This is a genomic window from Peribacillus sp. NPDC097284 (genome assembly GCF_044761765.1).
Taxonomy (GTDB): domain Bacteria; phylum Bacillota; class Bacilli; order Bacillales; family DSM-1321; genus Peribacillus.
This window is the reverse complement of record NZ_JBIWCZ010000006.1, coordinates 115,344-214,545: the sequence shown is the minus strand read 5'-3', so window position 1 is coordinate 214,545 and position 99,202 is coordinate 115,344. Positions and strand designations below refer to the sequence as shown.

At 42.0% G+C, this 99,202-nt stretch carries 101 protein-coding genes, 1 pseudogene and 3 riboswitches (1 of these 105 running past the window's edge); of the genes and pseudogenes, 70 read left to right on the top strand and 32 right to left on the bottom strand.

The window, feature by feature from the left end; all coding sequences use genetic code 11:
- Window positions 1-204: 204 nt before the first annotated feature.
- Window positions 205-1,002 (bottom strand): DUF2935 domain-containing protein, encoded by a 798-nt coding sequence (locus ACIQXU_RS13725; RefSeq protein WP_402990071.1) that lies wholly within the window; start codon window positions 1,000-1,002, stop codon window positions 205-207.
- Window positions 1,003-1,272: 270 nt separating this feature from the next.
- Here ACIQXU_RS13725 and ACIQXU_RS13720 point away from each other — a divergent pair, with 270 nt between their 5' ends.
- Together ACIQXU_RS13720 and ACIQXU_RS13715 are read left to right on the top strand one after the other, a co-directional pair.
- Window positions 1,273-2,928, top strand: a complete 1,656-nt coding sequence (locus ACIQXU_RS13720) for an FAD-binding dehydrogenase (RefSeq protein WP_402990068.1) — start codon at window positions 1,273-1,275, stop codon at window positions 2,926-2,928.
- Window positions 2,929-3,301: 373 nt separating this feature from the next.
- Window positions 3,302-4,291, top strand: a complete 990-nt coding sequence (locus ACIQXU_RS13715; RefSeq protein ID WP_402990065.1) for a nuclease-related domain-containing protein — start codon at window positions 3,302-3,304, stop codon at window positions 4,289-4,291.
- Between the two features lie 15 nt (window positions 4,292-4,306).
- Here the strand turns inward: ACIQXU_RS13715 and ACIQXU_RS13710 are convergent, their stop codons facing one another.
- The 3 genes from ACIQXU_RS13710 to fdhF all read right to left on the bottom strand — a co-directional run bounded on the left by ACIQXU_RS13710 (window position 4,307) and on the right by fdhF (window position 8,904).
- Entirely contained in the window at window positions 4,307-5,356 is a 1,050-nt protein-coding gene (locus ACIQXU_RS13710) for an Mrp/NBP35 family ATP-binding protein (RefSeq protein WP_402870809.1), read from the bottom strand.
- Between the two features lie 123 nt (window positions 5,357-5,479).
- The gene (locus ACIQXU_RS13705) at window positions 5,480-5,953 is read right to left on the bottom strand and encodes a helical membrane plugin domain-containing protein (protein WP_402870812.1); all 474 of its coding nucleotides are present in this window, start codon (window positions 5,951-5,953) and stop codon (window positions 5,480-5,482) included.
- Between the two features lie 17 nt (window positions 5,954-5,970).
- Window positions 5,971-8,904 (bottom strand): formate dehydrogenase subunit alpha, encoded by a 2,934-nt coding sequence (gene fdhF, locus ACIQXU_RS13700; RefSeq protein WP_402870815.1) that lies wholly within the window; start codon window positions 8,902-8,904, stop codon window positions 5,971-5,973.
- Between the two features lie 335 nt (window positions 8,905-9,239).
- Between fdhF and ACIQXU_RS13695 the strand changes: the two genes are divergently transcribed.
- The 10 genes from ACIQXU_RS13695 to ACIQXU_RS13650 all read left to right on the top strand — a co-directional run bounded on the left by ACIQXU_RS13695 (window position 9,240) and on the right by ACIQXU_RS13650 (window position 19,492).
- Complete coding sequence (locus tag ACIQXU_RS13695; RefSeq protein WP_402870818.1) at window positions 9,240-9,602, top strand: Na-translocating system protein MpsC family protein; 363 nt, start codon at window positions 9,240-9,242, stop codon at window positions 9,600-9,602.
- Between the two features lie 61 nt (window positions 9,603-9,663).
- Window positions 9,664-10,461, top strand: a complete 798-nt coding sequence (fdhD, locus tag ACIQXU_RS13690; RefSeq protein ID WP_402870822.1) for a formate dehydrogenase accessory sulfurtransferase FdhD — start codon at window positions 9,664-9,666, stop codon at window positions 10,459-10,461.
- Between the two features lie 312 nt (window positions 10,462-10,773).
- A complete protein-coding gene (locus tag ACIQXU_RS13685; protein ID WP_402990061.1) occupies window positions 10,774-12,843 on the top strand; it encodes a Na+/H+ antiporter in 2,070 nt (689 codons plus the stop codon).
- A gap of 305 nt (window positions 12,844-13,148) precedes the next feature.
- Window positions 13,149-14,201, top strand: a complete 1,053-nt coding sequence (gene desA / locus ACIQXU_RS13680; RefSeq protein ID WP_402870829.1) for a Delta(5) desaturase DesA — start codon at window positions 13,149-13,151, stop codon at window positions 14,199-14,201.
- Window positions 14,202-14,294: 93 nt separating this feature from the next.
- Window positions 14,295-15,413 carry a sensor histidine kinase gene (locus tag ACIQXU_RS13675; protein ID WP_402990058.1) on the top strand — a complete coding sequence of 373 codons (1,119 nt, stop codon included), beginning with the start codon at window positions 14,295-14,297 and terminating at the stop codon, window positions 15,411-15,413.
- A gap of 11 nt (window positions 15,414-15,424) precedes the next feature.
- Window positions 15,425-16,033, top strand: a complete 609-nt coding sequence (locus ACIQXU_RS13670; RefSeq protein WP_402870835.1) for a response regulator — start codon at window positions 15,425-15,427, stop codon at window positions 16,031-16,033.
- Window positions 16,034-16,151: 118 nt separating this feature from the next.
- A complete protein-coding gene (gene msrA, locus ACIQXU_RS13665; protein WP_402870838.1) occupies window positions 16,152-16,673 on the top strand; it encodes a peptide-methionine (S)-S-oxide reductase MsrA in 522 nt (173 codons plus the stop codon).
- 155 nt (window positions 16,674-16,828) lie between these two features.
- Window positions 16,829-17,524, top strand: a complete 696-nt coding sequence (locus tag ACIQXU_RS13660; protein WP_402954447.1) for a response regulator transcription factor — start codon at window positions 16,829-16,831, stop codon at window positions 17,522-17,524.
- Entirely contained in the window at window positions 17,521-18,876 is a 1,356-nt protein-coding gene (locus tag ACIQXU_RS13655) for a sensor histidine kinase (protein WP_402990055.1), read from the top strand. The genes ACIQXU_RS13660 and ACIQXU_RS13655 overlap by 4 nt, the downstream gene beginning before the upstream one ends.
- A 64-nt stretch (window positions 18,877-18,940) precedes the next feature.
- A complete protein-coding gene (locus ACIQXU_RS13650) occupies window positions 18,941-19,492 on the top strand; it encodes a PepSY domain-containing protein (RefSeq protein ID WP_402954441.1) in 552 nt (183 codons plus the stop codon).
- A gap of 91 nt (window positions 19,493-19,583) precedes the next feature.
- Here the strand turns inward: ACIQXU_RS13650 and ACIQXU_RS13645 are convergent.
- The 4 genes and pseudogenes from ACIQXU_RS13645 to ACIQXU_RS13630 all read right to left on the bottom strand — a co-directional run bounded on the left by ACIQXU_RS13645 (window position 19,584) and on the right by ACIQXU_RS13630 (window position 25,089).
- Window positions 19,584-20,630 (bottom strand): annotated as a pseudogene (locus ACIQXU_RS13645) (tetratricopeptide repeat-containing glycosyltransferase family 2 protein).
- Between the two features lie 396 nt (window positions 20,631-21,026).
- A complete protein-coding gene (gene shc / locus ACIQXU_RS13640; protein WP_402990052.1) occupies window positions 21,027-22,922 on the bottom strand; it encodes a squalene--hopene cyclase in 1,896 nt (631 codons plus the stop codon).
- A gap of 122 nt (window positions 22,923-23,044) precedes the next feature.
- Window positions 23,045-24,700 (bottom strand): M14 family metallopeptidase, encoded by a 1,656-nt coding sequence (locus ACIQXU_RS13635; RefSeq protein WP_402990049.1) that lies wholly within the window; start codon window positions 24,698-24,700, stop codon window positions 23,045-23,047.
- Window positions 24,701-24,819: 119 nt separating this feature from the next.
- On the bottom strand, window positions 24,820-25,089 hold the full coding sequence (locus tag ACIQXU_RS13630) for a DUF1450 domain-containing protein (RefSeq protein ID WP_402990086.1): 270 nt from the start codon (window positions 25,087-25,089) through the stop codon (window positions 24,820-24,822).
- Between the two features lie 361 nt (window positions 25,090-25,450).
- Here ACIQXU_RS13630 and ACIQXU_RS13625 point away from each other — a divergent pair, with 361 nt between their 5' ends.
- The 5 genes from ACIQXU_RS13625 to ltaS all read left to right on the top strand — a co-directional run bounded on the left by ACIQXU_RS13625 (window position 25,451) and on the right by ltaS (window position 32,124).
- Window positions 25,451-26,401 (top strand): ABC transporter permease, encoded by a 951-nt coding sequence (locus tag ACIQXU_RS13625; RefSeq protein ID WP_402870859.1) that lies wholly within the window; start codon window positions 25,451-25,453, stop codon window positions 26,399-26,401.
- The gene (locus ACIQXU_RS13620; protein ID WP_402954427.1) at window positions 26,394-27,341 is read left to right on the top strand and encodes an iron chelate uptake ABC transporter family permease subunit; all 948 of its coding nucleotides are present in this window, start codon (window positions 26,394-26,396) and stop codon (window positions 27,339-27,341) included. The genes ACIQXU_RS13625 and ACIQXU_RS13620 overlap by 8 nt, the downstream gene beginning before the upstream one ends.
- Window positions 27,335-28,093, top strand: a complete 759-nt coding sequence (locus ACIQXU_RS13615; RefSeq protein ID WP_402870864.1) for an iron ABC transporter ATP-binding protein — start codon at window positions 27,335-27,337, stop codon at window positions 28,091-28,093. The genes ACIQXU_RS13620 and ACIQXU_RS13615 overlap by 7 nt, the downstream gene beginning before the upstream one ends.
- A 205-nt stretch (window positions 28,094-28,298) precedes the next feature.
- Window positions 28,299-29,252: a siderophore ABC transporter substrate-binding protein gene (locus ACIQXU_RS13610; protein ID WP_402990083.1), complete on the top strand. Its 954-nt coding sequence runs from the start codon at window positions 28,299-28,301 to the stop codon at window positions 29,250-29,252.
- A 901-nt stretch (window positions 29,253-30,153) separates the two neighbouring features.
- Window positions 30,154-32,124: a lipoteichoic acid synthase gene (ltaS, locus tag ACIQXU_RS13605; RefSeq protein ID WP_402954424.1), complete on the top strand. Its 1,971-nt coding sequence runs from the start codon at window positions 30,154-30,156 to the stop codon at window positions 32,122-32,124.
- Window positions 32,125-32,180: 56 nt separating this feature from the next.
- Here the strand turns inward: ltaS and ACIQXU_RS13600 are convergent, their stop codons facing one another.
- The 4 genes from ACIQXU_RS13600 to ACIQXU_RS13585 all read right to left on the bottom strand — a co-directional run bounded on the left by ACIQXU_RS13600 (window position 32,181) and on the right by ACIQXU_RS13585 (window position 35,455).
- On the bottom strand, window positions 32,181-32,801 hold the full coding sequence (locus ACIQXU_RS13600; RefSeq protein WP_402990046.1) for an RraA family protein: 621 nt from the start codon (window positions 32,799-32,801) through the stop codon (window positions 32,181-32,183).
- Window positions 32,802-32,962: 161 nt separating this feature from the next.
- Entirely contained in the window at window positions 32,963-33,643 is a 681-nt protein-coding gene (locus tag ACIQXU_RS13595) for an ABC transporter ATP-binding protein (RefSeq protein WP_402870872.1), read from the bottom strand.
- Window positions 33,643-34,764, bottom strand: a complete 1,122-nt coding sequence (locus tag ACIQXU_RS13590) for an ABC transporter permease (RefSeq protein ID WP_402870875.1) — start codon at window positions 34,762-34,764, stop codon at window positions 33,643-33,645. Before ACIQXU_RS13590 ends, ACIQXU_RS13595 begins: the two co-directional genes overlap by 1 nt.
- Before the next feature lie 154 nt (window positions 34,765-34,918).
- Window positions 34,919-35,455, bottom strand: coding sequence for a PadR family transcriptional regulator (locus ACIQXU_RS13585; protein ID WP_402870878.1), 537 nt, complete (start codon window positions 35,453-35,455; stop codon window positions 34,919-34,921).
- Window positions 35,456-35,732: 277 nt separating this feature from the next.
- Between ACIQXU_RS13585 and ACIQXU_RS13580 the strand changes: the two genes are divergently transcribed.
- The 4 genes from ACIQXU_RS13580 to ACIQXU_RS13565 all read left to right on the top strand — a co-directional run bounded on the left by ACIQXU_RS13580 (window position 35,733) and on the right by ACIQXU_RS13565 (window position 39,050).
- Complete coding sequence (locus ACIQXU_RS13580) at window positions 35,733-36,062, top strand: DUF948 domain-containing protein (protein ID WP_402870881.1); 330 nt, start codon at window positions 35,733-35,735, stop codon at window positions 36,060-36,062.
- A gap of 45 nt (window positions 36,063-36,107) precedes the next feature.
- A riboswitch (guanidine-I (ykkC/yxkD leader) is annotated at window positions 36,108-36,208 on the top strand.
- A gap of 46 nt (window positions 36,209-36,254) precedes the next feature.
- Window positions 36,255-36,575, top strand: coding sequence for a quaternary ammonium compound efflux SMR transporter SugE (gene sugE / locus ACIQXU_RS13575; protein ID WP_402870883.1), 321 nt, complete (start codon window positions 36,255-36,257; stop codon window positions 36,573-36,575).
- 53 nt (window positions 36,576-36,628) lie between these two features.
- The gene (locus tag ACIQXU_RS13570) at window positions 36,629-37,180 is read left to right on the top strand and encodes a YhcN/YlaJ family sporulation lipoprotein (protein ID WP_402990043.1); all 552 of its coding nucleotides are present in this window, start codon (window positions 36,629-36,631) and stop codon (window positions 37,178-37,180) included.
- Window positions 37,181-37,367: 187 nt separating this feature from the next.
- Complete coding sequence (locus tag ACIQXU_RS13565) at window positions 37,368-39,050, top strand: glycoside hydrolase family 13 protein (protein ID WP_402870888.1); 1,683 nt, start codon at window positions 37,368-37,370, stop codon at window positions 39,048-39,050.
- 47 nt (window positions 39,051-39,097) lie between these two features.
- Here the strand turns inward: ACIQXU_RS13565 and ACIQXU_RS13560 are convergent, their stop codons facing one another.
- The 4 genes from ACIQXU_RS13560 to ACIQXU_RS13545 all read right to left on the bottom strand — a co-directional run bounded on the left by ACIQXU_RS13560 (window position 39,098) and on the right by ACIQXU_RS13545 (window position 42,766).
- Entirely contained in the window at window positions 39,098-40,549 is a 1,452-nt protein-coding gene (locus ACIQXU_RS13560; RefSeq protein ID WP_402870890.1) for an amino acid permease, read from the bottom strand.
- 97 nt (window positions 40,550-40,646) lie between these two features.
- Window positions 40,647-40,829, bottom strand: a riboswitch (Lysine riboswitch).
- A gap of 230 nt (window positions 40,830-41,059) precedes the next feature.
- Window positions 41,060-42,022, bottom strand: coding sequence for a LacI family DNA-binding transcriptional regulator (locus ACIQXU_RS13555; RefSeq protein ID WP_402954415.1), 963 nt, complete (start codon window positions 42,020-42,022; stop codon window positions 41,060-41,062).
- A 241-nt stretch (window positions 42,023-42,263) separates the two neighbouring features.
- Complete coding sequence (locus ACIQXU_RS13550; protein WP_402870897.1) at window positions 42,264-42,563, bottom strand: hypothetical protein; 300 nt, start codon at window positions 42,561-42,563, stop codon at window positions 42,264-42,266.
- Window positions 42,563-42,766 (bottom strand): helix-turn-helix transcriptional regulator, encoded by a 204-nt coding sequence (locus tag ACIQXU_RS13545; protein WP_402954408.1) that lies wholly within the window; start codon window positions 42,764-42,766, stop codon window positions 42,563-42,565. The genes ACIQXU_RS13550 and ACIQXU_RS13545 overlap by 1 nt, the downstream gene beginning before the upstream one ends.
- A 267-nt stretch (window positions 42,767-43,033) precedes the next feature.
- Between ACIQXU_RS13545 and ACIQXU_RS13540 the strand changes: the two genes are divergently transcribed.
- The 5 genes from ACIQXU_RS13540 to rodA all read left to right on the top strand — a co-directional run bounded on the left by ACIQXU_RS13540 (window position 43,034) and on the right by rodA (window position 47,848).
- Window positions 43,034-43,951, top strand: a complete 918-nt coding sequence (locus tag ACIQXU_RS13540) for a metal ABC transporter solute-binding protein, Zn/Mn family (protein WP_402870902.1) — start codon at window positions 43,034-43,036, stop codon at window positions 43,949-43,951.
- Window positions 43,952-43,962: 11 nt separating this feature from the next.
- Window positions 43,963-44,715 carry a metal ABC transporter ATP-binding protein gene (locus ACIQXU_RS13535; RefSeq protein WP_402870903.1) on the top strand — a complete coding sequence of 251 codons (753 nt, stop codon included), beginning with the start codon at window positions 43,963-43,965 and terminating at the stop codon, window positions 44,713-44,715.
- Between the two features lie 10 nt (window positions 44,716-44,725).
- A complete protein-coding gene (locus ACIQXU_RS13530; protein WP_402954403.1) occupies window positions 44,726-45,649 on the top strand; it encodes a metal ABC transporter permease in 924 nt (307 codons plus the stop codon).
- Window positions 45,646-46,527 carry a metal ABC transporter permease gene (locus ACIQXU_RS13525; protein ID WP_402990040.1) on the top strand — a complete coding sequence of 294 codons (882 nt, stop codon included), beginning with the start codon at window positions 45,646-45,648 and terminating at the stop codon, window positions 46,525-46,527. Before ACIQXU_RS13530 ends, ACIQXU_RS13525 begins: the two co-directional genes overlap by 4 nt.
- Window positions 46,528-46,678: 151 nt before the next feature.
- Window positions 46,679-47,848, top strand: coding sequence for a rod shape-determining protein RodA (gene rodA, locus ACIQXU_RS13520; protein ID WP_402990037.1), 1,170 nt, complete (start codon window positions 46,679-46,681; stop codon window positions 47,846-47,848).
- A gap of 38 nt (window positions 47,849-47,886) precedes the next feature.
- On the opposite strand, the gene ACIQXU_RS13515 is transcribed toward rodA, so the two are convergent.
- Both ACIQXU_RS13515 and ACIQXU_RS13510 read right to left on the bottom strand, forming a co-directional pair.
- The gene (locus ACIQXU_RS13515; RefSeq protein ID WP_402990034.1) at window positions 47,887-48,222 is read right to left on the bottom strand and encodes a spore coat protein; all 336 of its coding nucleotides are present in this window, start codon (window positions 48,220-48,222) and stop codon (window positions 47,887-47,889) included.
- A gap of 13 nt (window positions 48,223-48,235) precedes the next feature.
- On the bottom strand, window positions 48,236-48,514 hold the full coding sequence (locus tag ACIQXU_RS13510) for a hypothetical protein (RefSeq protein WP_402990031.1): 279 nt from the start codon (window positions 48,512-48,514) through the stop codon (window positions 48,236-48,238).
- 153 nt (window positions 48,515-48,667) lie between these two features.
- Here ACIQXU_RS13510 and ACIQXU_RS13505 point away from each other — a divergent pair, with 153 nt between their 5' ends.
- Window positions 48,668-49,582, top strand: coding sequence for a proline dehydrogenase family protein (locus ACIQXU_RS13505; protein ID WP_402990028.1), 915 nt, complete (start codon window positions 48,668-48,670; stop codon window positions 49,580-49,582).
- A 49-nt stretch (window positions 49,583-49,631) separates the two neighbouring features.
- On the opposite strand, the gene ACIQXU_RS13500 is transcribed toward ACIQXU_RS13505, so the two are convergent.
- Entirely contained in the window at window positions 49,632-49,763 is a 132-nt protein-coding gene (locus tag ACIQXU_RS13500) for a YuzL family protein (RefSeq protein WP_402870919.1), read from the bottom strand.
- A 210-nt stretch (window positions 49,764-49,973) separates the two neighbouring features.
- Here ACIQXU_RS13500 and ACIQXU_RS13495 point away from each other — a divergent pair, with 210 nt between their 5' ends.
- The 23 genes from ACIQXU_RS13495 to ACIQXU_RS13390 all read left to right on the top strand — a co-directional run bounded on the left by ACIQXU_RS13495 (window position 49,974) and on the right by ACIQXU_RS13390 (window position 73,193).
- Window positions 49,974-52,358 (top strand): 3-hydroxyacyl-CoA dehydrogenase/enoyl-CoA hydratase family protein, encoded by a 2,385-nt coding sequence (locus tag ACIQXU_RS13495; protein WP_402990025.1) that lies wholly within the window; start codon window positions 49,974-49,976, stop codon window positions 52,356-52,358.
- Between the two features lie 77 nt (window positions 52,359-52,435).
- Window positions 52,436-53,614 carry an acetyl-CoA C-acetyltransferase gene (locus ACIQXU_RS13490; protein WP_402870923.1) on the top strand — a complete coding sequence of 393 codons (1,179 nt, stop codon included), beginning with the start codon at window positions 52,436-52,438 and terminating at the stop codon, window positions 53,612-53,614.
- Window positions 53,615-53,703: 89 nt separating this feature from the next.
- Window positions 53,704-55,491: an acyl-CoA dehydrogenase family protein gene (locus ACIQXU_RS13485; protein WP_402870926.1), complete on the top strand. Its 1,788-nt coding sequence runs from the start codon at window positions 53,704-53,706 to the stop codon at window positions 55,489-55,491.
- A gap of 142 nt (window positions 55,492-55,633) precedes the next feature.
- The gene (locus ACIQXU_RS13480; RefSeq protein WP_402870929.1) at window positions 55,634-55,990 is read left to right on the top strand and encodes an arsenate reductase family protein; all 357 of its coding nucleotides are present in this window, start codon (window positions 55,634-55,636) and stop codon (window positions 55,988-55,990) included.
- A gap of 97 nt (window positions 55,991-56,087) precedes the next feature.
- Complete coding sequence (gcvH, locus tag ACIQXU_RS13475) at window positions 56,088-56,468, top strand: glycine cleavage system protein GcvH (RefSeq protein ID WP_402954391.1); 381 nt, start codon at window positions 56,088-56,090, stop codon at window positions 56,466-56,468.
- Between the two features lie 67 nt (window positions 56,469-56,535).
- Window positions 56,536-56,901: a toprim domain-containing protein gene (locus ACIQXU_RS13470; RefSeq protein WP_402990022.1), complete on the top strand. Its 366-nt coding sequence runs from the start codon at window positions 56,536-56,538 to the stop codon at window positions 56,899-56,901.
- 3 nt (window positions 56,902-56,904) lie between these two features.
- Window positions 56,905-57,213 (top strand): thioredoxin family protein, encoded by a 309-nt coding sequence (locus ACIQXU_RS13465; RefSeq protein WP_402870937.1) that lies wholly within the window; start codon window positions 56,905-56,907, stop codon window positions 57,211-57,213.
- A 339-nt stretch (window positions 57,214-57,552) separates the two neighbouring features.
- A complete protein-coding gene (locus tag ACIQXU_RS13460; RefSeq protein ID WP_402990019.1) occupies window positions 57,553-58,863 on the top strand; it encodes an O-acetylhomoserine aminocarboxypropyltransferase/cysteine synthase family protein in 1,311 nt (436 codons plus the stop codon).
- Window positions 58,864-58,975: 112 nt separating this feature from the next.
- Window positions 58,976-59,087: riboswitch (SAM riboswitch) on the top strand.
- Between the two features lie 144 nt (window positions 59,088-59,231).
- Window positions 59,232-60,266 carry a methionine ABC transporter ATP-binding protein gene (locus ACIQXU_RS13455; RefSeq protein WP_402870943.1) on the top strand — a complete coding sequence of 345 codons (1,035 nt, stop codon included), beginning with the start codon at window positions 59,232-59,234 and terminating at the stop codon, window positions 60,264-60,266.
- A complete protein-coding gene (locus ACIQXU_RS13450; RefSeq protein ID WP_402870946.1) occupies window positions 60,259-60,927 on the top strand; it encodes a methionine ABC transporter permease in 669 nt (222 codons plus the stop codon). The genes ACIQXU_RS13455 and ACIQXU_RS13450 overlap by 8 nt, the downstream gene beginning before the upstream one ends.
- A 15-nt stretch (window positions 60,928-60,942) precedes the next feature.
- Window positions 60,943-61,776 (top strand): MetQ/NlpA family ABC transporter substrate-binding protein, encoded by an 834-nt coding sequence (locus ACIQXU_RS13445; protein ID WP_402990016.1) that lies wholly within the window; start codon window positions 60,943-60,945, stop codon window positions 61,774-61,776.
- 154 nt (window positions 61,777-61,930) lie between these two features.
- A complete protein-coding gene (locus ACIQXU_RS20955) occupies window positions 61,931-62,083 on the top strand; it encodes a YuzK family famiily protein (protein ID WP_483878323.1) in 153 nt (50 codons plus the stop codon).
- Window positions 62,084-62,514: 431 nt separating this feature from the next.
- Window positions 62,515-63,300 (top strand): Fe-S cluster assembly ATPase SufC, encoded by a 786-nt coding sequence (sufC, locus tag ACIQXU_RS13440; protein ID WP_402870953.1) that lies wholly within the window; start codon window positions 62,515-62,517, stop codon window positions 63,298-63,300.
- A 15-nt stretch (window positions 63,301-63,315) separates the two neighbouring features.
- Window positions 63,316-64,617 (top strand): Fe-S cluster assembly protein SufD, encoded by a 1,302-nt coding sequence (gene sufD, locus ACIQXU_RS13435; protein WP_402870955.1) that lies wholly within the window; start codon window positions 63,316-63,318, stop codon window positions 64,615-64,617.
- Window positions 64,617-65,846, top strand: a complete 1,230-nt coding sequence (locus ACIQXU_RS13430; protein ID WP_402954373.1) for a cysteine desulfurase — start codon at window positions 64,617-64,619, stop codon at window positions 65,844-65,846. Before sufD ends, ACIQXU_RS13430 begins: the two co-directional genes overlap by 1 nt.
- Window positions 65,836-66,264, top strand: coding sequence for a Fe-S cluster assembly sulfur transfer protein SufU (gene sufU, locus ACIQXU_RS13425; RefSeq protein ID WP_402870960.1), 429 nt, complete (start codon window positions 65,836-65,838; stop codon window positions 66,262-66,264). Before ACIQXU_RS13430 ends, sufU begins: the two co-directional genes overlap by 11 nt.
- A 56-nt stretch (window positions 66,265-66,320) precedes the next feature.
- Window positions 66,321-67,718 carry a Fe-S cluster assembly protein SufB gene (sufB, locus tag ACIQXU_RS13420; protein ID WP_402870963.1) on the top strand — a complete coding sequence of 466 codons (1,398 nt, stop codon included), beginning with the start codon at window positions 66,321-66,323 and terminating at the stop codon, window positions 67,716-67,718.
- Between the two features lie 232 nt (window positions 67,719-67,950).
- Entirely contained in the window at window positions 67,951-68,130 is a 180-nt protein-coding gene (locus ACIQXU_RS13415; protein ID WP_402954370.1) for a hypothetical protein, read from the top strand.
- 288 nt (window positions 68,131-68,418) lie between these two features.
- Window positions 68,419-69,267 carry a DUF72 domain-containing protein gene (locus ACIQXU_RS13410; RefSeq protein ID WP_402954367.1) on the top strand — a complete coding sequence of 283 codons (849 nt, stop codon included), beginning with the start codon at window positions 68,419-68,421 and terminating at the stop codon, window positions 69,265-69,267.
- An 84-nt stretch (window positions 69,268-69,351) separates the two neighbouring features.
- Window positions 69,352-70,179, top strand: coding sequence for a sulfite exporter TauE/SafE family protein (locus ACIQXU_RS13405; protein WP_402954364.1), 828 nt, complete (start codon window positions 69,352-69,354; stop codon window positions 70,177-70,179).
- 15 nt (window positions 70,180-70,194) lie between these two features.
- Window positions 70,195-71,580, top strand: coding sequence for a bifunctional metallophosphatase/5'-nucleotidase (locus ACIQXU_RS13400; RefSeq protein ID WP_402954361.1), 1,386 nt, complete (start codon window positions 70,195-70,197; stop codon window positions 71,578-71,580).
- A 60-nt stretch (window positions 71,581-71,640) separates the two neighbouring features.
- Window positions 71,641-71,943, top strand: coding sequence for a YunC family protein (locus ACIQXU_RS13395; RefSeq protein ID WP_402870974.1), 303 nt, complete (start codon window positions 71,641-71,643; stop codon window positions 71,941-71,943).
- Window positions 71,944-72,086: 143 nt separating this feature from the next.
- The gene (locus tag ACIQXU_RS13390; protein ID WP_402990012.1) at window positions 72,087-73,193 is read left to right on the top strand and encodes an HD-GYP domain-containing protein; all 1,107 of its coding nucleotides are present in this window, start codon (window positions 72,087-72,089) and stop codon (window positions 73,191-73,193) included.
- A gap of 14 nt (window positions 73,194-73,207) precedes the next feature.
- On the opposite strand, the gene yunB is transcribed toward ACIQXU_RS13390, so the two are convergent.
- Window positions 73,208-73,966, bottom strand: coding sequence for a sporulation protein YunB (yunB, locus tag ACIQXU_RS13385; protein WP_402954355.1), 759 nt, complete (start codon window positions 73,964-73,966; stop codon window positions 73,208-73,210).
- Between the two features lie 90 nt (window positions 73,967-74,056).
- Window positions 74,057-75,031 (bottom strand): M23 family metallopeptidase, encoded by a 975-nt coding sequence (locus ACIQXU_RS13380; RefSeq protein ID WP_402990080.1) that lies wholly within the window; start codon window positions 75,029-75,031, stop codon window positions 74,057-74,059.
- Between the two features lie 225 nt (window positions 75,032-75,256).
- Here ACIQXU_RS13380 and lipA point away from each other — a divergent pair, with 225 nt between their 5' ends.
- Window positions 75,257-76,171, top strand: a complete 915-nt coding sequence (gene lipA, locus ACIQXU_RS13375; RefSeq protein ID WP_402870983.1) for a lipoyl synthase — start codon at window positions 75,257-75,259, stop codon at window positions 76,169-76,171.
- A gap of 48 nt (window positions 76,172-76,219) precedes the next feature.
- On the opposite strand, the gene ACIQXU_RS13370 is transcribed toward lipA, so the two are convergent.
- Window positions 76,220-76,873, bottom strand: coding sequence for a YhcN/YlaJ family sporulation lipoprotein (locus ACIQXU_RS13370; protein WP_402871337.1), 654 nt, complete (start codon window positions 76,871-76,873; stop codon window positions 76,220-76,222).
- A 123-nt stretch (window positions 76,874-76,996) separates the two neighbouring features.
- Between ACIQXU_RS13370 and ACIQXU_RS13365 the strand changes: the two genes are divergently transcribed.
- Window positions 76,997-77,272 carry a YutD family protein gene (locus ACIQXU_RS13365; protein ID WP_230159383.1) on the top strand — a complete coding sequence of 92 codons (276 nt, stop codon included), beginning with the start codon at window positions 76,997-76,999 and terminating at the stop codon, window positions 77,270-77,272.
- A 41-nt stretch (window positions 77,273-77,313) separates the two neighbouring features.
- Here ACIQXU_RS13365 and ACIQXU_RS13360 read toward each other — a convergent pair whose 3' ends face one another.
- Entirely contained in the window at window positions 77,314-77,607 is a 294-nt protein-coding gene (locus ACIQXU_RS13360; protein ID WP_402870984.1) for a cytosolic protein, read from the bottom strand.
- A 66-nt stretch (window positions 77,608-77,673) separates the two neighbouring features.
- On the bottom strand, window positions 77,674-77,940 hold the full coding sequence (locus ACIQXU_RS13355; RefSeq protein WP_402871339.1) for a DUF3055 domain-containing protein: 267 nt from the start codon (window positions 77,938-77,940) through the stop codon (window positions 77,674-77,676).
- A 229-nt stretch (window positions 77,941-78,169) separates the two neighbouring features.
- Here ACIQXU_RS13355 and ACIQXU_RS13350 point away from each other — a divergent pair, with 229 nt between their 5' ends.
- From ACIQXU_RS13350 to ACIQXU_RS13340, 3 genes are read left to right on the top strand one after another with little or no spacing between them, the layout of a single operon-like run.
- Window positions 78,170-79,468, top strand: coding sequence for an EAL domain-containing protein (locus ACIQXU_RS13350; protein WP_402990008.1), 1,299 nt, complete (start codon window positions 78,170-78,172; stop codon window positions 79,466-79,468).
- A 22-nt stretch (window positions 79,469-79,490) separates the two neighbouring features.
- On the top strand, window positions 79,491-79,928 hold the full coding sequence (locus ACIQXU_RS13345; protein ID WP_402870987.1) for a DUF86 domain-containing protein: 438 nt from the start codon (window positions 79,491-79,493) through the stop codon (window positions 79,926-79,928).
- Window positions 79,929-79,952: 24 nt separating this feature from the next.
- Complete coding sequence (locus ACIQXU_RS13340) at window positions 79,953-80,720, top strand: TIGR01457 family HAD-type hydrolase (protein ID WP_402954349.1); 768 nt, start codon at window positions 79,953-79,955, stop codon at window positions 80,718-80,720.
- 81 nt (window positions 80,721-80,801) lie between these two features.
- On the opposite strand, the gene ACIQXU_RS13335 is transcribed toward ACIQXU_RS13340, so the two are convergent.
- The gene (locus tag ACIQXU_RS13335) at window positions 80,802-81,299 is read right to left on the bottom strand and encodes a phosphatidylglycerophosphatase A family protein (RefSeq protein WP_402870991.1); all 498 of its coding nucleotides are present in this window, start codon (window positions 81,297-81,299) and stop codon (window positions 80,802-80,804) included.
- Between the two features lie 150 nt (window positions 81,300-81,449).
- Here ACIQXU_RS13335 and yutH point away from each other — a divergent pair, with 150 nt between their 5' ends.
- From yutH to thrB, 5 genes are all read left to right on the top strand, one after another.
- Entirely contained in the window at window positions 81,450-82,451 is a 1,002-nt protein-coding gene (gene yutH, locus ACIQXU_RS13330; RefSeq protein WP_402990005.1) for a spore coat putative kinase YutH, read from the top strand.
- A gap of 119 nt (window positions 82,452-82,570) precedes the next feature.
- Window positions 82,571-83,488: a L,D-transpeptidase family protein gene (locus ACIQXU_RS13325; protein WP_402870997.1), complete on the top strand. Its 918-nt coding sequence runs from the start codon at window positions 82,571-82,573 to the stop codon at window positions 83,486-83,488.
- Between the two features lie 177 nt (window positions 83,489-83,665).
- Entirely contained in the window at window positions 83,666-84,964 is a 1,299-nt protein-coding gene (locus ACIQXU_RS13320) for a homoserine dehydrogenase (RefSeq protein ID WP_402871000.1), read from the top strand.
- The gene (gene thrC, locus ACIQXU_RS13315) at window positions 84,961-86,022 is read left to right on the top strand and encodes a threonine synthase (protein WP_402871001.1); all 1,062 of its coding nucleotides are present in this window, start codon (window positions 84,961-84,963) and stop codon (window positions 86,020-86,022) included. The genes ACIQXU_RS13320 and thrC overlap by 4 nt, the downstream gene beginning before the upstream one ends.
- Window positions 86,019-86,963, top strand: coding sequence for a homoserine kinase (gene thrB / locus ACIQXU_RS13310; RefSeq protein WP_402871003.1), 945 nt, complete (start codon window positions 86,019-86,021; stop codon window positions 86,961-86,963). The genes thrC and thrB overlap by 4 nt, the downstream gene beginning before the upstream one ends.
- A 169-nt stretch (window positions 86,964-87,132) precedes the next feature.
- On the opposite strand, the gene ACIQXU_RS13305 is transcribed toward thrB, so the two are convergent.
- Window positions 87,133-87,369 carry a NifU family protein gene (locus ACIQXU_RS13305; RefSeq protein WP_402871006.1) on the bottom strand — a complete coding sequence of 79 codons (237 nt, stop codon included), beginning with the start codon at window positions 87,367-87,369 and terminating at the stop codon, window positions 87,133-87,135.
- A gap of 154 nt (window positions 87,370-87,523) precedes the next feature.
- On the opposite strand from ACIQXU_RS13305, the gene ACIQXU_RS13300 reads away from it, so the two are divergent.
- Entirely contained in the window at window positions 87,524-87,850 is a 327-nt protein-coding gene (locus tag ACIQXU_RS13300) for a YuzD family protein (RefSeq protein ID WP_402871009.1), read from the top strand.
- A gap of 73 nt (window positions 87,851-87,923) precedes the next feature.
- Here the strand turns inward: ACIQXU_RS13300 and ACIQXU_RS13295 are convergent, their stop codons facing one another.
- Window positions 87,924-88,991: an NAD(P)/FAD-dependent oxidoreductase gene (locus ACIQXU_RS13295; protein ID WP_402871012.1), complete on the bottom strand. Its 1,068-nt coding sequence runs from the start codon at window positions 88,989-88,991 to the stop codon at window positions 87,924-87,926.
- Between the two features lie 303 nt (window positions 88,992-89,294).
- On the opposite strand from ACIQXU_RS13295, the gene ACIQXU_RS13290 reads away from it, so the two are divergent.
- Window positions 89,295-89,531: a YuzB family protein gene (locus ACIQXU_RS13290; RefSeq protein WP_402871015.1), complete on the top strand. Its 237-nt coding sequence runs from the start codon at window positions 89,295-89,297 to the stop codon at window positions 89,529-89,531.
- Window positions 89,532-89,603: 72 nt separating this feature from the next.
- Here the strand turns inward: ACIQXU_RS13290 and ACIQXU_RS13285 are convergent, their stop codons facing one another.
- Entirely contained in the window at window positions 89,604-90,329 is a 726-nt protein-coding gene (locus ACIQXU_RS13285) for a DUF2225 domain-containing protein (RefSeq protein WP_402954334.1), read from the bottom strand.
- Window positions 90,330-90,532: 203 nt separating this feature from the next.
- Between ACIQXU_RS13285 and ACIQXU_RS13280 the strand changes: the two genes are divergently transcribed.
- Window positions 90,533-90,895 (top strand): HesB/IscA family protein, encoded by a 363-nt coding sequence (locus tag ACIQXU_RS13280; protein ID WP_402871018.1) that lies wholly within the window; start codon window positions 90,533-90,535, stop codon window positions 90,893-90,895.
- A 368-nt stretch (window positions 90,896-91,263) separates the two neighbouring features.
- On the top strand, window positions 91,264-91,413 hold the full coding sequence (locus ACIQXU_RS13275; protein ID WP_402871020.1) for a hypothetical protein: 150 nt from the start codon (window positions 91,264-91,266) through the stop codon (window positions 91,411-91,413).
- A gap of 93 nt (window positions 91,414-91,506) precedes the next feature.
- Here ACIQXU_RS13275 and ACIQXU_RS13270 read toward each other — a convergent pair whose 3' ends face one another.
- Window positions 91,507-92,148, bottom strand: a complete 642-nt coding sequence (locus ACIQXU_RS13270; RefSeq protein WP_402990002.1) for an SDR family oxidoreductase — start codon at window positions 92,146-92,148, stop codon at window positions 91,507-91,509.
- Between the two features lie 172 nt (window positions 92,149-92,320).
- A complete protein-coding gene (locus tag ACIQXU_RS13265; RefSeq protein ID WP_402871026.1) occupies window positions 92,321-93,313 on the bottom strand; it encodes an NAD(P)/FAD-dependent oxidoreductase in 993 nt (330 codons plus the stop codon).
- A 380-nt stretch (window positions 93,314-93,693) separates the two neighbouring features.
- On the opposite strand from ACIQXU_RS13265, the gene ACIQXU_RS13260 reads away from it, so the two are divergent.
- From ACIQXU_RS13260 to ACIQXU_RS13245, 4 genes are all read left to right on the top strand, one after another.
- On the top strand, window positions 93,694-94,911 hold the full coding sequence (locus ACIQXU_RS13260; protein ID WP_402871029.1) for an NAD(P)/FAD-dependent oxidoreductase: 1,218 nt from the start codon (window positions 93,694-93,696) through the stop codon (window positions 94,909-94,911).
- 118 nt (window positions 94,912-95,029) lie between these two features.
- Window positions 95,030-95,509 carry an NUDIX domain-containing protein gene (locus ACIQXU_RS13255; RefSeq protein ID WP_402871032.1) on the top strand — a complete coding sequence of 160 codons (480 nt, stop codon included), beginning with the start codon at window positions 95,030-95,032 and terminating at the stop codon, window positions 95,507-95,509.
- Between the two features lie 103 nt (window positions 95,510-95,612).
- Window positions 95,613-95,930 (top strand): YuiB family protein, encoded by a 318-nt coding sequence (locus ACIQXU_RS13250; protein WP_402871034.1) that lies wholly within the window; start codon window positions 95,613-95,615, stop codon window positions 95,928-95,930.
- Between the two features lie 137 nt (window positions 95,931-96,067).
- On the top strand, window positions 96,068-96,763 hold the full coding sequence (locus tag ACIQXU_RS13245) for a 3D domain-containing protein (protein ID WP_402989999.1): 696 nt from the start codon (window positions 96,068-96,070) through the stop codon (window positions 96,761-96,763).
- A 55-nt stretch (window positions 96,764-96,818) separates the two neighbouring features.
- Here ACIQXU_RS13245 and ACIQXU_RS13240 read toward each other — a convergent pair whose 3' ends face one another.
- Together ACIQXU_RS13240 and ACIQXU_RS13235 are read right to left on the bottom strand one after the other, a co-directional pair.
- Window positions 96,819-97,613 carry a cobalamin-binding protein gene (locus ACIQXU_RS13240; protein WP_402989996.1) on the bottom strand — a complete coding sequence of 265 codons (795 nt, stop codon included), beginning with the start codon at window positions 97,611-97,613 and terminating at the stop codon, window positions 96,819-96,821.
- An 11-nt stretch (window positions 97,614-97,624) separates the two neighbouring features.
- Window positions 97,625-98,107 carry a divergent PAP2 family protein gene (locus ACIQXU_RS13235; RefSeq protein ID WP_402871041.1) on the bottom strand — a complete coding sequence of 161 codons (483 nt, stop codon included), beginning with the start codon at window positions 98,105-98,107 and terminating at the stop codon, window positions 97,625-97,627.
- A 280-nt stretch (window positions 98,108-98,387) separates the two neighbouring features.
- Between ACIQXU_RS13235 and ACIQXU_RS13230 the strand changes: the two genes are divergently transcribed.
- Both ACIQXU_RS13230 and ACIQXU_RS13225 read left to right on the top strand, forming a co-directional pair.
- Window positions 98,388-98,924 (top strand): GNAT family N-acetyltransferase, encoded by a 537-nt coding sequence (locus ACIQXU_RS13230; protein ID WP_402989993.1) that lies wholly within the window; start codon window positions 98,388-98,390, stop codon window positions 98,922-98,924.
- A gap of 123 nt (window positions 98,925-99,047) precedes the next feature.
- On the top strand, window positions 99,048-99,202 hold the 5' portion of the coding sequence (locus ACIQXU_RS13225) for a leucyl aminopeptidase (RefSeq protein ID WP_402954320.1). Its footprint extends 1,351 nt past the window's final position; the window shows 155 of its 1,506 coding nt (coding positions 1-155); the start codon lies at window positions 99,048-99,050; its stop codon lies beyond the right edge, outside the window.

Sequence of the window (99,202 nt, the reverse complement as noted above, 5' to 3'; positions counted from 1 at the left end):
TTTACTAAAAAGGGCGATTTTTTTGTGCATAAATTTCATAAAAAAAGGGTTGCCCTAAAAGTCATTTTCCTGACTTTTGGGACAGCCCCTTTTTTTGTCGAATGAAGCATGCAAACCATGGATATTCAACTGAAAGCAAAAAAGCCATTAAAAAAAGTGCTGGGATATAATCTTCCTCAGCACTTATCATTAAAATGTAATGTTTCACTCTTTAATCCGAGGTTTAGTAGGATCACAGTTTGGTGTATCAAGATTTGCCGATTCACTTAACTTCATTAGATAGTAACATTCTTCACGTAACATATGGTCCGCAATTAACGGGGCAAATGTTCCTAATGCTTGATTACTTAGCTCCAGCTCTTCGATTTCTTGTAAAAATCCCTGAAATAATTTAATTTCTAACTGGGCGTCTGAATTGAATCTTACCAAAGCGGGAAACTCAGTTACATTCGTTCTTAAATAGCCTGCCATTTCAACGGCTTTTAAGTAAAATTCCTCAAAATGCTTCGTGAATGAATCACTTTTCTCTCTTAATCTCTTTTCAACACTGTCTAAATTGGATGAAATCGTATCTGAATGACCAGCAGCATCTAATAACCATACAAGATGATGATGTAGTTCATGGTAAATAGGGGGAACTTGCCCTTCTTTTAAGTATTTTAAAATCCGTAGATATTCTTCTAATTCATTTATCATATGATTAATAAAAGTGGGGGCAAGGTGAATCTTGATTTTCCCGATAAGATGTTTCCTTAATAAATCTAATTTAAATTCGCGAAGTTTGATGGCCTCTACTTCAGCTTTTGCCGTTAATTGCATGAGATCATTTGATTTGGCATCATCCAGAAGTGTATCAAATCTTCGAATGAATTTTGAAGCTTTCTCAATTTCCTCCTTTTGAACAGGTGCTAAAGCTTCATAAATAAATCTAGAATGATCACCTAAGATTTGAAGCCAAAAAGAATGTTCAAATCTGGCTGTCTTTTCAAAACCATCATTCATACGGATGCCCCCCTTATTAAAAAAATACCCATTCAATTTTGATATATATTCATTTATGAGGGGAAGATTCTTAAATCATGTATTTCCAGTATAGGAATGTGAAGGAATCTAATTGCCGTAAAGTCACAATGGGAAGCTTAGTTGTCATAGACAGTTAGGTGCTTTTTTGTGTGTAAGAAGGAAATCGAGACTTAAGCAGGGAATATAGGGACTTAAGTAATAATATTGTAAACGGATACATAGTCTTTGATTTAAATCGGGGGAATATAAATGGAAATGGACGTGATCGTTGTCGGAGCTGGTCTTGCAGGGTTAGTGGCCACGGCGGAGCTAGCTGATGCAGGAAAGCGGGTTCTACTTTTGGATCAAGAGCCTGAAGCGTCTATGGGTGGGCAGGCATGGTGGTCTTTTGGTGGTTTATTCCTTGTGGATTCACCTGAGCAGCGTAGGCTTGGAATCAGGGACTCTAAGGAACTTGCTTGGCAGGACTGGTTGGGGACCGCTGGTTTTGATAGGGAAGAGGACGAAGATTATTGGGGCAAGAAATGGGCGGAGGCGTATGTCGAGTTCGCTGCCTGGGAAAAAAGGGAATGGTTATCCTCCCAAGGTATACGTTTTTTTCCGGTAGTCGGCTGGGCTGAGCGTGGTGGCTATCTGGCTGAAGGCCATGGCAATTCGGTTCCGCGGTTTCATATCGTATGGGGGACAGGACCTGGCATCGTTAAACCGTTTGAAGAGAGAGTTCGCAGGGCAATGGAAAAGGGGCTTGTCGACTATCGACCCCGCCATCGGGTCAATGAATTGATGACGGAAAATGACGCGGTAATCGGGGTGGGAGGATCGATACTCGTTCCAAGCTCGGCAAGCCGAGGTGAGGCGAGTTCCCGGGAAGTGGTCGGGGATTTTACATTTCATTCGAAGGCTGTCCTTGTCACAAGCGGTGGAATTGGTGCCAATCATGATTTGATTAGAAGAAACTGGCCTGCCCGACTTGGGAAAGCACCGAAGACGATGATTTCCGGTGTACCGGAGCATGTGGATGGAAGGATGCTGGCCATCACGGAAAAAGCGGGTGGGAGGATCGTCAACCGCGACCGGATGTGGCACTATACGGAAGGAATCAAAAACTGGGACCCGGTTTGGGACAAGCACGGGATTCGTATTCTTCCAGGTCCGTCGTCGCTTTGGCTGGATGCAAAAGGGCGACGATTTCCAGCCCCGAATTTTCCTGGGTTCGATACGTTGGGGACGCTTGAGGCGATCCAGAAGACCGGATATGATTATTCCTGGTTCATCTTGACGCAGAAAATCATTGAAAAAGAGTTTGCATTGTCAGGTTCTGAACAAAATCCTGATTTGACGGGGAGGAGCATTCGAAAGGTTCTATCTCGTGTACTGCCCGGTGCTCCAGCTCCGGTACAAGCTTTTATGGATAAGGGAGAGGACTTTGTCATTGCAGGTACAGTATCGGAACTGGTCGATGGCATGAACAAGATTACTGGGGAGAATTTACTGAGTGCTGAAGAGATTGAAAAGCAAATTTTAGCGAGGGACCGGGAGATGGACAACACATTCACGAAAGACCTGCAAATCACGGCCATGCGGGGGGCGCGAAATTATATCGGTGACCGATTTGTGAGAGTGGCTTCTCCCCATAAAATCCTGGACCCCAAAAAGGGCCCGCTGATTGCTGTACGGTTACATATAGTCAGTAGAAAGACGCTGGGAGGATTGCAGACGGATTTATCTGGTCGAGTCCTTAACGCAATAGGAAAGCCAGTGACTGGGCTTTATGCAGCAGGCGAAGTATCCGGATTCGGAGGTGGCGGAGTCCACGGTTATCGCTCCATGGAAGGGACATTTCTGGGTGGGTGCCTATTCTCGGGGCGACAGGCTGGACGTGCGATTGCAGATAACATAGATTGATGGACTTGCCTGGGCGTAGGTCCTTTTTTTGTCGAAAAATCGATATAATATGCAATTGCGAAGATAAAGTCCTTAATTTGGTTGATATAACACTTTCACAATTAGAATCCAAAGTTTGAAGATAAAACGTCAAAGGACGGACTGTAATATCAGCAAGTCCTTAATGAAATTTATCTGATATTGTCGAAAAATCGATATATCAGATAAATGGGAAGATAAAAGAGCATTTTCCGAAGATAAAATCCTGTTTGTGAAGATAAATATTCGAAAAGCGAAGATAAAACTCATTCGGAGGATATAAATCGAGAGTTTAAAGGAATATCACGTTCTGCCATAGAATTTATGGAGAGAATAACAAGATTGGAGTGATCAAATGATTATAAGGGAACGTAAAATCCCGCTTTCTATCCTGAAATTACAGGCTTTGTTGCGCAGGCTTCCACCAGCCCATCCGAAAATCCCCTTTATTATGAGTGAACTTAGTAAAAAGGAAGCTGGCTATAGGGGAGAGTGCGCTATCGATTTTCCTTTGAGTTTTCTTGAAACGAAGGAGTATTTCATATTCCATGATATCAGGTTACAGGATCAAACTCGTTTTTTCCAAATTGATACGTTATTACTATCCAGAAAATTCATCCTCGTCATCGAAGTGAAGAATATAGCAGGTTCCCTCTATTTCGATTCCACTTTTAATCAGCTCATACGGACGAAAGACGGAAAAGAGATGGGGTTTCCAGATCCCCTGATTCAAATTGAGCGTCATGAATCACAATTGAAGAGTTGGCTTATGAAACATGGGCTGACAGAACCCCCAATTTACTCTCTGGTCGTAATTAGTAATCCTCAAACAATTATCCGCACGAATCCTGAAAACCGCAATCTTCATTACAAAGTCATCCATCGTGATACCCTACCTTTTAAAATCCACCAAATCGAAAAATCCATCAACCAACCAAGTCTCAGTGATAAAGAATTGAAAAAAATCATCAAGATCATCAATAAGCATCATATTGAAGCGGATGCTTCCGTTCTCGAACGGTTCAATCTTTCCATGGAGGACCTTATAAGAGGAGTCATCTGCGAGAAGTGTTTGATGTCTCCATTATTGAAGCAGCGTAGGGAATGGAAATGCTCCAGGTGTGAGCACGAGAGTAAAGACGGACATATCCGAGCGTTAAAAGATTATTACTTCCTACTCGGTCCCACGATAACGAATCGACAATTAAGGGAGTTTTTACGTATTTCATCTTCTGCTAGCGCGACGAGAATTTTGCGTTCCATGAATCTTGTCAGTGAGGGGATGAATAAGGGGAAAGTGTATAGGTTGCCTTTCGAATATGAAAAAGAGGCTGACTCCAATTGAGCCAGCCTCTACCTATTAGGATTGATTAACTAAGTCTTCCGCTAATGATGCGAAAGTTTCACCAATGTAGGATTCTTCATCAAAAACGTTGGCGTCGTTGTTTTCTTTACGGTTCGAGAATGGGATGGTCGCGATCACTTCTGTTCCAAGACGTTTCGCAAGCATTTCTCCGCCGCCTTTTCCGAACAGGTAGTTCTTCGATCCATCTTGTTCTTCAAAGTAAGCCATGTTTTCGATTATACCGACGATTTCATGTTTCGTATGCTTGGCCATTGCACCTGCTCTTGACGCAACAAAAGAGGCGACATTATGTGGTGTAGTTACGATGATTTCTTTACCTTGTGGAATCATGGCAGCGACATCAATCGCTACGTCACCTGTACCAGGAGGTAAGTCAAGCAACATGTAATCTAATTCTCCCCAGTGCGTGTTCACAAGGAAGTTTTTGATCCACTTGTTCAGCATTGGTCCGCGCCACATTACAGGGTTATCATCGGCTGCAAAGAAGCCCATCGACATGACTTTCACACCATGGCTCTCAACCGGGATGACAGTTTGGTCGATCATCGTCGGCTTTTGGGTGATGCCCATCATTGCAGGAACGCTGAATCCGTAAATGTCAGCATCCAGAATACCGACGCGCTTGCCTAGACGTGCTAGTGCAACCGCAAGATTGATTGTCACGGTAGATTTACCGACGCCGCCTTTACCACTTGTGATGGCAATGAACTTCACGCCTGAATCAGGAGCAAGCATCTTTGGCATACCGGTTTCGGTCGTCGCATTGCCTTTTAATACTTTCGTCAATGTTTCCCGTTCTTCTTTGGTCATTGAACCAAATTTCAAGGATACACTTAAAGCACCGATTTTTCTTAAAGAGCTCTCGATATCATCTTGAATCTTAGCTTTTAGTGGACATCCTTGAATGGTAAGGACTACTTCTAGTGAAACATGTCCCTCCATGATTTTAATGTTTCGAACCATATTCAGTTCAACGATACTTCTATTCAATTCCGGATCTTGAACGTGTTTTAAGGCATCTATGACGTTTTCTTTTGTTAGCATTTCATCCGTCCTTTATAGTTATTATTTTAAAAAAGACTCAAAAGAGGCTGATGCCTCTTCTAAGCCTTCATTCTATTTATTGTTTACATTCGACTTGGGGATAGTCTGTTTAAATTATTGTTACTATTTTAGTTCTTTACCCATTCCTTTTAAGAAATGGACGCCGAAACCAATTGCTCGATTAATGTCGGGGTCGTTCAATACTTTTACTAAACTCATCACACCGATTTTTTTATCGGTCTCAATGAATTTGCTACCTTCATCGATGCCGGCAAGTGCGCTGCTAAGAAGCTTTGTCACTTGGTCGGTATCAGCCTTCATCAAGGCTCCAGTTGCACCCATAAGCGTATTGATTAAGTTGGTTACGGGTTCTCTGGTTACTTGTCCAAGAGCGACTTTTGCTATTTGTTCTTTTCCTCTAAGCATAGAAGTGGCGGCATCAAGCACGCCAGAGTCGTTCAGCTCACCGAGGATGTTAAACAGACTGTTTAACACCTCTTCATTATCGGTGACTAGCATTTTTAGTTCTTCGATTTTCTGTAACTTGATATCTTCCTCTGTTATAGGATTATGGATTTCCGTGATAGGAGCTGCCATGATCTTTACCCTCCTTATTATTTATCAGTTAAGTGTACATAACCCGGACGTGCCCACTTACGTTGAACCTCAACACCATTTTGAGGATGACGTTTTTTATTACGTGGGTTAGATCCCGGCAATGGAATTTCTCCGCTTTCTTTAAGCACTTCCATACGTACCTTTGTTTGTTTATAAGCAGGTGTACTTGTACGTTGATCATATATAGGACCAGTCAGGAAGTTGATGGCTGAATCCTTGTCGACTGAATTCATCGGAAGGAATAGTTCATTTTTCTTCACTCGGTCTGTAATAAGCACTCTTAATTTGACGGCACCATATGGTGATACCAATCGAACTAATCCGCCATCACTCACTTGACGTTCCTTGGCTAACTCCGGAGAAACTTCAACGAAAATGTCAGGAACTTTAGATTGAATTCCGTTTGATTTGTTCGTCATATTTCCTTCATGGAAATGTTCAAGCATACGTCCATTATTGATATGAAGATCGAATTCTTCAGGGAATTTATGTGGTTCTACCCAGTCAGCTATGGCAAAGCGAGCTTTTTTATCAGGGAAGTTGAAGCCATCCGTATAAAGAAGCGGTGTGCTTGATCCATCATGACTTCCCCATAGGAAGCTGTTCCAGCCTTCAAGTACTTCGTAATTGGCTTGGCTGAAAATAGGTGACAGGCTTGCCATTTCATCATAGATGTCACTAGGATGAGTGTAATTCCAATTTGCACCTAAGCGGTTAGCGATTTCTTGGGTGATTTCCCAGTCCGCTCTAGAATCTCCCAAAGTAGGAAGTGCTTTATATAGACGTTGGACACGGCGCTCTGTATTCGTGAATGTTCCATCCTTTTCAAGAGAAGGAGCTCCCGGTAATACTACGTCTGCATATTGGGCTGTTCTAGAAAGGAAGATATCTTGAACAACAAAGAAGTCTAAGCTTGATAATACTTTATCCACATGGTTTGCATCAGAATCAACAAGTGCCATATCTTCACCGACAAGGTACATCGCTTTCATGTCGCCTTTTTCAATGGCTTCCAGCATTTCAATATTGTGCATACCTGGTTTGTTGTCAATTTTGACACCATATGCTTCTTCGAATTTAGCACGGGCAACATCATCCGTAACACGTTGGTATCCTGGTAGGAAGTTCGGTAGAGTTCCCATATCACAAGCACCTTGAACGTTATTATGGCCACGAAGCGGATAAGCTCCAGCCCCTGGACGACGGTAGTTACCTGTAGCCAATAGAAGGTTAGAGATAGCAGCCGACGTATCGGAAGCACCAGTGTTTTGTGTAACACCCATTCCCCAAAGAATACAAGTACCATCTGCATCGCGAATCGCTTCTGCAATTTGGATCAATGTTTCTTTTGAAATTCCTGTGTTTAACTCTGCATAATCAAGGGTATATTTTTCTAGTATCTCTTTATAATCGTCAAAGAAGTGAACATTTTCATCGATGAATTCTTGATCATGCCAGCCTTGGTCGATCATATATTTAGTAACGGCCATCAACCAAACTTGGTCAGTACCTTGTTTTGGACTGATATGGATGTCAGAACGCTCAGCCATTTCGTTTTTACGTACATCGGCAACGATCAGTTTTTGTCCGTGTAGCTTATGTGCACGTTTTACGCGTGTGGCTAGAACAGGATGTCCTTCGGCTGGATTTGCACCGACGATGATGACAAGTCCTGCTGCAGCGATATCTTTAATCGTACCAGCATCTCCACCCATACCGACTGTGCGGAATAATCCGTCTGTCGCAGGAGATTGACAATAACGAGAACAGTTGTCGACGTTATTTGTTTCGAACATTTGACGTGCTAATTTCTGAATCACATAGTTTTCTTCATTCGTGATTTTAGATGAAGAAATGAATCCTACGGAATTGCCACCGTATTGTTGTTTGATTGAACCAAGTCTTGATGCAACCAAGTCAAGGGCTTCATCCCAGCTTGATTCAACGAATCTACCATTTTTACGGATCAATGGTTTAGTGATACGTTTTTCAGAGTTTACGAAATCCCAACCAAATTTCCCTTTAACGCAAGTGGAAATCGCATTAACTGGTCCTTCATGCGTAGGTTGAACTTTAAGGATTTTGCGCCCTTTTGTCCAAACTTCGAATGAACAGCCGACACCACAGAACGTACAAACCGTTTTCGTTTTCTTCGTACGTGTATCACGCATAGCTGCTTCTATATCAGAAACAGGGAAAATTACGCTGAAATCAGGCTCGACATCTTTAACTAGGTCGATCATTGGTTCCATAATATCTTCTTTCATGGCTGTCATGAAGCCAGCCTCTCCAAGCATGGATTTCTCCATTAACGCATTACATGGACAGATAGTTACACATTGTCCGCAACCCACACATGATGAATTATTGATTTCAGTTCCTTCATCCCAAATAACACGTGGACGTTCTGCTTCCCAATCGATGGATAGCGTTTCATTAACCTGTAGATTTTGACAAACCTCTACGCATTGTCCGCAAGCGATACATTGGTTCGCATCATAGCGGTAGAATGGATGGGACATGTCCACAGCCAAATCCGGTGTAGTTTTAGGCGTAAAGTCTTGGTGCGGGATTTCCATTAATTCTACAGTGTTGTGCAGTTTACAGTTGCCGTTATTATTGTCACAAACTGTGCAATATAATAGGTGATTCTCAAGAAGACGATCCATCGCTTCATTTTGTGCTGCTTTTGCACTTGTTGAATCCAATGAGATATCCATGCTGCTATCGACTTTTGTCGAGCATGATCTAACAAGTTTCCCATTCACTTCCACGATACACGTATCGCATGTTTGAATCGGGTCCACTTCAGGAACATAACAAACCTGTGGATGGGCTATCTTATTTTCATTGATAACTTCCAAGATTGTCGATCCAGTTTTTGCTTTATAATCCAAGCCATTGATTTTAATAGTAATTGAATCGCTCATAATTTTTCCCCCTCTTATTACCAAAAAACACGAAAAAAACCACCATGATTACACCTCTGTCTCTGAACAGTGATGTAAGTCATGGTGGAAAAGTTTAAAAGCAAATCTTGCCAATATACCAATCCAAACCATTATATAAATGATGGATAAAAGATAGAAACATAACAAATCTTATTATGTGACCAACTTTCACAAAGGTATTATACCTTTAATTATAAAAAGAAACAATCAGTATGAGAAAAGTAGTTATTTTCAATAAACTTTTTTTTTTAATCTTATTGCTTTATGATAAGGAAATACTAGATGAAATATCATATGTTAGGAGCGAAATCAAGATGTCAAAAGTAATCCATGAATTCAATGATATGATTCGAAAGCTCCGAAAAGAACTATTCGGAAAAGGGCCAGAGCGTATTCATACGGTTTTTGTAGATAATATGGCTGTTTCCACGCTATATGGGAATTTGACTCCGACGGAAATATTCATTTCGAGTACGGAAGAGGGCAAAGACATGGTTCATTCAGCTAGGACAAAAATGATTCAGGATCTTTATTCAGTTGCTCCTCCAGAGGGAATGGAAGAGTTGGTCGGTGCGAACCTGGTTCATTTGTTTTCTGATATTAAAGTGAAGGAAAATATAGCCATTTCTGTGTTTGTATTTGACCAGGACATAGCAGGAAAACTAAAATCGAACTGATATCATTCTACTGTTTTATATAAAAGGCAGAAAGTTCGCGTAGATAATAAGGAGTGAAGGCATGAAGGAGATAGAGAAAAAACGGGAGATCATCCGCATTAGCAAAGGGGAAGTCCAGCAAACGGAAGACACGGTTGTGACGGAATTTCCCGTCACGGTGAAGATCAATGGGCAAGAATTCGTGACGATGGTGTGTACACCCGAGTACATCGAAGATATGGTCATCGGTTATTTAGCCTCGGAAGGGATTATCCGGAAATATGAGGAAATCAAGGAAATTTGGTTTCAGGAAAAAGAAGGATATGTTCACGTCAAAACGGATAAGCTAAATCCTTATTACCAAGAGTTTCAAAATAAACGCTATATTACTTCATGCTGTGGAGGAAGTAGACAAGGTTTCGTCTTCGTAAACGATGCCCTGACCGCCAAGAAGATGGAGAATATGACGGTAAGGCTAACGCCGGAAGATTGCTTCCGCTTAATGAAAGACCTGCAACAGTCCGCGGTGACGTTCCAGCAAACCGGCGGTGTCCATAATGCGGCATTGTGTGATGTGAATGGGCTTGTATTAAGCCGAATGGATATCGGGCGTCATAATGCATTGGATAAGATCTATGGGTATTGCTTGAAGAATGGGATATCTTTAGAAGGAAAAGCGATTGTATTCAGTGGACGCATCTCATCGGAGATACTGTTGAAGGTGGCGAAGATCGGATGCGAGTTGATCCTTTCTAAATCCGCACCAACTGAATTGGCGTTGGAGCTAGCGGAAGGGTTGGGAATCACTACCGTCGGATTTATCCGTAATGATTCCATGAATATTTATACCTGCCCTGATCGGATTCAACTAAATGAATAGAAGTTATTAGACCCGAGTGGATGGCTGATCCCTCGGGTTTTATTTTGACGTCTTTTAGCTGCAAATGAAAAATCAGTTGATAATAAAATGAAACTTGAAAGTTGTCATACCTGTTTGTAATGAATAACTAAGGGGTATATCAATTATCGTTAATACAACAAAATATGCATGATTAATGCGAGAGTTTCATTTAAAAAATACACATTATAAGTAGGGACTATTATTAAAGTGGTGATAATCGCTTTAAAATATCTCTGCTTTTTCACCTTTTTAGAGGAAATCGTACAAAATATTAGAAGATAGGAGGATTCTATGTCATTTTTAATCACTTTGCTCGGCTTATTAGTTTCCACAATAGTCGCTACAATCTTAAATGCTAAATGGCCTCGTATTCCGCTCCCGATATATCAGATAGCCATGGGGGCAGTCATTTCATTTTTACCGCTCCACTTATCATTAGACTTTCATTCTGAATTATTTATGATTTGTATTATTGCTCCCCTCCTATTTACAGAAGGAAAAAACACATCTCGGAAAGAAATGCTTGAGTTGCGTAAGCCGATTCTGTTATTGGCATTTGGGTTAGTATTCGTAACTGTTTTTGCCGGTGGCTTTTTTATCCACTGGTTAATTCCAGATATGCCTTTGGCTGTGGCTTTTGCCTTAGCAGCGACCATTACCCCAACGGATGCAGTAGCGGTACAATCCATTACAAAAGGCTTGAAATTGCCCGGAAACATGATGCCCATCCTTGAAGGAGAATCGCTTTTCAATGATGCAGCCGGAATCGTTGCTTTTAAAGTGGCTTTGGCAGCTGCATTGACGGGCGTCTTTTCTATAAAAGATGCTTCGCTTAATTTTTTATTTGTGTCTTTAGGTGGGATTATTATAGGTCTCCTTCTGGGCTATTTAATCGTTAAATTGCGATTGTTCCTACGGGTTCATGGACTAGAGGAAATTCCTATGTCCATTGTTATTGAGCTGATTACACCATTTGTGATTTATATGGTTGCTGAAGAGTTCCATGTTTCTGGAATCTTAGCAGTGGTTACCGCAGGAGTCATACATGGCATTGAGCGGGATCGCCTTCAGAGTTCCACAACCAAGTTGCAAATTATATCTACGAATACATGGTCTGTATTAGGTTATCTTTTGAATGGTCTTGTATTTACTTTATTAGGATTCATGATACCGAGTGTTTATCAGGAAATTGAGTCCAACTTAAATAGGGGAACTCTTTTTGGAATTAGCGTCTTGATTGTACTTTTATTATTGGTGATCCGTTTTATTTGGGTATACATTCTTCATGATACTTTCACGAAAAACAGAGTGAATCCACTGGAGCAATTTATTATGTCCAGGGTTCATCCTGAAGATAACGATGTCGTGGATGTTAAGAATGTGTCAAAATCGCGATATGCCCTTTTGGCATCAGTTTGTGGCATACATGGTACCATAACTTTAGCTACCGCTTTATCCATACCAACTTTAATGCCGGATGACACGACGTTCCCGATGCGTAATACAGTCTTATTTATCGCGGCCTGTGTAATTTTGCTAAGCGTCTTTTTGGCTACATTTCTTTTACCGATATTAATAAAGAAACCGACTGAATCTGAGGATGAACGTCTTACTACTGAAGAAGCTTATAAAATTGTGTTAAATAAGACAATCCAACTGCTGAGTAAAGAGGCAACCATGGATAATCAGAAAGCGATTCATCAAGTAATGGAAGATTTAAATGAACAATTGATAGATTTGGAACGTGGAATAACGAAAAGGCCGGATAATAAGACCATACAGGATTTGATGAAGCTAGGGACCAGCAAGGAAATGGAAGTCGTTTCTGGGTTAGTTCAAAAAGGGGCTATCTCCGAAACAACTTTTGAGCTTTATAAGGTGTATGTTTCAAGAACGTTAAACTATATGCAAAAATCACCTCTGAAAAGAGCGTGGATTAATTGGAAGACCCTCTTTATCAAAAACAAGATCAATGTCAAATGGGATAAAAAGTGGGAAAACAAATTAGAGAACTCTATTAATAAAAATGCGGACCTGATCCGGGAGTTCCGTAAAGCACAAAAAGAGGCACAAAAAGAAGCGATGATGGTAATCAAACAACAAACTACTCCAGAAAACCGTCATGAAGTCATGCTGGTCATTCAAAGATATAATCATTATTTGTATCCATTCGGAACACTAAGTGAAAAAGAAGTTAATCGTTTCGAAGAGATGGTCAGTCGTTTTCAATTGAATGCGATGCAGATCGAACGTGATATCATTCAGCAAATGGTTGAAGAGGATCAAATATCCACTAGAACAGCAACGGAGCTTAGACAAAACCTGGTTTATGATGAAATGCTCATGATCCAAAGTCAGTAAAATGATGATTCCCACTATGCGTTTCGGCCGTTCGAGGTGAGGTAGGTTCTTGGCATTCCCTCCATTTCATGCGTAAAACAAGAAAAAAAGGAAATAATAGGGTGGTTAAATGCGACTGTAAGACGGGTATATGACAGATGTCATATGAGGTCATTGACGTTTATGACTACAGTAGGTTGAAGAATGTAACTATAATTGAAATATAGAAAAGAAAACATTCATCACTACTATATAGAAGTTGATTCATGCCATTGAATAGACGTTATTGAAACACTCCATATTTTTTACATTTTAAGGAGGAAACTATGAGTAAACACGATCAAAAGCAGTTAAGAAAAGAAGTTGCGCCTTTTGAAAAGTCGAATACGAAATCAAGCGTGAAGCAGATCATCAATACATTTCCACCATTTTTTCTACTCTGGTTCTTGGCTTACCAGAGTTTGAGCATTTCCTATTGGCTGACACTGGCATTCGCCATTCTTTCTTCAGGGTTCGTCATCAGGATTTTCATCATTTTCCATGATTGCTGTCATTCCTCTTTTTTCAAAAGCAAGAAAGCGAATAATATCCTAGGTACGATTAGTGGGATTGTCACTTTATTTCCTTATGAACAATGGAAGCACAGTCACTCGATTCACCATGCAACAAGTAGTAATCTGAACAAACGTGGCACAGGCGACATTTGGGTCATGACGGTTGATGAGTATGTTGCGGCTTCATTCTGGGGACGTCTTGCTTACCGTTTATACCGGAATCCGATTGTCATGTTTGGATTAGGACCTTTTTATCTATTCCTCGTTACCAATCGTTTGAATGTTAAGGGAGCAAGAAAAAAAGAACGGATGAATACGTATCTTACAAACGCGGCTATCGTGTTGATATACGGCCTATTATGTTTGGCAATCGGTTGGCAGGCATTCCTTATGATTCAATTACCGATCCTTTTTGTATCGGGTTCATTGGGCATCTGGTTGTTCTATGTTCAACATCAGTTCGAAGATTCTTATTTTGAAGAAGAATCTGATTGGGATTATGTGAAGGCAGCTATAGATGGAAGCTCTTATTATAAGCTTCCAAAGGTTTTACAATGGGTAACGGGTAACATCGGTTTCCACCATGTGCATCATTTAAGCCCTAGAGTGCCGAACTATAATCTGGAGAAAGTCCATGATTCGACGCTGCCCTTACAACAGGCTACGACGATCACGCTCGGCTCAAGTTTGAAATCTCTCCGTTTCCGCTTATATGATGGAGAAAATAAAACGTTTGTAAGCTTTAAAGAAATTAAGGAACGTTTGAATGCAACGAAAACTAAAGTTGAAATGACTTCTAAACGACCAAGTTTACAAGAAAAATAAATATCCCGACAAAAAACCATTCAGTTTCGATTGAATGGTTTTTTGACAAAACTTCGTAGTATATACTAGAAGGAAAAGGAACAGAGGGACGCTATGCAAAGTTGGTATCATATTTTTCCGAAGAATACTGGATTAAGTCCGTATGTCTGGATCATTTTCTGTATTCTTCCTTTTTACTTCATCTTTAGATCATCCTCGATGTCCGAAATCGTTTTCGGTATTATTATGATCATTTTATTTTTCATCTCCTACGGATTTTCGTTCGCCTCCAAGGGATGGGCCGTATATGTTTGGACAGGGATACAAATTGCCATTTCCATATCGATGACCATCTTTTTCGGTTTTATTTACTTTTCTCTTTTTCTAGCGTTCTTCGTAGGCAATGTTCAAAATAAGGTAGGCTTTTTTGTCTTATATTCGGTTCAACTATTGGCTACCATCGTGTCCGTCAATATTGGGTTCATCATGAAAGACCCCATATTCTTTTCACAGTTTCCCTTTATGCTCATTTGTATAGTGGGCGTGATTCTACTCCCGTTCAATACGTATAATCGAAATAAGCGGGATAAGCTAGAAGAACAGCTCGAAGATGCCCACAAGCAAATTTCGGAACTTGGGAAGATGGAGGAACGTCAGCGTATCGCGCGTGATTTGCATGATACATTGGGGCAGAAGCTTTCACTGATCGGATTGAAAAGTGACCTTGCTGGAAAGTTGATTGATTTGAATCCTGAGTCGGCTAAGAAAGAAATCAAGGATATACGTCAAACTGCGAGGACAGCGTTAAAAGAAGTGAGGGAAATGGTGTCGGAAATGCGTGGGGCGAAGCTTAGCGACGAAGTCATTCGGGTCAAGCAGATTTTGAAAGCTGCCCAAATAGATTTTGAGTTGGATGGTTCTACGGATTTACGAGCAACACCCTTATTTGTCGAAACGGTTTTGAGCATGTGCATAAAAGAAGCCGTGACCAATATCGTTAAGCATAGTCAGGCTACGCTATGTAAAATTTCCATTGAAGAATTGAAGACAGGCGTAAGGATTAAAGTCGAAGATAATGGGGTGGGTCTTACTCAAACTTCGGATTTCTATAAAGGAAATGGACTTCAAGGTATGAAAGAAAGGCTGGAGTTTGTGAATGGAAGCCTGGACATAGAATCAAACAACGGGACCATCGTTTATATAAAGGTTCCGAATGCAATTAAAAATGAATAGGTGGGATTAATTTGATTCGAATCGTGATTGCTGAAGACCAGCGGATGTTACTCGGAGCGCTTGGGTCCATCCTCGACTTGGAGGAGGATATGGAGGTTGTCGGAAAGGCCAGCGATGGAGAAGAAGCCATGAATCTCATAAACCGCTTGCAACCGGATATCTGTGTCACGGATATAGAGATGCCAGTGAAAACCGGACTGGATGTTGCGGAAGAGATTAAGAATAAAGGAATCCAATGTAAGGTCATCATTTTGACGACATTTGCCCGTCCCGGTTATTTTGAAAGAGCCAGAAAAGCTGAAGTGGGCGGCTATTTACTTAAAGATAGTCCAAGTGAAGAACTGGCCAATTCCATCCGTGTCATCATGGATGGAAGGCGCATCTACGCCCCAGAGCTTGTGGATATGGCCTTTGAAGAAGAGAACCCATTGACTGAACGAGAAACGCAAGTGCTTGGGCTGATAGCGGACGGAAAAAATACAAAGGAAATTGCCAACCAGCTTTTTCTTACCAATGGGACGGTCCGGAACTATATTTCGGTCATTCTCGATAAACTCGATGTCAGTAATCGTGTGGAAGCGATTGTTCGGTTCAAGGAAAAAGGCTGGTCTAAAGATTAAATAGGATGGGCCATATGGCTTATCCTATTTCTTATGAAATCAGCAACCACTACATAAAACAAATGGTTATGGTATATTGGTTTTTATTACATTAGATGAGTAAAGGGGGACGATTGGTATGGAAAAGGCAATATTTGCTGGTGGTTGTTTTTGGTGCATGGTTACACCATTCGATGAACTGCCAGGCATAGAAGGCATCATCTCCGGTTATTCAGGTGGACAGGTTGAAAACCCTACCTATGAGGAGTTGAAAACGGGGACGACGGGGCATTATGAAGTTGTTGAAATTACGTTCGACCCTCAAGTTTTTGCTTATGAGAGATTGCTTGAATTATATTGGCAGCAAATTGACCCAACCGATGATGGAGGACAATTCCATGACAGAGGAAGCCAATATCGGACGGCCATTTTCTATCATAATGAGACACAGCACCAATTAGCTCTTGAATCCAAAGAGCGACTAAGTGCAAGCGGAAAATTCAAGAAACCGATCGTTACGGAAATCCTTCCGGCCCAAACTTTTTATCCTGCTGAGGAATATCATCAGGATTATCACAAGAAAAACGAAAAACATTATAAAGAGGACCGTGAGAAATCTGGCCGTGACGAATTTATCAGTCAGAATTGGACGGGTAAATAATTCATCACGATTCCCAAACCTCTTGTTTCAATGTGAAAGCAGCCCTCTTCTAGAAAGATGGCTGTTTTCTTTTTAATCTTTTCAATGGGAATCGTCCATTTCTCATGATATTTTCATATTTCTTCAGTACACTAAGATTTAGGTGGTGTTGAATGATGGATAAACGAATTTTGATCATAGAAGATGAAGAGAAAATCGCAAGGGTGCTGACGTTGGAGCTCAACCATGAAGGGTATCAAACCGAATCAGCTTTTACCGGAAAAACAGGACTCGAGAGGGCGGAAGCGCAAGACTGGGATTTGATTTTACTGGATGTGATGCTCCCTGAGTTAAATGGGATCGAAGTATTAAGGCGATTCAGGAAAAAGAATGTTCATACGCCGGTCATCCTTCTGACGGCAAGGGATGCGGTACCGGATAAGGTGAATGGGCTTGATCATGGAGCGAATGATTATGTAACCAAGCCTTTTGAGATAGAGGAATTGCTGGCCAGGATCCGTGCGTGCTTTAGGAGCCAAACTGGCGGCGGCATTAAAGATGTAAAAGAGGATAGTCTAACGATTCACGATTTACAATTGGAACTGGGCACAAGAGATATCCTGCGTGCCGGTAAGCGGATTGAGCTGACTTCCCGAGAATTCGATTTGCTGGTCTATCTTTTACAAAATAAGAATCAGGTTCTGTCACGAGATCAGATCATCTCCCATGTATGGGGATATGATTTTTCTGGAGATACGAATGTGGTGGATGTGTATATCCGGTATTTGCGTAAAAAAATCGACTATCCTTATGATGTGCCTCTCATTCATACTTATCGCGGTGTGGGGTATAGCTTGAAGGAGCCCCTATGAAAATCCGGACAAAAATACAGTGGTACTCGAGTTTATTTTTGACCATCATGCTGGTCTTGTTAAGTGTCTTCGTCCTCGTTGCTTTTCTTTGGATTTCTATAGAGCGGGAACAGGATATGCTCGAAAATCAGGCAAAGCTACTAGAAGAAAACGTACAAGGGATAGATCTATTTTCCGGAGATTCAAAGGCGATTGAGCCCTATACGCCTGACGATGGGATGGTGCGGGTTTTCAATTCGAATGGTTCCTTGGTCAATCGCTTTGTTGATGAAGATGGACTTGAGGAGCTTGCGGTGAAATCATTTGATGATAAGGGATATAACTTTGCAAAGGTGGATGGGGAATACGTATTGACCTACCGATCTCCCTATCCGGAAGAAGGAGTTCCGACCGGGACGGTAGAGGTCACCCAAATACAGGATACCCTCTTTGAACAGTTATCCATACTGGCGCTTGTGCTCGTCGGTTCTTCCTTATTTGTCATTCTCTTATCGATCATCGCCGGGAAGTGGCTGGCAAACCTCATCCTTAAACCGATTTCCATCATGAGCCGGACCATGTCGGATATTGAGGAAAGCGGAGAATTCAAAGAGATCCCATTGCCGGAGAAATCAAAGGATGAACTTCAGGTAATGGGGGTTGCATTTAACAGGATGATCGGAAGACTTGAACGGAACTTTAATCAGCAACAGCAATTTCTTTCGGATGCCTCGCATGAACTGAAAACGCCGATAACCGTGATAGAAAGCTACGCTTCCTTATTAAAACGTTGGGGCATGAAGGATGAGGCGATTCTAGAAGAGGGAGTTGAGGCGATTCATCATGAAGCGCTCAGGATGAAGCAGCTGACGGGACATCTACTGAAGGCGGCTTCTCAAACGGAAACGTCTTCCGATATGAAGGAAGAGATCGAACTGATTTCATTTTGTGAGCAAATTGCCCAAACGTTCAGACGGACTACGGAACGGGAAGTGACTGTCAGTTCAGAGCTTTCTTCCATCCATACGGAGACGGTTTCAAGTAAGCTCGAACAGATTCTTATAATCTTATTGGACAATGCGATGAAATATAGTGATTCAGCGATTCACATTTCCATTCATGTGAAGGACGGAAGACTGTTGATAGAGGTACAGGATCAGGGTGTAGGCATTTCTGAAGAGCATCTGCCGCACGTGTTCGAGCGTTTTTACCGGGTAGATTCCTCACGGGCAAGGAAAACGGGGGGGAATGGGCTCGGTCTATCGATTGCTCGCTCCCTAGTTGAGTCTCTTGGCGGAAGATTGGAGATTCAAAGTGAAAAGGGAACGGGTACAACCGTCACGATTAGTCTTTCTCATCAAATTCTAATCTAGCATTCATGGTGGCCTCATAGAGAATGGTTATCCTTAAGGTACAACTTAAAGGAGGAATTCATTCATGAAAAAGACATGGGGCAAAATAAAAGAAAACATCAACAAAAGGAAAAAAGCGATCATAACGATATCAGGGGCAGCGGTTTTACTATTCGGTGGTGTTGCCGGAACGGCAGTATATGCGGTCAACCAGGGAACGTTATCTGAAAAGGATGCTATCAACATGATATCTGGAGAACTTGGTGGCGAGGTTGTCCAAGTCGAAAAAGAGTGGGACGAATATCCGATCACGTATGACATGACCGTTAAAACGGAAGAAGGTTATCAGGACGTGGAAGTCGATGCGAAAGAGGGAACGGTCCTTTCTCAAGAGATGGATGATGATCAGGATGAGGACGCATTGATCCAGGAAGCTTTGAAAACGGCAAAAATCAGCATGGAAGAAGCTGAAAAGATCGCCCTGAAGCAGGTGGAGGGTCAAATAACGGATCTAGAAGCGGATATGGAAAATGGCATCCTTGTTTATGAATTGGAAATCAAGCAAGACCAGAAGGAATACGATCTAGAAGTTGACGCGAATACAGGCAAAGTGTTAAAAGTGGATTTGGACGATTAAAAAGACCGGGCTGCCTTTCAAAAAGAAGAAGCACCTATTAGCTTAATGACTGATATAGGTTCACCCCCGTTTAAGATAAACGGGGGTGTTTTCATGTCTCGTTCATGTCTTGGAAGTATTTCCGATTATAGAGCACGGCAGGGTTATTAGGCACGAATTCAGATGCTAACTCATTATGCTTGTTAGCTTCACCGTACTTTCCAAGACGGTCATAGCACAAGCAGAGCTGGATATGAGGCAGCCATGTATAGCAACTTCGGTCAATGAAGGGGCTTTTATTTTCTGGAATGGCAACTTGTGTCGCTAAATTGTACCAGAATATGGCGCGTTCATAATCATTTTGCTGCAGATAAATAGAGCCGAGCCGGCAGCAGTTTTCTCCTCTTGGGGTATCGTATTCAAACGATTTTAAGCAACTTTGGATGGCTGGAAGCCAATCTTTGGTCTGGAGAAGGCAATCGGAAATCTTTCCACATGCTTGAATATTATCCTCGCTCCAGCCCTTGCCCTCATCGAGGAACTTTTGATACCATTCAATGGCTCTTTCGTAGTGGCCGTGGTCCTTGCACTCATTTGCAAAATAATATTTGTCACGTGGTGTGAAAGGATGGCCTGCTTCGAGTGCTTTTTCATAGATCTTCAAATTCCGGTCGCTATGGACCTTTTCCTTTTTATGAACAATCGCAATATCCGATTGAAAAATATTCCCCTTCACATCGAGGTATTCATGAACGAATCCAATCCAACGGAAGTTCTTTTATCGTTTTACGAGCCGGTTCCGACGCGAGCTGAAGCTAGGATTGCCATGCTCATCAAATGAGAGATGATAGAACATCATGACGGAGTCAACATAACTAGGAAGCGTTTCTTTGAGCGTTAATAACTTTTGCTTATTTTCCATTGTTAAAATGTCATCTGCGTCGAGCCATAGAATATTCGTCGCTTTCGAAAAAGCAAAATTCCTCGCTGCGGCAAAATCATCAATCCATTCAAAATCATACACATGATCTGTGAAAGTGGCAGCGATTTGTTTCGTCTGGTCTGCAGACCCTGTATCGATGATGATTATTTCATCTGCCACTTCACCTACGGAAGTAAGACAGGCAGCAAGCGCGTCTTCTTCATTCTTTACTATCATGCAAAGACTAATCGAGATAGCCATTTTTTCACCTCCGCTACCAGCATATTAATGACTACTCGTATGGGTGTTGCGCGGTAAGGTAAAAGGGCATGGGTTTCCCCATTTTTAACCTTTGAAAGGTATCCAATGAAAGAGTCATCCCCAATCTATCCACAAAACGTACAGGTTGAGCTCATATTAGAAGGGGATGTGCACAATTTTCGGCCTATGAATTCTTGAAAAGTGATACAGATATTGAAATTTGTGGATAAGTGTACTGTTTTGAAAAAATTCCGACATCATTTGGTGTGGATAACCAAGGATTGTGGATAACTAACCGGTATCCAGGATTGTTTTCCACAATTCATCCACATCCTAACACCATCCCTTAATTGAATGGTGGATAACCGGTCTTTAATCATTCATGAACTTATTTTTGTAGTGACTTAATGTTAATAAGGGATAAATATAACGATAACTGTGATAATGAATATACAAAAAGTTGGCCATTGCTTGGCCTGCTGGATACTCATTGGCCCAGCACTCTTTTGACCCTTCACGAATGAGATAGGTTATTCCCTTCTTGATTTCAGGTGTTGGCTCTTCTGAAGTGGATATCAGGGCGTCCACTGCCCAGGCCGTATGGGTCAGAGTACTGGTACCGAGTGGAACATATTTTTCTTTTATATCGCTATAGCAAGACTCCCCCCAACCACCATCTTTATTTTGGATTTTCTTCAACCAGCCCACAGATTGCTTTATGGCTGGGTGGTCTGAAGAATGTCCGGCTGCTTTTAATCCTGTCAAAGCAGACCAAGTCCCATAAAGATAGCAAATTCCCCAGCGTCCATACCATGATCCATCCGGTTCTTGATTATCCAAGAGCCAATTGACGGCTTTTTTGCTGACTTTTTCAGGTTTCTTCATATTTGTATAGTTACCTAAGAATTCGAGTGCCCTCCCTGTTAGATCGGGGGTGGAGGGGTCCGTTAACAGGTATTTCGATCCTTCGAAAGGAACAAGGTGGAGCCATTGATGATCATTATTCCGTTCGAATGAAGGGAATCCCCCATCATCATTTTGCATGGAAATCATGAACGCGACTCCGCGTTGCCAGCTGTCCTGATTCGTTGGATTGTGCTTTAATTCATATGCCAATGCGCGCAAGGAGGCACTCGTATCATCGACATCGGGGTTCATGGTATTCAAATCGGAAAATCCCCAACCGCCAGGAACAGCTTTTGGGTTATGGATCCGCCAATCGCCAAAGATATGATGCTGACGGCTAAGCAAATATTGATTAGCAGTCTTCACCGTTTGGTCTTTTGAAGGCACGCCAGCTTCCTGTAAAGCATAGCTAATCAATGAGGTATTCCATACATGAGGCGTAGTGAACTGGATATGGGTATGGCCATCGATTGAACAGGCCATGCCCTTCAAGCCTTCAACAGCTTTCAGGATGACGGGGTCATCTTTTGAATAGCCGACTGATAGCAAGGCAAAAATCATGAAGAAGGTGGAGCCAAAATAATTATAGAGCGTTCCATCGGGCTCAAGGCGGTCAATCATAAAGCGCTTTGTTGTTTCAAGGGCTAGCGAATGAAGGTAATCGGGAAATCCAATCAAGGACTTAACGGCATTCTGTACGGTAGAGAAGAAGGACCGGTACTCATCAGTTCGATATTCTTCCCATACGTGTTCCTTTGATCGTTCCTCCCGGGTGTGATATAAATCTTTTAGATTAGGAGTGATGGGAGATTTGATCTGGAATTTTTTATGACCTAGAAGAAGTAGCGGAATCATGTTGACCCGTCCGAATACGGAGAGGTCATACATATTAACGGGAGAGACGGGCGGCAATAATATAACTTCTAGAGGCAACGGGAAGATGAGTGGCCATTTGTATTGGCCGGTGACGGTCAGCATCATTTTCGTTAACATTTTGGCTTTTTTGATTCCGCCATGGGCAAGGATGAATTGCTTCGCCTTTTTGATATGGGGATCTTGTTTTTTCCGGAGGCCACTATAGAGAAGCCCATAGTAAGCCTCGATGGTAACGGATAGGTTTCCGTCTTTTTCATCATGGAAGAGTTTCCACGAACCATTTTCCGTCTGTCTGCTTTCAATCCTGTTCACCAATGCCTCTATAAGCGGTTCGTCCTCTATTTGCAGTATTTTCAGTAAGATAATCATATAGGCATCCGCCGTAATCCCGGTGTCAAACGGATAATTCCACGATCCATCCGAAGACTGATCTTGCTTTAACCGGTTAACAAGGCGGTTGATTTCCGTATATACATGCTCGCTCAAAGACTTTCCCCCTTTCTAGTCATCCTTTTAAATATATTCACCCACCCCTGTTCCATTCCAAAAGAAACGAAAACACGCCTGAGCACTAATGCTCAGGCGTGTTTTCGTTTCGGGTTCTCAGTCTATTTTACCGGTAAGGGTGGTTGTTTCATGTAACGGTAAATCGGAAGTTCATCGCCTTTGGCCGCAGGGATGAAATTGAAGGTCACGTAACTGTCGATGCCTTCGGGCTCAAGGGTTAGGGCAATGAAGTTGGCATCAGGCTGGGACATATTGAATACATAGCTACCTTTTGGGAAGCTTTGTTTCTTCGTATGGACGGAGGTCGTCACTTCTTTCGTTGCATGTCCATTTTCCAGTTCGTCGGAAACTTTCAAATCTGTTACTTTGTAGCTTTCAACCGGTATAGTGATGGACTTTTTAAGTGTATTCACTTGAACACCCAATCGCTCCAGTTTTTTTGCTACCTCTTTGTACTCGGAAGGGAGGATATAAGCCGTTGGACGATTTCTGACCAGTGTAGGGTAAGCGTCGGTCGAATCAAACCAATCGATGGACGTATCCACCTTTTTGGCTTTTTCCAGATCGATGACCGTTAGTTTTTGGTTCTTGATTCGTTTATTTTCACTTTTTATGACAACCTTATCATTGTCATTTGCTTTTGCGCCTTTTTTGACGACTTCACTTTCTGATTGGCGAACCACTTTTTTCACTTTGGTTGCCTGATCAGCCGTTGCTTTTATGAAGGCAGCCTGTGCTGTAGCTTGTGCATGCACACGTCGCGTGAAATCCGTCCGACCAATATTGATTCCGCGAGTTTCTATTAAATAAGACATCGTATTCTTCAAGCCTAAAGCGTTACGTCCAATCCGTGCCTCCGTGCTTCCTTCGGTGGCCGTCAGCACCCCATCTTCAGAGGTAGCGAGAGTATAGTAGTCCTTATAGGATAGCTTTTCTTTTTCCAATGTCTTAAAAACCTTCGGCAAAAGCAATTCATCGGATGCTTTTCGCAGCTGCTGCGGGATATTTAGATTCTTTGCTGAAGAGATGAGCAAATCATATGAAGCGATTGAGCCATTCTTGCCGACTTTTTTAAGCGGGGCAGGGTTGACCGTGTACTCATGTACGTCAAGAATGACCTCTGGTTCGTAAGCATTTATTGCCCGGTGGATTGTCTGGACTTCAGGATGCTCCACTTTTAAATAGTCCCGATTGGCATCCAAGTTAGTGGCTGTCGTGCGTTTAAAGTAATAGGATCCATCCGGATTCACGCGTGGGACGATGGCGATATTCACTTTATCGAGGACATTGCCAAGCTTCCCTTCTGCTAACCATTGGGCAATGACTAAGGTGGATTCCCCGGCAGCGGGTTCATTGCCATGAATTTGTCCCTGAATCCAGATCAATGGTTTCTTTGAATTTTTTTGCAGTTTTTTTGAGTCCTTACTGAAAAGAAGCATGGGAATATCGCGACCTTCTGTGGATTGACCAATGGTCTTCATTTGAATATGCTTATTTTTATGGGTGAGACCTTCGATGAATGTGTTCATTTCTTCTTGACTGGTAAAAGCAAGTCGATCTTGTTGAAAGGCAGGCGTCTTGAATGAAGTGTCAGGTACAGGAAAGAGGTAGGAGAGATTATCAGGTTGAATATAACTTGGCCCACTCCCATAGTAAGGAGTGAATTCTTCTGCTTGAGCGACGTTGCTATGGCTCGGCAATCCAGTGGCAAGGCTAAGAGAGATGACAGAAACTAAGGTAGGTACGATTTTTTTCACAGATAGTCCTCCTGGAAAAGTCATTTACCATAAATTAACATAATGTGCACAAGAAAAGTAGTCAAAGCTAACAATATGGTAAAAATGATTAATAGAACCTAAGTGTTTATGCCCATATATTATTTTAATGTGTTTTGTAACTGGCTTAAAAGGTCGTCTGTGTCGGCCCCAATAACCAATTCTCCATTAACCATGGCGTAAGGAGATTTCTTGCAAAGCGCACATTCACTTAAACATTCATATTCTTTATACTGAATCCGGGGATTCTTTAAGAATTTTCCATAGACCTCCGAAGTTTGTTCATTGAGGAAACGATCAAGATTATTTTGGCAAAATTCTATTTTGACATGTTCTTTTTTTGTGAAAAGTTTAGTTAGAAAGGTTTTCATCATATCGCTACTTTCATTGAAGAGTAAATAGATGTTATTTCCATTTTATCATGTAGGAAGGGGGGTGCATAGGTAGAGCTGGACGAACGGTCCTAAAGAATGAAAGGAATTCTCGGTAAAGAGTCATCCAGACAATTCCATTATACCCAAGTAATTAGATTTATTAAGTTGACACATAGCGGAGACATGGTAGAATGAAAAGGTAATAATGATAATGAATCTCATTATCATATTTAAGTGACAAACATCATTCTATCGTTCATTTGAAATAAACGAATTTTCATTCAAGCATTAATACATAGTGTCAAATCAATCATATATCACTGTATATTTACTGAGATAGGAAGAGTAGGAAACGTAGATGAAGATTAGATATTTAGTTCTTATGTTAATCGTTTTATCCTTTACTTCTCTATTTATAGGTGTTAAGGATATTACGCCCTTGGATTTATTGGACTTAAGTGATGATAAAGTCCAAATTATGTTGCAAAGCCGTTTTCCTAGAATGGTAACCATTATTATAGCTGGTGTCGTCATGAGCATCAGTGGTCTTATCATGCAGCAATTGAGCAGGAACAAATTTGTATCACCTACAACTGCCGGTACGATGGATTCAGCAAGACTAGGTCTTCTTCTTGCTCTGATCATCTTCCCATCGGCAGCCCTTATCGAGAAAATGGCATTTGCCTTCATCTTCGCCTTGGCTGGTACTTTTCTATTCATGAAAATACTGGACAAAGTAAAATATAAGGATACTATTTTCATACCATTAGTGGGATTGATGTTTGGTAATATCGTTGGATCCATTTCAACTTTCTTTGCTTATAAGTATGATTTAATCCAAAGCCTCAACACTTGGATGAATGGGGATTTCTCGATGATCATGTCGGGTAGGTATGAATTGATATATGCTAGTATCCCGTTAGTCATCGTCGCATATATCTTTGCCAATAAATTCACGGTGGCAGGGATGGGGGAAGAGTTTGCCATCAATCTGGGCCTCAATTACAAATTTGTGGTCAACCTTGGATTGGTTATCGTGGCGCTTGCCTCCACGCTCGTTTTATTAACGGTAGGAACAATTCCTTTCATCGGGTTGATCGTACCTAATATTGTTTCCCTTTACCTTGGTGATAACTTGAAGAAGAGTCTTTCTCATACAGCATTGCTAGGGGCTGTGTTCCTATTAATCTGCGATATTTTGGGCCGGATCATCATTTATCCATTCGAGATTCCGATTGGCCTTGTGGTGGGAGTAATAGGAAGCGCCATATTTATCTATTTGATAATGAGGAGAAAGGCATATGAATAATAAGAATAAGATCATAATATTGGCGGTTCTTGCCGCCGTTTTAACAGCCTTTTACATCTTTTGGGACCTTGGCCCGAATTGGGATTATTCCCTTCCGAGGCGGGTCTGGAAAATTATCGCCATCATCGTAGTGGGGTGTGCGATTGCCTTCGCTACAGTGATATTCCAGACGGTCACTAATAATAAAATACTGACACCAAGCATCTTGGGATTAGATTCCATGTATATGCTCATCCAAACAGCGGTCATTTTCTTGCTTGGCTCGACGCATATTTTGATCACGAATAAAAACCTTAACTTCCTGGTAACGTTGGCCATCATGCTCATCTTTGCCAGTTTGCTTTTCAAATTCATGTTCAAGCAGAACCGGAACATTTACTTCCTACTGCTCATCGGAATCATCTTTGGAACATTATTCGGTAGTATGTCATCCTTCATGCAGGTGTTGATTGACCCGAATGAGTTCCAAATCATACAGAACAAAATGTTCGCGAGCTTCAATAATGTCAATACAGATCTTTTAATCTTGGCTATTGTACTCATGATCGCGGCTATCGCTTATTTCTTTAGATTCATGAAATATTTAGATGTCATGTCCCTTGGGCGGGATCAGGCCGTCAATTTGGGTGTGGATTATGATTACGTCACCAAACGAGTATTGATCGTTGTCACGATTCTCATCTCGATTTCAACGGCCCTGATCGGTCCCATTACATTCCTTGGTTTGCTGGTTGCCAATGTCGCGTATCAATTCATCAATTCCTATCAGCATAAAATCATCCTTCCGGGTGCGATGCTGATCAGTGTCATCGCCTTGGTCGGGGGCCAGTTCATTGTTGAGAGAATCTTTACCTTCTCGACTACATTAAGTGTCATCATCAACTTTATCGGCGGTGTATATTTCATCTATCTTCTATTAAAGGAGAATAAATCATGGTAGAAGTTAAAAAATTATTCAAACGATACAATAATAAAACGGTCGTCGAGGATGTCTCCTTGAAAATCCAAAAAGGAAAGATCACTTCTTTCATTGGACCCAATGGTGCAGGAAAAAGTACGGTCCTCTCCATGATAAGCCGGCTCATTGCCAAAGATTCAGGGGACGTCCTGATTGATGGAAAAGATATGAACAATTTCAAAAGTAACGAGCTTGCGAAGAAGATTGCCATTCTAAAGCAGGCCAACCACATTAACATTCGTTTAACCATTCGTGAACTCGTCGCTTTTGGCCGTTTTCCTTATTCACAAGGGAAACTGACGAAAGAGGATTGGGTATATGTCGATGAAGCGATTGAATATATGGAACTTGCCGATATGCAGGACAAGTTTCTAGACCAGCTTAGTGGTGGACAGCAACAACGGGCATTCATTGCCATGGTCATTGCTCAAAACACAGAATATGTGCTTCTTGACGAACCATTGAACAACTTGGACATGAAGCATTCCGTTCAAATCATGAAGGTTTTAAGAAGACTGACCGATGAATTGGGAAAAACGGTCATCATCGTCATCCATGATATTAATTTTGCTTCTTGTTACTCCGATTACATCGTTGCATTGAAGGATGGAAAGGTTGTCCATAATGGACCGACCGAACAGGTCATCAACTCCAATGTCTTAAAGGAAATATATGATATGGACATTGAAATCCAAAACATCAATGATAATAAGATTTGTGTGTACTTTACTTGAGTTAATCCGTTCATATTGATTTAAAATCACCTAGGATTCAAAGCTTGAACCTACTTTAATCTCACTACTTTTCAAACTGTTTCAGTTGGCAGGCGCCCATGATATGGCCGGCTGAAAGGGGTTATAGGAAGATATGGTTACAGAAGGCTAATGGTTTCAAAGGTGATTTCAAATATAAAATAACTTTCGAGGTGACTATCTAATGATGAAAAAATTATCTTTATTGCTTTTATTGGCAATGTTGGCAGTCGTAGCTGCAGCTTGTGGATCGAATGATGAAAAAGAAGAATCAAGTACAAAAAAAAATACAAGTGAAACAGCTAAAAGTGAAGAATTCACCGTTAAACACCAATTAGGCGAAACAAAAGTTAAAACGAACCCTGAAAAAGTTGTTGTATTCGATATGGGTGCCCTTGATACTCTGGATAAATTAGACGTAGAGGTAGCGGGTGTTCCTCAAGATAGCCTTCCTAAATACCTTTCTGACTACAAGGAAAGCACTGAAAATGTAGGTGGCTTGAAAGAACCTGACTTCGAAAAGATCAACGAAATGGCTCCTGACCTTATTCTGATCTCAGGTCGTCAATCAGAAGCATATGAAGAATTAAGTGAAATCGCCCCAACTGTATTCGTTGGTGTGGATACTACAAAATATATGGAATCATTTGAAGAAAACGTTACACTTTTAGGTAAGATCTTTGGTAAAGAAGACCAAGCAGCTAAAGAACTTGCAAGCGTTGAAGAAAATATTGATGCTTTGAAGGAAAAAGTTCCTGCTGATAAAAAAGGTTTAATCGTTCTTGCTAATGGTGGAAAAGTAAGTGCATATGGTCTTAACTCAAGATTCGGTATCATTCATGATGTATTCGGCGTTCCTGCTGTAGACGATAAATTAGAAGTATCAACACACGGTCAAAGCATTTCTTTCGAATATATTGCTGAAAAAAACCCGGACTACCTTTTCGTTATTGATAGAGATGCTGTAGTGGGTGATGGTGCTGCTGCGAAAGAAACTGTTGAAAATGACATTGTGAAGAACACAAACGCTTATAAAGATGGCCACATCGTTTATCTTGACCCTAACTACTGGTACTTATCAGGTGGCGGATTAGAATCCGTTAATGAAATGGTTAATGAAATCTCTGAAGGCCTTAAGTAATTCATGAATCCCGAAATGCCTGTTCCCACTTTATGTGAGAACAGGCATTTTTTTATTGGCTAACACAATCGCAGAGGTGGAAACATACCTTTAAGAAATTAACGAAACAGAGTGCGTAAAATTATTTTTCTTCCTATTATAATGCTCCTCACGGAGTGCTCATGAAAACGAGTAAGATGGTGTGTATCTTACAATAAATCGAAATGAAAAAAATCTCATGCAGGTTACAAAATTATTTTTTTATGGAGAATGCATCATTTTTGAGGACAATCCGTATATATTAAGGAATGTCTTAAGGGAAATTGGAGAACCAGGAAAGAAGGAGAATGGTGTCGATAGTAGACGATATCTTGTGGAAAACATTAGCCCGCTCATAATCGTATGAGCCATCTCAAACCGTTACGAAGTGGGGGGAGGAGAAAGGGTTTTGGATCTTCATCGGGCGAAAACTACAGTTGGTTTCTAGATGTCGAATGATCGGATAAGAAAAAAAGGAATTATAGTAAAGGGATGACAAAATAAAACGATGAATTTTCCAATAATTCTCGAAATACCATTTACATATTTTGTAAAGTTGTGGTCTTTTCGTAAGGAGTCGTTTATAATGGTAAAGGCTTAGGAGATTTGAAATTGGGATGGGAATATCATTCGTCGTTGCCAGGAAACATGGGTTATATTTATTGGAATGTAACAGGAGCTTCCTATATATTTAAAGGTATAGGTATTGAAACTTTTTTGGATGGGGAATAATGACAGACGAGAAAAAACACGTGACATTTGAAAGTTTTGTGCATTCTTGACTATAGAAGCAAAAGAGTGCTATCATAAGGTTTGCGAATTTCCGTCTTCTGTAAGAAAGTAAAAGTTTACTATATACCACTAGTTTAATAGAGGTGAAAGCATGAAAAATTTCTTGAAAAAAGGCCAGCATTTATTTGTAAATAACATACTAGGCTTTTTTGTTGTAGCTATAGTCTTGTTTTGGATAAAGACCTACATTGGTTATCGAATGGAATTCAATTTAGGCCTAGAGAATGGATTACAACAATTCTTACTTTTCATTAACCCAGTTAGCTCAGCTATCTTGATTTTCGGCTTGGCATTATTGGTGAGAGGTAAAAAGTCGTTCAAATGGGTTATCAGGTTAAACCTATTGATGTCCTTATGGTTATTCTTTAATATTGTGTATTACCGTTCCTTTACGGATTTCATTACACTGCCAACCTTGACGCAAGTGCAAAATGCCGGAGATTTGGGACCGAGTGTTTTAGCATTATTTAAATCTTATGACGTATTTTATTTCTTAGATACGGTTCTTTTAATGGTTCTATATAAATTCAAAGACGTTAAATTGGAAAACGTTAAAGTTAAACGTCGTACAATAGCATTGGTCTACCTTACTGGACTTGTGATTTTCGCTATCAATTTGGGACTGGCTGAAAAAGACCGCCCACAATTATTATCAAGAACATTTGATCGGAACTACATTGTTAAGTATCTTGGTATGTTCAACTATACTGTATACGATGCCGTTCAAAACACTAAAACGTACGCTCAGCGTGCAACGGCCAACAGCACGGATATTGCAGAAGTCGTCAACTATACAAAAGCGACAAGTGCAGAGCCGAATCCGGAATACTTCGGTAAAGCAAAAGGCAAGAACGTTATCTACTTGCATTTGGAATCAATGCAGAATTTCTTGATCGACTATAAGTTGAATGGAGAAGAGGTTACTCCTTTCCTAAATTCACTTGCACATAATGAGTCGGACTTTATGTATTTTGATAACTTCTTCCATCAGGTTGGTCAAGGAAAGACAGCGGATGCTGAATTCATGCTTGAGAATTCATTGTTCGGTTTACCACAGGGAGCAGCATTCACTACTCAATCGCAAAATACGTATCAAGCAGCACCGGCTATCCTAGGACAAAATGGATACACTTCCGCCGTGTTCCATGGTAACTATAAATCCTTCTGGAACCGGGATAAGATGTATAAGTCACTTGGATTCGATAATTTCTTTGATGCCGCACATTACAATATGGACAACAAAGATGAAGTGTTGAGTTATGGATTAATGGATAAGCCTTTCTTTAAAGAATCGATTCCTATGTTAGAAACGCTTCAACAGCCTTTCTATACAAAGTTCATAACTGTATCCCATCATTTCCCTTATGCCATGGACCAAGAGAAAACAACAATCGAAAAACATACAACAGGGGATGCATCGGTTGATAGTTATTTCCAGACAGCTCGCTATGCTGACGAAGCCCTTAAAGAATTCTTCGATTATCTGAAGGAATCAGGTTTGTATGATAACTCTGTCATCATCATGTATGGTGATCATTACGGTATCTCGGAAAATCATACAGATGCGATGTCAAAAGTGCTTGATAAAGAAGTGGGCACGTTTGAAAATGCTCAGCTACAACGTGTACCATTATTGATTCATGTTCCAGGTGTTGAAGGTGGGGAAATGCACCAATACGGAGGTCAAATCGATCTTCTTCCAACCATGCTTCATTTACTCGGAATAGAATCCAATGATTATGTACAATTCGGTTCAGATCTATTGTCAAAAGATCATAATGAAATTGTACCTTTCCGTAATGGAGACTTCGTATCGCCAGAAGTTACTTCTATCAAAGGAAAATACTATGACTCGAAAACTGGGGAATTGGTCGAGGAAAATGAAGACATCCTCAACTCTAAATCTAGAGTGGAGACCATGCTCAATTTATCCGACAAAGTCGTGAATGGTGACTTGCTTCGTTTCTATTCACCGAAGGGCTTTGAACCAATCGACCCAGCAGATTACGATTATACGTACAAAGAAGATGAATCGAACCAGGTTGATTCGGATAAGAAATAATGAAAGAAAGCAGGGTGGGAAGCAAATGCTTCCGACCCTGCTTTTTTTTAGGTATCTTAAGACTTTGAAGTCATCATGGTAATGTACTTTTTGATTTCTTCGGGATTTCCTGCGTATTTTTCGGCACGCTGCTCATCTTTAAGTAGTTTATCTTTTGCCTTTTTTAGAATTTCCTCACCTTTAGACTGAGGGACGACGATTACTCCATCCATGTCCCCAATAACCAAGTCCCCTGGGTTTACGGTGACTCCACCACAGGAAATGGGCAAATTGGTCTCTCCCACTCCATATTTTCCACTTGAGGCAACGGTGGTGCCTTTGCTGAATACAGGAAAATCAAGTTCCTTAATAGCACCGAGATCACGTATCACTCCATCAACCACGAGTGCCCCAATTTGCATCGTCTTCATCATGCCAATGACGAAGTCACCAGCAATGGCCCGGTATGTATCTCCTTTACTGTCGACCACCAATATATCCCCTGGACGTGCCTCGCCGATTGCTTTTAACATGGCTGAGTTATCACCAACGGGTAATTGAACCGTATAAGCCCGTCCGGCAAACCTATACCCTTCCTTTAAGGGCTTAATGCCTGAATCTACGTTGTTCATGCCCTCCATTGCATCTGAAATGGCCGTGGTAGGAATCTCTTTGAATTGTTGAATTAAATGATCCATATTCTTCATCCTCCTCATTTTAAAAAGACACCTTCATTATACATGTTATTTTAATTTTCTGATAACTAAATCCAGCTAGGTCCCAGAGGATTTCGCTAGTCGACCTGCTCACATTATTCCATATATAAAGCCCATCCTTATACAAGGATGGGCTTTATATATCAGTTGGAGACGAGTGATAATTGACCGTCTTCCATCTTATACACTTTATCGCAATATTGTAGCATGCGTTCATCATGGGTTACCATGATGGCTGCTTTCTTCCGTGACTTAACTTCTTTGGCGATAAGTTGGACGACTTCATGTCCTCGTTTGGAATCAAGGCTTGCAGTTGGTTCATCTGCAAGTATGATATTGGGTTGGTTCATGAAGGCTCTGGCGATGGCTGTCCGCTGGCGTTCTCCACCTGATAACTCGTTTGGAAACTTACTCATTTTACTTCCTAGACCTAAGTCAGTGAGTAGACTTTTAGCAAATGCTTTATCTTGCTTTGTGATCTTGCCTGCCATTTTTTTCACGACAAGTAATTGGTCAAGTACCGTTAAATACGGTATGAGGTTCGATGTTTGTAAGATAAAACCGATATCGTTCAAACGGACATTGGCCAGTTCTTTCGCATTGAGGCCACCTAGATCCTTACCATTCAGGCTGACTGCACCTGCAGAAGCTTGAAGGAGGGCTCCTGCTATGGAAAGGAAGGTACTTTTACCAGAACCGGATGGGCCAATGACGGCCACAAATTCCCCTTGTTCGACGGATAAAGAAACATCTTGAAGGGCCGCTATCTTATGGCCACCCTCTTCGTAAAATTTCGATACATGTTCAAGTTGTAATCCAGTCATTATTCTGCCCTCCCAATAGCTTGCAATGGATCGATTTTCGTGATTTTACGAACTGAAATCCATGAACTTACAACGGATATGATAAGTAAAATTATGCTGTAGATAATCACTAACTTCGTATCCAGTTCAAATGGCATGCCTGCTGGTAAGATAAGTGCCGTACCATATGTTAAGAGGATACCTACGATTATACTGATAAGTGATAATAGGAACACTTGGGAAACAATCGCTTTACCAAGGAACCCATTGCTTGCTCCAATCGCTTTCATGATGCCAAATTGGTTGGATTTTTGTAGCGTTAGTACATAGAAGAATACACCTAGGACGAAAGCTGAAATCGCAAGAAGGAAGACAAGCATCATAACGATTGTCCCATTTTCTTCCACGTAACCTGGCATACCTTGAACCGCTTGGGATTTAGTAACGATATCATAACCCTTGAATTCTTTATTTATGGAATCAACGTCAATATCTTTGCCTTGAAGCATAATGGCGTTAACAGGTTCATTGACTCCATTATCGGAACCAGGAGCCGCATAGTGAATGCTCCGCCACTTATCAAGTGTTGTAAAGACGGATGTCACATGGTTGTATGTTTGATTTTCTGTAAATCCAACAATCGTAACTTTCTCTGTCGTTCCTTCCAATTCCAAGGTATCGCCAAGCTTAAAGCCTTCTTCCTTGAATGAATCATTTACGACAACATCTTTGGGACGATCTTTAGATAGAGCATGTCCTTCGATGATTTCAGGCTCCAGGAAGCTACCGGGTTCTATCGCAAGCAAGGCGATATCCGTTTTTTCCTCCGTTGCGTCAGTATCCCCTTTTAAAACAGTTGCCATTGAATGTCCCATGGGAGATACAGCTTTGACTTCCGGGAATTCCTTTAGTTCATCTGCAAGATCTCCACTAAACATGGACCGTGTCATCGAGTTTCGGGATCCTTCTTCAAAGACTACATAATCGGCATCCATATTCTTGAAGGATGCGGCACTTAATGTAGAAAGTCCATTGCCAAGTCCTGAAAGGATGAAGACTAGCCAAGATATGAGCACTAGGATGATACCTATCATCATGAATCGGAATTTTCCGTGCTTGAGTTCCTTTAGTGCAAGATACATCGTAACACCTCTTTAGTTTTATAGTGATTAGTCAGTTATGACTATTACTCCTAAAGTATAGTACCGTCTGTATTAATAGTCAAATAGAAATTCCATGCAAACAAAAAACCCCACCGAGTAGGAAGTGCACGCTACTTGGCAAGGGTTTAGACTATCATGTACTTTTCAGTTCTTTCAGCTGATCCTTAAGTGTGAGTACGGTGTTTTTGATGAATTCCGTTTCTGCTTCAAGCATGGCAATCTTATGAGCTACGGCAAAATCGACGCCATGTCCTGAACCGTGTACGGGAGTCTTTTTTAACACGGTAATCAGTTTCGCATTCTCTGTGAGCTTGTTTTCAAGAGCTGGAATGACATTTTCCAAGGGGAGGTGATCAATGAACATCAGGCCGATATCCCCGCTGAACTTTACACTTTCCGCAGAGGAGAGGTTTTGAATGAGCAGCTCGTAGAAATATTGTTTTCCCTTTTCATTAATGGAATACACTTTACGAGGTGGTCTGTTGCCTTCTTGCTCAGTGTGTACCTCAATGTAGCCTTGTTTACTTAATTTATCTAATGTTGCATAAGCGGTTGGCTTCTTCATATCTGTAATGGTACTTAAGTTTCTTTCTATGAATTCATTAATTTGGTAGCCATGTTGACTCTGGGCCATAAGTAATCCAAGTAAAATAAGTGATCGCGTATCCATAATGGGGCCCCTTTCCGATGGTATCTACTCTTATAGTAGCATGTTTTACATCAAATCTATAGCAAGAGTTGGCTTGATAAACGGATGAAGCGAAGCCCATAGTCTTTTCTGAAAAGAGACCAATGGACGAAGCGGGTCTACCGGGGATTGCATCATTCGGTGTTTCTGCTTCGCTTTGTTAAACCCAGGCTTATGAGAAATTACATGTGTACTGTTTTCTAGCGGGTATAATGGGTATAGTAGTGGAAAGAAGAGAAGAAGAAGGAGGAAACGATACGTGATCATTGTATATATTAGTCTGGCCCTCTTTATTGGTTCGATTATTTATTTAGCATTTTTTGCTTTTAAGACATTTAAGGATTCTAAACCAACCATTGATAATGTAAATGAAACTGTTGCGCGCATGCAGGCGAAAACAGATCAGATTAAGTCGGAGACGGATCATCTTGCGGAGACACAGCAGGAAATCACAGAAGATGTTCAATATAAAAAAGAAGCGGTTCAGTATACGGTGGATGCCGCGAAACAAACACCACAACCATTTAAGAATATCTGGCATACTATTAAAGGCGAAAAAAGGACAATGACGAGCAGAAGAAATGGGTAAGAAACGTTTGACCCCCATTAAATCGAAATGATATAGTACAGGTAATTGAAATGTTTCTAGGGTTCCGCGGTCCAAGGCCGGACTGGACCGAGAGAGACGCGCAGAGAAAAACTCTGCGTACACGGAGGGATAAAAGCCCGGGAGGTTATGTTCGTGACCTCCCGGGCTTATTCTGTATTGGAGGAAAATAAGATGGCTTGGATTCAACTCGTTATTGCTGGGTTATTTGAAGTGGTTTGGGCTACAAGTTTGAAATATACGGAAGGCTTCACGAAATTATTTCCTTCTGTCATCACGATTGTAGGCATGATTATTAGTTTTTATTTTCTGTCCTCAGCAATAAAGACGCTACCGATGGGAACGGCGTATGCGATATGGACGGGAATTGGAGCAGTCGGCGCCGTATTGGTGGGCATCATTGCGTTTAACGAACCGAGGGATGCCATACGCCTGGTCTTCGTTGGTTGTATTGTCGTAGGGATTCTTGGGTTGAAAATCACTTCTTCTGAATAATTCCTTCCCTCCTTGCAAATAGTAAGGGAAACCATATGTGAGGAGGGAAAAAAATGAAAAAATACAAAGCGTTAGTGACAACCGCAATGGTGGCTTTATTCATTACAGGATGTTCCGCGAATGAAAATGAAGGAGCAAACGAAAACCTCGGGCTGAATCGGACCAATCAGGATAGAGATTTGAGTCAAACTGGTTATAATCCTACGACGGTGAACGATAGAACGGATACTAAAACTAATAATAATAATAATAACAACAACAACGCTGGTCAAGGTAACAATCAGATGAGGGTAACTGAGAATATTGCTGACCGAATCGAGGAATTGAAGCAAGTAAAAAGAGCAAGAGTTATCGTGATCGATAATGATGCATATGTGGGTGCCGTACTCAGAAAAGGGGAAGACTCCCTTACCACGGAAGTGAAAAACAAAATTGAAGGTGCTGTAAGAAACAGTGATACTTCCATCAATGATGTTCATGTATCGACCAACCCCGATTTTGTAAAGAGGATGGATCAATACGTGAAAGATGTTAAAAGTGGAAAACCGGTTGAAGGGTTTACCGATGAGTTTCAGAATCTTGTACACAGGGTTTTCCCTAGTTAAACTAGCATATATCCATTCATGATTAAGGCTTGTCCGATTGATTTTCAGCTGAAGAGCTTGAAGATAAAGCGGGTGAGCCTTTTTTTAGGTGTAGAAAATATGTTATTGGTAATATTCTGAAGTTTCACTCTTTATAATAGAAAGATTATTGTATAATTATGTAAAGGTTATGGAGGGAGTGGTAGGTATGGAAAAGACGTGGTGGAAAGAGTCGGTTGTTTATCAAGTGTACCCTCGTAGTTTTATGGATAGCAATGGAGATGGAATAGGTGACTTGAAAGGAATCTTACTCAAGCTTGATTACTTACAGGAGCTTGGTGTGGATGTAATTTGGCTTTCTCCCGTATACAAATCACCGAATGATGATAACGGGTATGATATTAGTGATTATCAGTCAATCATGACGGAATTCGGGACGATGGATGATTTTAATCGGCTTTTAAGTGCGGTCCATGAACGGGGAATGAAAATCATGATGGATCTCGTAGTGAATCATACGTCAGATGAACACCCATGGTTCCTGGCTTCTCGTTCCTCCGTGGATGACCCGAAGCGAGATTACTATATTTGGAGACCTGGTAAGGATGGAAAGGAACCGAATAATTGGGAGTCTGTCTTCAAAGGTTCAGCATGGAAATATGATGAGGGAACGGATGAATATTATCTACACTTATTTAGCCAAAAGCAGCCCGATTTGAATTGGGAGAACCCTCAACTTCGTGAGGAAATCTATAGCATGATGAAGTGGTGGCTGGATAAAGGGGTTGATGGATTCCGGATGGATGTCATTAACTTTCTATCGAAGGACCAGCGATACATGGATGGAAACATTTTGGATGGAAAACAGCACGGCGATGGAAGTCCCTATTTCCTGAATGGACCCAGAATTCATGAGTTCTTGCAGGAAGTCAATCAACGCGTCCTTTCTGATTATGATGTGATGACAGTTGGAGAAATGCCCGGTGTTTCACCAGATGACGCGGTACTCTACACAGGGGAGGATCGTGGGGAATTACATATGGTCTTCCAATTTGAACATATGGATATAGGGGGAGGACCGGAAGGAAAATGGAATAATGAAAAATGGGATCTGAGCGATTTAAAAGGGATTCTCTCAAAATGGCAATATGGGTTGGAAGAGGTAGGTTGGAACAGTTTGTACTGGAATAACCATGACCAGCCAAGAGTTGTATCAAGATTCGGAGATGATGGGGAGTATCGGGTGGAAAGTGCGAAGATGCTTGCTGCTTGTCTTCATATGTTAAAGGGGACACCCTATATCTACCAGGGGGAAGAGCTGGGAATGACCAATATCGCTTTTGAAAGCATAGAAGAGTATCGTGACATAGAAACGATGAATTCCTATGAAGAATTAGTGAATACGTATGGATGGTCAAAAGAAAAGATGATGGCTGCCATTCATGCACGTAGTCGAGATAATGCGCGAACACCCATGCAGTGGAATGATGGACGGAATGCGGGATTCACGACAGGAACTCCATGGATCGGCGTGAATGCCAACTACCCGGAAATCAATGCAGAGAAGGCCTATAATGATCATCAATCCATTTTTCATTTTTATAAAAAGCTCATTCAATTACGTAAACAACATGACATTATCGTATATGGTCGTTTTGATTTACTTTGTCCGGATGATGAACAGATTTTTGCCTATACGAGGACGCTAGGTGAGGAAAAGGTGCTTGTGCTATGCAACTTTAAGGGACAAGAAGCGACTTTGACGATACCGACGGCGTTACATTCATTAAAGGCTACCCTGTTGATCGGCAATTATGAGCAGGAGGAAAGCGACACGGTCTCCAGTGAACCGTTGCGTCCATATGAATGCCGTGTCTACCTTTTGAAATAAGAAAAGACCTGAACTTCTCTGTTGAAGAGAGATTCAGGTCCTTTTTTTTATTTCACTTTTAGATCACATTCCTCAAGGGGAATGATTTTGGATTTATGTTTAATTTTATATCCGAGCCAGAGAACGAAGAACAAAAGAAGACCAATGTAGGAAACAAACATGGAGTTCCAATCAATTCCGTCTGTGCTGAAAGCTTGATAGCCTTGTCCAAGGATGATGAAGAGGCAAAGGACAAGCGCAAAAACCGGACCGAACGGAAAGGTTCTTGAACGGTATGGGAGGTCATTTAAATCCAGACCTTGAGCGATATAAGCTTTTCGGAATCGATAGTGGGCAAGGGCAATCCCGACCCATGTGACGAAACCAGCCATGCCGGAAGCGTTCAGTAACCAAATATACACGACTCCATCCCCGAAGAAGGAAGCCAAGAAAGCAAGACATCCGACTAAAGAAGTCACGATAAGAGCATTTACAGGTACGCCTCTTTTATCAAGCTTGCCAAGGAACTTCGGTGCTTTTCCGTCACGTGCTAAATCCCATAGCATACGGGTTGAGGCATACATGCCAGAGTTACCAGCTGAAAGTACGGATGTTAAAATGACTGCGTTCATGACAGCAGCGGCAAAGGCAAGGCCTGCGCGTTCAAAAACAAGCGTAAATGGACTGACGGCAACATCTTCACTTAGTAAACGTGCATCCGTGAAAGGAATGATCATTCCTATGACAAAGATTGCTAGGATATAGAATAAGATAATGCGCCAAAAAACGGATTTGATCGCCCTAGGGATGTTTTTCTCAGGATCTTCACTTTCTCCAGCGGTTACTCCAAGCAATTCCGTTCCTTGGAAGGAGAAGCCAGCTGCCATGAAGACTCCTAGAATGGTAAAGAAGCCTCCATTAAATGGCCCATCACCCATGGTGAAATTAGAAAAACCAATCGGATCATTTCCGCCCATGATGCCAAAAATGATTAAAAAACCAGTAATTAAGAAGATAATGACGGTCACGATTTTAATCATTGCAAACCAATATTCGGCTTCGCCAAAGCCCTTAACGGACATATAGTTAATTAAGAACATGATGAGTAATGCAACGGCACTCCAAATGAATGATGGAGTATCCGGGAACCAAAATTTCATGATCAGGACAACGGCCGCCAATTCAGCTGCTATCGTGATGGCCCAGTTATACCAATAATTCCACCCAATCGCAAAACCGAAAGAGGGATCGACGAATTTGGATGCATAAACGCGGAACGAACCGGCAACTGGCATATAAGCAGCCATCTCGGCAAGGCTTGTCATTAAATAAAAAACCATGGCGCCAATTACCGCATAAGCAACTAATGCACCACCGGGGCCAGCCGTATGAATGGCACCACCACTCGCTAAAAATAGTCCGGTGCCGATTGTTCCACCTAGAGATATCATCATAAGGTGCCTAGCTTTCAGACTCCTTTTCAGTTCAGTAGGATTTGAATTTTGTTGTTGATTTTTCAATTGATGTTACACTCCTTTTTATGGGAAGGGGACGGAATATAAAAAAAACAGCAGTCGAAAAAGATCGACGGCTGTATATAGATACCCGTTTAATCCTTCCGAAGATAGCTCCCCACGTTTTATGAAAACGTGACAGTGATGTTCCTGTTCGAAAACATCGCCAGCCTAGAAATACAAGGAATATTTCTACACTTCGGCAACTTATCCTTTCAAACGGAGTCGTCAACTTTCCTGAATCTCGTCCGTGTTACTTTTATAAGCCGCAGCCTCTAACTCATCGGTAAATGAGGAAGTATTCAATTCGTACTGTTAATAACGCGAATTTTAAATGGTGACATACAGTTTGTGAGTCACTGAATGAAATTTGCTATATTAAAATTATAAAATATTCCTCTAGAGAGCGCAATGTTTATTTTTCAAGTATCTTTTTCCCTAATTAGACATGAATCAAACCATTTAGTGTTCAAATAGATAATATAGGTGAATAATAAAAACAAATAATTCTGATTATTATACACTTTTTCGCGTTATAAGGCTGAAACCTAGCTTTACATGTTTGATCGTGGCAGGATCCTCAAAAAGGTCAACAGCCATTCTCCCAATCGAATCCAAGGGTAGGGATATAGTCGAGATGTCCAGCATTTCGCTAATACTATCGTTATTGAAACCAAGGATGGCGACGTCTTCAGGTATCTTAACTCCCGCTTTTTGAGCGGAAATGATGAAGCCAGCTGCCGTATCATCGTTCGTTATAATGATGGCCTCTGGCTTATCCTGCATGGCGACCCATTCTTGAAAGGCCCTTTCTCCGTCTTTGATATAGTAACTGCCTTCAAACAGCCATTCCTCTTTACTTATAAAATGATGTTTTTTCATGCTATCTTCAAACGCCTTTATCCGAAGTGAACTATTCCTGCTCTTTTTTCGCCCAAGGCTGTAGCCTATTTTCTTATATCCCTTGTTTACCAAGTAGTCGAGGGCTGAGGAAAAGGCGGCATAATGGTCGATGCTGATCGAAGAAAATTCTGACTGCGATGTATCTTCACATAAGATAATCGGACCGTAGACATGATACTCCAAGAGCACTTTCATTTCTGAGATTCTAGAACAGACGATGATGCCATCGAGTTGCTTCATTTGTAACATTTTCAGTGCTTGGATTTCTTTCTCTCTTTCATATTGTGTTTGGAAGATGACAATATGGTAACCAAGGACATTTGCTTGTTTATTAATTCCCTGGATGATTGCTCCGTAATAGGGGTGATTGGTGTATGGAATGATGACGCCAATCAGATGAGTCTTGCCTTTCGTAAGATGGATGGCGTTGATATTTCTCGTATAGTTCAATTGCTCGATGGCCTTTAGTACACTCTTTCTCTTTTCCTCACTTACATAAGGATGGTTATTCATCACGCGAGATACGGTCGTAATCGATACACCTGCATATTCAGCGATTTTTTTTATGTTCGTCATTAGATCACCATTTTTCGTTTTTTACAGTCTACCCTATGAAACCCATTTCAGAGCAAGAGAACGAAAGCATAAAGGGGAAATGCCTTCATGCTGGGACTTGTTCTGGTATGGGTTTCATCCTTTAAGATTAATAAAAGTCTTGAAGGAGGGATGAAGATGTTAACGACTTTGCTTTGTTTGATCGTGCTTTGCGGGATTGAGTTGGGGTTAGCTTATCTAGCAGTAAAATCACAAAAATGATTTAAAGCTTTGCTTCATAATAAAAAACGGAAATCGCCCATGACCCGAGATGAAGAAGTAAGAGAATACCTAGAACAGGGGCAACAGAGAGTTTTACGCCAAAAAATAATAAGAAGAAAAAGATATAGATCCCAAAAAGGGTGAAAAACCAGCTGGTTGCCCGTGCTTTAGTTCGGATGAGGTCAAATCGTTCATCCAATCCCCGTCGCTTGGCAGCGGCACGGCGACCTCCCCTTAATCCAGCCAGCCCTCCGATGATGCCAAGGGTACTTCCTAAAAAAGCCCACCAGTTAAAATCCATTACATTTCCTCCTCCTCAAATAGAAATATATCCTCAATGGTCAAATCGAACACTTTTGCCAGTTTGTAAGCAAGCTTGATGGATGGATCGAATCTTCCGGATTCTATAGAAATAATCGTCTGCCGGGATACGCCCGTTAGTTCGGATAGCTTTTCTTGTGTAAGTTGATGAGACTTGCGCATATCCCGTAATTTGTTTTTCAACCCCTCAGGCTCCTTTCTTTAATGTAAAGCTCACTGTACGTAAAGTATACTTTACAAAAGTTGTTTTGTATATATTTTCCTGCATTAAATTTCTTCAGTCCAACATTTAAAAATTTGCACTTTTTACGAATAATTGTGTATAGTATAAAATAAGTTGTATAGAGGAAACATTCTAGCGCGTAGGACAAAATATAACGGATTTTTTTTGGCCTAAATCTTGCCCTTGGTAAACTTTTTTATATAGGGCTATAAAATGGAGGGGAATACATGAAGTTTTTGAAATGGGTTGGAAGCTTGCTTATGGCAGTGGTCATGATATCAGGATGTAGCAATGAACCATCGAATCACGTTCAAGGAAAGCTGAATGTAGTAGCTACGACGGGGATGATTGGGGACTTGGTCGAGAATATCGGCGGTGAACATGTGAAGGTCACAAGTTTAATGGGGCCGGGAGTCGACCCCCACCTATATAAGGCAACGCAGGGGGACGTGAAAACACTTGATTCAGCTGACATGATTTTTTATAACGGTGTGCACCTTGAAGGGAAAATGACGGATATCTTTGAAATGATGAGTAAGGAGAAACCGACGATTGCGGTGACGAAAGACTTTACGGGGGATCAGCTTCATAAGGTCAGTGAAACGGAACATGACCCGCATGTCTGGTTTGATGTAAAGCTTTGGATGGTGGCAGCGGAAGCCGTGAAGGAAGAGCTGATTGCAAATGACCCGGACCATGAAGCTAGTTATCTAGAAAATTATGAAGCCTATGTTATCCAGTTGAAGGAACTTGATGAATATGTCCATGAGGAGATAAATAAGATTCCGGAGAATCAGCGGGTCCTCGTCACGGCACATGATGCTTTTGGGTATTACGGCAAATCATATGGATTGGAAGTGAGAGGGCTTCAGGGGATGAATACTCTATCGGAATATGGTTCGAAGGATGTAACGGATATGCGTGAATATCTTGTGGAAAATGAAATCAAAGCCATTTTCGTGGAATCAAGCGTACCGAAAAAGGCTATCGAAGCGGTCATTCAGGGAGCTGAAAAGCAAGGCCATAGCGTGGAAATAGGCGGCGAGCTGTTCTCGGATGCAATGGGGGAAAAAGGCACGGAAGAAGGAACCTATATCGGAATGGTCCGGCATAATACCGATACGATCGTGAAGGCATTAAAATAGGAGGAAATGGGATGAATTATGCGTTGAAAGTCGAGAATCTGACGATAGCTTATCATAAAAAGCCGGTGGTCGAAGATGTTACATTCGAGGTTCCGGAAGGGAATCTGATTGGTATCATCGGTCCGAATGGGGCGGGGAAATCCACCTTGATCAAGGGGATTCTTGAATTGGTTCCAAGACTAGCCGGGAAAGTCACGATCCATGGTGCTTCTTATAAATCCATGAGGAAGAGTATCGGTTATGTACCACAGCGAGAATCGGTGGACTGGGATTTCCCGACAAATGCACTCGATGTCGTGATGATGGGCAGGTACGGGCACCTGGGCTGGTTGAAGCGTCCCGGGAAGGCTGAACGAATGAAGGCGATGGAATGTCTGGAAAAAGTAGGAATGGTTGAGTATGCTGACCGTCAGATTAGTCAGCTTTCCGGCGGGCAGCAGCAACGGATTTTCCTGGCACGGGCGTTGGCGCAGGAAGCGGACATCTATTTCATGGATGAACCATTTGTGGGCGTTGATGCCGCAACGGAAAAGGCAATCATCCAGCTATTGATGGAGCTGAAAGAAAAAGGGAAGACAGTTCTTGTAGTGCATCATGATTTGTCGACTGTGAAGGAATATTTCGATTGGACGATGTTGCTGAATAAAAAGGTGATGAAGATTGGTCCGACAGAAGAGGTCTTCATTCCTGAGTTTTTGCAGGAGACATATGGAGGACGGTTAGCGATATTATCCGATGCTGAGTCAGGCTTGCTATTGAAATGAGGTGTACACGATGAACGTTCTGGATATACTTGCGGACCCCAACACAAGATGGATATTGCTAGGCACCATGTTCCTTGGCTTAAGCAGTGGAGTCATCGGAAGTTTTGCTTACTTGAGAAAACAATCCCTATTGGGTGACACGCTCGCACATGCGGCCTTGCCTGGGATTTGCGTCGCTTTCATAGTAACAGGGGTGAAGTCGACCTCCTTCTTTCTGATCGGAGCGGCCGTCGCAGGTTTAGTGGCGGTTTTTCTGATTAGCATACTGACGAGGTACAGTAAAATCAAACAGGATGCGGCACTAGGCATCGTATTGACTTCATTCTTTGGATTGGGAATCGTATTGCTAACCCAAATCCAGCAGAGTGAATATGGAAACCAAAGCGGACTGGACACTTTTCTGTTCGGGCAAACGGCATCGATGGTGATGTCGGATGTGTATATGATGATGACCGTTTCCTTTATACTCATTTTCACTTGTACGTTATTTTTCAAGGAATTTAAGCTATTGTCCTTCGATCCTGGATTTGCCAAGGGGATGGGATTGCCGGTCGTATTCCTCGACTATTTCATCATGATGCTGATAGTGGCGGCTGTCGTCATCGGCATTCAGGCGGTAGGGGTAGTGTTGATGGCATCCTTGCTGATTACCCCAGCCGTTTCTGCCAGGTACTGGACGGAGCGCCTGCATATCATGGTCATACTCTCTGGAATTTTCGGTTTGCTGAGCGGGGTGTCCGGGACATTAATCAGCACGTCGGTCAATAACCTGCCAACAGGCCCTTTGATTGTTTTATCGGCCACGGTCTGGTTTTTCTTTTCCATGCTTTTTGCTCCTAAACGTGGAGTCATCTCCAAGACGTGGAGAAGGGTTTCGGCAAAAAAGATCTATGTACATGAACAGGAAAAAAGGAAAGGAAGCCATTCAGCATGAACGATTTTTGGATTATCTTAGTCGGGGCACTTGTAGCGAGTTCCTGCAGTGTACTGGGGTGTTTTTTAATAGTAAGGAAGATGACCTTGATTGGCGATGCAATCAGTCACTCGGTTTTACCCGGCATCGTATTGGCGTTTTTAATAACGGGGTCGCGTGATTCGATTCCCATGCTGATTGGTGCAGCAGCACTCGGTTTACTTACCGTATTCTTAATCCAGCTATTCCAAACATCCGGGGTTCAATCCGACGCAGCGATAGGCATCGTGTTCACTTCCCTATTCGCAGTAGGGATTGTATTGGTCAGTTTATATACACAGCAAATCGATTTTGATCTGGATCATGTCCTGTATGGCGAGATTGCATATACCCCATGGAATATGATGTCAATCGGTGGGGTTATGGCAGGGCCAAAGGCCGTTTGGATTGTAGGAAGTTGTTTCATGATCAATCTTCTCTTACTTTTTCTTTTCTTCAAGCAATTTAAGCTGGTTTCCTTCGATCCCGCACTTGCTGCAGCGATGGGCATACCGGTTATATTTTTTCACTATTTACTGATGGGTCTCGTTTCGCTGACAACTGTGGCGTCATTTGATAGTGTCGGTTCGATTTTGGTGGTGGGGATGCTCATTATTCCTGCGGCAACGGCCTATTTGCTTTCGGACCGATTAAGTCGGATGATTGTCGTCAGCATCGGGGTCGGGATCTTGAGCTCGGTCATTGGGTATTATTCAGCAACTTTTCTTGATGCTTCCATCTCAGGGTGCATGGTTGGTTCAGCCGCTTTCTTATTCGGCTTCGCTTTCCTTTTTTCACCGATCAACGGGGTGGCCACTAGGTTTATAAAACGAAGAAGGGCAAGGGAAACCCATTTATAGTACATTCCACTTAGAGGCTGCATGATTTTCACTTCATGTGGCCTTTTTGCCATCAAACTATCCTTAGATATAGTTGTGATTTTCTTTGTTTAAAGTATAATGAGTAAGTGTAATTTAAAGAAGCAGGAACCTTTTTAAGGGAGAGTTCATTATGGAAGAACAAAATAAATTTTCATCGCGAATAGATTTTTCTTTGGTCACGATATTATTGTTGTTATGTATTGGTAGTTGTTTGGCCATATACAGTGCGCAGACTACTGGACAATACGAAGAAAACTTCTTAATAAAACAAATATTTTGGTATGCGGTTGGAGTCGGGATTGTTCTCGGAATCATCACGCTGGATTCAGACCAGTTGAAGAAGATATCTTGGTATGCATATGGATTCGGATTATTGCTATTGTTATTATTGCTTGTCATGCCAGATTCCATTGCGCCCGTTCGTAATGGTGCGAAAAGTTGGTTCATCATTAAGCCACTGGGATCGATACAGCCCTCGGAATTCATGAAGGTTTTTCTCATTTTGGCCTTGGCGAATGTCATTTCAAATCATCATCTCAAGAATACGTTGAAAACCATCCAAACCGATCTCTGGCTCCTTGTTAAGATAGGGCTTGTGACGGGAGCTCCGTTGCTGTTGATCATGCAACAGCCGGATTTAGGTACATCGCTTGTTTTAATGTCAATCATGATCGGAATGATCTTCATTTCAGGGATATCATGGAAAATCTTGCTTCCAATCGTGACAGCGGGTATCGTTGCCGTTTCCACCATCATGTACTTCGTCCTCTGGCATCCGGAATTGCTTGAGAAAATAGGTGTGAAAACGTATCAGTTCGGCCGTATTTATTCATGGCTGGATCCTTATAACTATGCGAGTTCGGAAGGGTATCATTTGACAAAATCCTTGCTGGCCATAGGTTCAGGGCAGACCACAGGTAAGGGTATTGGGTCAAGGGAAGTATATTTACCGGAAAGTCATTCGGATTTCATCTTTAGTATCATCGGGGAAGAATTCGGCTTCATCGGTTCCAGTATCATTATCTCATTGTTCTTCTTATTGGTTTACCATATTACAAAAACCGGCATGGAAACGCGGAATAATTTCTATACATATATTTGTGTGGGCATCATCAGCATGTTAACGTTTCACGTGTTTCAAAATATCGGAATGACGGTCGGCGTATTACCGATCACCGGAATTCCGCTTCCATTCATCAGTTACGGGGGAAGCTCGCTCATGGGGAATATGATGGCCATGGGCTTGATATTCAGCATAAGGTATCATTATAAAAAGTACATGTTTTCGACGGATATATAAAAAACGCCGGCCATTCACCATGGCCGGCGTTTTTATAGTTATTGAAGCTTTGAACCGGATGGGAATTGATCTTTATATCCAGAGAACTGTTGGTAGGACTGGCCTAAACTATCGGTTTGTGCCTTTTCCAAGCCATACCATCCTTTTTCGAACATCAGGTTATAAAGTTCCCGTTGCATTTCCTGGGTTTCTTTTGAGACCGAGAAAACATCTTGAAATAAAGCTTGGTTACTCATCTCATGGAGGGCAACTGAATAAGAGTTACAGAAATACTTCTCTGTTGCCAGCATGTCATTTGTAAAATCGCGGTCATTCATTTCTGGTGTTTTGGCAATGGTTGATTCGGGATTTTGGACCTTGTTTTGATTAGGCATCAAGAAACCTCCTTTACTGGAATTGTTGTTGGCTTTGCTGTTGGTTTGGATTTAAGTGGGACAAGATGGTGTCATAATGACGTTGATGCATCTGTCCACAGCGGGTTAAAGCGTTTATGATTTGAGGATCTTTACATTGTTTAGCGTAAAAGTGTGCTTTTTTAATCGCAATCAAGTTCCAGGAAAGCATATCGGTAAGGTACATACTATCTTTTACAGATACCATTTCGGGTGGCTGTTTCATGAAACCGGTCGTTTGTTGCTGATTGTTCATCGAGTTTTGTTGTTCCATCATCTTACCTCCTTCATTGTGGTCTGAACGAGATTAATTTCCCCTGTTTTTAATTTTATATTCGAGAAGAGCAAGTGACTGAATATACATGAAGGATATAAGAGCCTAACCCTAAGATCTATTTTTCCAAACAGGGATGTGGAGGGAACGCAGATGGAACTAATGAGGGATTTCTTTCTCTACCTATCGAAGAATAAACCATTGACTAAGGCTGCACGGAGATATGGATTGCGTTTTGGGGCAGCCCGCTTTGTTGCCGGAGAAACTTTGGATGAAGCGACCAAGGTCATTGCAGAACTAAATCGAAAAGGGTTATCTGTGACGATAGATTATCTAGGTGAATTCATAGATCATGAGCAGGAAGCAGAAGAGATGGCAAACCAGTGCATCGATGCGATTCGAGCCATTTCCGAGCATAGTCTCGATTCCCAGTTATCCTTGAAACTGACTTCGATGGGTTTGGATATTTCGGAGCATGTTGTCATGAAGAATATGAGAAGGATTTTAGAAGAAGCGAAAGCTGCCCAGGTATTCGTTACGCTAGATATGGAAGATTTTCCGCGCTGTCAGCCAACATTAGAAGTGTTCAAAAAACTAAAAGCTGAATATAATGATCTTGGTACGGTTATACAAGCATATCTTTATCGGACGGAGAAAGACCTCGATGAGTTGAATTCTTTTCATCCGAATCTCCGACTGGTTAAGGGAGCGTATAAAGAGCCAACGAACATCGCCTTTCCGGAAAAAGAGAAGGTGGATGCGAACTTCAAGAAAATCATTAAGAAGCATCTGCTAAATGGGAACTATACGGCTGTCGCCACCCATGATGATAAAATCATTGATTATACGAAAAAGTTCGTCAAGAGTCATGGCATCAGCACGGATCGGTTTGAATTTCAAATGTTATTCGGCATCCGTAATGAAAAGCAATTGGAATTAGCTGAAGAGGGTTATAAGGTTAGGGTGTATGTTCCATATGGAACGGATTGGTACGGATATTTCATGCGCCGCCTAGCGGAGAGGCCAGCCAATGTTGCCTTCGTTTTAAAGGGGATATGGAAGAGGTAGCAGAAGTAAGAGCCGGCCCGGATATGGGACGGCTACTCTACTTTGGACTCTATTTTTTAAATTGATTGTTCTGGCTGTTCACCTTATTCTTTCCATTGTTACGTTCACCGCCAGGACCCGCGTTTCCTTTCACGCTTGCGGCACTTACGGCTCCTTTGGAAGGATTATCTTTATGCTTCATGAGTATACGTCACCTCCTGTTCGTTATTTTCTTCTAAAGAGTGAAAACTAACCAGGGGTTTTACGATAAAAATATTTAATTTTTCCTGTTTAATCATTGCAGAATTTCCAAATTTATTCTATATTAGTAATAAGAATAAATATTCAAAATTTTTTTGGGACAAAAATGAATGAGCATTCATTCAATACATTGTGTAAGGGGGATATGAACTTGGTTCGACAAATACGAAAGGCTGCTGTTCTAGGGTCAGGAGTTATGGGATCAGGGATTGCTGCACACCTTGCTAACATCGGCATTCCGACTTTATTATTGGATATTGTACCTCGTGAACTCACGGAGGACGAGAAGAAAAAAGGTCTTACATTAGAAAATAAACAAGTACGTAACCGCATTAGTCAGACTGCGATTACTAAACTTCTAAAACAAAAACCAGCTCCGTTATCAGCAAAAGGCAATCTGGCCTTGATTGAAGCGGGGAACCTGGAAGATGATATAAGCCGTTTAAATGAAGTAGATTGGGTAATTGAAGTGGTCGTGGAGAGACTTGATGTGAAGCAGAGTGTGTTTGCTCAGGTTGATAAATACCGTAAATCGGGCAGCATCATTTCTTCCAATACATCAGGTATATCAATTGAGGCGATGGCCGAGGGACGTTCTGAAGATTTCCAAAAGCATTTCTTGGGAACTCACTTTTTCAACCCTCCACGCTATTTGAAACTTTTGGAAGTCATTCCTACGAAAGCCACTGCTCCTGAAGTGCTTGAATATATGAAGCAATTTGGTGAAGACGTTCTTGGTAAAGGAGTGGTCGAAGCCAAAGATACACCGAATTTCATCGCCAACCGCATCGGTACGTATGGGCTGCTAGTTACCCTTCGTGAAATGCAAAAAGGCGGGTACAGCGTGGGTGAAGTGGATTCTGTAACAGGTCCATTGATTGGCAGGGCGACGAGCGCAACATTCCGTACGCTTGATGTAGTTGGTCTTGATACTTTTGCACATGTTGCGAAGAACGTATATGACCAGGTTGAAGGAGAGGAAAAGGAAGTTTTCCGCATTCCTGACTTCATGAATAAAATGCTTGAAAACGGTTGGCTTGGAAGTAAATCCGGACAAGGATTTTTCCTGAAAAAAGGCAAGGAAATCCTTGAGCTGAACCCTGAAACACTTGAATACGAACCACGGAAAAAACTGAAAACGCCTTCTATAGAAATGGCGAAACAGGCAAAAGGTCTTTCTAATAAAATGAAAGCGCTTGTTTATAGTGATGACCGTGCTGGCCTCCTGCTTTGGAATGTGTTGAATCCAGCCCTTGTGTATTCTGCACAACTGCTAGGGGACATTGCTGACGATATTGTGGCAATTGACCAGGCAATGAAATGGGGCTTCGGTTGGTCTACAGGACCTTTCGAAACGTGGGACGCAATTGGTGTCGAAAAATCAGTAGCACGCCTAGAACAAGAAGGTGTCACTGTTCCTCAATGGGTGAAGGAAATGCTGGAGAAAGGCATCACTTCATTCTATAAAGAAGAAAATGGTGTAGTTTCCTACTATCACAATGGTGAATATAAGGAACTTCTTGAGAATCCAAAGGTGATCAACCTGAAAGCGATCAAGAAGCAAAAAGGCGTAATCAAGAAAAACAGTGGTGCAAGTTTGATTGATATTGGCGACGGAGTCGTACTTCTGGAGTTCACGTCACCGAACAATGCAATTGGTCTTGATATCATGCAGATGATCAATGCAGCTGTTGACGAGGCTGAAGCAAATTATAAAGGTTTGGTCATTGGAAACCAAGGCAAAAACTTCTGTGTAGGCGCCAATATCGCCATGATGTTGATGGAAGCCCAGGATGACAATATTTTCGAATTGGATATGGTGATCAGCCAATTCCAAAAAGCGATGTTGAAAATTAAATATAGTGCGGTCCCTGTCGTCGTGGCGCCATTCAATATGACGCTTGGCGGAGGTGCAGAAGTTTCCCTTCCTGCGGCGCGCATTCAAGCGACTACAGAAACGTATATGGGTCTAGTGGAAGCTGGCGTTGGCTTGATACCTGGTGGCGGCGGAACCAAAGAACTTTATGTGAAAACATTGAAGAGCATGCCAAAAGGCGTCGACTTTGATTTGCAGAAGGTTGCGAATCGCGTATTTGAAACCGTTGCCATGGCTAAGGTTTCTACTTCTGCCGAAGAGGCGCGGGAAAATAATTTCCTTGGTGCTTCCGATCGAATCAGTGTGAATTCCGACCATCAGTTATATGATGCGAAGCAGTCAGTCATTTCGATGTATGACCAAGGTTACACAGCACCAACCCGCACGAAAATCCCTGTGGTTGGTGAGACCGGTTATGCCGCACTTCTTTTAGGGGCAGAAGCGATGCGTCTTTCAGGCTTCCTCTCCGAGCATGACCTAGTCATCGCTAAAGAGCTTGCGTATGTCCTGGCTGGTGGGAAACTTCCATTCGGTACAGAAGTAGATGAACAATATATCCTGGACCTAGAAAAACAAGCATTCTTAAAATTGATTTCAACACCGAAATCACAACAAAGGATGCAACACATGCTTGTTAAGGGAAAACCACTTCGTAACTAATTGATCGTCCAAAGATAGAGTCAAATAACTAAAGTTCAATAGGTTGATAGCTTAAAAATGAAGTAAGGGGGATCCTCATGAAAGAAGCAGTAATAGTAGCTGGAGCAAGGACTCCGGTAGGAAGAGCAAAAAAAGGTTCTCTTGCTAACGTTCGTCCAGATGATTTAGGGGCTCTTGTGGTAAAGGAAACGTTGAAGCGTGCTGGAAATTATGAAGGCAATATCGATGATTTGATCATCGGCTGTGCGATGCCAGAGGCAGAGCAAGGCCTGAATATGGCAAGGAATATCGGAGCATTGGCTGGCTTGCCATACACGGTGCCGGCCATTACCATCAATCGTTACTGTTCGAGTGGTTTGCAAAGCATTGCATATGGAGCGGAACGAATCATGCTCGGCCAAAGCGATACGGTCATAGCAGGTGGCGCAGAATCTATGAGTCTAGTGCCTATGATGGGCCATGTTACCCGTCCGAACGCACATCTTGCTGAAACGGCGCCTGAGTATTACATGGGTATGGGGCACACAGCCGAAGCTGTAGCGAATAAATATGGGATTTCCCGTGATGACCAAGATGCATTTGCTGTACGCAGCCATCAAAGAGCGGCGAAGGCCATTGCAGAAGGGAAATTCTCTGATGAAATCGTTCCGGTAGACGTAACTCTCCGTTCTGTAGGTCCGGATTTGAAACTGCAGGAAAAGAAATTTCAATTCACTCAAGATGAAGGCGTCCGTGAGGGGACGACAGTCGAAGTCCTTAAAAAGCTAAGACCGGCATTTTCTGTAACTGGATCCGTTACCGCAGGAAATTCATCGCAAACAAGTGATGGAGCTGCTGCCGTCATGGTGATGGAGGGAGAGAAAGCTTCCTCTTTAGGCATGAAGCCAATTGGTAAGTTCCGTTCCTTTGCGGTAGCGGGAGTTCCGCCTGAAATCATGGGGATCGGCCCAATCGCTGCGATTCCTAAAGCATTAAAACTTGCAGGGCTTGAGCTATCTGATATCGGTTTGTTCGAATTGAATGAGGCGTTCGCTTCTCAATCCATTCAAATCATCCGGGAGCTTGGCTTGAACGAAGAGATTGTCAACGTCAATGGAGGGGCCATCGCCCTTGGTCATCCACTTGGCTGTTCGGGTGCCAAATTGACCCTAAGCCTGCTTCATGAGATGAAACGCAGAAACCAACAATTCGGAGTCGTCACCATGTGTATCGGCGGCGGTATGGGTGCTGCCGGAGTATTCGAATTATTAGCATAGAACCTTTTATCCGGATGCAGGTGTAATCACTGTATCCGGCCTTCAATGAAACTTACGATAATGAAACTTACCATATAGGAGGAATTTTTATGTCCAATCCAACAACAGAAAACTTGATTAAAGGTGGAGCATTTTTAGTCGAAGATATTACGTATGATCAAGTGTTTACACCAGAGGATTATTCTGATGAGCACAAAATGATTGCCAAAACTTCTGAAGATTTCGTAGTGAACGAGGTCCTTCCGCAAGTTGAACACTTAGAAAACCATGAATTTGACCGTTCTGTAAAATTGCTGAAGCATGCTGGGGAAATTGGCTTACTAGGCGCTGACGTACCAGAAGAATATAGCGGTCTTGGCCTTGATAAAATCAGCTCTGCATTAATTACGGAGAAAATGGCACTTGCTGGCGGATTCGGAATTACGCACGGTGCGCACGTAGGAATCGGTTCTTTACCAATCGTATTATTCGGTAATGAAGAGCAAAAACAAAAATACCTTCCACTACTTGCAACAGGTGAAAAAATTGCGGCATATGCTTTAACTGAACCGAGCTCGGGATCTGATGCGTTGGGTGCGAAAGCAACGGCAAAATTGAATGCAGAAGGCACTCATTATATTTTAAATGGAGAAAAACAATGGATCACGAATGCAGGATTTGCAGATGTATTCTGTGTTTACGCAAAAATCGATGGCGAACAGTTTTCCGCTTTCATCGTAGAACGTGAATATCCTGGTGTATCTACAGGTGCCGAAGAAAAGAAAATGGGCATTAAGAGTTCTTCTACACGTACATTGATCCTTGAAGATGTAGCCGTTCCGGTTGAGAACCTTCTAGGTGTCGCGGGTAAAGGCCATGTCATTGCCTTCAATATCTTGAACATCGGACGTTATAAATTGGGTGTCGGTGCAGTAGGCGGTTCAAAACGTGCTCTTGAACTTACAGCTGCTTATACAAATCAGCGTCAGCAGTTCAAAACGAAAATTTCTGATTTCAACCTAACAAAAGAAAAATTAGCGACGATGGCTTCTAAAATCTATGCCGCGGAAAGCTCTGTTTATCGTACGGTCGGCCTTTATGACCAAAGACAAAGCAAACTGACTGATGAGCAAGTAAAAGACGGTAAATCCATGGCCGCAGCCGTTGCTGAATACGCAATCGAGTGTTCATTGAATAAATTCTTCGCTTCGGAAGTGTTGGATTATGTAACTGATGAAGGGGTTCAGCTTCATGGTGGGTATGGCTTCATGCAAGAATATGAAATTGAGAAAGCGTACCGTGATTCTCGTATTAACCGCATCTTTGAAGGGACAAATGAGATCAACCGCTTGCTCGTTCCAGGCACATTCCTGAAAAAGGCACTTAAAGGTGAACTTCCTCTTCTTCAAAAAGCACAAGGCTTACAAGAAGAGTTAATGATGATGATGCCGGAAGAGCCAGGCGATGAGCCGTTGGCACAAGAAAAAATGCTGGTTAGAAATGCTAAGAAAATTGGCATCCTGGCTGCAGGCCTTGCTGCACAAAAATTCGGTAAAAAACTTGATCAAGAACAAGAAATCCTTTCAAATATTGCTGATATCGTATCTCTTGCCTATGCTGCTGAATCAGTGGTGCTACGTACGGAAAAAGCAATCGCGACTACAGGTCTAGAAAAGAACCAACAAAAAGTGCTTTACACTGAAATCTTCGTTCAAGAAGCTTTCAATGAAATCGAGCAACATGCAAAAGAAACGTTGATTGCTGTTGAAACTGGCGATACGTTGCGCATCATGCTTTCTTCCCTTCGCAAGTTGACTAGACATAATCCAATCAATGTTATTGCGAAAAAACGTGAAGCTTCCGTCAAAGTAATCGAAAATGAAAAATATGCACTTTAATTCTTAAAGTCTTAATCAAGGGGATGCCCATATCGGGTATTCCCTTGATTTATTTTGTAGGTTTTTCATGGGGATGCGAAGAGAGAGTCTATCGTTGTATTGCCCCAAAAAAACGGGTATTCTAAGGGAAGGTGGTGAAACGATGGGCTTAACTTTATACTGGTACCCAAAATGCGGTACATGCCGTAATGCAAAGAAGTGGCTGGATCGTCATGAGTTGCAATATGAAGCGATTCATCTCGTGGAAAATCCCCCTTCTCGGGCAGAAATTGAACAAATATATAAAAGTAGTGGACTAGAGTTGAAGAAGTTTTTCAATACGAGCGGGCAAAAATATCGCGAGCTCGGTTTAAAAGACAAACTGAAAGAAGCTTCAGAGAAAGAGATGCTCGATATATTGGCTACGGATGGCATGCTTTTGAAAAGACCAATTGTGACGGACGGTTCAAAAGTGACAGTAGGTTTCAAAGAAGAACAATTCGATCAAACCTGGAGCTAAGACTTTACAAAACATTTGGATAATTCCTTATCATAACAAAGAATCTACCTTATAATGTAATAGATAAAATATAAGCTGTAATATGGAGGGAATTAATATGTCAACGCCAAAAGAACTTCGTTATACAAAAGAACATGAATGGGTCAAAACGGAAGAGGGTACAGTACGCATAGGGATTACTGCATTCGCCCAGTCTGAACTTGGGGACATCGTTTTTGTTGAACTTCCAGAGGTCGGATCTGAACTGAAAGCGAACGAGCCCTTTGGTAGTGTAGAATCCGTTAAAACGGTTTCTGAACTTTATGCTCCTATTAGCGGCAAGGTCATTGAAATCAATGAAGAGTTAAATGACAATCCTGAATTCGTTAATGAATCTCCGTTTGAAAAAGCATGGATGATCGTCCTTGAACCATCAGACAGCAGTGAAGTTGAAAAACTGATGAGTGCAAACGAATATGATAGCCTGATAAACGGGTAAGTAAGGTGAGGGGGAGGCTTTAATTAAGCCTGCTCTTTTTCAATTTGAGTGGAGACGGGGTGATGAGATGGAATGGGATGTACCCGATAAAGTGATCATGGTTGAAGGCCTTTCAGACAAGCGCAAAGTGGCATCCGTTCTGGACGAAGAAGTCGAAATCAGATGTACCAATGGCACCATTTCTTTAACGAAGTTGGATGAAATGGTGGATGAATTGATAGGCCGGGACGTTTATATCCTTTTTGACGCAGATGAGTCAGGGGAAAAGCTAAGGAAACAATTTCGTCGGGAACTGCCGGAAGCAAGGCATTTGTACATAGATAGGATGTACAAGGAAGTCGAGGATACCCCAGAACATCACATCGCTTCCGTGCTACTGACTGCAAATATGAAAGTGAAAACTAAATTTACAAGTAAAAGGATGGAAGAGTAACTGATGGAGGAATGGAAAGAAGAAGACTTTAAGCAAGCTGTTGATCAAGGGAACACTTTTAGCTTATATCTTTACACACCTTTGTGTGGAACCTGCCAGGTGGCTTCAAGAATGCTTTCCATAACACTAGAGCTGTTCCCGGAAATGAAGGCTGGAAAAATGAACATGAATTATGTCCAGACATTGGCTGAACGATATGAAATTGAGAGCGTACCCTGTCTTTTGCTTTTTGAAAAAGGAAAGATGACAAAAAAAATATATGCCTTTCAGTCTGTTCCTTATTTGTATGGATTGCTGAAAGAGATAAGCTAAAAGCCAATCCTACATGGATTGGTTTTTTTGTTGAAGTCATGGGGGGGAAATAGCATTCGTATTAATGATTGAATATTCTAATAACTAATTGACTACCTGCTACTAAAGTGCTATATTTTGTATGAAGTACATACGTTATAGACGCATCATACACGAGGATGGAATGTCTGCCATTTACAAAACGCGCTTATCCAGGCGACATCGTTCAATAGGGAAATTTCTATGGACGGTGGCGGGAAGTTCCGACTTCTTCATATTATAAGGTTCCTTGCATATAACAAGAGAAGAGGCAATATCGCTTTAATCCCTACTAAAACAATGGAAGAAGGGGAGAATATAATGACAGAAAAAAATTACCGCTTTGAGACGTTGAGTGTGCATGGCGGTTTAAAAGTCGACGAAACGGGTGCCCGCGCCGTGCCCATTTATCAAAGTAATGCTTATTTGTTCAAAGATACAGATCATGCAGCGAATCTGTTTGGATTAAAAGAGAATGGCTATATCTATACGAGGCTTCACAATCCCACTGTCAGTGTCTTTGAAGAAAGAATGGCCCTGTTAGAAGGGGGAATCGGTGGATTGGCAGTTGCAAGCGGCATGGCCGCTATATCCCTTTCCATCCTTAATATCGCTGGTATGGGGGATGAAATCGTTTCTGCTTCAACACTGTACGGCGGGACCTATAATTTATTTGAAAATACACTCCCTAAATACGGAATCAAAGTGAAATTCGTCTCACCTGATGATCCGGAAAATTTCAAACGGGCAATCACTCCACGAACGAAGGCTATATTTGCCGAAACAATCGGCAACCCAAGCTTAAGGGTTCTTGATATCGAAGCAGTGGCGGAAATAGCCCACGAAGCAGGGATACCTCTTATCATCGATAACACTTTCGCAACGCCGTATCTGTGCCGACCAATAGACTTTGGGGCGGATATTGTCATCCATTCAGCTACAAAGTGGCTATTGGGTAATGGTACGACATTAGGGGGAGTCATCATCGACGGTGGTAAATTCGATTGGAATTCGCCTAATTATCCAGGCTTTACGGAACCTGACCCTAGTTACGATGGACTTGTCTATTACGAAGCGGTAGGGCCTGCTGCCTTTATTACGAAAGCGCGTGTGCAATTGCTTCGGGATTTGGGACCGACGTTAAGTGCTCAAAGTGCATTCCAGTTCACGCTTGGCTTGGAAACGCTCCATGTCAGGATGAAGGAACACCTGTTGAATACGAGGACAGTCATTCAATACTTGGAGAACCATCCGGCAGTCTCATGGGTTTCTTATCCGGGTAACGATGATCATCCCGATAAAGCCCTTGCAGATAAATACTTGCCTAAGGGAGCCGGATCTGTGGTGACGTTTGGAATTAAGGGGGGACGTGAAGCAGGTTCCACACTCATCAATTCGGTTGAGTTATGGTCGCATGTCGCCAATGTCGGGGATGCTAAAAGCCTAATCATCCACCCAGCAAGTACAACTCACCAGCAATTGAATGATGCAGGACTGGTCAAGGCCGGTGTCAGTGCCGACCAGGTTCGCCTTTCAATCGGTATTGAAAATGTAGACGATTTACTTGAAGATCTAGAGCAAGCGATTGAAAAAGCGACGAATATCGTGTCAGTGAATTCTCAAAGAGTTTAATGGAGAAACAGGTACACCCTAGGATTTTACATTGCACTCCTTTTTTATCTGTGTTAAAATTTCAGACATAGTAAAGTGAATGTTAAGACAAAAAAGAATAGTCCATATATAGCTCTTATCAAGAGAGGTGGAGGGATGTGCCCGTTGAAACCCGGCAACCGACAAGGATTTTCCTTGGAAAGGTGCCAATTCACACAAAGCGTAGAGGCTTTGGGAGATGAGAGGAAGGCCTGCTTTTCCCTGCCTTTCTGCTCATGCAGAAGGGCTTTTTCTATTTTCTTTGAATCATAGAGGATAGATTCATCAGGAGGCCATAAAAATAAATCGACTAAATTCATAGGCTTAATTGGATAAAGAGGTGAGCATACATGATTACATTGTCAAACGTCAGTAAACTTTTTCGAACAGGAAAAGGAAATAGCGAAACGATTCATGCCGTGAATAGTGTGAATTTAGAAATAAATAAAGGTGAGATTTTCGGAGTCATCGGATACAGTGGGGCTGGCAAGAGTACGCTTATACGTATGCTGAATGGGTTGGAACGGCCTACTGAGGGCTCCGTGAACGTTGCGGGAAATGAAGTTTCAACAATTAAAGGGTCTAAGCTTCGTAAAGCCCGTCAAGAGATTAGCATGATTTTTCAGCATTTTAATCTCTTATGGTCAAGGACCGTTCAAGAAAATATATCCTTTCCTTTGGAAATTGCGGGCATCTCCAAGCAAGAACGCATCAAGCGCGTCAATGAACTCATTAAGTTAGTTGGATTGGAAGGAAGAGAAAAAGCGTATCCATCGCAGCTAAGTGGTGGACAGAAGCAAAGGGTGGGAATAGCGAGGGCTCTTGCAAATAACCCGAAAGTGCTTTTGTGTGATGAGGCCACGTCCGCTCTAGATCCCCAGACAACCGATTCCATCCTGGAATTGCTTGTGGATATAAATCAACGCCTTGGTTTAACCATTGTCTTGATTACACATGAGATGCATGTCATTCGGAAGATTTGCAATCGAGTGGCTGTGATGGAAAGTGGACGGGTAGTCGAACAGGGAGCTGTCCTGGAAGTATTCAGAAACCCTAAAGAACAGATGACTAAGCGTTTTGTTCAGCAGGTGACGGAACCAGAAGAGACAAAAGAAACGATGGAGCATTTGTTTGAACGGTATCCAGCAGGAAAAGTGATTCAACTGACATTCGTGGGGGATCATGCAGAAAGCCCGTTGATCACAAAATTGGTACGTAATTTTGAGTTGGATGTGAACATTGTCCAGGGGAAGATATCACAAACGAGAAGCGGCTCATATGGAACATTGTTCATCCACCTTGATGGCAGTGAAGATGAAATGCTCCGCGCAATCGAATTCATAAAAGCACAGCAGGTAGGCGTGGAGGTGATTACTCATGCTTGAAGAATTATTGCCGAATGTAGATTGGGAAGACATCATAGAAGCGACGAAAGAAACGCTGTATATGACAAGTATTTCAGTTGTAGCGACCTTTTTTATAGGGATACTATTGGGGTTGCTTCTGTTTTTAACAGGCAAGGGGAATATGTGGGAGAATCGGGGCGTTAACGGTGTGTTAAGTGCTTTCGTTAATATTTTCCGTTCGATTCCATTCCTTATCTTGATTGTATTATTAATTCCGTTCACCAAATTACTTGTCGGTAGCATGATTGGTGAGAATGCGGCATTACCAGCACTCATTATCGGTGCAGCACCGTTTTATGCGCGGATGGTCGAAATCGGCCTTCGTGAGATTGATAAAGGCGTGATTGAAGCGGCTAAATCAATGGGAGCCAAAACCAGCACCATCATTTATAAGGTCCTCCTTCCAGAATCGATGCCGGCCCTTATATCAGGCATCACGGTAACATCGATTGCATTGGTTGGATACACGGCAATGGCAGGTGTCATCGGGGCTGGTGGATTGGGTAACTTAGCCTATCTGGACGGTTATCAACGGAATCACAACGACGTTACCCTGGTAGCGACGATTGTCATATTAATTATTGTCTTCATCATACAGATTATCGGTGATGTGATTACTTCTAAATTGGATAAAAGATAAGGGGAGATGAAAAGGATGAAAAAGTTTTTAGGGTTTGCATTCGTTCTAGTTTTATCAATTGCATTGGCGGCTTGCGGAACGGATAAAGAGAAAGATACAGGTAGTGGCGATAATACGAAGAAGTTAGTGGTGGGTGCATCGAATGTACCACATGCAGAGATTCTTGAAAAAGCGATTCCTCTTCTTAAAGAAAAAGGCATTGAATTGGAAGTGGAAACATTCCAAGACTATATCTTGCCAAACAAGGCTTTGAACAATAAAGAACTGGACGCGAACTACTTCCAGCACATTCCTTATTTAGAATCTCAAATTAAGGAAAATGGATATGATTTTGTTAATGCAGGCGGCATCCATATTGAACCAATTGCTTTGTATTCACAAAAATATAAAAGCATTGATAAGCTTCCAGAAGGAGCAACAATCATTTTAAGCAGCTCTGTTGCAGACCATGGACGTGCCTTATCACTTTTAGAAAAGAATGGCCTGATTACTCTTAAAGAAGGCATTGATAAAACGACAGCTACAGTAAAAGATATTGTCGAGAATAAGAAGAACATTAAATTCGATGCAGATTATGAAGCGGCATTACTTCCGAAGATCTATGAAAGCGGCGAAGGAGATGCGGTCCTAATCAACTCTAACTATGCAATCGACGCTGGCTTGAATCCACTTAAAGATTCCATTGCAATAGAAGATTCTGAATCACCATATGTGAACGTGATCGCTGTTAATAAAGGTGACGAAGACAAAGAAGAAATCAAGACGCTTGTGGAAGTATTACATTCCAAAGAAATTCAAGATTTCATTCTTGAGGAATATGAGGGTGCAGTCGTACCTGCAAAGGAATAAAGCAACGAAAGACGACCTGGATTTCCAGGTCGTTTTTAAGTTGGGGTTTAAAGTTGAAAGCAAAGGGTATAGAATAGACGAAGAAACAAAATGATTCACAAATTTGAAAGGATGGTTCACTATCAATACTTTAGATTTAAACGTAACGAGCGAAATGGAAAAAGCTATGCAGTTATCACATGGGGTTGGGTACAGTGAATACAGCAGAAATTTAGACCTTCGTATCGAGGTTGAAAAAGTAAGAGATAGGGAACATGAGCAATGCAATAAAATGGTTCTGGAATTACAACGTAAAATCCACGGATAAGCATATATTAGAGTCTTTCAAAAATCGGTCTGTAGAGGTAAAATGAAAAGTGATCTGTTGTACGTACCGGATCCTGCTCATTACTCCTGCAGATCGATTTTTTTCATGATAAGGGCCAACCGTCTTCCCCTTGAACTTTTCGGGAATATCTTATTATGAATGGAATCCCGAATAATTAGCTTACATTAACGAAAACTAAAATAAGGGCATATTTGCAGTGAAAAGCCTTTATACGGTCGTTTTATAACAATAGGGCAGGTTTCCACTCCCTAGCGAGTAAAAACCTCCATCTATATTAGTTGATTCTAAATTGGATTTGTTATAAAATTGTAATGAGAATAAAGTGAGAATGATTTTTTGAAAACTATAGTCAAGAAAGTGATTTTCACTTTCTGTAATAAAATAGGAATTAAGTTCACGGAGGTATTATTATGTCAGGTTCAACATTAACGGTAAAAGATCTTCATGTATCAATAGAAGGCAAAGAAATTTTAAAAGGGGTTAACCTGGAAGTAAAAGGCGGAGAAATCCATGCAATCATGGGGCCGAACGGAACAGGTAAATCCACTTTATCTTCAGCAATCATGGGTCACCCTAAATATGAAGTAACAAGCGGAAGCATCAGTTTTGATGGTGAAGACGTATTGGAAATGGAAGTTGACGAACGTGCTCGTGTTGGTCTTTTCCTTGCTATGCAATATCCAAGTGAAATCAGTGGTGTTACAAATGCAGACTTCTTGCGTTCGGCTGTCAATGCACGCCGTGAAGAAGGCGACGAAGTTTCACTTATGAAATTCATCCGTCAAATGGATAAAAACATGGAATTCCTTGAAATGGATGAAGATATGGCTCAACGTTATTTGAATGAAGGATTCTCTGGCGGAGAGAAAAAACGTAATGAAATCCTTCAATTAATGATGATTCAACCAAAAATCGCCATTTTGGATGAAATTGACTCAGGTCTTGATATCGATGCACTTAAAGTCGTTTCTAAAGGAATCAATGAAATGCGTGGAGAAGACTTCGGTTGCTTGATCATCACTCACTACCAACGTCTACTAAACTACATCACACCTGATTTCGTACACGTTATGATGCAAGGTCGCGTCGTTAAATCAGGCGGTCCTGAATTAGCTGCACGACTAGAAGCAGAAGGTTATGACTGGATTAAACAAGAATTGGGCATTGAAGACGAAACTGTTGGCGAAGAAGCGTAAGTAGGAGGATTTGCAATGACTACAGAAATGAAATTATCGCTTGAAAAAGAGGACATAAGCTCTTATTCAACAAAAAATAATGAGCCATCTTGGCTATCAGACCTTCGAATCAAAGCTTTTTCAGATTTAGAAGAGCTTCCGATGCCTAGACCGGATAAAACGAAGATAGATAAATGGAATTTCACTTCATTCAAAACCCATACGGTTGAAAGTGAAGCATTTGCTTCTTTAGAAGAACTTCCAAAAGAGATTAAATCGATCATTGAAGAAAATGAAAATCTATACATTCAACGCAATAATACGCCGGCACATATTAATTTGTCAGCAGCTATAAAAGAACAAGGCGTTATCTTCACGGATATTTTCACAGCGGCTCGAGATCATGCTGAGTTAGTACAGAAGTATTTCATGAAAGATGGCGTGAAAGTGAATGAACACCGTTTAACGGCTCTGCATGCTGCATTGCTTAACGGGGGAGCATTCCTATATGTTCCGAAAAATGTAGAAATCAAGGAACCAATCCAAGCAGTATTCTTGGTGGATAATCCTGAAACTACACTGTTCAATCACGTATTGATCGTAGCGGAAGATAATAGTTCTGTAACATACGTGGAGAACTACTTCTCGGCCGTTGAGTCTAATGAAGGCATCGCTAATATCGTAACGGAAGTGTTTGCGAATGCAAATGCGAAAGTGGAATATGGCGCTGTTGACACTCTATCCAAAGGATTCACAACATATGTGAACCGTCGTGGGGTAGTTGCACGCGATGCTCGTCTTGAGTGGGCACTTGGATTGATGAACGATGGTAATACGATTTCAGATAATACAACCAATCTAATAGGTGATGGCTCTTACGGAGATACAAAATCCGTAGTGGTTGGACGCGGGGAACAAAAACAAAACTTCACGACAGCCGTTGTTCATTTCGGAAAACGCTCTGAAGGCTTCATCCTTAAGCATGGTGTTATGAAAGACAGTGCATCAACCATCTTTAATGGTATTGGTAAAATAGAGTATGGTGCAACAAAGGCCAATGCGGAACAGGAATCACGTGTATTGATGTTAAGTGAAAAGGCACGTGGAGACGCTAACCCAATCCTGTTAATCGATGAGGATGATGTTACGGCAGGACATGCTGCGTCTGTCGGCCGTGTCGATCCCCTTCAACTTTATTACTTGATGAGTCGTGGTATCGCGAAAAAAGAAGCAGAAAGACTTGTCATTCACGGATTCTTGGCCCCTGTTGTGAATCAACTTCCAATCGAAGGAGTTAGAAAACAACTAGTCGAGGTCATTGAAAGGAAAGTACAGTAATGAACCCATACGAAATTCGTAAGCTTTTTCCGATATTAGATCAAGAAGTCAATGGTCAGCCATTAGTTTATTTAGACAGCGCTGCAACATCTCAAAAACCGGCTGCTGTCATTGAAACGATTGAAAATTATTACCGCGGTTTCAACTCTAATGTTCACCGTGGTGTGCATACACTTGGAACAAAAGCTACGGATGCGTATGAAGGTGCACGTGAAAAAGTTCGTAAATTCATTAATGCATCCTCTACTGAAGAAATCATATTCACTAGAGGAACGACTACATCCTTAAATACCGTAGCGAAGAGTTACGGTGGTGCAAATATTAAAGAAGGTGACGAAATTGTCATCTCCTATATGGAACATCATAGTAATATCATTCCATGGCAGCAGCTCGCTAAAGAAAAGGGTGCTGTACTGAAATATATTCCGCTACAAGAGGATGGAACGATTTCGCTTGATGATGTGCGGGCTACCATTACGGATGCCACGAAAATCGTGTCTGTCATGCAGGTTTCCAATGTGCTTGGTGTGATTAATCCTGTTAAGGAAATCGCAAAGATTGCGCATGAACATCATGCAATCATGGTGGTGGACGGAGCGCAAAGTACACCGCATATGAAAGTGGATGTCCGTGATTTAGATTGTGATTTCTTTGCTCTTTCAGGCCATAAAATGGTCGGTCCGACTGGAATCGGCGTACTATATGGTAAAAAGGAACTTCTCGAAAAAATGGAGCCGATTGAATTTGGTGGAGAGATGATCGACTTCGTAGGTTTGTATGAATCTACTTGGAAAGAACTCCCTTGGAAATTCGAAGCCGGAACTCCCATCATCGCAGGTGCCATCGGTCTTGGTGCTGCCATTGATTTCTTGGAAGAAATCGGCATGGATCAAATCGAACAGCATGAACATAAACTTGCTGCCTATGCGATCGATAAGTTGTCTGAAGTGGAAGGCCTTACGATTTATGGCACAAAAGATCCGAAAAAACGTGCCGGTGTAGTAACCTTTAATATAGATGACGTCCATCCACATGACGTCGCTACCGTCCTAGATGCAGATGGAATCGCTGTCCGTGCCGGTCATCACTGCGCTCAGCCTTTAATGAAATGGCTGGACGTATCATCGACAGCAAGAGCAAGTTTCTATCTATATAACACGGAAGAAGAGATCGATAAGCTAGTGTCCGGGCTTGTCAAAACGAAGGAGTATTTCAGTAATGTCTTTTGATAACTTAGATACACTTTACCGTCAGGTCATCATGGATCACTATAAGAAACCCCGTAACAAGGGTATGCTTGAAGATGGAAGTTTGACCATCGATATGAATAATCCCACATGCGGCGACCGTATTCGTTTAACGATGAAAATCGAAGACAATAAGGTCAGTGATGTTAAATTCGATGGCGATGGCTGTTCGATTTCAATGAGCTCGGCTTCCATGATGACTCAAGCCATCAAAGGAAAAGATATAGATACGGCTTTAGCGATGTCCAAGACTTTTTCAGAAATGATACAAGGAAAAGAGTATGATGATGAAATCGACCTTGGTGACATTGAAGCACTTCAAGGGGTCTCTAAGTTCCCTGCACGAATCAAGTGCGCGACTCTAGCCTGGAAGGCCATGGAAAAAGGTTTAAAGGAATAATTAAATTTAAATGAGCTGTTGTAGATTCAGCCATTTGAAATGGAGGAATACAAGCTATGGCTAAAAAGATGCCTGAAATTGGCGATTATAAATATGGCTTTGCGGATAAAGATATTTCCATCTTCCGCTCAAAGCGCGGCCTGACAAAAGAAATCGTGGAAGAAATTTCACGCATGAAAAGTGAACCACAATGGATGCTAGATTTCCGTTTGAAATCATTGGAGCATTTTTACAATATGCCGATGCCTCAGTGGGGCGGAGACCTAAAAAGCTTGAACTTCGACGAAATCACTTACTATGTGAAACCATCTGAGAAGTCCGAGAAATCATGGGATGAAGTGCCTGATGAAATCAAGCAAACGTTTGATAAATTAGGAATTCCTGAAGCGGAGCAAAAATATTTAGCAGGGGTTTCTGCTCAATATGAATCCGAAGTGGTTTACCACAACATGAAGGTAGAATTAGAAGACATGGGTATCGTATTTAAAGATACGGATTCCGCTCTTCGTGAAAATGAAGATATCTTCCGCGAGCATTTCGGTAAAACGATTCCGCCAACGGATAATAAATTCGCTGCCTTGAATTCAGCTGTATGGTCCGGTGGATCATTCATCTATGTACCAAAAGGCGTGAAAGTGGATACACCGCTTCAAGCATACTTCCGTATTAACTCAGAAAATATGGGTCAATTCGAACGTACGCTGATCATCGTCGATGAAGGAGCATCCGTTCATTATGTTGAAGGTTGTACAGCACCAGTTTATACAACCAATTCCCTTCATAGTGCGGTCGTGGAAATCGTCATCAAAAAAGACGCATATTGCCGTTATACGACAATTCAAAACTGGGCTAACAATGTGTTTAACTTGGTTACGAAACGTGCGGTTTGTGATGCGAATGCAACGATGGAATGGATTGATGGAAACATCGGTTCTAAACTGACGATGAAATACCCAGCCGTCATCTTAAAAGGCGAAGGCGCTCGTGGTATGACATTATCCATTGCCATTGCTGGTAAAGGTCAACATCAAGATGCAGGAGCGAAAATGATTCACCTTGCACCTAACACTTCTTCAACAATCGTATCAAAATCGATTTCTAAACAAGGCGGGAAAGTAACTTACCGTGGTATGGTCCATTTCGGACGTAAAGCCGAGGGAGCCCGCTCAAATATCGAATGCGATACATTAATCATGGATAATCAGTCAACATCTGATACAATCCCATACAATGAAATTTTAAATGACAACATTTCTCTTGAGCATGAAGCGAAGGTTTCCAAAGTATCAGAAGAGCAATTGTTCTACTTGATGAGCCGTGGAATCTCTGAGCAAGAAGCAACAGAAATGATCGTCATGGGCTTCATTGAGCCATTCACGAAAGAGCTTCCGATGGAATATGCAGTAGAAATGAACCGCTTAATCAAGTTCGAAATGGAAGGTTCTATTGGTTAATCATCTATATATGTTTTTAACAAACGTTGTAGATGGAATAAAGTGAAGGAAACCGGGTGTGCACATGCCATTTCGGTTTTCCTTTGCCCGAAGAAGGCGAACTTAGTTCGTCTTCTTCTATTTTTTTCTGTTGATCCTCTTAAAGGGTTTAGACGATTGAAGGGAAAGTACCAATCAAGCAGGTACTTTTTTTGTCTTTAAAAGAAAGTACATATAGGTAGAGGTGGATATTGTGGATTGGCTGATTCAGAATAAAGAATTGGTTTTCGTAGGAATCGGTGTTAGCCTTGTTTTAGGGCTGACTGGGATATTCCTGAAAAAGGGGGAACCGAACTCCCAGCCGGTTTCCGGAAGTCGTTCTAAGAGTCATGGAAGGGATCATAGTGGTGCGATTAGGCATCATGATGAATAAACTGAACCGTTTTGGCTAGAATGGTTCTAAAATATTAAGTCTGAAAAAGGTCCTTATCCAAGGGCCTTTTTCATTTACTCATTATCTGCACGAAATGATAGGTTAAAAGGGAAGAATCCTTGCTGGATGTATGTGTAACAACCGGTAGATTTTGATATGATAAAGGAATAGGAAACCAGTCGTATGAGAAGCAGGAAGAGTGAATCGAGTGACAGTGCTTATACGTTTTGAAGTCAGTAGTGAAAGGGTAAAAAAAGTATAGTGTAAGTGGTTTAGGAGGGGTGAAGAGTGATATACATTGGCTTAACAGGTTGGGGGGACCATGATTCATTATCAATCGATAAAGTTCCCACTCGTGACAAGCTGAAGGTATATGGAGCGCATTTTCCAACGGTTGAGGTGGATGCATCTTTTTATGCCATTCAGCCGAGGCGGAATATAGAAAAGTGGATAGCCGAGACACCAGATTCCTTTCAATTTGTTGTAAAAGCCTATCAGGGAATGACTGGTCACCAAAGAGGTGAGATTCCTTTTGAAAGTAAAAAAGAGATGTTCACTGCATTCCGGGAATCTCTTGAAGCTTTTCAAAAGTCGGGTAAACTCGCGATGGTCCTTTTTCAGTTTCCGCCATGGTTTGATTGCAAACGGGAGAATGTTCAGTATCTCCGATGGTGTAGGGCGGAGATGGGGGATATTCCTGTGGCCATTGAGTTCAGGAACCAAAGTTGGTACCGACCGAATAGGGTCCAGCAGACACTCGAGTTCATCGAGCAAGAAGGATGGATTCACACGGTATGTGACGAACCACAGGCAGGAGAAGGTTCCATCCCCCTTGTCCTCAAGGCTACGCATCCAGATAAAACGTTAGTACGCTTTCATGGACGCAATATCCACGGTTGGCAGAAACCAGCTTCTGGAGCAAACTGGCGGGAAGTGCGCTATTTATATCGCTATAACCAACAGGAATTAACCGACTGGGTGGGAAAACTTCGCCTATTAGAAAAGCAGAGTAAGGATGTATATGTATTGTTCAACAATAACTCTGGTGGGGACGCGGCGGATAATGCCAAACAATTTATCGATTTGCTAGGCCTTACATATGAAGGATTGGCTCCTAAGCAACTTGGTTTGTTTTAATTTGGACTATATAATGAATAAAGACTGGGTGGGCAAACTAGAAGAAGAGCTTTAGCTCACAAATCGATAAAGGCGGATTTCTTCATGATATGGGTATTATTAATTAGTGTGGGTTTATTGGCGGGTACAATCGGGGCCCTTGTAGGATTAGGGGGCGGAATCATCATAGTGCCTTCGCTCTTATTTCTAGGTAGCTCCACAGAGGTGATGGGCGCCTTGACGCCACAAGTAGCGGTTGGTGTTTCAACAGTCATCATGATTTTCACTGGATTGGCTTCCACTTTATCTTATATGAAGCATAAAGTAGTGGATTATAAGGCCGGTCTCATTTTCTTTGCTGGAAGCGCCCCAGGGGGGATCATCGGAGCTTATGTGAACAAAGTTCTCAATGTGGATGCATTTTCGCTGTACTTCGGCCTTTTTATGATAGTGATGGCCATCGTCTTATTGGTGAAAGATAGATTGCGACCGATCACCTTCAAACCGGGGACCGGAAAAATCACCAAGACTTATATAAACAAAAATGGACAGGCATCCACTTATGGATATCAGCCCTTGGTGGCCATATCCATCTCATTTGTCGTGGGGATCAGTTCCGGGTTATTTGGCATTGGCGGAGGATCGCTCATGGTCCCGGTCATGATGCTGGTATTTTTCTTCCCGCCCCATGTGGCTGTGGCGACATCGATGTTCATGGTATTTTTATCTTCCATTACGAATTCCATCACGCATATCTCTCTGGGGAATGTTCATTGGCCATATGTGATTGCCTTGATTCCAGGGGCTTGGCTTGGTGCGAAACTTGGAGCTTTTGTGAATACACGCCTGAACAGCTCAGCACTTGAGAACATGCTGAAATTGGTTCTGATCATTATTGGGCTACGTCTTATTTACCAAGGTATAACAGGATAACGAGGGGGAAAAATGATGTCAGAAATCATACATCTATATCACACCAATGATTTTCACAGTCATTTTGAAAATTGGCCTCGTATTGATAAGTTTCTTAAAGAAAGAAGACAACTTCATCAAGAAACGGGAGAGGAAGCGGTCATACTAGATATAGGAGACCATGTCGACCGCTGGCACCCATTCTCAGAAGGTACGATGGGTAAGGGGAATATTGACCTTCTGAACGAAGCGGGTTATCAATATGTAACAATCGGCAATAACGAAGGCATTACATTGCCTCATGAAGCGTTGGATACTTTGTATAATAAAGCTCATTTCAAGGTATTGGCAGCGAATATCTATTACCTGAACGATACTAGGCCCCAATGGGCGCTTCCTTACTGGATACATACCACGAAAAAAGGTACAAAGCTTGGCATGATCGGGCTGACCGCCTTTTTCCAAAAGTTTTATCGTGCATTGGATTGGCATATTGCCGATCCATTTGCGGAATTACAAAAACAGATAGAAAAGATCAAGGAAATGGCAGATGTAGTGATCGTTCTTTCTCATCTGGGCATACATGATGACGAAAGAATGGCAGAAGACTTTCCGGAAATAGATATCATTCTTGGTGCTCACACCCATCATATTCTTCATCAAGGAAAACTCGTCAACCAAGCATTACTTTGTGGTGCGGGAAAATATGGGTTTTATATTGGTCAAGTGGAATTGACCCTTAATGACAAAAAAGAAGTAATCAAGAAGACGGCCATGCTCTACGATACCAACGACCTTCCCGAATTGGAGGGCGAGCGGAGCTGGATTGAAGATATGAACCAAGTCGGGAGGGATGCTCTCAAACAAGTTGTCCTATCCTTACCTGAACCTTTGGAGAATGATTGGTTTAAAGTGTCGCCGCTTACGAAGATTCTAGGTGAAGCGTTACGAGAGTGGAGCGAAGCGGACTGTTCCTTTGTGAATGCTGGGCTGTTATTGGAAGGCTTGCCACAAGGTCCCGTCTCCAAAGGGGATATTCACCAGATCTGTCCCCATCCGATCAATCCGTGCATCGTTGAAGTGAATGGCCGGGAATTGAAGGAAATCCTCATGCTTTCCCGAAATGAGGAGTGGCCCCATATCCAGGTGAAGGGCTTCGGATTCCGAGGAAAGATCATGGGAGTCATGCACTATGATCAAATAGAATTTAAACGGACGAAAAACGGAATCGTTAAAGAAATCAGCGTGAAAGGTACAAAGATTCAACCGGATCAAACCTATAAACTGGCCCTACCAGATATGTTTACGTTCGGGCACTTCTTCCCAAGCATTCAGCGCTCCAAACAAAAGGAGTACTTAATGCCAGAATTTTTACGTGATATCCTTTTATGGAAGTTGAAAAAAATGTATCCCGACAACTAGGTATATATCACGGTTCCTCCCTCTTTTTCATAATATATGAGAAAGAGGGGGCGAAACCAATTGATTAACATGATGCCAATAATGATCGATAGCAAAACATTCTTAGCCATCTCCGTCCAACTGCCCAAAACCAATTTGCTTGCCGTAGCATCCGAAAAGGGATATATCATGTGCGGAGCATTAGACGTCGGTCTTTTGAATGAAACGTTAAAGGACCGGAAAATCCTTGCAGGAAGGGCTATAGGCGTTAAAACGATAGAAGAGTTACTGGATGCACCTCTCGAAACCGTTACGTGGGAGGCTGAAGAAAAGGGCATTTACCGGGGAATGATTGGAAGGAAGGCATTAATGAAAATGATTTAACCATAAAGGCTTTCCTTTAAATAGAGGGAGCCTTATTTTTAATTGAAAAAAATAAATATGTTTCAGGTTGAATTTCCACAAATATAGCCGATATTTCCTATAAGGAACTATTTAAAATTTTGAATCTGAAACGGAGTATTAGTATGAGGCTATCCATTACAGCGTCGCTTAATCCGGGAGAGCGGCTCGGTATGAACATCTATAATGAGCAGGGCAACATCCTTTTGAGCGAGGGGCTAACATTGACACAAAAAATGATCAATCGATTGGTTGCCCTTAATATTCCCTTTGTTTATATTCAAGATTCTAGAACGGATGACATCATGCCAAAGCCACCGATTTCTGGGGAACTAAGGCGAGAGGCCCTTCAAACGATAGAAGCCACTTTTCTGGAAATCAAAAATGGCGTCAAGGTGAATAGTGCATTTACCATCGAGAAGGCCGCGTTGAAATTCACCCATCTCGTACGAAGTATCATGGAAGAGTTGAAAAACAGCAACGAATTGCTGACTTTACTGGCTGACGTCTATACATATGATGATTATATTTTTACTCATTCCTTTAATGTGACGCTATACACACTTGCTTTAGGTATGGAATTGAAGCTAGAAAAAAAACAGTTAGAAGTTCTTGGGCTGGGCGCCATTCTACACGATGTCGGCAAGATGCTTGTACCAGTGGATATCTTGAGAAAGCCGGGTAAGCTAACCGAGGAAGAGTTTGAGCAAATTCAAAAGCATCCCGAGTATGGATTTCATTTAATTAAAAACGTATATACGGTTTCACTCATCGTCGCGAATTGCGCCTATCAACACCATGAAAGGCTGGATGGGTCTGGATATCCCCGTGGGGTCAGGGGGGACGAAATTCATTATTACGGTAAAATCATTGCGGTCGCCGATGTATTCGATGCGGTTACATCTAATCGCGTTTACCGCAAGGCGATGCTTCCCCATGAGGGCTTGGAAATCTTATATGCAGGTGCAGGGAAAAAGTTCGACAAACAGATAATCGAGGCTTTTCGCCGGGCGGTGGCCATTTATCCTAACGGATTAACTGTGGAACTGAATGATGGGAGAAAAGGAATCGTCTCTTCCCAAAACGAGGGAATAGGGGATCGACCCGTTGTACGTATCCTTGAGGAACCTAACCATAAAGTAGTGCATCCATATGAGGTGGATTTACGGACAGACCTCCATTTGCTGATAAAGGAGTGCCTGAATATACAAGAAAACAGCTTAACCTTATAAGGGCAAGCTGTTTTTTACTTCTTATCTTCCTTCTCGTCCTTCATGATGGCAGGAGCGACCGTGCCGCTTCCGTTGCTATAATAACTTGGGACATCCCCCTGCATCAAAATGCTGCCAACCTTCACTTCCTGGCTGACTTTGGTTTCTTTTGTGAATGAGGGGATGACAATCTGGATATTGACATTGAAATCGACGGCCATTTCGTAATACACATTATTGATGCCGGCGTTTGTGAGTTTGGTTTTTAAATCCGACTGGACATTCCCGATGACGGACATTTTCACGGGAATCTTGGGTCCATAATTGGAAAGAAGGCTATTTCCGGTTACCACCCCTAAGGGGACATAATACACCACCGTTTTATATTGTTCATCATTAAGTTTGGCTGGTTCCTTTTTGTTGAAGGGATTTCCCTTTTTAATTCCGAGATTATTTTGAATATCCTTTGTGATGTTGGAACGTAATTCATTATAGATCCCAGGGTTAAAGCTGTAGGAGGGGTTGGCATCGTCATTTTTGTTGGTGACGATGATCTTTTCCATATCGACTTTAGAGATATTGTCATCAACAGCTTCGTGAATGGTCTCGGTTGCAATCCGCTTGATTTCATTTTCTGCCACTTTCATGATGACCGGTTCAATTTCCTTATCAACGTAACGAAGCGTCAGGATGCTTGATAGGATAAAAAGGATGAATGAATAAAGAAAAACCTTTCTGGTAGGAAGAGGTCCTTTTTTGCGGAACTTTTTTGGGCGGAATCTTTTTCGAAACACACTTTAGCCCCCTTTACTAATACTTATGCATAAAGTTCGGGGGTTTATGTTCGTTATATAACAAAAAGCAGCGAAGGAACCCAACGCCGCTCATCTGGTTTTTTTTGCTAAATCCTTTCGTTCCCACATTTTCAAATAAGGATAGGGATCAAAACTCCACTCGGTGATTCCATTATCTTTATACATCCCATAATGGAGATGAGGCGGGAATTTTCCGGATGTCCCGGGCGGTCCGTAACCCGTACTGCCCACACCACCGATGACCTGACCAGGCTCGACGATTTGTCCCACCTTCAAACCTTCAGAAAAACCGCTTAAATGGGCGAAGTAATGGTACGTATTGTTTAGGTCACGTATGCCAATCCGCCACCCTCCATATTTATTCCACCCCTTCATTTCAATGATCCCATAACACGTAGAACGGACGGGAAGGCTATAGTCCGCGAATATATCCGTTCCTTCATGAATCCTTCGGCCTCCCCATCCTCGAGCACTCCCCCATGTATTTAAATACGTATAATGAGTCCGTACGGGTACAGGGAAGGCTTTTTCCTGTAAATCCAGCCTGCCATACTTTTTGTAGATATGGGCGTGGCCGATGATGATGCTGACTGTCTTGTCCCTTTTATAATAATCAAATAGTCCAATCCGGATATTATCTTCATCTGTGCCGTAATACAGGAGATGCTTGGCAAAGGCATATAAACGGTCGGTGTCGTTTTCCAGTTCCGCTTTTCCGTCCCCGTTGCCATCCTGCCCCAATCCATCGAAGAAAGAGATGGAAAGCGGGTTTGAGTCGGTGAGGTTAGGATTGAGGGCCCCTCTCCACCTCGAAGGCTCCATGTGGATCCCTATCAGGCCCTTGGCCGGTTCCAAATCGTTCCGGGAAAGTCGCAGGCTATGTTCGTATTGGTCGGCTCCTGCAAGGTAATACCAAGGAATCTGCAAGGTGGCCTCCATGTTTTTATATAGTTCCATCCTCCCTTGATAGGGATCCGGGGTTTCGGCTGCCGATACTGATGGAATATGGGTATTCAAACAAAACAAACAGGCGATGAAGAAAATTAATCCCTTTTTCAAAGAGGCAGCTCCTTTCGTAGACAATTCATATTCATCCTTTCGTGTAGCTGGACATCGAGCCTAAATGCTTTTCTTTCTGCTTCTTCTATAGTTTTACTGATTTAGCTTTAAACATGAAAAATAAATAATGGTAAACCTCCTATAACTTGTATATTTGCGTTATTATTGTTAAAGTAGGGTGTCATAATTTCTCAGAATGGAGTGACTTTCTTGTCTACTACTAATAAAGAAATTCTTCGTAAACCAGACTGGCTGAAAATTAAATTAAATACAAATGAAAATTATATGGGTCTGAAAAATATGATGAGGGAAAAAAATCTTCATACCGTTTGTGAAGAGGCAAAATGTCCGAATATCCATGAATGCTGGGCGGTTAGACGGACAGCCACATTCATGATTTTAGGTGAAATTTGCACGAGGGCTTGCCGGTTTTGTGCAGTCCAGACAGGCCTTCCCAATGAATTGGATTGGGCCGAACCTGAACGTGTAGCGGATTCCGTCGTGTTAATGAATCTCAAGCATGTGGTGATTACGGCCGTGGCCCGTGATGATTTAAAGGATGGGGGCGCCGCTGTTTTTGCTGAAACAGTCCGGGCTATCCGGCGTAAGAATCCGTTTACATCCATTGAAGTCCTACCTTCTGACATGGGTGGCGAATACGACAATATTAAGATGTTGATGGATGCTAAGCCTGATATCCTGAACCATAATATCGAGACGGTAAGAAGCCTTTCCGATAAAGTACGGGCTAAAGCGAAATATGAGCGATCATTGGAGCTATTAAAAAGGGCAAAAGAATTACAGCCGGAAATACCGACAAAATCCAGTTTAATGGTAGGGCTAGGGGAGACGCGTGAAGAAATCCTTGAAACCATGGATGACCTTAGAGCACATCATGTGGATATCATGACGATCGGCCAGTATTTACAACCGACGAAAAAGCATTTAAGGGTGTTGAAATACTATACACCGGAAGAGTTTGCGGAATTAAAGGAAAGGGCTTTGGAAAAGGGGTTCAGCCATTGTGAATCCGGCCCGCTCGTCCGTTCTTCCTACCATGCAGATGAACAGGTGAATGCTGCGGCCAAGCATAAACATAGTAAAGGTGAGGAGTTACTGAAATAAAAAGGAAAGGACCGATTCTTATTCGGTCCTTTCTTCGGTTCATGCTAGTTAATCCATGGTCTTTTGACGAATGTTATCATGACGATCTCTTTTGTCATTCATCATTTCGCCATTTTCATTTTCTACATTACTCATCTTATAGCCTTGAGGGGACTTGAGCATATTTTTGATGGTTTGTTCAATTGTATAATCCATTCCTTGACTGCCAGAACCCAGTGTGGCGAAGTTCTCGATATCCTGTGCGTGTGTTTGGTCGTCACTTACATATACATGATAGTAACGGGGTACGACGCCCATGGCAGTACGTTTCACCTGGTCAGCCGTTTCAGTCCGGTTTTTTGAATCCGTATCATAAACGACTAGTACTTCCTCATCCGTGACGAGTGTAGCGACGTCATTGACATTTGGTAGCTGAACGCTTAGTGTTGAAATCATATCAGCTAGCTGTTCGCGATCGATGGAGGCCGTTTTATTGTCGATGTTTCTTCCATCAACGGTCGTTTTATTCGTACGGGTAAAGCCGAAATCGTCACGATTGGTGTCTTGATTACGATTATCCTCGTCATAATACTTCGACGGGTTATTTACATTTTGTGGGTCACCTGCACCCCTGTCATTATTCATCAAACCGTTGCTTTGATCTTGATTGCCCGAGCAGCCCGTTAGAGCAATAATTGAGCTTAAACCTACCGTTAGGATCATTTTTTTCAACGGAAACACCCCCTTGTCTAATAGGGTGAACATATTTCTTGATTTTTCGCTTAGTAATTAATGGGGAATCAGTTATAATTTAAAGAAGGAATGCATTTTAAAGAGGTGAAACGTATGATCAACATCAATAACCTGACGTATGAAATCATTGAAGACGAAAGAGAAGGCTATAATGAAGAAGCATTTAAAGCGAGATACAGTGAGATATTAACGAAGTATGATTATATTGTCGGGGATTGGGGTTACGGTCAATTGAGACTCCGCGGTTTTTTCGATGACACTAATCAGAAAGCCACCTTTGACACGAAAATTAGCACGCTCAGTGAATATCTATATGAATACTGTAATTTTGGTTGCCCGTATTTCGTCGTAAAGAAAATCAAAAAGTAAAAAGAGCCAGAATGGATTCTGGCCTTTTTCATTTTTCTCGATCACGAGTTTCCGTATCCTTTATATGGAGGTTGAATATGTTTTTCCGGGTCATCATGAGTAGGATGAGCACCGGGATACTTCCGCTGTAGGTTTTCATGAAGTGATTTATTTTCATAATTGAATGCACTCTGATAACGTTGTCCTTCCAGCCACGGCGTGGTTTTATTCTCAACGGGAGCATCCTGATTAATGGGCGATCCGAACGGTCCCTCTGGAAACTCTTCTGGAATTAGAAAGTCCTGTTGTTTTTGCACGGTTGAAAAATCGTGGTATGTTTCCTCTTTTTTATCCAAGGCAATCCCTCCTCATGTACTCCATACATTCAGTAGGTTACCCTCTTTTAAGAAAAAACGGCGCACTTAGATGATTTCCATTAAAAAGTGGGTAAGTTCCTCCGCTTCCGCTTCTGTCAGTGAAAATGCATGTTCAAGATAGCCTTCCTCTTCCAAATCATCCGGCCCGATAATGGCAAAACGATTGCTCTGCATATTCAGCACAAGTTTTTTTCCATAAAAACGGTCGGTCATCGTAATGGCAAAATCATATCTGGATTCCTCTCCCATAAAACTAATGAACCTGGTTTTCGTATCAACTAAATCATTGTATAAATAAAAACGATCTTCCACAGTATCACACCTTTCCCCTTGCCTGCAATTGGTAGTACCATCATCATAACAAAACGGCTGCCATAGGGAAACAGACATTTTTGTCGCCTGCCAAGTTGCCGTTTCTTCAAGAAATGAGTATTTAGTATGAAGTTTCTGATAAAACGACAAAATTTTTCTGTTTTAAGCTAAAAAAATCCCTATTTATGTTAGAATATAGGAAAAATAACCCGGAATAGAGGAAGATTCTATGACATCGTTAAAGGGTAAAGGGTATATATTACTAGGAAAATGGTTCAAGGTATTTTCCTCATCAGCCAAACTTCGGTTCTACCCGCCACAGTTCGCCCTAAGAAAGCCAGTGGTTCGGGCGGTGGAAGCGGCTATTTCCCATGATTATGAAGTGGCAGTCATAGTTTTTAACGTAAAAGAATTACTCGAACTTAAAGAAAAGGGCCAGCACGAAGAACTTCCCCAGTTCATTACCAGTTTGAAACAGGCATTTAAAAAGGTTGTAATAGATAAAGTACGGGAAGAAAACCTATTGACGATACATGACTATTATTCAGACGGCATTACTCTCCTAATGAACATAAAAGGGTCGTCGAAATCATTGATCTATATGGATGAATTAATCCGTTCCATTTCCAGGGAAGTGAAAGAAAGGTTGCTTAGTGTTAACCCTGAACAACCGGTCACTTTAAACACAGGATACATGTTCGTGGAGCATAAGTATTATTCGATTGAGGGAGCCCTTGATAAAGCGCATAGGCAAGCGGTCACCATGGCAGAAGCTGAATCACCGATGAATGAAATGCGGGAATCGATTAATCAAATTATCGAGAATGGGAATATTAACTTACTGGCACAACCCATTTTTGATGTGGCGACCAATCAAATCAAGGCATATGAAGTGCTGACCCGTGGCCCGCGTGGTACAGAGCTCGAGAACCCATTGGCGCTTTTCGCAGTGGCCAGGCAGACGGGGCGGTTATATGATTTGGAGAAAATCGTTTTGGAAAAGTCCTTCAGACAGATTTCCGAGAATGAGTCCCCTCAGAATGTGTTTATCAATTTCACCCCGGTAACGCTCAGTGATCCCCGGTTCGTAAATGAAGTAAAGGATATGCTCAAGAAATACAAAGGTGTGCATGCTAATCAGATCGTCATGGAAATTACCGAAAGAGACCCGATTCTAAATATAGAAGAATTCATTGAAAGCATTAGAGGGTTACGTGAATTGGGGTTCCGTCTAGCAGTGGATGATACGGGAGTAGGATACTCAAGTCTCTACGCGATCATAGAAATCATGCCGGAGATTATAAAAATCGATCGATCGGTCATCGAGAATATCGATCATAATGCCGTGAAAGAAACGATGTTAAAAGGACTTTTACTGATTGCCAAGGAGACAGGATCCGTTGTCGTGGCAGAAGGAATTGAGAGTATAGGAGAAGCTATGGTATTATCAAGGAATAGGGTTGATTTGGCGCAGGGGTATTACTACGCTAGACCTTCAACTGTAGATAAAATTTCTATATCATCTTAAGAATCAGAAAGGATCTGGGAGTATGTACTTTGTAGACCGACAAAAAATCGGACGGATTTTAGAGTATCTGGAAAAACAATTGGAGCTTTTTGAAGGACAGGAAAGCTGGAACGGGAAACTTATGGAACATAGTGTCGAGAGGATCATTCAAACCTCCATTGATTCCGTTTTGGATGCGGGGAATGCCATGATCGATGGTTTCATTATGCGTGACCCAGGCAGCTATGAAGATATTGTCGATATCCTGCTAGACGAAAAGGTCATTACCGAACCGATTTCCTTACAATTTAAAAAGGCATTGCCATTAAGAAAGATGCTCGTTCAGGACTTCATTGAAGTGGATCATACAGTGCTCCTAACCGTTTTCAAGGAAAACATTGAAGCATTCAAGCAATTCCCTGAGTTAATAAGGAACTATTTATTAAACGAATTGGGCCCAGTTTCAGCATTCAAAAACTAATTTGGTTAAATAGGGGGAATGTGCATGAAGGCGTATAAAGGATATTTAATTGACTTAGATGGCACAATGTACCGTGGCACCGAGCAAATAGCGGAAGCGGCCGGTTTTATAAATGAGTTAAGAAAAAGGGACATCCCTTATTTATTCGTGACCAATAATTCATCCAGGACACCTGAGCAAGTGGCCCAAAAGCTGCGCAGTATCGGAATTGCGACTGACGATGCCCAGGTATTCACGACAAGCATGGCGACGGCAAACTACATTGCTGAACAAAAGGAAAATGCGTCCGTCTATGTCGTGGGTGAAGAAGGCATTACCGAGGCGTTGAGAGAAAAGGGTATGAAACTTGTTGATGAACATCCTGATTTCCTGGTCATGGGCATTGATCGTGGCGTGAATTATGAAAAGTTATCCAAAGCATGCCTTGCTGTCAGAAATGGAGCCGTTTTCATTTCGACGAATGGCGACATCGCCATTCCTACCGAACAGGGTCTTTTACCAGGGAACGGGGCGTTGACTTCTGTCGTTTCCGTTTCTACGCAAGTTCAGCCGATTTTCATCGGTAAACCGGAATCTGTCATCGTTGAGCAGGCCCTTAGGGTATTAGGTGTGCCTAAAGAACAGACAATCATGGTCGGCGATAATTACGATACGGATATTTTGGCAGGGCTTAATGCAGGGATTGATACCTTACTTGTACATACGGGCGTCACGACAAAGGAACGGTTAAAGGAATACGAAAAACAACCGACTTATGTGGTGGATACCCTTGATTTATGGCAGTTTGAATAAAAAAGGATCCAGGTTTGCAGATGCAGACCTGGATCTTTTTTGTTTTAACCTACGTGCTCCTCCCCGCTTTCCATTATGGCGTCATTCCACGTTTTCGACCCTATGTGCGAGCCGGCTGGATGCAGCAGCGGCTATGGCACCGACGATATCATCCAAGAAGGTATGGACCTTGCCGGTGCTTTTATCGTTTAAATATTTTAGGATACCCGGTTTTTGCTTGTCGATAAATCCATAATTGGTGAAGCCAATCGACCCGTATACATTGACTATGGATAAAGCCAATATTTCATCCACACCATATAGTCCTTCATCGATCTCAATGATGCTTTGAAGGGGTTCTTCAAGCAGTTTTTTTTCGGCTAACATATCCAGTTGGATGCCGGTAAGGATCGCATTCTGCACTTCGCGTTTCGAAATGACCCGTTCAACATTGTGGAGGCAGTCTGCCATTTGCAAGTCTTCATGGTAGCTTGATTGTAGATACATGACCAGCTCTGCGATATCCTCCACTTTCACTCCTCGTTCACCAAGCCATTTTCGAGCTGTTTGTTCAGACATTGATTGTTTTATATTAGTCATTTCATCATCCAATCTCCATAGTTATAGGATAAATTTTTCATGCGTGAATTTTCGGTATCGATAGTTATTCAGAAAAGAGCGTATTCCTCATATATATAAGTATATGATGCCCAATTTGTTTGTATCCATTTGATAAGGGAGGAAAACGCTATGATAGAAGAAATCATTTTTAATAATTACGGAATCGAGGTGGAGCGGGAGGAAGCCAATAGCCGGTTTCCTAGCTTTCGTTCCGGGCCTTTCATTTACAGCATCGTGCCATTAGAAGACAGGGAACAAGAGGAATTGGCAGAGCGCCATAGAATGGCTGAGCACATGATTGCCCTAGGAGATCGTCATGTTTCAGCGTTCGTCCTTGCCAATCACGGCAGTTTTGTTTCGGAAGCGGAGGACCAATTATTTATCCTCCTTGCCAATGAGGACTTGGAAGGGCCGAAAAATTTCAATCCGGGACGTCACATAGCAAGGTTCCACCAACGTGGAAGAGCCATAACGGAGACGATTCGATCCTGTTCACGGATTGGCCAATGGAAAGAACTTTGGGAGCAAAGAATCGATCAGCTGGAGAACATTTGGAGGGACAAATTAAAAGCCCATCCGGATAACCCATTCGAAAAAATGTTTGTAGAAACCTTTCCCTATTATATGGTACTAGGTGAGAATGCGATTCAATATTTAGTCGACACGGAAATCGATGATACACCACAACCTATCGACAGCGGTACGGTGTGTTATGAGCGGTTTTTAAATGATACCTGGAAGAACAATAAGTGGATGAAGAATCCGTTTGATTGGGTATTTGACCATGGGACACGGGATGCCGCGGAATGGGTGAGGGAGCATTATTTTCAAAATGTGCATACGCATCAACGGGGCATCACCACCTTTTTTCGTGAATATCAAGGCATTGAACCATTCTCCAGTTTCTCGGCACGCTTACTGTATTCAAGAATGCTGTTTCCCATTCATTACTTTGAGGCAGTTGAAGAGTATTTCTCAAAAGTATCAGAAGCAAGATCGAATGAATTGGAAGATAAGCTGTCCTCCATCACGAATACATCGGAGAAGTATGAGACGTTTCTCAAGCAGTTTTACGATTTGGCCGAAATTCCAGTTAACCACTTTAACCTTCCGAAGATTGATTGGATTTAAAAAAAACTGGAAGAAATATGATACCACCTCATTTACTATGTTATGATAATAATATGATTTTTTAGAATAGTTCGATAAGTGGTTTCAAAACTTGTTCAAGTGGAGAAAGGATGCATGCAATGAAACATGCAATGCTGGCTTTATTGATTGTCCTATTCGTTTTTCCAGCTGCGGTTTCTGCCAAGACAACAATCAAAACCAGCTGTGATGCGACGCAGTTCAAAATTGTACTTAAAACGACAACGGATTTGAAAGAGTCGGCATCGACGGACAGTAAAACAGTAGAGACATATCGGAAAAATAAAGAGTTATCGGTCATTGGGAAGACGCGTAATTGGTATAAGGTTTGCCATTCCAACCATACTGGTTTTATTGCCATGAAAAATGCCAGGGAAGTATTTAGCTCAGGCGAGAAGACCATCCTCAAGAAATTGGATAAGCGGAAAGATATCAGCCAACTCGTAGCCGCCACAGGCAAAACCATGGGTGGGATGAAGGTGACAATCCGAACCTATGAGAAGAAGAAGGGTGAATGGCGGCGAGCCTTAGGCGATATGAAGGGCGTTACCGGGAAGAATGGATTCACGAAGAATAAGAAAGAGGGCGACGGGAAAGCACCTGTCGGGATGTATTCTTTCGGAACGGCCTTTGGAAGCACATCCAAGCCAGATAAAGTGAAGATGGATTACCGGAAAACAACCAAGTATGATTATTGGATCGATGATCCGGCGTCCAAGGACTATAACAAGTGGGTCACGTATAAAGGAAAGAATCCGTATGAGAAATGGAAATCTTTCGAAAGGATGAACCATGAACTTTATAAATATGGAGCCGTCATCAATTATAATAGGAATCCGATCATCAAGGGAAAGGGCAGTGCAATCTTCCTTCATATATGGAGAGGGGAAAACAAGCCAACAGCGGGTTGTACAGCTACTTCCGAGAAGAATGTCCTTAGCTTGCTGAAGTGGATGGATCCCGAGAAGAATCCGCACATAATCATGGGGACGTATGATTCGTTGAACTCTGTGAAATAAATACGAGGTTCGCCCTTAAACGTCGGTTTTTCCTGTCATACCTAGCAAGGACTTCGAAAAAGAATTGAAAACTGTATATTCTAACTATTGATAATTGAACGAATAAAACATATAATGTCTACTATACAAATACAAATGTTTTCTTGGGGAAAACAGATACTTTAAGGGGGAACCAAAATGAAAGCCATCTCGATCGGATTATTGGGGCTGGGCACTGTCGGGTCCGGAGTCGTACAAATCATTGAGAGACATCAAGACAAGCTCATGCACCAAGTAGGTTGCTCAATCACCATTAAGAAGATACTGGTCAAAGATACGTCAAAGGAACGACTCGTATCGGTGGATAACAGTATGCTAACTTCCAATCCGGAGGATATTCTTTCAAACCCTGAAATCGATTTAGTTATTGAAGTGATGGGCGGAATTGAAGAAACGCGTGAATACTTAATCAAAGCCTTGAAAAATAAAAAAAATATCGTAACGGCCAATAAGGACCTGATGGCCCTGTATGGTCCGGAACTTTTGGAGTTAGCCACGGAAAACCAATGTGATTTATTCTATGAAGCAAGCGTGGCCGGGGGCATCCCGATATTGCGCGGTTTAGTTGATGGGTTATCCTCGGACCGGATCACAAAAATGATGGGGATCGTTAATGGAACGACAAATTTCATCCTAACGAAGATGAGCAAAGAAGGAAGGGCTTATGAAGACGTGCTGAAAGAAGCTCAGGAACTGGGTTTTGCCGAGTCCGATCCGACCGCGGATGTAGGTGGACTGGATGCCGCACGGAAAATGGCCATCCTATCGACTCTCGGTTTTTCCATGAATATCGGCTTGCATGATGTCGAAGTGCAGGGGATCACAGAAATAACCGAAGAGGATCTGAGATACAGCCAAAAGCTTGGCTATACCATGAAGCTGATTGGCGTAGCGACTAGAACGGGGGATAGGGTCGAAGTTAGCGTGCAGCCGACTTTGCTTCCGGAGGAACATCCACTAGCTTCTGTAAACAATGAGTATAATGCAGTGTACGTTTATGGTGAAGCAGTGGGGGAAACGATGTTTTACGGCCCTGGGGCAGGTAGCCTGCCAACAGCAACGGCTGTCGTTTCGGATATGGTAACGGTCATCAAGAATATGAGATTGGGCGTGAACGGGAGAAGTGCCGTTTCTCCTCAATACCCGAAACAATTAAAAGATCATACGGAGATTCTGGCTAAGTTCTTCATTCGACTCCATGTACAGGATGAAGTGGGTGTCCTAGCTAGGATCACGAATTTATTCGCGGAGCATGGGGTCGGTTTCGATAAGATCCTACAATTGCCGCTGGATGAAAAAGAGTCCTCGGAAATTGTATTGGTTACCCATAAAGCCCCAATGGCGGCTTTCGATCAAATTAAATACGAATTGAATGATTACAATATGGTAAAAGAAGTGAAAAGCACATACCGTGTAGAAGGAGAGGACAACAAATGAGTTGGCAAGGACTAATTAGCGAATATAGAGAATTTTTACCTGTAAATGAAGATACACCGGCATTATCCCTTTTAGAAGGAAATACACCTTTGATTAAATTGGACCGTTTATCAGAAGAGTGGGGAATTGAGCTCCATGTAAAATACGAAGGAGCCAATCCAACGGGATCATTTAAGGACCGTGGAATGGTCATGGCTGTTGCCAAAGCGATCGAGGCTGGAAGTGATACGATCATCTGTGCATCCACGGGGAATACATCAGCTGCGGCTGCTGCTTATGCGGCGCGTGCCAATATCCGTTGCATTGTTGTCATTCCAGAAGGAAAGATTGCCATGGGTAAATTGGCTCAAGCGGTTATGTATGGAGCAGAGATCATTTCGATTGAAGGCAATTTCGACCAAGCTTTAAAGATCGTCCGGTCCCTTAGCGAACATTCACCTATCACTCTAGTAAACTCAGTTAACCCATATCGGATTGAAGGTCAGAAGACGGCTGCGTTCGAAATTTGTGATGCGCTTGGATCTGCGCCTGATATTTTGGCATTGCCAGTCGGGAATGCGGGGAATATCACCGCGTACTGGAAAGGGTTTAAGGAGTACAATGAAGGAAAACAGACAGGGCTACCTGAAATGAGAGGGTTCGAAGCCGAAGGGGCAGCAGCGATTGTCCGTGATGCGGTCATTGAAAACCCTGAAACGATCGCAACCGCGATACGAATTGGTAATCCTGCCAGCTGGAAGTTTGCTGTGGAAGCGGCAAGTGAATCAAATGGTAAAATTGATGAGGTAACGGATGAGGAAATCCTTGAAGCCTATCACTTCCTGGCTAAAAAGGAAGGCGTATTTGCTGAACCGGCATCATGTGCTTCCATTGCCGGCGTGTATAAACAATTAAAAAGCGGCGAAATCAAAAAAGGAAGCAAAGTTGTGGCTGTCCTTACTGGAAATGGATTGAAGGATCCGAACGTGGCTGTCGATACAAGCACGATTCATCCGACATTACTACCAATGGATGAAAAAATCATTTTAGAACATTTACAAGGTGTGAACCAGGCATGAGTGCGGAATCGGAGATGTTTTTGATCCGTGTGCCAGCAAGTACGGCTAATCTTGGGCCCGGGTTCGATTCAATCGGTCTTGCCCTTGGATTGTACTTGGAGATACACGGATCCCTATCGAATCATTGGGAAGTCATTCCGCTTTCTGAGGAAATGTCCGTTTTCCCGAAAGATGACACGAATTACATCATTCAAATCGCAAAGAAAACGGCGGCATATTATGGGAAAGACCTGTCACCGTGCCGGATTTCCGTTTCTAGTGAAATCCCGCTTGCCAGGGGACTTGGAAGCAGTGCTTCAGCCATCGTAGCCGGGATTGAATTAGCGAATCTAGTCGCTAAACTGAACTTATCCGCTGAGGAAAAAAACAGACATGCCTCTACTTTTGAGGGACACCCGGACAATGCAGGGGCCTCTGTTCATGGTGGGTTGGTCGTCGGTATGCATACGGATGAAAAAACGGATGTTCTTTCATTTCCGATAGAAGGGGTAAACGTCATTGCCGTGATCCCTAACTTTGAATTGCTTACGGAGGATTCAAGGAATGTCCTTCCCGAAACACTTCCGTATAAAGAAGCAATAAGCGGAAGTGCGGCAGCTAATGTGCTACTTGCGGGAATCTTGACGAATAACTGGGATCTTGTCGGTCAAATGATGCAGAAAGATCGGTTTCATCAACCCTATCGCGCTGGCTTAGTGCCGCATTTAGCGGAAATCGAAGAAATTGTACGTCGGGAAGGCGGCTATGGTGCCGCTCTAAGTGGAGCAGGTCCGACCGTCCTCAGCCTAGTGTCTGGCGAAAAAACAGCACAACTGCTAAGAAGTTTGAAGGAAGCATTTCCTGACTTTCAGGTGAAAGAGCTGAGGGTCGACAATGATGGAAGCCAGACGGCGATCCTATCAGAGGAAGAGAAGAAGGAATGGAGCTTTAATAAATCATAGATGTTCATTGCAACAGTAAAAAAGCTGATTCCCTTTAAGCCGTATCAATCAAGGATTGATAGGACTGATAAAGCGGAGTCAGCTTTATTTCTATAGCAGACTAAATATATTTAGTCTGTATGTGTTGTATCTAATATGGTTGAATGCTCAACCCGTTATTAAAGGCTAATTAGAAAACTTGCTCAACTTCCACTACCCCGGGAACTTCTTCAAGAAGTGCGCGCTCAATCCCAGCTTTTAGAGTAATGGTCGAACTTGGGCAGCTTCCGCATGCTCCTAGTAATCGTAATTTTACAATTCCATCTTCTACGTCAACGAGTTCACAGTCACCGCCATCACGAAGTAGAAACGGACGAAGTTTATCTAGAACATCTTGAACTTGTGTTTCCATTTGTTGGTCAGACATTGCAATCGACTCCTTTCCTAATCATATTATAATGCGAACATAGTAAAAAATCCAACTGTAACTTTGCGGAAATTAAATCTATTCTTTTCGAATCTGTCATTAATAGGGAAAAGATTCCAAAAATCACAGAGAAAATACATGGTGGAGGTAACAGATGATAAAGAAAAAAATTGAAATAGAGGTATATGGGGCGACGCAAATATGTGCGAGTTGTGTTAATCTTCCCTCTTCGAAAGATACATATGAATGGCTTCAAGCCGCATTGACACGAAAGTTTCCAGAGCAACCATTTTCCATTACTTATATTGATATGTTGAATCCGCCTGATGTTGATAGGCAAAAAAACATGGCGGCGAAGATGGTCGAAGAAGATTTATTTTATCCACTTGTCCTCATTGAAGATGAGATTGTGGCCGAAGGGAACGTTCACCTGAAAAAAGTTGTGGAATTAATGGAGAACTACGGATATAAAGGGAAATGAAAAAACTGACCCAGGAGGAAGCTTTATAGCAGCTTTTTGAGTCAGTTCAAGAATAGGTTCATGAAATTTTAGATTAACCGTTATGGTATTTATACATCCAAAGTATCCCGGATTTCATTAGGCGTGCCACTCTTCCTGTGATAGGACGGTTAGCGACAAGTCCAAAACCTTGTTTCTTCCCAAGAGAACCTAATGTCCCTTTTAATTTTACGGGAGGGAAACTTTCAGGAAGTGGTTCATTGGCCCATTTTTTCAAGAGAACTTGAACAATCTGTTCGGCTTGAGATTCCGCTAATTGAGCACTCGGTGCATGTGGCAAACTAGCGCAGTCGCCGACTACAAAAATGCTGTCATTGGTAGGAAGGAAATGCTGTGGTGTAAGAACGGCTCTTCCTTGACGGTCTTTTTCGATATCCATGTCACGAATGATCTTGCTTGGTTGTATGCCGGCTGTCCAGACAATAACATCACTATGAACCGCTTCATCCCCATTATAAAGCAGGTTAGGTTCAACTTTAGTGATATTAGAATGATGAACGATTTCGATGGTATGTTTATCAAACCATGATTCGACAAACGTACTTAGTCTTTCTGGGAAAGCAGATAGAATATGTGGTCCACGGTCGAAAAGCTTTACGTTCAAATCAGAACGACTTTCAATTAATTCACTGGCTAACTCGACACCGCTAAGGCCTCCGCCAACGATTGATACGGTTGCACCAGCGCCCAAATTATTCAAAGCTGAATAAGTGCGACGTGATTTATCGATGGTTTGGATGCTATATGTGTGTGTATCAGCACCAGGAATATTGTGATATTTATCTTCACATCCAAGGCCGATAACTAAATCGTCGTAAGCAACGGGCTCTTGGTTCTCGATAATGACTTGTTTGTTCTCCATATCAATGGAAAGTACTTCTCCGTATACGTTCTTTAAGCGAGGGTGTTCTGGAAATGCAACACGGATGTGCTGATCAGGAATAGTACCTGCTGCTAGTGCATAATATTCGGTTTTTAAGCAGTGATAAGGATTGCGGTCGATTAGTGTGATGCTCACGTTTTCAGGAAGCTGATTAGGCAGCAATCTTTGTAACATGCGCATACCACCATACCCACCACCAAGTATGACTAAATTCTTCATATGTTTTTTCCCCTTTGTTTGATCTCTAGAAATAATGTTAAGTATTTCACTTGTGAAAATAAATTATCCTACTATAGGATTCCCCATTTGTATCCTATGGAATTATGTGAATAAATATATGCCTAATTTGTAGAATAATAAAAATATTATATGATTTCTTGTTTACATACCCCGACAAAAGTATAACGAATATAACTGTAAATCACAACCGATATCTTAAAAACGGCGTATTTTTGTGCGTATTTATTGACTGTTAATGTGAAAAGGTTTAGGATAAACTGTTAATGACAGCGAGGTGAAACGATGTATCCAATCATTGAGTTCTGTGTAAGCAATCTGGCCAGTGGGGCACAGGAAGCTTTCGAAAGATTAGAGAAGGATCCTAATTTAGATATTATTGAATATGGTTGCCTAGGGTATTGTGGGAAATGTTCCAGTTCTTTGTATGCCCTTGTTAATGGCGAAGTAGTTTCTGGGGATACAACGGATGAACTTGTGAAAAATATATATAAATTTATTGATGAATATCAAATGTTTTAATCGACATAAATAAAAAGGAGGCAGCCGAATAACATGTTGGGCCGCCTCCTTTTTGGTGGAGGATACATTTCCTCAGGCATTTGCCGCGATACCACCCATTTCCGATTCTTCCTTGATTTCATGCCACCGGTCTCTGGCCATTTGGATAATGGACGATTCCCTGGCGTGTTTTTGCCTTTCAAGTACCATGGAAAGAAATTTAATGGCTGCCTGTGTATTTCCGATCCTTTTGGATATATCTCCGGCAAGGTATAAAATCCTGACTTCCGATACTTGCGTGCCGCTGAAGTCCCCTGATGAATAAGATGCTTCATATTCCTGAAGAGCAAGTCGTAGGAACCTATTTTCCTGCTCCTGTTTATTTTGAAATCTATACAGCCAGGCAATCCGTAAATGAATACCGGCCAAGATGATATGTTTCTCCTTTTTCAAGGAACCGCAATAACTGGCCAGTTTATAGGTTTTGATTGCATCTTCAACGGAACGTACATCACTGAAATGATGGGGATTCCATTTAGAACAGATTTTCTCTTCGATGACTTCTTTTGTGGTAGGTGGGAAATATCGTGAGAAATCTTCAGAATAGGAAAAACCGCAGTGTCGACAAACGTGAATATAATAGTAAAGGGCGTTAGCGTCCGGGTTTTCATATATAGGACAAAAATCAGTGTCATAACGGGATACTTTAATAAAGCGTGAACGTATTTTCTTAGTGGTTGATGTTTGTTTACAATGAAGACATTCTATACTTTTATCATATAGAGGCTGTAATTCTTCGATAGAGATTACCTCCTTCATAAAATCTTGCAAGACTAATTACACAGGTAATTATACCTATAAACCACGATTTAATCTAGTTTTTTCATGAAATGTGGGGGGATAATGATCTGGAACATTTAATTTTTTTCAAGCTGGAAAATTGAGCAGGGGAATTTCTTTGGTATATACTATAAGTAAAGAAAGATTCTATCTCACATCTTTAGGAGAGGGAGCGGTTTATAATGAGTGAAGTTGTTCAGATTACGGAAGCAGCTGCTTTTCAGATAAAAGAAATGATGAAGCAAAACGAAGAAGAGGGATCGTTTTTAAGAGTGGCTGTAAAAGGCGGAGGCTGCAGTGGATTATCCTATGGCATGGGGTTGGAACAGGAACCTGGCGAGAAGGATGAGAAGTTGGAGCAATTTGGGATCCATATCCTTGTGGACAAAGAGGATGCCAGCATATTGAATGGAACGGTCATCGATTATAAACAAACGATGATGGGTGGAGGATTTACGATTGAAAATCCTAATGCCATCGCGTCATGCGGTTGTGGATCTTCCTTCAGGACGGCTACCGAAAAAGGTACGCCGGAGAACTGTTAATGGTTGGTTGACGGTCAGTGATCGTTAGCGTTTAGTTAATTCGATATCAACATTTATATCTGGCGCTTCTTGACGTATGTAACGATACGTTGGGAGGCGTCTTTTTATGTCAGGATAAAAGACTTATCCAATAAACACGTAGAAGCGAGCATTCTAAAATGATAATGAAATGCTTATGTGGATTCGTCGTCTTTTGTCGATTAAAGCATAAAGTCCCTTGCTATGTTAGTATTACGTGTGTGCACGAACCGTATATATGGAAGGTTAGCAGGACACAAATAAAGTAATAAGGTTTACTTCACAAAAATAAGGTATGATATATTTATTGAATAGATTCTCTTTAAAGACAGGAAAAGTAGGTGAACATAGTGGGAAAATATCAATTGGATTACAAAGGCCAGGCAGCTGTGACAAGATATCAGGAAAAGCAGACGACTGCCAAATTTGATAAAAAGCAGCATATTGAAAATCTGCGTGCGGAGTATTTGAAAAAAAAGCAAAAACAAACAGATAAATAATATTGAAACCCTAGGAAGACTAAAATCTCCCTAGGGTTTTCTTATGGAAAAAGGGAGACACATTTTGAAGTGTCCCCCTTTTTTCCATCATTCTTATAGGGTTTTCAAGGCTTCTTTGATCGGTTGGTCACCACTATGAATTTCGAACGTTTTATTGAAGGTGTTTTTTTCGGAGATGGCTTGGGCCAATACTTTAGCGACATCAGCTCGTGGTATGGAAGTATCGACATGGTCGACTTTTGCATCTGCCTTAATTTTCCCAATCGCTTGGTCATTAGTCAATGCGACGGGACGGACGATGGTATAAGTGAGACCGCTCTCCTTTAAATGTTCATCCGCATCATGCTTGGCTTCGAGATAGTGTTGCATTCCTTCGGGACCTTGTTGGGGCTGATCGGAACCGACGGAGCTTAACATGACAAAGCGCCCGACGCCTTTTTTCTTAGCGGCATCAATCAGTTTGATTGCTCCGTTCTTATCCACAGCCGTGGTCTTATCAGGTCCTGTCTTCGGACCTGAACCAGCAGCAAATACGATGGCGTCCATGTTATCCACCGCTTTATCCACATTTCCCTCTAAATCGGCGAGGATGGGTTGTCCGCCAAGGTCTTTTATCCCTTGTGCTTGTTCTTCTTTCCGGATCATTCCATATACCGTATCCTGTTGGGTTTTTGATAGTTCTTCGATGATTTTCTTACCAGTCGTTCCATTCGCTCCTGCTATTAAGATATTCATGAATGTAAACTCCTTTCTTTATCTTCTCTTACATTCATTACCCTTTATCGAAGAGTCCGAAAACATCTAGAACACATTGTGGATAACTGCTTTCCCGGAAGTTATCCACAAGTTAATAAAACGAATAAAAAAAACCAGCTCAATTAAGAGCCGGTCAATGAGTGATGGGATGCTAAAACATGGAAGAGCTGTGCATGGGCTGCACTTTTGCTTTTGGGTCAATGTATTGCTTCGCATGATTGACGGCAGTAGGGGCTTCGCCAAAGCCGCTGGCAATTAATTTGACTTTGCCATCGTAGGTTGCGATGTCACCAGCCGCGTAGATTCCGGGGATGTTCGTTTCCATTCTGGAGTTGACTAAGATGTTGTTTTTCTGAATATCGAGCCCCCATTCTTTGATGGGACCAAGAGAGGAGATAAAGCCGTAGTTGACGATGACTGCATCAACATCCAATGTTTCGGTTTCTTCTCCATTCGTATCCTTAAGGACGACTGTTTGAATTCGATCTTCCGTACCAATTAAATCTGCAGGTATGTAAGGGGTTTTAATTTCTACTTTAGAATTTTTTAGATTTTCGACACTATGTTCGTGAGCGCGGAATTTATCCCTTCTATGGACAATGCTCACCTTTTCAGCGATAGGCTCTAACATGAGTGCCCAGTCCACTGCGGAATCGCCGCCTCCGAAGACCACCACTTTTTTCCCTGCAAAACGGTTAAGGTCATCAATGAAATAATGAAGGTTCGTACCCTCATATTGTTTAGCATTCTCGATTTCGATGCGTCGAGGTTGGAAAGCCCCGTTTCCGGCAGTGATTATGATTGTTTTGGAATAATGTACTTCTTTATCCGTGGTTAACATGAAGACGCCATCGGCCTGTTTCTCCACTTCTTGAACGGATTGTTCCAAGACGACGGTTTGTTCGAATTTCGCCATTTGCTCTTTCAAATTATTGACTAATTCCTGAGCCAGCACTTTAGGAAAACCTGCGATATCATAGATGTATTTTTCAGGATAAAGAGCGGATAATTGTCCACCCAATTGTGGGAGGCTTTCAATGATTTTGACTGATGCCTGTCTCATACCACCATAGAATGCGGTAAATAAGCCTACAGGTCCACCACCAATGATGGTAATATCATATACTTTTTCATTTACTTCCAACGCTATCCCTCCGATATACTAGGTTTGTTGAAATTCTTTCTTCATTTTAACATAGTTGAAGTTAAAGAAGATGGATAATTTTTTTGAAAAATGAGAAATTTCGCGCGAGCAATCAGGCATACTATTCATCGAAATGAAAAATTACCGCATCAAGTGGACGGCTTATCCATTAATCAAGGGGAAATCGGTTTCCTTGAAAAATGAGAGGGAATGGAATAATATTCAATTATATGGAATTTATTGATTCGTTCGTGAACTTTAATTAGTGAAAGGCATCACATATGAATAGGATTGCCTTCTTTAATGGAAATTAAGGATATCGCATAGAAATTGAGATGGAAAGCGGGATAAAGAAAAATACTGTAAAGGTGGAAGATTACTTGAAAAAACCAACTATCGTTATTTTGGGAGCAGGTTATGGCGGTTTGATGACCGTAACTCGATTACAAAAAGCATTGGGACAAAATGAAGCGGAAATCATCTTAGTGAATAAAAATGATTATCATTATGAAACAACCTGGTTGCATGAGGCGTCTGCCGGAACCCTTCATCATGATCGTGTGCGCTATCCCATCAAGAATGTCATCAACAAAAGTAAAGTGAGGTTCGTTCAAGACTCCGTTTTAGAAATCAAGACCGAACAGAAAAAAGTCATTCTAGAAAATGGCGAAGTCTCGTATGACATCTTAGTGGTCGGGCTTGGCCCAGAATCAGAAACATTCGGCATTCCAGGATTAAAGGAATATGCCTTCTCCATTTCCAATTTAAATTCGGCCCGGAAAATACGGGATCATATCCAATTGCAATTTGCCACATATAGTTCAGAAATGGAAAAAGACGAAAATCGCTTGACCATCGTAGTCGGTGGAGCTGGGTTTACGGGCATTGAATTCCTTGGGGAGTTAGCCAACCGTGTTCCTGTGTTGTGTAAGGAATATGATATTGACCCTCAGAAAGTCCGCATGTACTGTGTAGAAGCTGCACCGGCGGTACTTCCTGGTTTCGATCCCGAATTAGTGGATTATGCCGTTTCATATCTTCAAAAAAAAGGAGTGGAATTCAAGATTGGCACGCCCATCAAGGGAGCTACCCCTGAAGGAATCATCGTGGCAATTGGTGAAGAGGAAACCGAGGAGATCAAGGCAGGGACCGTTGTGTGGGCAGCTGGAGTTCGTGGGAATTCCGTCATTGAAGCTTCGGGATTCGATGCAATGCGTGGTCGCATAAAAGTGAACCTCGATATGCGGGCACCAGGTCATGATGATATCTTCATCGTGGGTGACTGTTCATTGATCATCAATGAAGAAATAAACCGGCCATATCCCCCTACCGCACAGATTGCCATGCAGCAAGGAGAAGTCATTGCGAAGAACATTACCAAGTTGGTCCGCAACCAAACCGACCTAGATACCTTTACGTTCGAAAACAAAGGGACGGTATGTTCACTTGGTGAGCATGATGCAATCGGGGTTGTTTTTGGTAAGAAAGTGACGGGGAAAACGGCCTCGTTCATGAAGAAAATGGTGGATAACAGAGCGTTATTATTGATAGGCGGCCCTTATTTGGTTGCGAAAAAGGGTAAATTCAACATCCTGTAATTTCATAGTAAAAGGTATGAGCCATTCAAGAAATTTCCGGGATGGCTTTTTTCTATTGTGTATGACTGAAAAAAAAGGTTTATAATACAAATATTGAGAGAAATGAGGAGTGAAATGATTGGAACGCTGCAAAAATGTCTGGTTGGCTGTATCGGGTCTCGTGATTTCCGATAAAGGCGAATGGCTTGTCGTTAATAAACGGTATGGAGGATTGGAAGGTCAATGGTCCCTCCCTGCCGGCTTCGTTCGAAATGATGAAACGGTGGATGAGGCAGTCATTAGAGAAGTGCTGGAGGAGACGGGGATTCATACGGAAATTGAAGGGATGGTAGGCGTCAGGAGTGGAGTCATCAAAGGGGAAATAAGTGATAATATGTTGGTGTTTTTACTTAAGCCGCTTAGTTTTGATGTATCGGCTCAAATGGACGAGCTATATGAAGCTAAGTTCTATGATCCGGAAGCCCTCATTGCGGAAGGCAAGCAGTCTGTGTTATTGAATCATCTTTTATCCTTTAAAAAGGAAAGAATGCAGACGATGCTCGACGGAGTCAATCCAGGGAATCATTTCGGATATACCTCTTATAAATTATTTATGTAAGACAATGATGCATCACAAGGGATTAATTGGTATTATGTCGTTGACGAACCAATTATGTATTCTGTAAACTAAAAGTGGTTCTTTTAAGGAGGTCTAGAAGATTATGCCATTGCCGGTATTGGTCATCTCAATACTTTTATTCTTTGTATTGTTTTTCGGGATAGGCTTTTTACTTAACATGCTTTTTCGATCATCATGGATCATGGTCGTCCTTTTTCCTATCGTTTTCCTTGTCATAGTGAATAAAGCCAAGTTGATTGAATATTTCAGACAACCCAGTGACACGTTTTCCGAACTTGGGACGAGCCTAGCATCTTTGCATGCGGCGGATCTGATGATTTTATCAAGTGGATTAATTGGTGCTATAGGGGCTGGAATCACGATTAAGATATTGAGGAATAAGGGGTACCAAATGTTTTAAATAGGTGGGGCTGCCATTTAGTGGTGGTCCTTTTTTCTGTTTTTCTAGTGATATGTAGTCATTTTTAGGTCTATATGAATACTTTTCCTCATGTTAGGGAACAAATATCCTTGTGAGAGGAGTGGAATGACATACATATGAAAATCATACGGACATTATTTTTGCGGGTTGCCATCATCCTATTGTTTTTCTTGGCTATTGAATCAACCGTTCATCATGTTTTTGGAGCCGAGCCCGAAGTCCATCCTTTGGAAGAAATGATTAGGAAAAATATGGTATTTGAGCTGGAATATAAAGCCTTTCATCGTGGGCACCATAAAGCGACCTTTATAGCATCGTCCACGAAAAAAAGTGGGGGACCACCAACGATAGAAGAGGCTATAGAGCTTTCGAAGTATCCAAAACATAAGGTGTTGGCAACGGGATATACAGCAGGCTATGAATCCACCGGTAAATATCCGGATAGCCCGTCTTATGGCATTACCTATTCTGGGGTGAAGGTGAAGCGGGATATGTTTTCGACAATTGCTGCTGATCTATCCGTGTTTCCGCTAGGTACCATCCTTTGGATCCCTGATTATGGTTTTGGGGTGGTAGCCGATAAGGGTGGGGCGATTAAAGGGAATCACCTTGACCTGTATTACGACACGGTGCAAGATGTGTATGAGAAGTGGGGAAAGAAAACCCTGGAGGTCTATCTTGTACAAAAAGGAAACGGGCGTTTTTCAGAGGAACAGTTATATGAGTTGAATGAAATGAAAGTGAGGCAGGTCTTCAAACATACGATCGCCGAAAAAGCGGTCAATACAAACATGTCTTCCTTTGTGTTTTAAATACATGAATGCTCGCAAAAAAGCCGACTCAATGTAGAGCCGGCTTTTTTGCCGTTCAATCTGTAGGGATGTGGAGGTAGGCTTTGGGATGAAGCGTCCTAGCCAGTTTGGATAGTCCATCCAGCAATCTGGGGGACGGCCGGCAGAATAAGGGTTCTTCCATGATATGAATCGCATGGTTTTGGACGGCTTTCATTTCGGACCAGCCCTTCCGTTTCTTGATTAATTCAGGGTTGACCTTATGTAACGGGACGCCGACCCATGCTAAACAAATGTGGTCCGGGTCCTTTTCTAGGACTTCTTCCGATGGCACTTGAATGCTTGCCATGTCTACTTCTTCAAAGAGGTTATACCCTCCAGCCAGACGGCTGATTTCCGTTAACCAATTGACCCCGCCAGGTGAGAAAAGGGGATTGGGCCACCATTCCCAGTAGAGGGAAGGGGGATGGTCGATGCTGTCCGCTACCATCTTATATTGCCGGATGGTGGAACGGAATTTGTCCGCCTGCAACGCGGCCTTTTCCTGTACCTGAACGGCTTCCCCAAGGGTCAGTAAATCCTGGGCGATATCTTCAAGCGATTGCGGATTAAAGATGATATAAGGAATCTGTCGTTTTTTGAGTGCCTCGATGTTTTTTTTCATACCAGGTACGCTGAGGGAAGCAAGAACCAAATCAGGTTCTAATGATTCCACGAGATCGATGTTAATGGACAAATCCGGACCGACTTTAGGCAGATGCTGTATGGAGTCGGGCCAATCCGAATAGTCATCGATGGCAATCAACTGGTCTTCGATTCCGAGATATGTACAGAGTTCGGTATTACTTGGGCAAAGAGAGATTAATTTCATTTATAAGTCACCTACCCTTGAAAGATTAAAAAGTGAAGAACAAGTGCGATGAATACTCCAGTCAATGCGCCGAAAAAGACTTCAATTGGTTTATGGCCCAATAATTCCTTCAATTGCTGCTGCTTCTGCTTCTCCTCTTTCTTCTGCCAATTCTTCGCTTGTTCGACAAATAAATTGAAATCTGTGACAAGCTGATTCAGGACGGCAGCCTGTTCCCCTGCCTGCCTCCTAACACCCGTTGCATCAAACATCGTGATGATGGCAAAAAGTGTCGCAACGGCAAAGATGGGTGAGTCCATGCCCGTTTCAATCCCCACTGCTACGGTAAGTGCAGTCACGGCGGCCGAATGTGAACTTGGCATACCGCCCGTTGAGTTGATCAACGACCAATCCCATTTACGAAAGGCGATGAAATGAATCGGGACTTTAATGAATTGGGCAAAGAAAATGGCGATTAAAGCGGCAATTAAAGGGAAGTTTAAAAAAAATTCCAAAAGTTTCAGCCTTCTTTCCATTTATAAAGTAACGGTGAGACGGGAAAATATTCATCCTTACTAATACTTTCCATCATATCCTATCGATTCCCTGCTTATTGGAAATAAATATGATCTTTCTTATACTATTTCTCTAAAGGGCGGCTTTCTAAACTACTTCCTTACTAGGCAGGTGAAATAAAGCTAAGATTTAGAAAGAAGAGGCGATTCTTTAGAAGGTCTAGGTAGGTCGATAAAGAATATGAATAGTAATCATATGTTTTATAAGGAGGAGATAGTATTGTCTATTTCAAAAGACCCGGTTAGTTACATGGTTCGTCCTGGAAAACTGGAAGACTCCGAGGCGATTTTAGACATCCAGAAATCTGTTGTGTCAGAAGGTGAATTCCTAATCGCGTTATCCACAGAGTTCAATAAAACATCTTCCCAACAAAGCGAATGGGTTCAGAGCATATTGGATCATGAAAGAGAAACATTACTGGTAGCTGAAAGTGAGGGAGAAGTCGTTGGTTGGATAGTATTCGAAATGGCCAAAAATAGAATGCGATTGTCCCATACAGGCACCTTTGGCATGATGATAAGAAAGGGTTACAGAGAAATGGGGATCGGAAGTATGCTACTACAGGCATTATTGGATTGGGCAGAGAGCAATCCCTTCATCGAAAAAGTGAGTTTAGGCGTTTTCGCATCAAATCACGGTGCTATTTCTTTGTACAAGAAAATGGGGTTCATTGAAGAAGGTCGTAAGGTTAAAGAATTTAAAATGAGTGAAAATGAATATGTCGATGATATCCTGATGTACAAATTGGTTAAGTGAAATCGAATGGATCATCTTGTTTAAATGAATGAAGCGGGCATTTCAAATCCACTTTGTGCATTGAATTCGGAAATTTCGGGGAATTTGGTTATAATAGGAGTATTCGAATGGAGGCGTATCAGAATGTTTACAGTGAAACATACATTAAACTTAGATGTTACGGAAGAATGCCTGTTAATGGGTGTGTTTGATCGGCCGATTAAATTCACGGGGATTGGGCAGGAAGCGGATGAGAAATTATCGGGACATCTTACACAATTGGTGAAGGATGGTGATAT

Excerpts from the sequence above, each read along its gene's own strand:
- ACIQXU_RS13725 (WP_402990071.1), bottom strand. The coding sequence starts at position 1,002 with ATGAATGATGGTTTTGAAAAGACAGCCAGATTTGAACATTCTTTTTGG.
- ACIQXU_RS13720 (WP_402990068.1), top strand. The coding sequence starts at position 1,273 with ATGGAAATGGACGTGATCGTTGTCGGAGCTGGTCTTGCAGGGTTAGTG.
- ACIQXU_RS13715 (WP_402990065.1), top strand. The coding sequence starts at position 3,302 with ATGATTATAAGGGAACGTAAAATCCCGCTTTCTATCCTGAAATTACAG.
- ACIQXU_RS13710 (WP_402870809.1), bottom strand. The coding sequence starts at position 5,356 with ATGCTAACAAAAGAAAACGTCATAGATGCCTTAAAACACGTTCAAGAT.
- ACIQXU_RS13705 (WP_402870812.1), bottom strand. The coding sequence starts at position 5,953 with ATGGCAGCTCCTATCACGGAAATCCATAATCCTATAACAGAGGAAGAT.
- fdhF (WP_402870815.1), bottom strand. The coding sequence starts at position 8,904 with ATGAGCGATTCAATTACTATTAAAATCAATGGCTTGGATTATAAAGCA.
- ACIQXU_RS13695 (WP_402870818.1), top strand. The coding sequence starts at position 9,240 with ATGTCAAAAGTAATCCATGAATTCAATGATATGATTCGAAAGCTCCGA.
- fdhD (WP_402870822.1), top strand. The coding sequence starts at position 9,664 with ATGAAGGAGATAGAGAAAAAACGGGAGATCATCCGCATTAGCAAAGGG.
- ACIQXU_RS13685 (WP_402990061.1), top strand. The coding sequence starts at position 10,774 with ATGTCATTTTTAATCACTTTGCTCGGCTTATTAGTTTCCACAATAGTC.
- desA (WP_402870829.1), top strand. The coding sequence starts at position 13,149 with ATGAGTAAACACGATCAAAAGCAGTTAAGAAAAGAAGTTGCGCCTTTT.
- ACIQXU_RS13675 (WP_402990058.1), top strand. The coding sequence starts at position 14,295 with ATGCAAAGTTGGTATCATATTTTTCCGAAGAATACTGGATTAAGTCCG.
- msrA (WP_402870838.1), top strand. The coding sequence starts at position 16,152 with ATGGAAAAGGCAATATTTGCTGGTGGTTGTTTTTGGTGCATGGTTACA.
- ACIQXU_RS13660 (WP_402954447.1), top strand. The coding sequence starts at position 16,829 with ATGGATAAACGAATTTTGATCATAGAAGATGAAGAGAAAATCGCAAGG.
- ACIQXU_RS13655 (WP_402990055.1), top strand. The coding sequence starts at position 17,521 with ATGAAAATCCGGACAAAAATACAGTGGTACTCGAGTTTATTTTTGACC.
- ACIQXU_RS13650 (WP_402954441.1), top strand. The coding sequence starts at position 18,941 with ATGAAAAAGACATGGGGCAAAATAAAAGAAAACATCAACAAAAGGAAA.
- ACIQXU_RS13630 (WP_402990086.1), bottom strand. The coding sequence starts at position 25,089 with ATGAAAACCTTTCTAACTAAACTTTTCACAAAAAAAGAACATGTCAAA.
- ACIQXU_RS13625 (WP_402870859.1), top strand. The coding sequence starts at position 25,451 with ATGAAGATTAGATATTTAGTTCTTATGTTAATCGTTTTATCCTTTACT.
- ACIQXU_RS13620 (WP_402954427.1), top strand. The coding sequence starts at position 26,394 with ATGAATAATAAGAATAAGATCATAATATTGGCGGTTCTTGCCGCCGTT.
- ACIQXU_RS13615 (WP_402870864.1), top strand. The coding sequence starts at position 27,335 with ATGGTAGAAGTTAAAAAATTATTCAAACGATACAATAATAAAACGGTC.
- ACIQXU_RS13610 (WP_402990083.1), top strand. The coding sequence starts at position 28,299 with ATGAAAAAATTATCTTTATTGCTTTTATTGGCAATGTTGGCAGTCGTA.
- ltaS (WP_402954424.1), top strand. The coding sequence starts at position 30,154 with ATGAAAAATTTCTTGAAAAAAGGCCAGCATTTATTTGTAAATAACATA.
- ACIQXU_RS13600 (WP_402990046.1), bottom strand. The coding sequence starts at position 32,801 with ATGGATCATTTAATTCAACAATTCAAAGAGATTCCTACCACGGCCATT.
- ACIQXU_RS13595 (WP_402870872.1), bottom strand. The coding sequence starts at position 33,643 with ATGACTGGATTACAACTTGAACATGTATCGAAATTTTACGAAGAGGGT.
- ACIQXU_RS13590 (WP_402870875.1), bottom strand. The coding sequence starts at position 34,764 with ATGTATCTTGCACTAAAGGAACTCAAGCACGGAAAATTCCGATTCATG.
- ACIQXU_RS13585 (WP_402870878.1), bottom strand. The coding sequence starts at position 35,455 with ATGGATACGCGATCACTTATTTTACTTGGATTACTTATGGCCCAGAGT.
- sugE (WP_402870883.1), top strand. The coding sequence starts at position 36,255 with ATGGCTTGGATTCAACTCGTTATTGCTGGGTTATTTGAAGTGGTTTGG.
- ACIQXU_RS13570 (WP_402990043.1), top strand. The coding sequence starts at position 36,629 with ATGAAAAAATACAAAGCGTTAGTGACAACCGCAATGGTGGCTTTATTC.
- ACIQXU_RS13565 (WP_402870888.1), top strand. The coding sequence starts at position 37,368 with ATGGAAAAGACGTGGTGGAAAGAGTCGGTTGTTTATCAAGTGTACCCT.
- ACIQXU_RS13555 (WP_402954415.1), bottom strand. The coding sequence starts at position 42,022 with ATGACGAACATAAAAAAAATCGCTGAATATGCAGGTGTATCGATTACG.
- ACIQXU_RS13550 (WP_402870897.1), bottom strand. The coding sequence starts at position 42,563 with ATGGATTTTAACTGGTGGGCTTTTTTAGGAAGTACCCTTGGCATCATC.
- ACIQXU_RS13540 (WP_402870902.1), top strand. The coding sequence starts at position 43,034 with ATGAAGTTTTTGAAATGGGTTGGAAGCTTGCTTATGGCAGTGGTCATG.
- ACIQXU_RS13535 (WP_402870903.1), top strand. The coding sequence starts at position 43,963 with ATGAATTATGCGTTGAAAGTCGAGAATCTGACGATAGCTTATCATAAA.
- ACIQXU_RS13530 (WP_402954403.1), top strand. The coding sequence starts at position 44,726 with ATGAACGTTCTGGATATACTTGCGGACCCCAACACAAGATGGATATTG.
- ACIQXU_RS13525 (WP_402990040.1), top strand. The coding sequence starts at position 45,646 with ATGAACGATTTTTGGATTATCTTAGTCGGGGCACTTGTAGCGAGTTCC.
- rodA (WP_402990037.1), top strand. The coding sequence starts at position 46,679 with ATGGAAGAACAAAATAAATTTTCATCGCGAATAGATTTTTCTTTGGTC.
- ACIQXU_RS13515 (WP_402990034.1), bottom strand. The coding sequence starts at position 48,222 with ATGCCTAATCAAAACAAGGTCCAAAATCCCGAATCAACCATTGCCAAA.
- ACIQXU_RS13510 (WP_402990031.1), bottom strand. The coding sequence starts at position 48,514 with ATGGAACAACAAAACTCGATGAACAATCAGCAACAAACGACCGGTTTC.
- ACIQXU_RS13505 (WP_402990028.1), top strand. The coding sequence starts at position 48,668 with ATGGAACTAATGAGGGATTTCTTTCTCTACCTATCGAAGAATAAACCA.
- ACIQXU_RS13500 (WP_402870919.1), bottom strand. The coding sequence starts at position 49,763 with ATGAAGCATAAAGATAATCCTTCCAAAGGAGCCGTAAGTGCCGCAAGC.
- ACIQXU_RS13490 (WP_402870923.1), top strand. The coding sequence starts at position 52,436 with ATGAAAGAAGCAGTAATAGTAGCTGGAGCAAGGACTCCGGTAGGAAGA.
- ACIQXU_RS13485 (WP_402870926.1), top strand. The coding sequence starts at position 53,704 with ATGTCCAATCCAACAACAGAAAACTTGATTAAAGGTGGAGCATTTTTA.
- ACIQXU_RS13480 (WP_402870929.1), top strand. The coding sequence starts at position 55,634 with ATGGGCTTAACTTTATACTGGTACCCAAAATGCGGTACATGCCGTAAT.
- gcvH (WP_402954391.1), top strand. The coding sequence starts at position 56,088 with ATGTCAACGCCAAAAGAACTTCGTTATACAAAAGAACATGAATGGGTC.
- ACIQXU_RS13470 (WP_402990022.1), top strand. The coding sequence starts at position 56,536 with ATGGAATGGGATGTACCCGATAAAGTGATCATGGTTGAAGGCCTTTCA.
- ACIQXU_RS13465 (WP_402870937.1), top strand. The coding sequence starts at position 56,905 with ATGGAGGAATGGAAAGAAGAAGACTTTAAGCAAGCTGTTGATCAAGGG.
- ACIQXU_RS13460 (WP_402990019.1), top strand. The coding sequence starts at position 57,553 with ATGACAGAAAAAAATTACCGCTTTGAGACGTTGAGTGTGCATGGCGGT.
- ACIQXU_RS13455 (WP_402870943.1), top strand. The coding sequence starts at position 59,232 with ATGATTACATTGTCAAACGTCAGTAAACTTTTTCGAACAGGAAAAGGA.
- ACIQXU_RS13450 (WP_402870946.1), top strand. The coding sequence starts at position 60,259 with ATGCTTGAAGAATTATTGCCGAATGTAGATTGGGAAGACATCATAGAA.
- ACIQXU_RS13445 (WP_402990016.1), top strand. The coding sequence starts at position 60,943 with ATGAAAAAGTTTTTAGGGTTTGCATTCGTTCTAGTTTTATCAATTGCA.
- ACIQXU_RS20955 (WP_483878323.1), top strand. The coding sequence starts at position 61,931 with ATGGAAAAAGCTATGCAGTTATCACATGGGGTTGGGTACAGTGAATAC.
- sufC (WP_402870953.1), top strand. The coding sequence starts at position 62,515 with ATGTCAGGTTCAACATTAACGGTAAAAGATCTTCATGTATCAATAGAA.
- sufD (WP_402870955.1), top strand. The coding sequence starts at position 63,316 with ATGACTACAGAAATGAAATTATCGCTTGAAAAAGAGGACATAAGCTCT.
- ACIQXU_RS13430 (WP_402954373.1), top strand. The coding sequence starts at position 64,617 with ATGAACCCATACGAAATTCGTAAGCTTTTTCCGATATTAGATCAAGAA.
- sufU (WP_402870960.1), top strand. The coding sequence starts at position 65,836 with ATGTCTTTTGATAACTTAGATACACTTTACCGTCAGGTCATCATGGAT.
- sufB (WP_402870963.1), top strand. The coding sequence starts at position 66,321 with ATGGCTAAAAAGATGCCTGAAATTGGCGATTATAAATATGGCTTTGCG.
- ACIQXU_RS13405 (WP_402954364.1), top strand. The coding sequence starts at position 69,352 with ATGATATGGGTATTATTAATTAGTGTGGGTTTATTGGCGGGTACAATC.
- ACIQXU_RS13400 (WP_402954361.1), top strand. The coding sequence starts at position 70,195 with ATGTCAGAAATCATACATCTATATCACACCAATGATTTTCACAGTCAT.
- ACIQXU_RS13390 (WP_402990012.1), top strand. The coding sequence starts at position 72,087 with ATGAGGCTATCCATTACAGCGTCGCTTAATCCGGGAGAGCGGCTCGGT.
- ACIQXU_RS13370 (WP_402871337.1), bottom strand. The coding sequence starts at position 76,873 with ATGATCCTAACGGTAGGTTTAAGCTCAATTATTGCTCTAACGGGCTGC.
- ACIQXU_RS13365 (WP_230159383.1), top strand. The coding sequence starts at position 76,997 with ATGATCAACATCAATAACCTGACGTATGAAATCATTGAAGACGAAAGA.
- ACIQXU_RS13350 (WP_402990008.1), top strand. The coding sequence starts at position 78,170 with ATGACATCGTTAAAGGGTAAAGGGTATATATTACTAGGAAAATGGTTC.
- ACIQXU_RS13345 (WP_402870987.1), top strand. The coding sequence starts at position 79,491 with ATGTACTTTGTAGACCGACAAAAAATCGGACGGATTTTAGAGTATCTG.
- ACIQXU_RS13340 (WP_402954349.1), top strand. The coding sequence starts at position 79,953 with ATGAAGGCGTATAAAGGATATTTAATTGACTTAGATGGCACAATGTAC.
- ACIQXU_RS13335 (WP_402870991.1), bottom strand. The coding sequence starts at position 81,299 with ATGACTAATATAAAACAATCAATGTCTGAACAAACAGCTCGAAAATGG.
- yutH (WP_402990005.1), top strand. The coding sequence starts at position 81,450 with ATGATAGAAGAAATCATTTTTAATAATTACGGAATCGAGGTGGAGCGG.
- ACIQXU_RS13325 (WP_402870997.1), top strand. The coding sequence starts at position 82,571 with ATGAAACATGCAATGCTGGCTTTATTGATTGTCCTATTCGTTTTTCCA.
- ACIQXU_RS13320 (WP_402871000.1), top strand. The coding sequence starts at position 83,666 with ATGAAAGCCATCTCGATCGGATTATTGGGGCTGGGCACTGTCGGGTCC.
- thrC (WP_402871001.1), top strand. The coding sequence starts at position 84,961 with ATGAGTTGGCAAGGACTAATTAGCGAATATAGAGAATTTTTACCTGTA.
- thrB (WP_402871003.1), top strand. The coding sequence starts at position 86,019 with ATGAGTGCGGAATCGGAGATGTTTTTGATCCGTGTGCCAGCAAGTACG.
- ACIQXU_RS13305 (WP_402871006.1), bottom strand. The coding sequence starts at position 87,369 with ATGTCTGACCAACAAATGGAAACACAAGTTCAAGATGTTCTAGATAAA.
- ACIQXU_RS13300 (WP_402871009.1), top strand. The coding sequence starts at position 87,524 with ATGATAAAGAAAAAAATTGAAATAGAGGTATATGGGGCGACGCAAATA.
- ACIQXU_RS13295 (WP_402871012.1), bottom strand. The coding sequence starts at position 88,991 with ATGAAGAATTTAGTCATACTTGGTGGTGGGTATGGTGGTATGCGCATG.
- ACIQXU_RS13290 (WP_402871015.1), top strand. The coding sequence starts at position 89,295 with ATGTATCCAATCATTGAGTTCTGTGTAAGCAATCTGGCCAGTGGGGCA.
- ACIQXU_RS13285 (WP_402954334.1), bottom strand. The coding sequence starts at position 90,329 with ATGAAGGAGGTAATCTCTATCGAAGAATTACAGCCTCTATATGATAAA.
- ACIQXU_RS13280 (WP_402871018.1), top strand. The coding sequence starts at position 90,533 with ATGAGTGAAGTTGTTCAGATTACGGAAGCAGCTGCTTTTCAGATAAAA.
- ACIQXU_RS13270 (WP_402990002.1), bottom strand. The coding sequence starts at position 92,148 with ATGAATATCTTAATAGCAGGAGCGAATGGAACGACTGGTAAGAAAATC.
- ACIQXU_RS13250 (WP_402871034.1), top strand. The coding sequence starts at position 95,613 with ATGCCATTGCCGGTATTGGTCATCTCAATACTTTTATTCTTTGTATTG.
- ACIQXU_RS13245 (WP_402989999.1), top strand. The coding sequence starts at position 96,068 with ATGAAAATCATACGGACATTATTTTTGCGGGTTGCCATCATCCTATTG.
- ACIQXU_RS13240 (WP_402989996.1), bottom strand. The coding sequence starts at position 97,613 with ATGAAATTAATCTCTCTTTGCCCAAGTAATACCGAACTCTGTACATAT.